Origin of the sequence: Allobosea robiniae (genome assembly GCF_900102525.1) — a bacterium.
Taxonomy (GTDB): Bacteria; Pseudomonadota; Alphaproteobacteria; order Rhizobiales; family Beijerinckiaceae; genus Allobosea; species Allobosea robiniae.
The window spans coordinates 224,264-336,849 of record NZ_FNBZ01000007.1; the positions used below are offsets into that span (position 1 = coordinate 224,264).

105 protein-coding genes and 1 tRNA gene (2 of these 106 running past the window's edge) are annotated in these 112,586 nt (G+C 66.6%); 40 read left to right on the forward strand and 66 right to left on the reverse strand.

The window, feature by feature from the left end; all coding sequences use genetic code 11:
- Positions 1-618, forward strand: the final stretch of a protein-coding gene (locus BLQ70_RS19935; RefSeq protein WP_091860349.1) for an outer membrane beta-barrel protein. It extends 918 nt beyond the left edge of the window; only the last 618 of its 1,536 coding nucleotides appear in the window; its start codon lies beyond the left edge, outside the window; it ends in the stop codon at positions 616-618.
- A 107-nt stretch (positions 619-725) separates the two neighbouring features.
- Here the strand turns inward: BLQ70_RS19935 and BLQ70_RS19940 are convergent, their stop codons facing one another.
- Positions 726-2,567, reverse strand: coding sequence for a M3 family oligoendopeptidase (locus BLQ70_RS19940; protein ID WP_091860352.1), 1,842 nt, complete (start codon positions 2,565-2,567; stop codon positions 726-728).
- Between the two features lie 205 nt (positions 2,568-2,772).
- Between BLQ70_RS19940 and BLQ70_RS19945 the strand changes: the two genes are divergently transcribed.
- The 3 genes from BLQ70_RS19945 (at position 2,773) to BLQ70_RS19955 (ending at position 8,244) form a co-directional block, all read left to right on the forward strand.
- A complete protein-coding gene (locus BLQ70_RS19945; RefSeq protein WP_091860355.1) occupies positions 2,773-4,266 on the forward strand; it encodes a sigma-54-dependent transcriptional regulator in 1,494 nt (497 codons plus the stop codon).
- A gap of 105 nt (positions 4,267-4,371) precedes the next feature.
- The gene (locus BLQ70_RS19950) at positions 4,372-6,279 is read left to right on the forward strand and encodes a L,D-transpeptidase family protein (RefSeq protein ID WP_139163597.1); all 1,908 of its coding nucleotides are present in this window, start codon (positions 4,372-4,374) and stop codon (positions 6,277-6,279) included.
- Positions 6,280-6,456: 177 nt separating this feature from the next.
- The gene (locus tag BLQ70_RS19955; RefSeq protein ID WP_244512103.1) at positions 6,457-8,244 is read left to right on the forward strand and encodes a peptidoglycan L,D-endopeptidase MepK; all 1,788 of its coding nucleotides are present in this window, start codon (positions 6,457-6,459) and stop codon (positions 8,242-8,244) included.
- A 3-nt stretch (positions 8,245-8,247) separates the two neighbouring features.
- Here the strand turns inward: BLQ70_RS19955 and BLQ70_RS19960 are convergent, their stop codons facing one another.
- Together BLQ70_RS19960 and BLQ70_RS19965 are read right to left on the reverse strand one after the other, a co-directional pair.
- On the reverse strand, positions 8,248-8,856 hold the full coding sequence (locus BLQ70_RS19960) for a glutathione S-transferase family protein (RefSeq protein ID WP_091860361.1): 609 nt from the start codon (positions 8,854-8,856) through the stop codon (positions 8,248-8,250).
- A gap of 78 nt (positions 8,857-8,934) precedes the next feature.
- On the reverse strand, positions 8,935-9,927 hold the full coding sequence (locus tag BLQ70_RS19965) for a LysR family transcriptional regulator (protein ID WP_091860364.1): 993 nt from the start codon (positions 9,925-9,927) through the stop codon (positions 8,935-8,937).
- Positions 9,928-10,112: 185 nt separating this feature from the next.
- Between BLQ70_RS19965 and BLQ70_RS19970 the strand changes: the two genes are divergently transcribed.
- The gene (locus BLQ70_RS19970; RefSeq protein ID WP_091860367.1) at positions 10,113-10,700 is read left to right on the forward strand and encodes a nitroreductase family protein; all 588 of its coding nucleotides are present in this window, start codon (positions 10,113-10,115) and stop codon (positions 10,698-10,700) included.
- Between the two features lie 263 nt (positions 10,701-10,963).
- Here BLQ70_RS19970 and BLQ70_RS19975 read toward each other — a convergent pair whose 3' ends face one another.
- Positions 10,964-11,206: a DUF2312 domain-containing protein gene (locus BLQ70_RS19975; RefSeq protein WP_061971296.1), complete on the reverse strand. Its 243-nt coding sequence runs from the start codon at positions 11,204-11,206 to the stop codon at positions 10,964-10,966.
- Between the two features lie 292 nt (positions 11,207-11,498).
- Here BLQ70_RS19975 and BLQ70_RS19980 point away from each other — a divergent pair, with 292 nt between their 5' ends.
- The 3 genes from BLQ70_RS19980 to pyk all read left to right on the forward strand — a co-directional run bounded on the left by BLQ70_RS19980 (position 11,499) and on the right by pyk (position 14,829).
- Complete coding sequence (locus BLQ70_RS19980) at positions 11,499-12,773, forward strand: glycerate kinase type-2 family protein (RefSeq protein WP_091860778.1); 1,275 nt, start codon at positions 11,499-11,501, stop codon at positions 12,771-12,773.
- Positions 12,774-12,775: 2 nt separating this feature from the next.
- Positions 12,776-13,216, forward strand: coding sequence for a DUF1036 domain-containing protein (locus tag BLQ70_RS19985; RefSeq protein ID WP_091860370.1), 441 nt, complete (start codon positions 12,776-12,778; stop codon positions 13,214-13,216).
- Between the two features lie 173 nt (positions 13,217-13,389).
- Positions 13,390-14,829 (forward strand): pyruvate kinase, encoded by a 1,440-nt coding sequence (gene pyk, locus BLQ70_RS19990; RefSeq protein ID WP_061971293.1) that lies wholly within the window; start codon positions 13,390-13,392, stop codon positions 14,827-14,829.
- A 138-nt stretch (positions 14,830-14,967) separates the two neighbouring features.
- Here the strand turns inward: pyk and BLQ70_RS19995 are convergent, their stop codons facing one another.
- Together BLQ70_RS19995 and ykgO are read right to left on the reverse strand one after the other, a co-directional pair.
- Positions 14,968-15,621, reverse strand: coding sequence for a tetratricopeptide repeat protein (locus BLQ70_RS19995; protein ID WP_091860373.1), 654 nt, complete (start codon positions 15,619-15,621; stop codon positions 14,968-14,970).
- A gap of 140 nt (positions 15,622-15,761) precedes the next feature.
- Positions 15,762-15,887, reverse strand: coding sequence for a type B 50S ribosomal protein L36 (gene ykgO / locus BLQ70_RS20000; protein WP_038363015.1), 126 nt, complete (start codon positions 15,885-15,887; stop codon positions 15,762-15,764).
- Positions 15,888-16,131: 244 nt separating this feature from the next.
- On the opposite strand from ykgO, the gene BLQ70_RS20005 reads away from it, so the two are divergent.
- Both BLQ70_RS20005 and BLQ70_RS20010 read left to right on the forward strand, forming a co-directional pair.
- Positions 16,132-16,341: a hypothetical protein gene (locus tag BLQ70_RS20005; RefSeq protein WP_091860376.1), complete on the forward strand. Its 210-nt coding sequence runs from the start codon at positions 16,132-16,134 to the stop codon at positions 16,339-16,341.
- A 261-nt stretch (positions 16,342-16,602) separates the two neighbouring features.
- Positions 16,603-16,679: transfer RNA gene (locus BLQ70_RS20010), tRNA-Arg, on the forward strand.
- A 442-nt stretch (positions 16,680-17,121) separates the two neighbouring features.
- On the opposite strand, the gene BLQ70_RS20015 is transcribed toward BLQ70_RS20010, so the two are convergent.
- The 11 genes from BLQ70_RS20015 to ehuR form a co-directional block, all read right to left on the reverse strand.
- A complete protein-coding gene (locus tag BLQ70_RS20015) occupies positions 17,122-18,513 on the reverse strand; it encodes an aspartate aminotransferase family protein (RefSeq protein ID WP_091860379.1) in 1,392 nt (463 codons plus the stop codon).
- A 35-nt stretch (positions 18,514-18,548) separates the two neighbouring features.
- Entirely contained in the window at positions 18,549-20,057 is a 1,509-nt protein-coding gene (locus BLQ70_RS20020; RefSeq protein WP_425284621.1) for an NAD-dependent succinate-semialdehyde dehydrogenase, read from the reverse strand.
- A gap of 135 nt (positions 20,058-20,192) precedes the next feature.
- The gene (ehuA, locus tag BLQ70_RS20025) at positions 20,193-20,972 is read right to left on the reverse strand and encodes an ectoine/hydroxyectoine ABC transporter ATP-binding protein EhuA (protein WP_091860382.1); all 780 of its coding nucleotides are present in this window, start codon (positions 20,970-20,972) and stop codon (positions 20,193-20,195) included.
- Entirely contained in the window at positions 20,969-21,661 is a 693-nt protein-coding gene (gene ehuD, locus BLQ70_RS20030; RefSeq protein WP_061966090.1) for an ectoine/hydroxyectoine ABC transporter permease subunit EhuD, read from the reverse strand. Before ehuD ends, ehuA begins: the two co-directional genes overlap by 4 nt.
- A gap of 10 nt (positions 21,662-21,671) precedes the next feature.
- A complete protein-coding gene (gene ehuC, locus BLQ70_RS20035; RefSeq protein ID WP_091860385.1) occupies positions 21,672-22,337 on the reverse strand; it encodes an ectoine/hydroxyectoine ABC transporter permease subunit EhuC in 666 nt (221 codons plus the stop codon).
- An 80-nt stretch (positions 22,338-22,417) separates the two neighbouring features.
- Entirely contained in the window at positions 22,418-23,269 is an 852-nt protein-coding gene (gene ehuB, locus BLQ70_RS20040; RefSeq protein ID WP_091860388.1) for an ectoine/hydroxyectoine ABC transporter substrate-binding protein EhuB, read from the reverse strand.
- Positions 23,270-23,374: 105 nt separating this feature from the next.
- Positions 23,375-24,388 carry a N(2)-acetyl-L-2,4-diaminobutanoate deacetylase DoeB gene (doeB, locus tag BLQ70_RS20045; protein WP_091860391.1) on the reverse strand — a complete coding sequence of 338 codons (1,014 nt, stop codon included), beginning with the start codon at positions 24,386-24,388 and terminating at the stop codon, positions 23,375-23,377.
- 4 nt (positions 24,389-24,392) lie between these two features.
- On the reverse strand, positions 24,393-25,571 hold the full coding sequence (doeA, locus tag BLQ70_RS20050; protein ID WP_091860394.1) for an ectoine hydrolase DoeA: 1,179 nt from the start codon (positions 25,569-25,571) through the stop codon (positions 24,393-24,395).
- Complete coding sequence (eutC, locus tag BLQ70_RS20055; RefSeq protein WP_091860397.1) at positions 25,568-26,581, reverse strand: ectoine utilization protein EutC; 1,014 nt, start codon at positions 26,579-26,581, stop codon at positions 25,568-25,570. Before eutC ends, doeA begins: the two co-directional genes overlap by 4 nt.
- Positions 26,578-27,606 carry a hydroxyectoine utilization dehydratase EutB gene (gene eutB / locus BLQ70_RS20060; RefSeq protein WP_091860400.1) on the reverse strand — a complete coding sequence of 343 codons (1,029 nt, stop codon included), beginning with the start codon at positions 27,604-27,606 and terminating at the stop codon, positions 26,578-26,580. The genes eutC and eutB overlap by 4 nt, the downstream gene beginning before the upstream one ends.
- A 127-nt stretch (positions 27,607-27,733) precedes the next feature.
- Positions 27,734-29,188: a MocR-like ectoine utilization transcription factor EhuR gene (gene ehuR / locus BLQ70_RS20065; RefSeq protein ID WP_091860403.1), complete on the reverse strand. Its 1,455-nt coding sequence runs from the start codon at positions 29,186-29,188 to the stop codon at positions 27,734-27,736.
- 60 nt (positions 29,189-29,248) lie between these two features.
- Between ehuR and BLQ70_RS20070 the strand changes: the two genes are divergently transcribed.
- Positions 29,249-29,722: an Lrp/AsnC family transcriptional regulator gene (locus tag BLQ70_RS20070; protein WP_091860785.1), complete on the forward strand. Its 474-nt coding sequence runs from the start codon at positions 29,249-29,251 to the stop codon at positions 29,720-29,722.
- Positions 29,723-29,791: 69 nt separating this feature from the next.
- Here BLQ70_RS20070 and BLQ70_RS20075 read toward each other — a convergent pair whose 3' ends face one another.
- The 3 genes from BLQ70_RS20075 to BLQ70_RS20085 are packed head-to-tail and all read right to left on the reverse strand — an operon-like array spanning position 29,792 to position 31,937.
- Complete coding sequence (locus BLQ70_RS20075; RefSeq protein ID WP_091860406.1) at positions 29,792-30,037, reverse strand: hypothetical protein; 246 nt, start codon at positions 30,035-30,037, stop codon at positions 29,792-29,794.
- A gap of 28 nt (positions 30,038-30,065) precedes the next feature.
- Entirely contained in the window at positions 30,066-31,040 is a 975-nt protein-coding gene (locus tag BLQ70_RS20080) for a quinone oxidoreductase family protein (protein WP_091860409.1), read from the reverse strand.
- A 45-nt stretch (positions 31,041-31,085) separates the two neighbouring features.
- The gene (locus tag BLQ70_RS20085; protein ID WP_170843482.1) at positions 31,086-31,937 is read right to left on the reverse strand and encodes a Bug family tripartite tricarboxylate transporter substrate binding protein; all 852 of its coding nucleotides are present in this window, start codon (positions 31,935-31,937) and stop codon (positions 31,086-31,088) included.
- 388 nt (positions 31,938-32,325) lie between these two features.
- Here BLQ70_RS20085 and BLQ70_RS20090 point away from each other — a divergent pair, with 388 nt between their 5' ends.
- Positions 32,326-33,153 carry a GntR family transcriptional regulator gene (locus tag BLQ70_RS20090; RefSeq protein WP_139163599.1) on the forward strand — a complete coding sequence of 276 codons (828 nt, stop codon included), beginning with the start codon at positions 32,326-32,328 and terminating at the stop codon, positions 33,151-33,153.
- Positions 33,154-33,171: 18 nt separating this feature from the next.
- Here the strand turns inward: BLQ70_RS20090 and BLQ70_RS20095 are convergent, their stop codons facing one another.
- Positions 33,172-33,930 (reverse strand): enoyl-CoA hydratase/isomerase family protein, encoded by a 759-nt coding sequence (locus BLQ70_RS20095; RefSeq protein WP_091860418.1) that lies wholly within the window; start codon positions 33,928-33,930, stop codon positions 33,172-33,174.
- 105 nt (positions 33,931-34,035) lie between these two features.
- On the opposite strand from BLQ70_RS20095, the gene BLQ70_RS20100 reads away from it, so the two are divergent.
- Complete coding sequence (locus BLQ70_RS20100) at positions 34,036-34,917, forward strand: SDR family oxidoreductase (protein ID WP_091860421.1); 882 nt, start codon at positions 34,036-34,038, stop codon at positions 34,915-34,917.
- 75 nt (positions 34,918-34,992) lie between these two features.
- On the opposite strand, the gene BLQ70_RS20105 is transcribed toward BLQ70_RS20100, so the two are convergent.
- From BLQ70_RS20105 to BLQ70_RS20140, 8 genes are all read right to left on the reverse strand, one after another.
- Positions 34,993-35,919 (reverse strand): hydroxymethylglutaryl-CoA lyase, encoded by a 927-nt coding sequence (locus tag BLQ70_RS20105; protein ID WP_091860789.1) that lies wholly within the window; start codon positions 35,917-35,919, stop codon positions 34,993-34,995.
- 7 nt (positions 35,920-35,926) lie between these two features.
- Positions 35,927-36,736, reverse strand: coding sequence for an enoyl-CoA hydratase/isomerase family protein (locus BLQ70_RS20110; RefSeq protein WP_091860425.1), 810 nt, complete (start codon positions 36,734-36,736; stop codon positions 35,927-35,929).
- Positions 36,733-38,139, reverse strand: coding sequence for an MmgE/PrpD family protein (locus tag BLQ70_RS20115; RefSeq protein ID WP_170843483.1), 1,407 nt, complete (start codon positions 38,137-38,139; stop codon positions 36,733-36,735). Before BLQ70_RS20115 ends, BLQ70_RS20110 begins: the two co-directional genes overlap by 4 nt.
- Positions 38,140-38,165: 26 nt before the next feature.
- Positions 38,166-39,329, reverse strand: a complete 1,164-nt coding sequence (locus BLQ70_RS20120) for an acyl-CoA dehydrogenase family protein (protein WP_091860431.1) — start codon at positions 39,327-39,329, stop codon at positions 38,166-38,168.
- Between the two features lie 26 nt (positions 39,330-39,355).
- On the reverse strand, positions 39,356-40,546 hold the full coding sequence (locus tag BLQ70_RS20125) for a CaiB/BaiF CoA transferase family protein (RefSeq protein ID WP_061966124.1): 1,191 nt from the start codon (positions 40,544-40,546) through the stop codon (positions 39,356-39,358).
- A 110-nt stretch (positions 40,547-40,656) separates the two neighbouring features.
- The gene (locus tag BLQ70_RS20130) at positions 40,657-42,258 is read right to left on the reverse strand and encodes an AMP-binding protein (RefSeq protein WP_091860433.1); all 1,602 of its coding nucleotides are present in this window, start codon (positions 42,256-42,258) and stop codon (positions 40,657-40,659) included.
- A gap of 7 nt (positions 42,259-42,265) precedes the next feature.
- Complete coding sequence (locus BLQ70_RS20135) at positions 42,266-43,486, reverse strand: ABC transporter substrate-binding protein (protein ID WP_244512105.1); 1,221 nt, start codon at positions 43,484-43,486, stop codon at positions 42,266-42,268.
- A gap of 67 nt (positions 43,487-43,553) precedes the next feature.
- The gene (locus BLQ70_RS20140) at positions 43,554-44,432 is read right to left on the reverse strand and encodes a MaoC family dehydratase (RefSeq protein WP_244512106.1); all 879 of its coding nucleotides are present in this window, start codon (positions 44,430-44,432) and stop codon (positions 43,554-43,556) included.
- A gap of 185 nt (positions 44,433-44,617) precedes the next feature.
- Between BLQ70_RS20140 and BLQ70_RS20145 the strand changes: the two genes are divergently transcribed.
- Entirely contained in the window at positions 44,618-45,532 is a 915-nt protein-coding gene (locus BLQ70_RS20145) for an SDR family NAD(P)-dependent oxidoreductase (RefSeq protein WP_091860439.1), read from the forward strand.
- 49 nt (positions 45,533-45,581) lie between these two features.
- Here BLQ70_RS20145 and BLQ70_RS20150 read toward each other — a convergent pair whose 3' ends face one another.
- Both BLQ70_RS20150 and BLQ70_RS20155 read right to left on the reverse strand, forming a co-directional pair.
- The gene (locus BLQ70_RS20150) at positions 45,582-46,736 is read right to left on the reverse strand and encodes an acyl-CoA dehydrogenase family protein (protein ID WP_091860442.1); all 1,155 of its coding nucleotides are present in this window, start codon (positions 46,734-46,736) and stop codon (positions 45,582-45,584) included.
- 27 nt (positions 46,737-46,763) lie between these two features.
- Positions 46,764-47,918, reverse strand: a complete 1,155-nt coding sequence (locus tag BLQ70_RS20155) for a CaiB/BaiF CoA transferase family protein (RefSeq protein WP_091860445.1) — start codon at positions 47,916-47,918, stop codon at positions 46,764-46,766.
- A gap of 166 nt (positions 47,919-48,084) precedes the next feature.
- On the opposite strand from BLQ70_RS20155, the gene BLQ70_RS20160 reads away from it, so the two are divergent.
- From BLQ70_RS20160 to BLQ70_RS20195, 8 genes are all read left to right on the forward strand, one after another.
- Positions 48,085-49,182: a CaiB/BaiF CoA transferase family protein gene (locus BLQ70_RS20160; protein WP_091860448.1), complete on the forward strand. Its 1,098-nt coding sequence runs from the start codon at positions 48,085-48,087 to the stop codon at positions 49,180-49,182.
- 74 nt (positions 49,183-49,256) lie between these two features.
- Complete coding sequence (locus tag BLQ70_RS20165) at positions 49,257-49,676, forward strand: Zn-ribbon domain-containing OB-fold protein (RefSeq protein ID WP_061966137.1); 420 nt, start codon at positions 49,257-49,259, stop codon at positions 49,674-49,676.
- The gene (locus tag BLQ70_RS20170; RefSeq protein ID WP_091860451.1) at positions 49,673-50,815 is read left to right on the forward strand and encodes a thiolase C-terminal domain-containing protein; all 1,143 of its coding nucleotides are present in this window, start codon (positions 49,673-49,675) and stop codon (positions 50,813-50,815) included. The genes BLQ70_RS20165 and BLQ70_RS20170 overlap by 4 nt, the downstream gene beginning before the upstream one ends.
- 58 nt (positions 50,816-50,873) lie before the next feature.
- Positions 50,874-52,445, forward strand: a complete 1,572-nt coding sequence (locus tag BLQ70_RS20175) for an ABC transporter substrate-binding protein (protein ID WP_091860454.1) — start codon at positions 50,874-50,876, stop codon at positions 52,443-52,445.
- A 33-nt stretch (positions 52,446-52,478) separates the two neighbouring features.
- Positions 52,479-53,435 (forward strand): ABC transporter permease, encoded by a 957-nt coding sequence (locus BLQ70_RS20180; protein ID WP_091860458.1) that lies wholly within the window; start codon positions 52,479-52,481, stop codon positions 53,433-53,435.
- Entirely contained in the window at positions 53,432-54,322 is an 891-nt protein-coding gene (locus BLQ70_RS20185; protein ID WP_091860796.1) for an ABC transporter permease, read from the forward strand. The genes BLQ70_RS20180 and BLQ70_RS20185 overlap by 4 nt, the downstream gene beginning before the upstream one ends.
- A gap of 20 nt (positions 54,323-54,342) precedes the next feature.
- A complete protein-coding gene (locus BLQ70_RS20190; RefSeq protein WP_091860461.1) occupies positions 54,343-55,134 on the forward strand; it encodes an enoyl-CoA hydratase/isomerase family protein in 792 nt (263 codons plus the stop codon).
- Positions 55,135-55,336: 202 nt separating this feature from the next.
- Positions 55,337-56,158: an MBL fold metallo-hydrolase gene (locus BLQ70_RS20195; RefSeq protein ID WP_091860464.1), complete on the forward strand. Its 822-nt coding sequence runs from the start codon at positions 55,337-55,339 to the stop codon at positions 56,156-56,158.
- Here BLQ70_RS20195 and BLQ70_RS20200 read toward each other — a convergent pair whose 3' ends face one another.
- Genes BLQ70_RS20200 through BLQ70_RS20215 form a run of 4 tightly spaced genes read right to left on the reverse strand, consistent with a single transcriptional unit; the run spans position 56,159 to position 60,268 of the window.
- Positions 56,159-57,409, reverse strand: coding sequence for a M20 family metallo-hydrolase (locus BLQ70_RS20200; RefSeq protein WP_091860467.1), 1,251 nt, complete (start codon positions 57,407-57,409; stop codon positions 56,159-56,161).
- Between the two features lie 2 nt (positions 57,410-57,411).
- Complete coding sequence (locus BLQ70_RS20205) at positions 57,412-58,293, reverse strand: alpha/beta fold hydrolase (RefSeq protein WP_091860471.1); 882 nt, start codon at positions 58,291-58,293, stop codon at positions 57,412-57,414.
- A gap of 13 nt (positions 58,294-58,306) precedes the next feature.
- Positions 58,307-59,089, reverse strand: a complete 783-nt coding sequence (locus BLQ70_RS20210; protein ID WP_091860474.1) for an SDR family oxidoreductase — start codon at positions 59,087-59,089, stop codon at positions 58,307-58,309.
- A 45-nt stretch (positions 59,090-59,134) separates the two neighbouring features.
- On the reverse strand, positions 59,135-60,268 hold the full coding sequence (locus tag BLQ70_RS20215) for a pyridoxal phosphate-dependent aminotransferase (RefSeq protein ID WP_091860478.1): 1,134 nt from the start codon (positions 60,266-60,268) through the stop codon (positions 59,135-59,137).
- Between the two features lie 236 nt (positions 60,269-60,504).
- Between BLQ70_RS20215 and BLQ70_RS20220 the strand changes: the two genes are divergently transcribed.
- From BLQ70_RS20220 to BLQ70_RS20235, 4 genes are read left to right on the forward strand one after another with little or no spacing between them, the layout of a single operon-like run.
- Complete coding sequence (locus tag BLQ70_RS20220) at positions 60,505-61,599, forward strand: ABC transporter substrate-binding protein (protein WP_091860481.1); 1,095 nt, start codon at positions 60,505-60,507, stop codon at positions 61,597-61,599.
- Between the two features lie 28 nt (positions 61,600-61,627).
- A complete protein-coding gene (locus BLQ70_RS20225; protein ID WP_170843485.1) occupies positions 61,628-62,503 on the forward strand; it encodes an ABC transporter ATP-binding protein in 876 nt (291 codons plus the stop codon).
- Positions 62,504-62,511: 8 nt separating this feature from the next.
- Positions 62,512-63,342: an ABC transporter permease gene (locus BLQ70_RS20230; RefSeq protein ID WP_091860487.1), complete on the forward strand. Its 831-nt coding sequence runs from the start codon at positions 62,512-62,514 to the stop codon at positions 63,340-63,342.
- A gap of 33 nt (positions 63,343-63,375) precedes the next feature.
- Positions 63,376-64,068: a GntR family transcriptional regulator gene (locus tag BLQ70_RS20235; RefSeq protein WP_170843486.1), complete on the forward strand. Its 693-nt coding sequence runs from the start codon at positions 63,376-63,378 to the stop codon at positions 64,066-64,068.
- A gap of 32 nt (positions 64,069-64,100) precedes the next feature.
- Here the strand turns inward: BLQ70_RS20235 and BLQ70_RS20240 are convergent, their stop codons facing one another.
- Positions 64,101-64,757: a TetR/AcrR family transcriptional regulator gene (locus BLQ70_RS20240; RefSeq protein ID WP_091860492.1), complete on the reverse strand. Its 657-nt coding sequence runs from the start codon at positions 64,755-64,757 to the stop codon at positions 64,101-64,103.
- Between the two features lie 143 nt (positions 64,758-64,900).
- Between BLQ70_RS20240 and BLQ70_RS20245 the strand changes: the two genes are divergently transcribed.
- The gene (locus BLQ70_RS20245; RefSeq protein WP_061966166.1) at positions 64,901-65,539 is read left to right on the forward strand and encodes an isochorismatase family protein; all 639 of its coding nucleotides are present in this window, start codon (positions 64,901-64,903) and stop codon (positions 65,537-65,539) included.
- Positions 65,540-65,598: 59 nt separating this feature from the next.
- On the opposite strand, the gene BLQ70_RS20250 is transcribed toward BLQ70_RS20245, so the two are convergent.
- The 5 genes from BLQ70_RS20250 to BLQ70_RS20270 all read right to left on the reverse strand — a co-directional run bounded on the left by BLQ70_RS20250 (position 65,599) and on the right by BLQ70_RS20270 (position 72,571).
- The gene (locus BLQ70_RS20250; RefSeq protein WP_091860495.1) at positions 65,599-68,517 is read right to left on the reverse strand and encodes an FAD-binding and (Fe-S)-binding domain-containing protein; all 2,919 of its coding nucleotides are present in this window, start codon (positions 68,515-68,517) and stop codon (positions 65,599-65,601) included.
- Positions 68,514-70,043 carry a tripartite tricarboxylate transporter permease gene (locus BLQ70_RS20255; RefSeq protein WP_091860498.1) on the reverse strand — a complete coding sequence of 510 codons (1,530 nt, stop codon included), beginning with the start codon at positions 70,041-70,043 and terminating at the stop codon, positions 68,514-68,516. Before BLQ70_RS20255 ends, BLQ70_RS20250 begins: the two co-directional genes overlap by 4 nt.
- A 10-nt stretch (positions 70,044-70,053) precedes the next feature.
- Positions 70,054-70,554, reverse strand: coding sequence for a tripartite tricarboxylate transporter TctB family protein (locus BLQ70_RS20260; RefSeq protein ID WP_091860502.1), 501 nt, complete (start codon positions 70,552-70,554; stop codon positions 70,054-70,056).
- 177 nt (positions 70,555-70,731) lie between these two features.
- Complete coding sequence (locus tag BLQ70_RS20265) at positions 70,732-71,712, reverse strand: Bug family tripartite tricarboxylate transporter substrate binding protein (RefSeq protein WP_091860505.1); 981 nt, start codon at positions 71,710-71,712, stop codon at positions 70,732-70,734.
- Positions 71,713-71,884: 172 nt separating this feature from the next.
- Positions 71,885-72,571 carry a GntR family transcriptional regulator gene (locus tag BLQ70_RS20270; RefSeq protein ID WP_061966176.1) on the reverse strand — a complete coding sequence of 229 codons (687 nt, stop codon included), beginning with the start codon at positions 72,569-72,571 and terminating at the stop codon, positions 71,885-71,887.
- A 162-nt stretch (positions 72,572-72,733) separates the two neighbouring features.
- Here BLQ70_RS20270 and BLQ70_RS20275 point away from each other — a divergent pair, with 162 nt between their 5' ends.
- Complete coding sequence (locus BLQ70_RS20275) at positions 72,734-73,927, forward strand: pyridoxal-phosphate-dependent aminotransferase family protein (protein ID WP_091860508.1); 1,194 nt, start codon at positions 72,734-72,736, stop codon at positions 73,925-73,927.
- 120 nt (positions 73,928-74,047) lie between these two features.
- On the opposite strand, the gene BLQ70_RS20280 is transcribed toward BLQ70_RS20275, so the two are convergent.
- Genes BLQ70_RS20280 through BLQ70_RS20305 form a run of 6 tightly spaced genes read right to left on the reverse strand, consistent with a single transcriptional unit; the run spans position 74,048 to position 78,395 of the window.
- Positions 74,048-74,314, reverse strand: coding sequence for an RraA family protein (locus BLQ70_RS20280; RefSeq protein ID WP_091860511.1), 267 nt, complete (start codon positions 74,312-74,314; stop codon positions 74,048-74,050).
- A 41-nt stretch (positions 74,315-74,355) separates the two neighbouring features.
- The gene (locus tag BLQ70_RS20285; protein WP_091860514.1) at positions 74,356-74,691 is read right to left on the reverse strand and encodes a hypothetical protein; all 336 of its coding nucleotides are present in this window, start codon (positions 74,689-74,691) and stop codon (positions 74,356-74,358) included.
- Positions 74,691-75,575, reverse strand: a complete 885-nt coding sequence (locus tag BLQ70_RS20290) for a DUF6772 family protein (RefSeq protein ID WP_061966183.1) — start codon at positions 75,573-75,575, stop codon at positions 74,691-74,693. The genes BLQ70_RS20285 and BLQ70_RS20290 overlap by 1 nt, the downstream gene beginning before the upstream one ends.
- A gap of 3 nt (positions 75,576-75,578) precedes the next feature.
- Positions 75,579-76,406: a carbohydrate ABC transporter permease gene (locus tag BLQ70_RS20295; protein WP_061966184.1), complete on the reverse strand. Its 828-nt coding sequence runs from the start codon at positions 76,404-76,406 to the stop codon at positions 75,579-75,581.
- Positions 76,399-77,271, reverse strand: a complete 873-nt coding sequence (locus tag BLQ70_RS20300) for a carbohydrate ABC transporter permease (RefSeq protein ID WP_091860517.1) — start codon at positions 77,269-77,271, stop codon at positions 76,399-76,401. The genes BLQ70_RS20295 and BLQ70_RS20300 overlap by 8 nt, the downstream gene beginning before the upstream one ends.
- Positions 77,271-78,395 carry a mandelate racemase/muconate lactonizing enzyme family protein gene (locus BLQ70_RS20305; RefSeq protein WP_091860520.1) on the reverse strand — a complete coding sequence of 375 codons (1,125 nt, stop codon included), beginning with the start codon at positions 78,393-78,395 and terminating at the stop codon, positions 77,271-77,273. Before BLQ70_RS20305 ends, BLQ70_RS20300 begins: the two co-directional genes overlap by 1 nt.
- Positions 78,396-78,505: 110 nt before the next feature.
- Here BLQ70_RS20305 and BLQ70_RS20310 point away from each other — a divergent pair, with 110 nt between their 5' ends.
- Genes BLQ70_RS20310 through BLQ70_RS20325 form a run of 4 tightly spaced genes read left to right on the forward strand, consistent with a single transcriptional unit; the run spans position 78,506 to position 82,658 of the window.
- Entirely contained in the window at positions 78,506-79,297 is a 792-nt protein-coding gene (locus BLQ70_RS20310; protein ID WP_061966190.1) for a FadR/GntR family transcriptional regulator, read from the forward strand.
- The gene (locus BLQ70_RS20315) at positions 79,269-80,564 is read left to right on the forward strand and encodes an ABC transporter substrate-binding protein (protein WP_091860523.1); all 1,296 of its coding nucleotides are present in this window, start codon (positions 79,269-79,271) and stop codon (positions 80,562-80,564) included. The genes BLQ70_RS20310 and BLQ70_RS20315 overlap by 29 nt, the downstream gene beginning before the upstream one ends.
- A gap of 52 nt (positions 80,565-80,616) precedes the next feature.
- On the forward strand, positions 80,617-81,906 hold the full coding sequence (locus BLQ70_RS20320; protein ID WP_091860526.1) for an ABC transporter substrate-binding protein: 1,290 nt from the start codon (positions 80,617-80,619) through the stop codon (positions 81,904-81,906).
- Complete coding sequence (locus BLQ70_RS20325; protein ID WP_091860529.1) at positions 81,906-82,658, forward strand: SDR family NAD(P)-dependent oxidoreductase; 753 nt, start codon at positions 81,906-81,908, stop codon at positions 82,656-82,658. The genes BLQ70_RS20320 and BLQ70_RS20325 overlap by 1 nt, the downstream gene beginning before the upstream one ends.
- A gap of 6 nt (positions 82,659-82,664) precedes the next feature.
- On the opposite strand, the gene BLQ70_RS20330 is transcribed toward BLQ70_RS20325, so the two are convergent.
- The 4 genes from BLQ70_RS20330 to BLQ70_RS26040 form a co-directional block, all read right to left on the reverse strand.
- Positions 82,665-83,414: an SDR family NAD(P)-dependent oxidoreductase gene (locus BLQ70_RS20330; RefSeq protein WP_091860532.1), complete on the reverse strand. Its 750-nt coding sequence runs from the start codon at positions 83,412-83,414 to the stop codon at positions 82,665-82,667.
- A gap of 112 nt (positions 83,415-83,526) precedes the next feature.
- Entirely contained in the window at positions 83,527-85,236 is a 1,710-nt protein-coding gene (locus tag BLQ70_RS20335; RefSeq protein WP_091860535.1) for an SUMF1/EgtB/PvdO family nonheme iron enzyme, read from the reverse strand.
- A gap of 20 nt (positions 85,237-85,256) precedes the next feature.
- Positions 85,257-85,700: a DUF4399 domain-containing protein gene (locus tag BLQ70_RS20340; RefSeq protein ID WP_091860538.1), complete on the reverse strand. Its 444-nt coding sequence runs from the start codon at positions 85,698-85,700 to the stop codon at positions 85,257-85,259.
- Entirely contained in the window at positions 85,700-86,956 is a 1,257-nt protein-coding gene (locus BLQ70_RS26040; protein ID WP_091860541.1) for a DUF4399 domain-containing protein, read from the reverse strand. Before BLQ70_RS26040 ends, BLQ70_RS20340 begins: the two co-directional genes overlap by 1 nt.
- Positions 86,957-87,123: 167 nt before the next feature.
- Here BLQ70_RS26040 and BLQ70_RS20350 point away from each other — a divergent pair, with 167 nt between their 5' ends.
- From BLQ70_RS20350 to BLQ70_RS20380, 7 genes are all read left to right on the forward strand, one after another.
- Positions 87,124-88,569: a caspase family protein gene (locus tag BLQ70_RS20350; protein ID WP_091860544.1), complete on the forward strand. Its 1,446-nt coding sequence runs from the start codon at positions 87,124-87,126 to the stop codon at positions 88,567-88,569.
- Between the two features lie 50 nt (positions 88,570-88,619).
- Positions 88,620-89,801, forward strand: coding sequence for an OmpA family protein (locus tag BLQ70_RS20355; protein WP_244512108.1), 1,182 nt, complete (start codon positions 88,620-88,622; stop codon positions 89,799-89,801).
- 230 nt (positions 89,802-90,031) lie between these two features.
- On the forward strand, positions 90,032-90,808 hold the full coding sequence (locus BLQ70_RS20360) for a transporter substrate-binding domain-containing protein (protein WP_091860548.1): 777 nt from the start codon (positions 90,032-90,034) through the stop codon (positions 90,806-90,808).
- Between the two features lie 155 nt (positions 90,809-90,963).
- On the forward strand, positions 90,964-91,674 hold the full coding sequence (locus BLQ70_RS20365) for a GntR family transcriptional regulator (RefSeq protein WP_091860551.1): 711 nt from the start codon (positions 90,964-90,966) through the stop codon (positions 91,672-91,674).
- A 117-nt stretch (positions 91,675-91,791) separates the two neighbouring features.
- Positions 91,792-92,751, forward strand: coding sequence for a dihydrodipicolinate synthase family protein (locus tag BLQ70_RS20370; RefSeq protein ID WP_091860554.1), 960 nt, complete (start codon positions 91,792-91,794; stop codon positions 92,749-92,751).
- Between the two features lie 121 nt (positions 92,752-92,872).
- Positions 92,873-94,114: an NAD(P)/FAD-dependent oxidoreductase gene (locus BLQ70_RS20375; RefSeq protein ID WP_091860557.1), complete on the forward strand. Its 1,242-nt coding sequence runs from the start codon at positions 92,873-92,875 to the stop codon at positions 94,112-94,114.
- Between the two features lie 10 nt (positions 94,115-94,124).
- Positions 94,125-95,126, forward strand: a complete 1,002-nt coding sequence (locus BLQ70_RS20380) for a 4-hydroxyproline epimerase (protein WP_091860560.1) — start codon at positions 94,125-94,127, stop codon at positions 95,124-95,126.
- 7 nt (positions 95,127-95,133) lie between these two features.
- Here BLQ70_RS20380 and BLQ70_RS20385 read toward each other — a convergent pair whose 3' ends face one another.
- The 5 genes from BLQ70_RS20385 to cyoA are packed head-to-tail and all read right to left on the reverse strand — an operon-like array spanning position 95,134 to position 99,995.
- Positions 95,134-95,880, reverse strand: coding sequence for an SURF1 family protein (locus BLQ70_RS20385; protein WP_091860563.1), 747 nt, complete (start codon positions 95,878-95,880; stop codon positions 95,134-95,136).
- 10 nt (positions 95,881-95,890) lie between these two features.
- The gene (gene cyoD, locus BLQ70_RS20390) at positions 95,891-96,262 is read right to left on the reverse strand and encodes a cytochrome o ubiquinol oxidase subunit IV (RefSeq protein WP_091860565.1); all 372 of its coding nucleotides are present in this window, start codon (positions 96,260-96,262) and stop codon (positions 95,891-95,893) included.
- Entirely contained in the window at positions 96,259-96,891 is a 633-nt protein-coding gene (gene cyoC / locus BLQ70_RS20395; RefSeq protein ID WP_061966279.1) for a cytochrome o ubiquinol oxidase subunit III, read from the reverse strand. Before cyoC ends, cyoD begins: the two co-directional genes overlap by 4 nt.
- Positions 96,892-96,900: 9 nt before the next feature.
- Complete coding sequence (cyoB, locus tag BLQ70_RS20400; protein ID WP_091860568.1) at positions 96,901-98,901, reverse strand: cytochrome o ubiquinol oxidase subunit I; 2,001 nt, start codon at positions 98,899-98,901, stop codon at positions 96,901-96,903.
- Positions 98,902-98,912: 11 nt separating this feature from the next.
- A complete protein-coding gene (gene cyoA / locus BLQ70_RS20405; protein WP_091860802.1) occupies positions 98,913-99,995 on the reverse strand; it encodes a ubiquinol oxidase subunit II in 1,083 nt (360 codons plus the stop codon).
- 183 nt (positions 99,996-100,178) lie between these two features.
- On the opposite strand from cyoA, the gene BLQ70_RS20410 reads away from it, so the two are divergent.
- Positions 100,179-101,504, forward strand: coding sequence for an MFS transporter (locus tag BLQ70_RS20410; RefSeq protein WP_091860571.1), 1,326 nt, complete (start codon positions 100,179-100,181; stop codon positions 101,502-101,504).
- A gap of 82 nt (positions 101,505-101,586) precedes the next feature.
- On the opposite strand, the gene BLQ70_RS20415 is transcribed toward BLQ70_RS20410, so the two are convergent.
- The 10 genes from BLQ70_RS20415 to BLQ70_RS20460 form a co-directional block, all read right to left on the reverse strand.
- Positions 101,587-101,934, reverse strand: coding sequence for a hypothetical protein (locus tag BLQ70_RS20415; protein WP_091860574.1), 348 nt, complete (start codon positions 101,932-101,934; stop codon positions 101,587-101,589).
- Between the two features lie 92 nt (positions 101,935-102,026).
- Entirely contained in the window at positions 102,027-103,061 is a 1,035-nt protein-coding gene (locus BLQ70_RS20420; RefSeq protein WP_170843487.1) for a GSCFA domain-containing protein, read from the reverse strand.
- Between the two features lie 91 nt (positions 103,062-103,152).
- Complete coding sequence (locus tag BLQ70_RS20425; protein WP_091860579.1) at positions 103,153-104,610, reverse strand: polysaccharide pyruvyl transferase family protein; 1,458 nt, start codon at positions 104,608-104,610, stop codon at positions 103,153-103,155.
- Positions 104,607-105,782, reverse strand: a complete 1,176-nt coding sequence (locus BLQ70_RS20430; RefSeq protein WP_091860582.1) for a hypothetical protein — start codon at positions 105,780-105,782, stop codon at positions 104,607-104,609. The genes BLQ70_RS20425 and BLQ70_RS20430 overlap by 4 nt, the downstream gene beginning before the upstream one ends.
- Complete coding sequence (locus tag BLQ70_RS20435) at positions 105,779-106,975, reverse strand: polysaccharide pyruvyl transferase family protein (RefSeq protein ID WP_091860585.1); 1,197 nt, start codon at positions 106,973-106,975, stop codon at positions 105,779-105,781. The genes BLQ70_RS20430 and BLQ70_RS20435 overlap by 4 nt, the downstream gene beginning before the upstream one ends.
- Before the next feature lie 32 nt (positions 106,976-107,007).
- Positions 107,008-108,276 carry a glycosyltransferase family 4 protein gene (locus BLQ70_RS20440; protein ID WP_320409856.1) on the reverse strand — a complete coding sequence of 423 codons (1,269 nt, stop codon included), beginning with the start codon at positions 108,274-108,276 and terminating at the stop codon, positions 107,008-107,010.
- A gap of 38 nt (positions 108,277-108,314) precedes the next feature.
- Complete coding sequence (locus BLQ70_RS20445; RefSeq protein ID WP_061966228.1) at positions 108,315-110,516, reverse strand: glycosyltransferase family 2 protein; 2,202 nt, start codon at positions 110,514-110,516, stop codon at positions 108,315-108,317.
- Between the two features lie 4 nt (positions 110,517-110,520).
- Complete coding sequence (locus BLQ70_RS20450) at positions 110,521-111,300, reverse strand: hypothetical protein (protein WP_091860589.1); 780 nt, start codon at positions 111,298-111,300, stop codon at positions 110,521-110,523.
- Positions 111,297-112,544 (reverse strand): glycosyltransferase family 4 protein, encoded by a 1,248-nt coding sequence (locus BLQ70_RS20455; RefSeq protein ID WP_091860591.1) that lies wholly within the window; start codon positions 112,542-112,544, stop codon positions 111,297-111,299. Before BLQ70_RS20455 ends, BLQ70_RS20450 begins: the two co-directional genes overlap by 4 nt.
- Positions 112,541-112,586: the 3' portion of a class I SAM-dependent methyltransferase gene (locus tag BLQ70_RS20460; protein ID WP_091860593.1), read on the reverse strand. It continues 794 nt past the right edge of the window; 46 of the gene's 840 nt are visible here — the last part of the coding sequence; its start codon lies off the right edge, out of view; its stop codon occupies positions 112,541-112,543. Before BLQ70_RS20460 ends, BLQ70_RS20455 begins: the two co-directional genes overlap by 4 nt.

Genomic DNA, 112,586 nt, shown 5'->3' on the forward strand with positions numbered 1-112,586 from the left:
CAGTACGGCCTGCGCCTGCGCGCCGCCTACGAGGTCACGCCCGGCTTCAAGCCCTTCGTCCAGGCCGAGATCGACCAGCGCGACTTCGACGAGAAGAGCGATTCGAGCGGCTATCGGCGCTCCTCGAACGGCGTGACCGGGCGCGTCGGCTCGACCTTCGAGATCAGCCGGCAGCTCACCGGCGAGATCTCGGGCGGCTATCAGGACCGCAAATATGATGATACGCGCCTGAAGAACCTGCGCGGCTTCGTCGGCGACGCCGCAGTGCTGTGGTCGCCGACGCCATTGACCACGGTGACGCTGCGCGGCGGCGCCGAGCTCGGCGACACCACGATCGCCGGCTCGTCGGGCACGACCGTGCGGCGCGCGACGCTGGAAGTGGCGCATGCCTTGCGCCGCAACCTCACCGTCACCGGCTTCACCAATTTCAGCCGCACCGAATATGACGGCCAGGGCCTGCGCGAGGACTACACCAATGTCGGCGCGCGGCTCGAATACAAGCTGACGCGCACCTTCGCCGTGCGCGCGAGCTTCACCCATGAGCGCCTGAACTCGACGGCACCGGGCTCGGATTACACCGCGAATGTCTCGCTGGTGGGGCTCAGGGTGCAGTTCTAGCAGCCACCGTCATGCTCGCCCTTGTGGCGAGCATCCATGTCTTGATCACTACCTTCGACAGCGAAGACGTGGATGGTCGAGACAAGCCCGACCATGACGGTAAGCGTCTACTCCATCCCTTCCAGCTCGATGATCATGCCTTCGATCATCCGGAGCCCGATCTGCCAGAAGCCCGGGTCCTTCGCATCGAGCCCAAAGGGCGCCAGCAGCTCGCCATAAGGCTTGCTGCCACCGGCCGAGAGCAGCGCGAAATAGCGCTCCTGGAAGCCCTCGGCGGCATTCTGGTAGACGCCGTAGAGCGAGTTCACCAGGCAATCCCCGAAGGCATAGGCATAGACGTAGAAGGGCGAATGGATGAAGTGCGGGATGTAGCACCAATAGGGCTCGTATCCGCTCGACAGCCGGATCGCCGGGCCGAGACTCTCGGCCTGCACGCTCATCCAGAGCTCGCAGAGCGCCTCCGGCGTCAATTCGCCCTCGCGGCGGGCCTCATGGACCTTGCGCTCGAAGGTATAGAAGGCGATCTGGCGCACGACCGTGTTGATCATGTCCTCGACCTTCGCCGCCAGCATCGCCTTGCGCTGCTTCGGGTCGGAGGTCGTATCGAGCAGCTTGCGGAAGGTCAGCATCTCCCCGAAGACGCTTGCCGTCTCGGCGAGCGTCAGCGGCGTCGGCGCCATCAGGGCCCCGTTCGGCGCCGCGAGCACCTGATGCACGCCGTGCCCCAGCTCATGCGCCAGCGTCATCACGTCGCGCGGCTTGCCCTGGTAGTTCAGCAGCACATAGGGATGCGCGGATGGCACGGTCGGGTGAGCAAACGCGCCCGGTGCCTTGCCGGGACGCGGCGGCGCATCGATCCAGCGCTCGTCGAAGAAGCGCTTCGCGATCGCCGCCATCTCCGGCGAGAAGGCGCCATAGGCCGAGAGCACGGTCTCGCGCGCCTCGGTCCAGGGAATCGTGCGCTGCTCGACCTGCGGCAGCGGCGCATTACGGTCCCAGAAATCCAGCTCCTCGCGGCCGAACCACTTCGCCTTCAGGCGATAGTAGCGATGCGACAGGCGCGGATAGGCCTCGCGCACCGCGGCGACGAGAGCGTCGACCACTTCACGTTCGACTCTGTTCGCGAGATGGCGCGAATCCGCGACATCCTCGAACTTGCGCCAGCGGTCGGAAATCTCCTTGTCCTTGGCGAGCGTGTTGGTGATCAGCGCGAAGGTGCGAAGCTCCTTGCGGAACACCGTGCTCAGCGCCTCCGCGGCCTTGCGCCTGACCTCGCCATCGCTGTCCTGCAGCTTGTTGAGCGTGAGTTCGAGCGTCAGCTCCTCGCCATCGACGGTGAAACGCAGCGAGGCGATGGTCTCATCGAAGAGCCGGTTCCAGGCTGCCGCCCCCGTCATCGATTTCTCGTGGAACAGCGCTTCGATCCGGTCGTCGAGCTGGTGTGGCTTGTCCTTGGCGAGGTCTTCGAGCCAGGGCTTCCAGTGCGAAAGCGGCGCCTGGCCTGCGACCTTCGCCAGCAGGTCCGGCTCGATCCGGTTCAGCTCCAGCTCGAAGAACAGGAGTTCGGTGATCGCGGCGTTGAGCTTGTCCTGCGTGTCGCCATAGAACTTGGCGCGCTGCGGATCGGTGGTATCGCCGGAATAGACGAGGCCGGCATAGGCGCCGATCCGGCCGAGCCGATCGCTCAGGCCTTCATAGCTCTTGACTGCTGCGGCCAGCGCCTCGCTGCCGTCAGGCGCGGCAGCGAGGTCCCCGAGCTTGCCGCGATAGCGGCCGGCCAGCGCCTGCGCCTCGGCAAGCCCGCGCTCCAGATCGCCCTTGAACTCCTGTGATTCGATGCCGGGATAGAGATGGGTCAGGTCCCATTCCGGCAGGTCGCCGGTAGCCTGGACCGATTTCGCCGCCCCCGCCTTGGTGGCGGAACGCCGGACGGTTTCATGAAAACCCATTCGCTCGATACCTCCGCGCACTAAAACAAGCCCATCCATAGGCCGGCACGGGCCCGGGGATCAACGGCGGCTGTTCGTCACCCCGACGACCGGCCCCGGCTTAAACCCCCGCTTAACTCTTCTGGCCGACCATGCCCCAGAACGGAACAGGCGATTCCGCCGACGCCCAAGATTTCTTTCATATTGCCCGGGCCTTCGAGGTGCCATGACCGACACCGTCCTCATCGTCGACGATGATCCCGTCCAGCGCCGCCTGCTCGACGCCATGCTGAAGCGCTTCGGCTATGACGTCGCGACTGCCGAGAACGGCGAAGCGGCACTTACCCTGCTCGGCGCGCCCGAAGGCGAGCGCTTCAATGCCGTCGTCCTCGATCTCAACATGCCCGGCCTCGACGGCATGGGCGTGCTGGCGGCGTTGCGTGAGCGCGGCAGCGAGCTCCCCGTCATCGTCCAGACCGCCAACGGCTCGATCGAGACCGTGGTCACCGCGATGCGCGCCGGCGCCGTCGATTTCGTGGTCAAGCCCGTCGGCGCCGAGCGCCTGCAGGTCTCGCTGCGCAATGCCCTCAAGCTCGGCGCGCTCGAACACGAATTGCGCCATATCAAGCGCCGCGCCTCGAACACGCTGGGCTTCCGCGACCTCGCCACCAAGAGCCCGGACATGGCCCGCGTCGTCCGGCTGGCGGAGCGCGCAGCGAAATCGAACATCCCGATCCTGATCGAGGGCGAGTCGGGCGTCGGCAAGGAGGTGCTGGCGCGCGCGATCCAGGGCTCCAGTGACCGCAAGGGCAAGCCTTTCGTCACCGTGAATTGCGGTGCGATCCCGCATAACCTCGTCGAATCCATCCTGTTCGGCCACGAGAAAGGCGCCTTCACCGGCGCGACCGAGCGTCATCTCGGCAAGTTCGTCGAGGCCAATGGCGGCACGCTCTTCCTCGACGAGGTCGGCGAATTGCCGCTCGACGCACAGGTCAAGCTACTGCGCGCCATCCAGGAGGGTGAGGTCGACCCCGTCGGCGGCAAGAAATCGGTGCGCGTCGACATCCGCCTGATCTCGGCGACCAACAAGAGCCTGCTCGATCAGGTGAAGCGCGGCGAGTTCCGCGAGGACCTGTATTACCGCCTCAACGTCTTCCCGATCACGCTGCCGCCCCTGCGCCAGCGCCGCGAGGACATCGTCGATCTGGCGCGGGGCTTCCTCGCCCGCTTCGCCGCCGAGGAAGGCCGCAAGCTCACAGGGTTCACGGCCGAGGCGGCCGCCCTGGTCACCGGCTATGACTGGCCGGGCAATGTCCGCCAGCTCGAGAACGCCGTGTTCCGCGCCGTCGTCCTGGCCGATGGTCCCGAGCTCGACATCACCGAATTCCCGCAGATCGCCGCGCAGATGGACGGCTACGAGGTCCGGATTCCGCCGGCCCCCGCTCCGCTGGCCCGCATCGACCAAGGCGAGCCACCGCCGCGCATCATCCAGATGCCGGTGCGCGACCCCAATGCCCTCGACATGGTCGCCGGCTCCGACATGCGCAAGCTCGACGATCTCGAACGGGAGATCATCACCTTCGCGCTCGCGCATTACCGCGGCCATATGTCCGAGGTCTCGCGCAAGCTCGGCATCGGCCGCTCGACGCTCTACCGCAAGCTCAAGGATTACGGGCTGATCGAGAGCGAATCCAACGGCGACGAAACCGACGCGGCCTGAGCTGCAACGAACCGAATGGGGCGGTCTGTTGCACCGCCGCATCTTGTCTCAACCAACCGAGTCACGCAGAACTGGCGTCATTCGGCAGCAATCGGGATAGCGACCATGCGTCCTCGCCATTGGGCGAAACTGACCTCGGCATCCGCCTTGGCCATCATCCTGGGATGCCTCCCGCTCCGCGCCGAGACCCCTGCCGCAACCGATGCAACGCTCGGCATCCCGCTGCCCGAGCAGCCGGAACTCAGGCTGTCCGACGTCGCGCCATCGACCGCCCCGGCGCAGGCCGCGACCGCGCCTTCCGCTGACGCCGAGATCGTCACCGGTACGGTCACGACCGGCAACCGGCCGCTGGATCCGGCCAGACAGGATGCCGCCGCCCCGCTCGATAGCGAGGAGCCGCTCACGCTCGATATCCCCGCGGTCGAGATGCCGGCGGCCGATCCGGCCCTGACCCCCGTCGTCAAATCCCCCGAGCCGGTCGAGACCGCCCCGCAGCCTGGCCCGCTGCGCACCGTCGAGCCGCTGGTGCCGCTGCCGGAGATGCCGAAGGTCGTCGTCGAGGTACCGCCGGGTTCCGAGTTTGCGGCAGCCGTCGCAGCCGCCCTGCCGGATGCGCTGACGCTGCGCCGCCTCGGCGAGCGCGAACGCAATGAGATCGTCGCCGCCTATCAGGCCAATGAGAACCGTCCTTTCTGGGTCGGGAGCAAGGGCTGGAACGAGGCCGGCAAGCTTATCGCGACGCAGCTCGGCCGCGCCGCCGAGGACGGCCTGCGCCCGAACGACTACCCCCTCCCCGTCTTCGAGGCGAGCGACAAGGCCAGGCTCGCCGAGGCCGATATCCGCCTCTCCGCGCTGGCCGTGCTCTATGCGCGCGACGCCCGCGGCGGCCGCCTCAACCCGCGCCAGCTCTCCAAGCTGATCACGCCGACGCTCTACCTGCCCTCAGCGACCGAGGTGCTCTCGGAGCTCGCGGGCGCCGCTGACGCCGACGCCGTGCTCGCCGCCTACAATCCGCCCCACGAGCAGTACCGCCGCCTCAAGGCCAAGCTCGCGGAGATGCGCGAGCATCTCGACGACACCCCGCTGGTTCGGATTCCCGCCGGCCCGCCGCTCAAGCTCGGCATGCGCGACGAGCGCGTGGCGCTGGTGCGCGCGCGTCTCGGCCTTGGGCCCAGCGAGGAACCGGTCTTCGATCGCTCCACCGCGCTGGCCTTGGCCGATTTCCAGAAGAAGGCCGGCCTGCCGGCCAACGGCATCCTCAGCGAGCGCACGCTGGCCGCGCTCGGCAAGCCCGCGAGCGCGCGTGGCGAGGAGGACATCATCGCCCAGATGGAGCGCTGGCGCTGGCTGCCGCCCGATCTCGGCACCGACCACATCATCGCCAACGTGCCGGAGATGCGGGTGCGCGTCATCCGCTCCGGCAAGGTCGTGCACGAGACCCGCGCCATCATCGGCAAGCCGGATTCGGCGACGCCCATCTTCTCGCACAAGATGGACCACGTCATCGTCAACCCGTCCTGGTACGTGCCGCCCTCGATCCTGAAAAAGGAATTCCTGCCCGGTCTCGCAGCCGATCCGAACTATGCCGCCAAGCGCGGCTATATCGTCACCCGCACCAAGAGCGGCGGCATTTCGGTGCGCCAGCCGCCGGGCGAGCGCAACGCGCTCGGCTGGATCAAGTTCATGTTCCCGAACGAGCACGCGGTCTATCTGCACGACACGCCCAACCGTCGCCTGTTCGCTGGGGAAAGACGGGCGCTCAGCCACGGTTGCGTGCGCGTCGAGAACCCGTTCGCGCTGGCCGACCAGGTGCTCGGCCCGGAATGGACGCATGAGCGCCTGAAGCGCCTGATCGGCAAGGGCGAGCGTCGGATCAACCTGCCGCAGCCGCTACCGATCCACCTCGTCTACAACACCATCGTCGTCGGCGATCATGGGCAGATCCACCGCTTCGACGATGTCTACGGTTTCCACAGGCTGGTCAGGCAGGCCCTGGAGCATCAGGGCGGTTGAATGGGGGCCCGCTCGCGGCGGGCTCCATTTCGCCATGATCCCTCTTTAGCCACCTTGCCTGGGAAATTCTTGGCGCGGCGATTGCCGGCTCGCTAACGAGTCGTTAACGCTTCTCCGCAACTGTTCGTTCACGTTTACTACGCCGCTTCGGCGGGGCACCGAGACGGGTCAGACAGATTGGGCAGGACAACCGCCACGCTTGCAGGATGCGCGCCGTCCGGCACGAAGCCAGCCGCGCGACATGCGCTGGCGCTCGGCCTGGCCCTGGCCGCATCGCTCATCGGCGTCCGCGGCACGCAGAACGCGGTCGCCAATGGCGACACCCGCACCATCACGATCCAGCACATGCACACGAAGGAAGAGACGACCGTCACCTTCAAGCGTGACGGTCGCTATGATTCGGCTGCGCTGGAGAAGCTGAACTGGGCTTTGCGCGACTGGCGCACCGACGAGCCGACCCGCATGGATCCGCGGCTCTTCGACGTGATCTGGGAAGTCCAGCGCCAGCTCGGCTCCGAACAGCCCTTCCATGTCGTGTCTTCCTATCGCGCGCCCGGCACCAACGCGATGCTGCGTCGCCGCTCGCGCGCCGTCGCCAAGCACAGCCAGCACATGCTCGGCAAGGCGCTGGATTTCTACCTGCCGGATACGCCGACGGCCCGCATTCGCGAGGTCGGCATGCGGCTCCAGCGCGGCGGCGTCGGCTTCTATCCCAACGCACACACGCCCTTCGTCCATCTCGATGTCGGTTCGGTCAGGTCCTGGCCGCGCATGACCCGCGATCAGCTCGTGCGTCTCTTCCCGGACCAGAAGACCGTGCACCTTCCGGCCGACGGGCAGCCGCTGGCCGGCTACGATCTCGCCAGGGCCGAGATCCTCTCCGGCGGCGGTGCCGTTGCCGGCTATGCCACCGCCGATCTCGACGAAGGCGCCGTCATCGCGTCGGGCCGCAAGAGCCTCTGGGCCTCGCTGTTCGGCGGCGACGACGAAGAGGCCGATGCCCGCCCGGCAGCGCGCGGCCGGCGCGGTGCGCCGCGCCAGCAGCCGACGGTCATGGCCTATGCCAACACGGGCTACAACGACGGCAATTCGGCGGATGGCGGCCGCTTCGCCGTCGCCATGGCACCGGCTGCCGACCCGGTGACGCGCGAGCGCTCGCAACGCCTGGCCCCGCGGATCACGACGGCGCCGCCGCAACAGCCCCCCGCCCCGGAACCCGCGCCCCAACCGGCCATGGCCGCTGCCGCACCGCCGCGCGCGCAGGAGAACCGGCCGCAGCTGATCGATGCGCCACTGCCGCTGGCGCGGCCGCGCGGCCTGCCCGTGCCCGCCGATGACGGCGCTCCCGTCCAGATTGCCGCCCTGCCTTCGGCCGGCGGCGCGCTCGCCTTCGCCCCGCAGCCCGACCAGAAACTGGTGCTCGCGTCCCTGCCGCCGCGCCGCCCCGGCGAGGTCGCCGGCCCGAGCGAGATCGTCGTGGCCGGCCAGCCCACCAACGCCCCGCTGCCGCCGATGCGACCGACGGCCCTGGCCGATGCAGCCATCGCTTCGCTGCGCGGCACCGGCGCTCCCGAATCACCCCTCGCCCAGGCCTCCGAAGGGCGCCTCGTCACCGCCTCGCTGCCACCGGTGCGCCCGCGCGAGGGCGGCGTCAGCTTCGCGACCGCGACTCAGCGCTCCGTTCCGGTCCCGGAAGCGGAAGAGCCCGAGGACGCGGCCGACATGGACCGTGGCGGCTTGAATTCCCTGTTCGCTGCGGTCTCCCGCACCGGCAGGGCGCCCGGCAAGCCGGTGAATGTCGCGACAGCCCGCGCCCGCGCGGCCGGACCGTCGGGCGCTCCGATCGCCGGCCCGAGCCCGGCGGCAGCGCTGGGCTTCAGCCATGCCGACCCGCTCGACGCCAAACCCGGCACCTTCACCGGCCCGGCCGTCCGCCCGCTGCCGACGAATTTCGTCCAGAACTGAATTCTATTCCCGGTCGATCGGCCAGGTCTTGAACACGTCCAGCGCCTCGCAGGCACGCGCCTGCTCGGCCAGGGCCGGCCAACGCTCCTCGGGGGCGAATTCCGGGATCACGAAGCGGCAGAAGCCCCAGGCGATGGCCGCGGCGATATCGCTCGGCAGCAATTCCGGCCCGGCCGTCAGCTCGCCCTCCCTGGCCGCCGCGTCGAGCAGGTCGAGCGCGACGTGCAACTGGGTGACGATGCGCTCCTGCCACGGCGCATAGCGCTGTGCCTCCGGGCGCTTGCGCTCGTATTCGATCGAGACCGCCTTGTCGGCGGCGACGATGCCGATGCCGGTCAGCGCCAGATCGCGCCGCCGCGCCACGCCTTCGATCGGGCGCAGCGAGCGGCCGGCGACATCCTCGAAATGCTGGATGATCAGCAGGGATTCGCTGATGGCGATGCCGTCATCGGTCACCAACGTCGGCGCCTTGATCAGCGGATTGATCGCCCGGAATTCCGCCATGTGCCGGAACACCGAGACCGAGCGATGCTCGAACGGCACCTCCAGCAACGTCCCCGTGATCGCCGCGCGGCGGACATAGGGGCTATCGAGCATTCCGACGAGCAGCATCGCGACCTCCGTTTCAGCACGGCGGCAGAGTGCCGAAACCCCGCTACAAAGCCACGCGAATTCGCGTGATGCGCGGGATCACGCCGCTTGATGCTCGCGGGCGGCAGCTGGCGTGAGCTGTTCGCTCAGCGGCTCGTCCAGCCTCAAGCCCCGCTGATGCGCCTCCATCTGGCATGGATCCCAATAAGGCGTGCCGCCGAAACGCTCGACCAGCAGGTCGATCAGCACCCGGACCTTTCCGGGGACATAGGCGCCGGGCGGACGCACGACATAGAGCGCCCGCGTCGGCATCGGATAATCCAGCAGGATCGGCTCGACAGCGCCGGAACGGATCGCATCCGAGGCGATGAAGGTCGGCAGCACGGTCAGCCCGAGCCCCGCCACGGCCCAGGACAGCAGCGTGTCGCCGCTGTCGGAACGCATGCGCCCGGGGGGCCGCACCGTGATCCAGCGTTTCCCGGTACGGAATACCCAGTCCTGGTCGTTCATGCCGCTATAGAGCAGGCAGTCATGATCATTGAGATCGGCGGGAATCGCCGGACGGCCGCGCCGCGCGAAATAGGTCGGGCTGCCGACGACCGTCGCGTGGACCGGCGCGATCTTCCGGGCGATCAGGCTGGAATCCTTGAGCGAGCCGATCCGGATCGCGGCGTCGAAGCGCTCGCCGATCAGGTCGACATAGCGGTCGCTCGCCTGCACATCGATTTCGAGCCGCGGATAGAGCTGCGCGATCTCGCCCAGCAGCGGCGCGACATGCCTGTTGCCGAAGGTCATCGGCATGGCCAGCCGCAACCGCCCGGCGACGCCGCCGGCCCGCTGCGCCACCGCCTCCCGCGCCTCGTCGAGCTCGGCCAGGATGCGCTCGCTGCGCCCCTTGAATTCGAGCCCGGCCTCGGTCGGAGCAACCCCGCGCGTCGTGCGGCTGAGCAATCTTGTGCCGAGCTCCTCCTCCAGCCGGCTCACGCGCCGGCTGACGATCGATTTCGCCACGCCCAGGCTCTGCGCCGCCCGGCCGAAACCGCCGGCATCGACCACGGCGATGAAGCTTCGGATATCGTCGAGCTCCGCCATCGGCGTTCCTCCGTCAGCAACAGTCTGGTGCCCATTATGAGGGTTCTGATGCGGGAAGTGAACCGCTACCTCTCCACCATCAGATATCGAGCCCTGCTTTCGCCGAAAGGCGCACGGGGCCGGGTTCGAAAAGCCGACCCGCCTCCTTGGCTTGCCGGCGACACGCATTCAAGGACGAGGAAGACATGCTCGACAAACTCAAGAAGCGCCGCACGCAATACGCTCTCGGCAAGAAGCTGCCGGTTTCCGAAGCTCAGGTGGATGGCTTGGTCAGAGAGGCGATCCGCCTGTCGCCCTCCAGCTTCAATTCGCAGAGCTCCCGCGCCGTCATCCTCTTCGGCAAGGAGAGCGACAAGTTCTGGAACATCGCCAGGGAGGCGCTCCGCGCCATCGTGCCGGCCGCCGATTTCGAGGGGACGAGCAAGAAGATCGACAGCTTCGCGAGCGGGGCCGGGACGGTGCTGTTCTACGAGGATCAGGAGCCGGTGCAGACGCTCCAGACCAATTTCCCGCTATACGCGCACAACTTCCCGATCTGGTCCGAACATTCGACCGGCATGGCGCAGTTGGCGGTCTGGACCGCGCTTGCCGATGCCGGCATCGGCGCGAGCCTGCAGCACTACCATCCGCTCGTCGACGCGGAGGCCGCCAAGGCATGGAACATCCCGGCATCCTGGAAGCTCACCGCCCAGATGCCTTTCGGCTCCAACGAGGCCGGCTTCGCGGAAAAGACCTTCATCGATGATGAAGTGCGCTTCCGCACCCACGCCTGACCGAGACTGGAAACGCTTGGCGCAGGGCTTCCGAGTCAACGCCGTCGCCCGACGCTCATTCCAACGAAAAGCCCCGCATCGGGAGACCGATGCGGGGCTTTTTCATGCCTGTTCGATAGCCTCTGAGACTGCTTGGCAACTCGCTGCGGTGAGGCGAATGGCGGTGTTTTCGAGAACCGGAGCGGAGCGTACCTTAGTACGTGAGCACCGGAAGCGCAGAAAACGCCGTCAGTCGCCCACCGCAGTAGAGGTGCGAAGCGGTCTCAGGCGGTTTCGCCAACGGCCTGCAGGTAGAGGTCGAGGATCGCTTCCTCTTCCTTGCGCTCGTCGAGATCGCGCTTGCGCAGCGCCACGACCTTGCGCAGCACCTTGACGTCGTAGCCGGTGCCCTTGGCCTCGGCATAGACCTCCTTGATGTCGTCGGCGATCGTCTTCTTCTCTTCCTCGAGCCGCTCGATGCGCTCGACGATGCTCTTCAGCTGGTCGCCAGCAACCGGATCGTCCATCTGATAACCTTCTCGGTACGAAATTGGCCGGCAGCGTTCGCCCGGATCGGGCCCGCCCGTCAAGACTGAACTGGCCTTCGCCCCGCCGATCTCAACAGTCCTGATGCCGCATCGCAGCAACCGACCGTTCGGTTGGCAGCGAGGTCCGTTCAAAAAGTATGATTACATCGCCAGACGGCTGATGACGCCGCCACGCGCCCGACCTACAAGGAAGCGAACAGGCTCGCCGCTAAGCGGCACAGAACGCAGGGAGTCGCGGGGCGTGCCGCAGTCCATCACCACGATCGGAACGATGCGCGCGACCGCACGCGCGATCTTCGATGCCGCCGTCGCCCGCGCCCATCCCTCGGGCTGCCTGCCGCAACACCTGCCCTCAGCCCCCGCAACCGGGCGCCTGATCCTGCTCGCCGCCGGCAAGGCCGCCGGCAGCATGACGGCACTGGCCGAAGCGCATTATCTCGACCAGGGCTTCCCGCGCGAGCGCCTGTCCGGCCATGCCGTCGCCCGGCACGGCTACACCGCCCCGACCCGGCATATCCCGATGGTCGCAGCCGGCCACCCTGTCCCCGATCAGGGCAGCATCGACAGCGCCGAACGCGCGCTCGCGCTCGCCACCGCCGCCACGGAAGCCGACCTCGTGCTCGTGCTGCTCTCGGGCGGCGGCTCGGCGAATTGGGTCGCCCCGGCCGGCGGGCTAACGCTCGCCGAGAAACAGGCAGTCAACAAGGCTTTGCTGCGCTCCGGCGCCCCGATCGGCGAGATGAACATCGTCCGCAAGCGGCTGTCGCGGATCAAGGGCGGCCGGCTCGCGCTCGCCGCCGCCCCGGCGCGCGTCCTCACACTCGCCATTTCCGACGTGCCCGGCGACGAGCCGGCCGCGATCGCCTCCGGCCCGACCGTCGCCGACCCCAGCACGACCGCCGAGGCCCGCGCCATCGTCGCCCGCTACGGGCTCGACCTGCCGCCGGCCGCCCGCAACCTGCTCGACGATCCCGCAAACGAGACGCCGAAGCCCGGCCACCCCGCTTTCGCCAACAGCGAATTCCGCATCATCGCCCGCCCGGCCGATGGAATGGCGGCAGCGCGCGCGGCGGCAGAAGCCGCCGGCTATGCGGTGCACGATCTCGGCGCCGATCTCGAAGGTGAGGCGCGTGACGTCGCCGCCGCCCATGCCGGGCTCGCCCGACGCCTGAAGCGGGAGGGCAAGCGCAGCGCCATCCTCTCCGGCGGGGAGCTCACCGTGACCCTGCGCGGCTCCGGCCGCGGCGGCCCGAACCAGGAATATGCGCTGGCGCTCGCGATCGCATTGGCCGGCGAACCCGGCATCGTCGCGCTCGCCGGCGACACCGACGGCACCGATGGCGGCGGCGGCGAGGCTACCGACCCGGCCGGCGCCCTGGTCGATCCCCAGACTTTGGCTCGCGCCGCCGAGATCGGCCTTGATCCCGCCCGATCCCTCGCCGACAACGATTCGACCGGCTTCTTCGAAGCGCTCGGCGATTTGCTGCAGCCGGGACCGACACTGACCAATATCAACGATTGCCGCGTGATCCTGATCGAACCGTGAGAATGCCGGGCTCTCCTCGAACGGTCCTTCCCCTCGCCTTCTGCGCGGCCGCGTTCCTCGGGAGCGTGGCGCCGGCGAAAGCCGATCTGCGCATGTGCAACACCACGTCGAGCCGCGTCGGCGTCGCGATCGGCTATCGCGATGCGCAGGGCTGGATCACCGAGGGCTGGTGGAACATCAGCCCGCGCGGCTGCGAGACGCTGCTGCGCGGCACGCTGGCGGCACGCTTCTACTATGTCCACGCCCTCGATTACGACAAGGGCGGGGAGTGGACCGGCAAATCGGTCATGTGCGTGCGCAACAAGGAATTCACGATCCGGGGCATCGAGGATTGCCTGGCCCGCGGCTATGACCGCGCCGGCTTCTTCGAGGTCGATACCGGCGAGCAGAAGAGCTGGACGATCCAGCTCACCGATACCGGCAGCGGCACGCCGCGGCCCTGACCGGCTTACGCGGGGCTATGGTCTCGGCATAAGGTGACGATCGACGCGAGGCCTGGCCGGGCCTGCGGACAAGAACCGGAAGCGAGGCCCCGGCAACGGGCAGACCGCGCTCCATGATGGATGAAAGGGTGCGGCCGGGGGCGTATGGGCTTGCCGGTCGCAGGGGAAGAGCAATGAAGCGCGAACGCCGGATCAAGATCATCGCCACGCTTGGCCCCGCCTCCGCGACCGAGGAGATGTGCGCAAAACTGTTCGAAGCCGGCGTCGACGTGTTCCGGATCAACATGAGCCACACCCAGCGCGAGACGCTTCAGGAGAAGGTCGCGATGCTGCGCGGTCTGGAGGGCAAGTTCCGCCGTCCGGTCGGCATCCTCGCGGACCTGCAGGGCCCGAAGCTGCGCGTCGGCCAGTTCGGCGGCGACGGCGGCGTCATGCTGGCGAAGGGCGCGCGATTTACGCTCGATTCCGACCCCGCCCCCGGCGATGCCAAGCGCGTCCACCTCCCCCACCCCGAGATCCTGAGCGCGCTCGAGCCCGGCCACCACCTGATCCTCGACGACGGCAAGCTGCGCCTCGTCGTGGAGAAGGCCTCGGACAAGGCTGCCGTGACCAAGGTGTTGATCGGCGGGCGGCTGTCGTCGCGCAAGGGAGTGAGCCTGCCCGACACCACCATTGCCGTCTCGGCCATGACCGAGAAGGACCGCGCCGATGCCGAGGTCGCGGCCGAGGTCGGCGTCGACTGGATCGCGCTCTCCTTCGTGCAGCGGCCCGAGGACATGGCGGACTTGCGCAAGATCGTGCGCGGCCGGGCGCTGGCGCTCGCCAAGATCGAGAAGCCGCAGGCCGTCGCGCGCATGGAGGAGATTATCGATGCCTCCGATGCGATCATGGTCGCGCGCGGCGATCTCGGCGTCGAGATGCCGCTGGAGCAGGTGCCGGGCACGCAGAAGCGCCTGACCCGCATGGCCCGCCTCAAGGGCAAGCCCGTCGTGGTCGCCACCCAGATGCTGGAAAGCATGATCACGAGCCCGGTGCCGACCCGGGCCGAGGTCTCCGACGTCGCCACCGCCGTTTTCGAGGGCGCGGATGCGGTCATGCTCTCGGCCGAGAGCGCCGCCGGCCAGTATCCGATCGAGGCGGTGACGATGATGAACCGCATCGCCGAGGAGGTCGAGGGCGATGCGATCTACCGCTCGATCCTCGAATCGCAGCGCAACGAGCCTGAGGCCACCGGCGCCGACGCCATCGCCAAGGCCTCCCACGAGATTGCGGAGACCCTGAACCTCAAGGCGATCTGCGCCTGGACCTCATCGGGCTCGACCGCCTTCCGCATCGCCCGCGAGCGCCCGAACTCGACGGTGATCGCGCTCACCCCCAACCGCGCCACGGCGCGCCGGCTGACGCTGGTATGGGGCGTGCACGCGATCGTCACCAAGGATGCCAGCGACGCCGACGACATGGCCTTCCGCGCCTGTAAGTTCGCGGTGCGCGAGCATTACGCCAAGCTCGGCGACCGGATCATCGTCGTCGCCGGCGTGCCCTTCGGCACGCCCGGCGCGACCAACATGGTCCGCATCGCCTTCGTCGCGCAGGAGCATGTCGAGAAGGCTTGAGGCGGGAACGTCATTCTCGGGCGAAGCGTAGCGCAGACCCGACAATGACGTTCAGAAGAGGCTTCGTAAGACGCGATCGCCCCTCCGGCATGAGATGCTCGGGTCAAGCCCGAGCATGACGGATAGGGCTACGGGCGCTCAGGCGTCCCGCCCGTCGACCTCGGTCTTCAGCGCATCGACCGCCTTCTTCACCGCGTCGAACTGCGGGTAGATCTCCAGCGCCTTGCGGAAGGCTGCCATCGCGGCCTTGTCGTCGCCCTGCTGGCGTAGGATCATGCCCAGTCCCATCATGGCGCCGTAATGGCGCGGCTCGCGCTTCAGCGTCTCGCCGATATCGAGCATGGACCGGATCGAATCGCCGAGGAGATAAAGCGCATTGGCGCGCTGGTTCCAGGCCTCGGCCCAGTCCGGCTGCAGGCTGATGACGCGGTCGAGCAATTCGATCGCGAGCTCGTTCTGCTTGTCCTTCAGCGCCTGCTGGGCCCGGGTCATCAGCAGATCCGCGGTATCGGAGCCGGAGCGCGCCCAGCGCCGCTGGATCAGCCTGGCGACGCCCTCGGCCTCTTCCTGCGTCTCGGCATCGTGTAGGCGCTGGAACAGCCGCTCCAGCGTCGCCGCCGGGCTGCGTTGCGGCGCAGTCGGCGTCACCGGATTATCCGCCTTGTCGTCGGGCGCGACGATGCCAGGCCGCGACGGTGGCGTGGGCTGGGCCTGGGTCGCGCCGATCGCGAACGGGCCGGCTGAGGCCAGCAGCAGCGCGAAGACGGCAGGCGCGATGCGAAAACGGATCATGGTCGCAACTCTAGCCGCCACTGCCGCCTCGTCAAATCACAGCCGGGCGAGCGCGCAACGCAAAGAGCGGGCACGCCATCGGCGTCCCGCTCTTCAAAACCCCAACCGAGACAGTTGCGCGACCGCAGTCGCGCAGGGTCTCAGCCCTGACGCGCCTTGAAGCGCTTCTGGACCTTGTTGATGATGTAGACGCGGCCCTTGCGGCGCACGAGCTGGTTGTCGCGATGACGCGCGCGCAGCGACTTCAGCGAATTACGGATCTTCATCGTCTCAACTCCATCGGCCTGCCCTTGCGAGACGGGCCGGTCAAAAACCTTCAGTCTGCGACGCGGACCGTAACGATCCTCACCGCCCATGCAATGGTGCGACTGATGCGATGCCGGCTGTATACGGATTTTTCCGTGGATCGCAAGTGTGATCGCAGCCCGGCAAGCAGGAAATCCGCTTTTCCTCCTCTGGAACCTGGACGACAAGATTGCGTTTCGATCCTCGCTCACACGGAGAACCGCCATGCGCCTGCCCCTTCTCGCCTCGATCCTCACCACGACCCTGATGCTCGGCGCCTGCGGCAACACTGTCGAACAACGCATCGGCGGCGCAGCCGTCGGTGCCGGCACCGGCGCAGTCGTGGCCGGGCCCGTCGGCGCCGTCGTGGGCGGCGCGGCCGGCGCCGTCTCCGGTCCCTCCGTCGTGCGCGCCACGCGCCGCGCGACGCGCTGATCCGGCCCAGACCATCGCCCGCAGACCGGCGCTCACGCGCAGCCTGCGGGCACGTCTCAGCGCCCGGCCCGGCTCCTGGCCGACTGCGCCGCTCCGGCGTCACCGCCAGCCAGAACCGCCCCTGTGCGTCGACCCGAACCCGTTCGGAGGGCGATCACAACAATTCGATGACTTCTCGATTTTGAGGGTTGCCAAGACGAAATGGACCGGCTATCTCCCCCGTCATCAGGCCGGACGCAACGCGTCATGACGCTCTGAGACGCGCCCGTAGCTCAGCTGGATAGAGCATCAGACTACGAATCTGAGGGTCAGAGGTTCGAATCCTTTCGGGCGCGCCATTTCCATACATCTCTGTGAACATCGTCGACCGCGAGCGATAGCCCGGCGGCGGTCCGTTCCAGAGACGCTTCATCACCAATACGCGAACGACACCGTCATCGACCTCGAGGCGATCGATAACGACGTGTCGCCGGGGTGATGTTTTCGCGCTTGGTCGACCGAAGCTTTCGCTACCGACGTGATCGAAAGCTGGGGGCGGAGCAGTCTCAAGTCCAATCCAGCGCGCCGACGATCTTGATACCGTCGACGATGCACGCACTGCTCCTTTTGAGCGAGACATCGCTTCTGGCGTCGTGCTCCAGTAGCTGTTCCCCTCAGGATGATGGTGGCGGAACGATCTCCGATCGTTCCGCCACCATCATCCTGAGAGACGGCCACCGACATGACCGATCGCCAGGCACCGGCCCGCTACGGCATCCAGGCTAGGTTTTGCTCGTAGCGCTACAGCGCTTTGACCACCGCTTCCACGGCTCGCTGCGTTGCATCGACAACCTGGTCGGCCTCCTGCCGCGTCAGGCAGAGCGGCGGGGCAAAGCCGAGGATGTCGCCCTGCGGCATGGCGCGGGCGATGACGCCCTGTTCCAGCAGGGCGGCAGCGATGCGCGGACCGACCTTCTGCGAGGCGTCGAAGAAGACGCGATCATCCCGGTCGCGGACGAACTCGACCGCCGCCAGCAGGCCTTCGCCGCGGACCTCGCCGACGTGGGCGTGGCTGCCGACTGCCTCCTTCAGCGCCGCGTTGAAATAGGCACCGACCTCGCCGGCATTGCGCACGAGGTCGAGCTCATCGACCAGCTCGAGATTGGCGACGCCGGCTGCCGCGCAGAGCGGATGCGAGGAATAGGTCCAGCCATGGCCGATCGGGCCGTATTCGTCCGAGCCCTGCTCCAGCACGCGCCAGAGCTTCTCCGAGACGATGACGCCGGAAAGCGGCGCATAGGCCGAGGTCAGTCCCTTGGCGATGGTGATGAGATCGGGCTCGATGCCGTAATGGTCGGAGCCGAACATGCTGCCGAGACGCCCGAAACCGGTGACGACCTCGTCCGCGATCAGCAGGATGTCGTGCTTCTTGAGCACCGCCTGGATCTTCGCCCAGTAGCCGACGGGCGGCGGCACGATGCCGCCGGTGCCGAGCACCGGCTCGCCGATGAAGGCGGCGATCGTCTCAGGTCCCTCGGCCTGGATCAGCTCCTCCAGCTTGTCGGCGCAATGCTGCGAGAACTGCTCCTCGCTCATGCTGCGATCCTCGCGACGGTAGTAGTACGGCGCTTCGGTGTGCAGGACCGGCGCCTTCGGCAGGTCGAAGAGGTTGTGGAAGGCGGCAAGACCCGTGAGGCTGCCGGTCATCACGCCCGAGCCGTGATAGCCGCGCCAGCGCGAGATGATCTTCTTCTTCTCCGGCCGCTTCAGCACGTTGTTGTAGTACCAGACCAGCTTGAGATTGGTCTCGTTGGCGTCCGAACCCGAGAGGCCGAAGAAGACCCGGCTCATGCCCTTGGGCGCGCGCTCGACCACCATTTTGGCGAGCCGGATCGAGGGTTCCGAGCCATGGCCGACATAGGCGTGGTAATAGGGCAGCTTCGCCGCCTGCTCGGCGATCGCGTCGGTGATGGATTTCCGGCCATAGCCGACATTGACGCAGTAGAGGCCTGCGAAGGCATCGAGACTGCGCTTGCCGTCACGATCGACGATGTAAACGCCCTCGCCGCCGGCGATGATGCGGTTCGGCGTCTCGCCACGGGCATGCTGGCCCATATGCGTCGAGGGATGAAAGAAGTGGTCGCGGTCCCAGGCGTCCAGTTCGTTGTCGGTGCGGGCGGGTTGGTCGAGCATGACGGTAATCCTTCGCGAAAGCGGGAAACGACGCCTCAGTTCAGATCGAGGCAGACATATTTGAGGTCGGTGAAGGCCTCGAGGCCGTGGCGCGAGCCTTCGCGGCCAAGGCCGGATTGCTTCATTCCGCCGAAGGGGATCGGCGCGCCGGTGATCTTGACGCGGTTGACCGCGACCATGCCGTAGTCGAGCGCCCTGGCGAGGCGCGCAGCTCGCACACCGTCGCGGGTCACGACATAGGCGACGAGGCCGTATTCGGTGTCGTTGGCGCGGGCGATGACCTCGTCCTCGCCATCGAATGGCGCGATGGCTGCGACCGGCGCGAATGTTTCCTCGCGCATGATCAGCGCCTCTTCCGGCACATCGGCGAGCACGGTCGGCGTCAGGAAGAGCGGGCCGGGCATGGCACGCTCCGGCGTCAATCGCCTTGCACCGTGCACCAGTGCATCCACGATCTGGTCTTCCGCCTTGCGCTTGGCAGCAACGTGCATCAGCGGGCCGATCTCGATGCCATCCTCCAGGCCGGAGCCAACCCGCAGCGCCATGACCTTCTTGGTGAAGGCGGTGCAGAAGCGCTCATAGAGGCCGCGCTGCACATAGATCCGGTTGGCGGCGAGGCAATCCTGGCCCGAGGTCGCGAATTTGGCGTCGATGGCGATCGCGACGGCACGGTCGAGGTCGGCGTCGTCGAAGACGATCAGCGGAGCATGGCCACCGAGCTCCATCACCACGCGCTTGACGGTCGCAGCCGCATTGCGGGCGACGATCCGTCCGATCTCGGTCGAGCCGGTGAAGCTGACGGCCCGCACCCTCGTGTCGGCGCAATAGGTCTCGGCGATCGGCGCGGCCTCGCCGGTGACGATGTTGAAGACCCCGGCCGGAAATCCGACACGGTCGGCGAGTTCGGCCAGCGCCAGCGCCGAGAGCGGAGTATGCGACGAAGGGTGGGCGACCACGGTGCAGCCGGCAGCGAGCGCAGCCGCGGCTTTGCGCGTCAGCATGGCGGAGGGGAAGTTCCACGGCGTGAGCAAGGCTGCGACACCGACCGGCTCACGCGACAGCGACATCTGCGCGCCCGGCAGATGGCTGGTGACGCCCTCGGCATTCACGCGCAGCGCTTCCTCGGCGTAGTAGGCGATGAAATCGGCGGCGTAGGCGATCTCGCCGCGCGATTCCGCCAGCGGCTTGCCCTGTTCCAGCGTCATCAGCAGGGCAAGGTCCTCGGCCGTCGCCAGCATCGCGGCATGCCAGCGGCGCAGCAGCGCGGCGCGCTCCTGCGGCAGCAGCCCTTTCCAGGCTGGGAAAGCCGCCTGCGCGGCATCGATCGCCTGCGTCGCCTCAACGGCGCCGAGCGCTGCGACCTGCGCGACAAGGGCGCCGGTCGCGGGATCGGTCACGGGGAAAGTCTCGCCGTCTCGCGCCGCCGTCCAGCGCCCGCCGATATAGGATAGCTGCCGCAGCAAGCGGCGATCGGCCAGACCGGACAGGCCGGGATGCCCAACCGGCTTGGCGATCGCAGCTTCTCGCCTTGCCGTGCTCGTCATTGCGTTCATGACCATCCTCCCTCGATTGACGACGAGGCTAGGCGGAAGAGTGACGAGACTGTCTTCGAAGTGCCGGCTGCGCGCCGAGACAGTCTCGGAAGTTCAGGGCGGCGCCGATAGATTGTCGGCGCGACTTCAGCCCAGTACCGAGGCCAGGAATTCCCGGGTGCGCGGCTGCTCCGGCGCGCTGAAGATGCGCTCCGGCTCGCCCTGCTCGCAGATCCGGCCCTTGTCGAAGAAACAGACCCGGTCGGAGACCTCGCGGGCGAAGCGCATCTCGTGGGTGACGAGCAGCATGGTGAGGTCGTGCTCGCTGGCGAGGCCGCGAATGACCGAGAGCACCTCGCCGACGAGCTGCGGGTCGAGCGCCGAGGTCGGCTCGTCGAAGAGCAGCACGCGCGGGCGCATGGCGAGCGCGCGGGCGATCGCGACGCGCTGCTGCTGGCCGCCGGAGAGCTGGGCCGGGTAATGGTCCTTCTTGTCGGCGAGCCCGACCATGGCGAGGAGGTCGACGGCCCGGCATTCGGCCTCGCCGCGCGGCAGGCCGAGCACGCGCAACGGTGCCTCGACGACATTGCGCAGCACGGTCATGTGGGGAAACAGGTTGAAGCTCTGGAAGACCATGCCGACATGGCTGCGGATCTGGCGCAGATGCCCGTCCGACGCCTTGAACGGCCCGCCGGCATTCGGCTCGTGATAGGGCATGCCGGCGAGCGTCAGCCGGCCCTCCTGGAACGGCTCCAGCGTCATTAGGATGCGCAGCACCGTCGACTTGCCCGAGCCCGACGGGCCGATCAGCGTGACCTTCTCGCCGCGGGCGACGCTGAAGTTGAAATCGTCGAGCACGGTCAGCGCGCCGAAGCGCTTGGTCACGCCGGCGAACTCGATGATGGGCGCATGAGTGTTCTCGGTCATCGCAGCGGGATCCCTGCTTTCGGCAGCGCCTTCTGCAGCCGGTGCAGGCCGGCCGAGCAGATCAGCGTGAGGAGGAGGAAGATCAGGCCGACCAGCGTCAGCGGCACCAGATATTCGAAGGTGCGCTCGCCGATCATGTTGGCGAGCCCCATCATCTCGAGCACCGTGACGACGGAGAGCACCGGCGTCTCCTTGATCATGGCGACGAGGTAGTTACCCATCGCCGGCAGGATACGCGGCACGATCTGCGGCACGACGATGTCGCGATAGGTCTGCATCCGGGAGAGGTTCAGCGCGGTCGCCGCCTCCCACTGCCCACGCGGCACAGCCTCGATGCCGCCGCGATAGACCTCGGAGGTGTAGGCCGAATATTGCAGCCCGAGCGCGATCGCCCCGGTCAGGAAAGCCGGCAGTGTTATCCCGTAGTCCGGGAGCACGTAGTAGAGGAAGAAGAGCTGCACCAGCAGCGGTGTGTCGCGCAAGAACTCAACGACGACAGCCGTCGTCCAGGACACGGACGTGAACCGGCTGCGGCGCAGCAGCGCGAAGACGAGGCCGAGCACCAGCGCGATCGCGAAGCCGGCCGCTGCCGCCTGCAGGGTCACGGTGAGACCGATGAGGATGATCGGCAGGATCGAGGACGCGTAGGTCAGCGGTGTTGTCGTATCCCATTCGAAGCCGTACATCATGCGCGGCTCCTCACGAATGCGCCGCGCGCGGGAAGGCCGCACCGCGCCGGACGAGCCGCTCGATCAGCCGCATGAGCAGCATCAGCACCAGCGACATCGCGAAATAGCCGACGAGCGTCAGGCTGTAGATGCCGGCACTGTCGAGGGTGAGGTTGCGGATCGACTGAGCCCGGAAGGTCAGGTCGGCGATCGAGATCAGCGAGACCAGCGAGGAGAGCTTCAGGGTTTCGATGGCGAGGTTGCCGAAGGCCGGCATCATCTCGACCAGCGCCTGCGGCAGCGTGATGTGGATCAGCGTCTGGGCCCGGCCGAAATTCAGGGCCCGCGCCGCCTCATGCTGCTGGACCGAGACCGATTGCAGCGCGCCGCGAACGATCTCGGAGCCATAGGCGCCGACATGCAGTGAGAGCACCAGGATGCCGGTGGCGACCGGCTCGAAGCTGATCCCGACCAGCGGGAGGGCGTAATAGAACCAGAACAGCTGGACGAGCAGCGACGTCCCGCGGAAGAGCTCGGTGTAGCAGAGCGCCACCATCGACAGCACGCGCCCGCCCTCGGCGCGGGCGATACCGGCCGCGAAGGCCGCGACCGCGCCGATCGCGATCGCCGACACGGTGATCCCGGCGGTGATCAGGGCCCCGCGCGACAATGCAGGCAGATAGGACAACCATTCCATCCGGCAGGCTCCGCGACAACGTTGAACAGGCGTGGAGTTCCGCCCGCCACCGGGCGGGCGGAATGATGTCGGCTAACGCCTCACTTGCCGGCGCAGAGGTCCGCGACCTTGCGATCCGCCGCCGCCTTGATGCTGGCTTCCGACAGTCCGTAGGTGCCCAGAATTTTCTTGTAGTCGTCGGTCTTGCGGAACTCGACCAGCGCGGCGTTGAAGGCGTCGCGCAGCTCCTTGTCCTCGGGCCGGAAGGCGAAGCCGCCGAAATTGCGGACAGGCTTGCCGTTCACCACCGGGTCGGTGAAGGGCGCGACCTGCTCGACATTGGCCTGGCCCTTGGCGAGCGAGGCGACAGTGAGCTCGGTCGCAGCATAGGCGTCGGCGCGGCTCTGGACGGTGGCGAGCGCGTCGGCATTGGCCGTGATGAAGATCACCTGGCTGTCCTTGACGCCGACGGCGCGCAGGAAGTCGATATTGTTGGCGCCGGAGACGACCGCGACCTTCAGCGAGGGGTCCTTGGCGATGTCGGCATAGGTCGTCAGCTTCTTCGGGTTGCCCTTCTTCACCAGCAGGCCCTCGCCATAGGACGAGTTCGGTTCGGTGAAGGAGACCTGCTTGCAGCGCTCCGGCGAGATGTTCTGCTCGGCCGCGACGAAGTCGAAGCGCTTGGCCTTGAGGCCGGGGATCAGCGTGCCGAACGGCGTGACCGACCAGTTGGCCTCGGCGATGCCGAGCTTCTTCAACACGGCATTGGCGACGTCCGGGCCGATGCCGGCGGAAGTGCCGTCATCCTTCATGTAGGAATAGGGCACCTCGTTGGCGGTCGCGACGCGGATATAGCCCTGGTCCTTGACGTCCTTGAGCGTGGTGGCGCCGGCGGCGGCAAGCCCGGTGGCGAGAGCAATGGCGGAGAGACCCGCGATCTTCAGAAACGGCATGTGCAATTCTCCTCTGGTTGATGTTTCTCCGCGTGCCGATTGCTTCGGCTTGGCTGGCGTCTTCGCGCCGGCGGATTGGCTTGGACCGGTCGCCGGCCGAATGGGTCAGGGCGCCTCCCTCAGCACGGCGAGGACGGAGAGGCAGTCGCCGGCCTTGATCAGCCCGGGGACGTGACGCGCGGCGAGCACGCCGTCCATGGCGGCCCGGTACTCGGCCGGCGCGAGCCCGGTCTTCCCGACGGGATAGACCCGGACGATGACGTCGCCGGCGCGCACCGGCGCGCCGAGGTCGTGCTCGAAAACGATCAGCCCATCATCCCCGGCGAAGGTGAAGCAATCGGCCGAAGGCATGTCGAGCCAGCGGGTCGGCGCCGTCTCGGGCGTTCCGGCAAGGATGCCAGCGTGCCTGAGCAGGTTGCCCGCGCCGCGCCGTGCGACGCCGATGCTCGTCGCGCTCGCCGTCCCGGCGCCGCCGAGCTCGGTTGTGACGAAGACCTTGCCCATCTCCTCGACGGTGGTGTCGAGCATGCCGACGGCGTCGATCTCCAGCATCTTCATCGAGTAGGGCGCGGAGAAGGCCGCGACCGCCGCAAAGCAGCGTGCCTCCTGCGCCTTGTCCGGCAGCTCGTGCGCGGCGGCATAAGGCAGGAAGTCGAGCGTCTTTCCGCCGGAGTGGAAGTCGAGGACGATATCGGCGAGCGGTACGAGATGGCGCGTGACGTAATCCGCGATCTTCTCGGTGACATTGCCATCCGGGCGGCCCGGAAAGCTGCGATTCATATTACCCTTGTCGATCGGCGAGGTCCGCGTGCCCGCGCGGAAGGCCGGGTAGTTCAGCGCCGGCAGGATGATCACCCGGCCCGAGACCTCGGCTGGATCGAGCGAGCGTGCCAGCTCGAACAGCGCTGCCGGCCCCTCATATTCGTCGCCATGGTTCGCGCCGGTCAGCAGAGCGGTCGGCCCCTCCCCGTTCGCGACGACGCAGATCGGGATCATCACCGAGCCCCAGGCGCTGTCGTCGCGGCTATAGGGCAGGCGCAAGTGGCCATGCTGCACACCCGGCGCCGAGAGGTCGATCGTCGGCGTCACCGGCGAGGGGCGGGGTGAAGCGGTCAGCATCGCATCACTCCTTGACGAAGAGCTGGCGCGGCACGTTCGACAGGCATTCGACGCCGCGCTCCGTGATCGCGATGCTTTCGGTGATCTCGAGGCCCATATCCTCGAGCCAGAGGCCGGTCATGAAATGAAAGGTCATGCCGGGCCTGAGTTCGGTCCGGTCACCGGGGCGCAGGCTCATGGTGCGCTCGCCCCAATCCGGCGGATAGGACAGGCCGATCGGATAACCGGTGCGGTTGTCCTTGATGATCCCGTACCGCTTGAGCACCGCGAAGAAGGCGTTGGCGATGTCCTCGCAGGTATTGCCCGGCTTTGCCGCGGCGAGGCCGGTCTCCATGCCTTCGAGCGTCGCCTTCTCGGCGTCGAGGAAGGCCTGCGTCGGCTTGCCCAGGAAGACGGTGCGCGAGAGCGGGCAGTGGTAACGCTTGTAGGCGCCGGCGATCTCGAAGAAGGTGCCCTCCCCCAGGCGCATCGGCTTGTCGTCCCAAGTCAGATGCGGGGCCGAGGCATCGGCGCCCGAAGGCAGCAGCGGCACGATCGCGGGATAGTCGCCGCCGAATTCGGGCGTGCCGCGGATGCCGGCATCATAGATCTCGGCGACGAGATCGCATTTGCGCATGCCGGGTTCGACGACCTCGACGATGCGCTGGTGCATCAATTCGACGATGCGGCCGGCCTTGCGCATGTAATCGAGCTCGGTCGCGCTCTTGACAGCACGCTGCCAGTTCACCAGCCCGCCGGCATCCGTGAAGCGCGCGTTCGGCAAGTGTTTCTGCAGCGAGGCGAAGGCCGCCGCCGAGAAATAGTAATTGTCCATCTCGACCGCGATCGAGAGCTTGCCCCAGCCACGCTCGGCGATGATCTGCGCGAGCAGATCCATCGGGTGACGCTCGGTCGACTGCACATAGTGGTCGGGATAGCCGATGATGCTGTCATGGCCGATATAGGCGGTGCGCTTGGCGCCGTTCGCATCCTGCTTGCGGCCATACCAGATCGGCTCGCCGGTCGGCGGCACCAGCACGCATTGATGGACATAGAACGACCAGCCATCATAGCCGGTGAGCCAATGCATGTTGGAGGGGTCGGTGACGACCATCAGTTCGACCCCGGCTCGCTCCATGGCGGCGCGGGTCTTGGCGAGGCGCTCGGCATATTCCTCGCGGGTGAAGTTCAGGGTCACGGTCACGCGGTGTCTCCCGCTTCGGCTTTGGTGTCGATGGTCTGCCCGGCGCCGGCAGTGCGGGCGCGGGCGGCGGCGAGATTGGCGATCGCGGTGTCCTGCACGCCGGTGCCGGTCAGGTCCGCCAGGGTGATTTCGTCGGTGCGTGTCCGGCCGGGGCGTTGGCCGGCGATGACCTCGCCGAGCTCGGCGAAAGCCTGGTCGGCGCTGGCGGAACCGGCGCGGATCGCATGGGCGAGCTCGCCGAGCCGCCGGGTCTGGCTAAGCCGGTCGGCGACATAGGTGGCGCGGGCGAGGACGGTGGGGTCGATCTCGTTCTTGTGCTCGCTGTCGGAGCCCATCGCAGTGATGTGCTGGCCGGGCTCGATCCAGTCCGCCATCAGGATCGGTCGCTCGGCCGGCGTCGTGGTGACGATGATATCGGCGCCTTTAACGGCGGCCTGCGGATCGGCGATGGCGGTGACGGCAAAGCCGAGCTTGCGGGAGAGCTCGGCCGCGGCCTTGTTCGCCTTCTGCGCATCGCGCGCCCAGATCCGCGCCTCGCGGATCGGCCGCACCAGCGCCAACGCTTGGAGTTGGAGTCCCGCCTGCATTCCGGCGCCGAAGATGGCTGCGACCGCGGCGTCCGGCCGGGCGAGATGACGCGCTGCGACGGCTCCGGCCGCGGCCGTCCTGACATCGGTGAGATAGCCATTGTCGAGAAGCAGCGCCTCGACGAGGCCGGTCCTAGCGCTGAACAGGATCATCAGCCCGTTGAGGCTGGGCAGGCCGAGTCTGGGATTGTCGAAGAAGCCGGGGCTGACCTTGATCGCGAAGCCGTCGAGGCCCGGCACATAGGCCGTCTTCACATCGACCTCGCCGCGGTGCTCGGGAATGTCGAGCCGCAGGATCGGCGGCATGGCGACCGGCTTGGTCGCGAGCGCTGCGAAGGCCGCCTCGACACAGTCAACGGCGCTCAGGTCGAGCCCGACGATGCGGCGCAGCTCCGCTTCGGTGAGGACGAGCATGCGGCTCATGCGGCGGCTCCGGAGACGATGCGCCGGTGCACGGCCTCGTCGATGTTGCGACCGGAGGCGATGAGCGCGGTCGGCCCCTGCGGCTTGACCTTGCCGGCGAGCAAGGCGGCAATGCCGACGGCGCCGGCGCCCTCGACGATCTCGCCCTCCACGAGCGCGGCATGGCGGATGCCGGCGGCGATCTCGGCCTCGCTCAGCAGCACGATCTCGTCGATGAGGTCACGGCACAAAGCGAAGGTGATGCGGTTGGACAGGCCGATGCCGCCCCCGAGCGAATCCGCCAGCGTTGCCTCTTCGACGACCTCGACGGGCCGGCCGGCCGCAATCGCTGCGGCCATCGCGGCACCACGCACCATCGAGATGCCGACGATCCTGACGGAAGGCTGCAACGCCTTGACCGCGACGGCGATGCCAGCCGCCAGCCCGCCGCCCGAGAGCGGGATCAGCACGCAGGCGAGCTCCGGCAGGTCCTCGATCAGTTCGAGCCCGATCGTGCCCTGGCCGGCAACGACGTCGGGATGGTCGAAGGGCGGGATCTGGGTGAGCCCGTGCTCGGCCACCAGCCGCTCGACCTCGGCCTGCGCATCGTCCTGCGAGCGGCCGACGATACGGACTTCGGCGCCCAGCGAGCGGATCGCCTCGATCTTGTTCGCGGGCACGAGCGCCGACATGCAGATGGTGGCGGCAAGGCCAAGTTCGCGGGCGGTATAGGCGACAGCGCGGCCATGATTGCCAGTCGACGCGGTCACCAGCCCGCGTCGGCGCTGGTCTTCGGTCAGCGCCAGCACTGCATTCATCGCACCGCGCAGCTTGAAGGCGCCGATCGGCTGGCGGGTTTCGAGCTTGAGATGGACGGGCTGGTCGCAGAGACGACTGAGGGAAGGCGAAGTTACAAGCGGTGTGCGCTCGACCCGTCCAGCGACCCGAGCCATGGCGGCTTCCACCTCGGGCAGCGCGACAGCGGCCGGCGGCGTGGCCGGTCGATCTGCCTCGGCAGTGAAAAGACGCGGTTTTGTCACCGGCATGTCTCCCTCGCTTGTCATGCTGCGAGGGAGAAAATTTCATGTCAATTATTATATTGTCATGATCCAATTATGCCAAACCTGCACCGCAGGCGACAATGACATGGACAGAGGATCCTGCTCGCCGCTCTCAGCCGATAGCGCCGATATCGAAGACCGGCGGCAGCTGCTCGAAGGTCTGGCGCACCGTCGTCAGCGTCCGCGCCAGCAATTCATGGCTCATCCGCCCGCCCAGACAGATGCGAAGGCCGCCGCCATGGCCCGCGCCAGCCACGAACGGATCGGACGGCGTCACGGCGATGCGCCGGTCGGCGAGCGAGCGCACCAGGCTATCCTCGGTCCAATGCGCGGGAACCTTGAGCCAGGAGCAGAGCGAGAGTGGATGGCTCGAGGCGACATGGCTTCCGAGCGTCTCCGCGACGATGCGCTGGCGTGCCGTCGCCTCCTCGCGCTGGACGGTGAGCAGCCTTTGCGCGGTACCGTCCTGGACCCAGCGCGTCGCGATCTCGGCCGGCAGATAGGTGCCGCTCCAGCTGGTCACGCGCAGGATCGAGGCGGCGCGGATCGAGTATTGAGGCGGCACGACCAGGTAGCCGACGCGCAGGCCGGTCAGCACCGTCTTGGTAAAGCTGGTGAGGAAGAAGCCGAGATCCGGCAACATCGCGGTGATCGACGGCAACGGTTCGGCGATCAGCGGCTTGTAGACCTCGTCCTCGACGACGAAGACGCCATGGCGCTGCGCGATCTCCGCGATAGCGCGGCGTCGCTCGGGGCCGGCGACATGGCTGGTCGGATTGTTGAGCGTCGGGATGAGCACGAGCGCCCGCACGCCGCCGGCGCGGCACGCCGCCTCGAACGCATCGGGGCGGATGCCTTCCTCATCGGTCGGCAGGCCCTTGAGGCTGAAGCCGAGGACATTGGCGAGGCCGATGACGCCGTGATCGGTCAGGTTCTCGGTCAGCACGAGGTCGCCGGCCCGGACCACGCAGGCCAGCGCGAGGAAGAGCGCATGGGCGGCGCCATTGGTGATCAGGATGCGCTCGACCGAGGTCTCGACGCCGAGCGGCCCGAGCCAGAGGCGCGCCGCTTCACGATGGTGGTCGAGCCCCGCGATCGGCCGGCACGGCCGCATGAAGGCGCTGCTGTCGCCCTCGGCCAAAGCTGACAGCGCCTGGCGCGAGGCCACCTCATGGGCATCGAGATAAACCCCGCGCACGATCGAGAGGTCGACGACTTCGGTGGGGCTGCGGTCGAGCATCAGCCGGCCCGCCTGTTCGGTGACGCGGCTCTTCACGAAGGTTCCGCGCCCGACCTCGCCGCTGAGATAGCCGAGGCGCTCGGCCTCCTTGTAGCTGAGGCTGACGGTCTGGACGGAGATGCCGAGCGCATGGGCGAGGTCGCGATGCGTCGGCATCCGGTCCATCGGCTTCAGGATGCCGGCGTCGATATCGGCGATAATGCGCTCGGTCAGCGCAGCATGCTTGGTCGCGCCCTTCTGCTTCGTCAGGACCGGGCGCCATTCGACGGCCTTCTCGACGATGGGAGAAAGCCTGTTGCCGGAAGGCCGTTCGGCTTGACGGAACATGATATTGTCTCGTTCTTATAAAGAGGCATTCATGACATTATGCACCCGCGGTCCCAGAAGATGAAGCTCGATCCCATCGATCTCAAGATCGTCGCGGCCCTGCAGCGCGACGGCCGCATGACCAAGCTCAAGCTCGCCGAAACGGTGGCGTTGTCGCCGGCTGCCTGCTGGGAGCGGCTGCGCCGGATGGAGGAGGCCGGCGTGATCAAGGGCTATTCCGCGATCGTCGATCTGAAGCCCGATGCCCCGCGCACCACGGTGATCGTCGAGATCAGCCTGAAGAGCCATCAGCAGGCGGATTTCCGCCGCTTCGAGGAGGCCGTGGCGAGGGAACCGGCCATCGTCGCCTGCGACGCGACCGGCGGCGGTATCGACTACATCATGCGGGTGGTCACGCCTGATATCGACGCCTATCAGCGCCTGATCGACCGGCTGCTGGAGCCGGCGATCGGCATCGAGCGCTATTACACATATGTCGTGACCAAGAGCGTCCCCCTGGTCGAAATGCACGCGATCCCGAGAGATCAGCCTTGAGCCACGCAATAAGAAACAGACACCAATCTCGGCTTGCGGGAGAGAGCGTCCACAAAAGCCCAGGACTGTTCAGCCGGAAGCCCATCGCGCCTGCACGGTCGCGACCGTTGGATGCCGCGCCAGGCGGTCTTCGATATGAGCCAGCTGGATATCCGAAGGGGCCGACACAGCCAGCTTGAACTCGGCAGTGTCTGCCGACGAAGCGGAAGCCGCAATCTCGTTCAACGCCCAGCCGAAGCGCTGAACGTCCGCGAGCACGCGGCTTACGGAATCTCCGAGATCCGACGTCACGACGTTGATGACGACGCGGTTCAATGAAAATCCAGGCACGGTGCGACGGGACCTATGGCAGCAGGATGGTGGAGCCGACGGTGCGCCGGCCTTCCAGCCTGGCATGCGCCTCGGCGGCTTCCGCCAGTGGGAGGCGCAAGCCGATATCCGCCTTGAGAATGCCTTCGCCGATCAACGCAAAGACTTCGGTCGCCATCTCCCTCAACGCGGATGGGTTGCGCAGGTGATGAAAGATGATCGGCCGGGATAGTGAATTTGAGCGCGCGGCGAGTTGCGAAACCTCGAACGGCGGCACCGGGCCGGAACTCTGCCCGAAATTCACCAGCTTCCCGAAATACGACAGCGCGGACAGCGAGGACTGGAAACTGTCGCGCCCGACCGAGTCGTAGGCCACGGCGACGCCCTCGCCCTTGGTGATGTCCATCACCTTGCCGACCAGCTCCTGATCGGAGCTCGAGAACACATGCGCAGCCCCCGCCGCACGCGCGACCGCTTCCTTGCGCGGATCTCCGACCGTTCCGATGACGACGGCACCAAGGTGATCGGCCCAGCGGCAAAGCAGCTGGCCGACGCCCCCGGCAGCAGCATGCACGAGAATATGATCCCCCGGACCGACCGCATACTCCCTGCGAAGCAACATGCAGGCAGTCAGCCCCTTCAGGATCGTCGCGGCAGCGATCTCATCATCGATGGTGTCAGGCAGCTTGAGCGCAAGGTTCTCGGGCAGGTTTCGATGCGCGGCATAAGCTCCGTAACTGCCCGTGACATAGCAAATCCTGTCGCCTGGACGAAAATCCCGGACCCCTGAGCCGGTTTTTTCGACGATGCCGCTGGCCTCAATGCCCGGAATGCCGGGTAGCGCGAGCGTGCGATACAGACCCGAGCGAACATACACGTCGTGAAAATTGACGCCTATGGCGCTCTGTCTGATCCGCAATTCGCCAGGGCCGGGATCCGGCAGGTCGACCTGCTCCAGCTTCAGCTGGTCCGGCCCTCCATGGCTTCTGAGGATGATTGCCGGCGTCATCGTGAAGTTCCGGTGAGGGCTCGATCAAACTGCATGTGCCGCGCTTCAGGTGACGATCTTCAAGCCGGTGCGCTGGCTGATCGAGCGAAACCTTGCATTTTCCGCCATGACGATCTCGCGGGTGCTTTCGGGAGTGTTGGGGCCGTCCCACGCCTGCATCCCGGCTTTGAGGAACCGTTCCCGCGTGACCGGCTGGTTCAGCGAGGCGGCTCCGGCCTTGTTCAGCTTGGCCAGCACCTCGGGCGGCAGGCGCGCCGGCCCCTGGATCAGGTAGTAGATGTTCAACTCCATCTCCGGCATCCCGAGCTCCCTGAAAGTCGGGATGTCCGGGAACAGCGGAAACCGGTTGGGGCTCGTCACGGCAAGCCCCTTCAGGGCACCGCCGTTCAGAAGTCCCGTCGCCGACCCCAGCGAGGCCACGCCCCAGGCCGTCTCGCCGGTCGACACGCTCAGCACCGCCGGCGCACCACCACGATACGGTACATGGCGCGACTGGTTGGCGGGGCCGGCAAGGGTTCGCAGCAATTCGGCACCGATATGAGGGATCGAGCCGACGCCCGAGCTGGAATAATTCAGCTCCGCGGATGCAGGCGTACGGAGAAGCTCGATGGTCTCTTTCACTGTCTTCGCCGGAAAGTTCGGCGAAACGATCAGGACCATGGGAGCCGTACAGACAGTCGCAATCCAGTCGAAATCCTGGACCGGATCATATTTGACGCCGGTCTCATGCATCGCCGGCCAGATCGCGAACGAGGATGATTCCGACAGAAGCAGGCTATAGCCGTCCGGCTGCTGGCGCGTCAGCCATGTCGCGGCGACGGTTCCGCTGGCGCCCGGCCGGTTTTCGACGACCATTCGATATCCGTCCAGCTCCTTTGCCATACCCTCGATGATCAATCGCGAGGCGACATCCGTCGAGCCGCCGGCAGGATAGCCATTGGACAGGATCGGGGGCCGGGTCGGAAACGTGCTCCCGAAGGCCTGCGTCGCGGAGAGGCCGACGGCGGCAAGCCCGATGATGCATTCGCGACGATCCATCGCATTCTCCTCCCCGAATTTCTCAGGCGTCATCGCCATTCATTATTTTATTCGAATGATAGTGCGGAGCTTCCGGACGTCAACCCGAAAGCGGCGAAACCGCAACGATTTCCCGACAGCGGCCAGAGGAAGCGCACGGGCATCTCCGGGCACCTGGAATGCCTTCGACTTTCGATCGGCGCTGCCTTGCCGTGGCCGGCTGCGCGGCCGGCCGGCATAGCCCCTGCCATTTCATTCGAAGAACAGTGTGCAGTTCGTTCCGGGGACTATGATTCGGCGCCGGAGCAAGCTATTTCACGGAGCGAGCGGGGATTTTGCGTGCGAGAAGAAGCAGGACATGTCTGAGGGCACCAGGACCACCGGCGGACATGCGGTCCTTGCGGATCTGCTGCGCGACGAAATCGGCGGAGGGACCTACCCTGTGGGCAGCCGCTTCCCGACGGAGCCCGAACTGCAGGAGCGGTTCGGCGTGGGTCGCCACACCATCCGTGAAGCTCTGAAGCTGCTCGCGGAGCAGGGCATCCTCGGGCGCCGGCGCAAGACGGGCACGACGGTGCTGGCCCAGCGGCCGGTCGCGCCCTATGTGCATTCGCTGCGCGACCTCAAAGGGCTGTTCGATTTCGCCCAGAGCACCCAGCTGGACGTGCGCCATTACGGCTTCGCCTCCAGCGTGGCGAAATCGTTCGAATCCTTCTCCGGACTTCGGGAAGGCCGATGGTTGCGGGTTGCGGGCGTGCGATCGACACGCAACGACCAGCAGCCCCTATGCTGGTCGGAGGTTTTCGTGCCCGAGAAGCTAGCCCCGGCCCTCGAAGCCATCCAGCAGGGAGACAGGGCGATCTACGAAGTCATCATGGATGAGCAGGGTCTCAAGCTCGACTATGTCGAGCAGGAGGTATCGGCGACGACCATGCCGGCGGCGATGGCCGATCTGTTGCACGCCGGTACCGAAACCGCGGCCCTGGCCGTGAAGCGGCGCTATGTCGCCAATAACGGGCAGACATTCGAATTGTCCTACAATCTCTATCCGGCGACGCGCTATTCGGTCAGGAGCGTCATCCGCCAGCGGATCTGAGAACGGTTCGGCGCGGCCTCATCGTCCGGTAAAGTTCGGTTTTCGTCTTTCAAGGAAAGCGGTTCGCCCTTCCGCGTGGTCGGCCGTTTGCAGCAAGGCCGCCTGGGTGTCGCGTTCCCAGTCCAGCACCTGGTCGAGCCCCCGGGCCAGGGCAGCCCGGGTCTGCGCCGTCGCCAGGGGAGCCAGTTGGCTGAAACGGCCGGCAAGCGCCAATGCCCGTTCGAGCAGCTCGCCCGAAGCCACCGTTTCATCGGTCAATCCAATGCGGCCGGCGCGCTCGGCATCGACCACCTCGTCATACAGCAGGAACTGGCGCGCCCTTGCGGGCCCGATGCGGGCCGGCAGGGTATGCAGCAGGCCGAAGTCCGCGATCAGTCCGATCTGCGGAAACCCCGCCCGGAAGCGTGCGCCGGGCGTGGCGATCACCGTGTCCGCCGCGAGTGCGAGACCCAGCCCGGCCCCGACCGCCCAGCCCTCCACCGCTGCAATCACCGGCTTCGAGCCCCGGATCATCAGCCGCGTCAGCTCGTGCACGCCGCGAAAGCGCTCGCGACCGGCGGCCAGATCCGTCGATTGATTCATCGAGTCGATGTCTCCGCCCGAGCAGAAATTCCCGCCGGCGCCGATGATGACCGCCGCACGCAGATCGCGATCCCTTTCGAACCTGAGGAAAGCTTCCAGCAGTCCTTCCCTCAGCGGCGCGGAGAGGGCGTTTCGCTTTGCGGGATTGTTCAGGGTCAGGACCATGGTCGTGCCGTCGCGGGCAGTTTCCAACATCAGCCTCTTCCTTTTGATAATAAGTTCGAATTTAATAGCGAGTGAGATCGCCCCCGGCTAGAGGCCGCGCGACGATGCTTGCTCGAATCGAGATGGGAGAGGCGAATGTTCAGGGACGACGTCTTGAAGGGCCAGCACATCCTCGTGACGGGAGGCGGCACCGGACTCGGCCGGGAAATGGCGCATCGCTTCGCCGGCTACGGCGCGCGCGTGGCGATCTGCGGGCGCCGGGAGGCGGTCGTCCGGGAGACGGCCGAGGCGATAGCCCGCGAGACCGGCGCTGCGGTCGATGCCTATGAGTGCGATATCCGCTCGCCTGAATCCGTGCGGGCGATGGTCGACCGGGCCTGGCTCGACCACGGTCCGCTGACCGGGCTGGTCAACAACGCGGCCGGCAACTTCATCAGCCGCACGGAGGACCTGACGGCGAACGGCTTCAACGCGATCTCCGATATCGTCCTGCGCGGCACCTTCTACGTCACCAATGCGATCGGGCAGCGCTGGATAGCCGAACAGCGAAAGGGCTCGGTGCTCTCGATCCTGGCGACGTTCACGCGGACCGGCGCACCCTTCGTCGTGCCCTCGGCCATGTCGAAGGCCGGCATCGAGGCGATGACGCGGTCGCTCGCCATCGAATGGGGGCGCTACGGCATCAGGCTCAATGCCATCTCGCCGGGTATCTTTCCGACGGAGGGCGCCTCGGCCCGCCTGCGTCCGACCGACAACGCGCATGACTATGAACGCTCCGTCAATCCGATGGGCCGCCTTGGACAGAAGCCCGAGCTCACCACCCTGGCCACCTTCCTGATGGCGCCGGGCTGCGAATGGCTCAGCGGTGAGACGATTGCCGTCGATGGTGCGCATGGCCTCGCAAACGGCGCCTATTTCACGAACTACCTCCCCTGGACCGACGCGCAATGGCAGCAGGCGCGCGAACGTATCCGGGGCCGTGACCGCAACGACAAGGCTGCGAGCGCCGCAGGCTGACAGGGGCATCCCAAGCCCCTTCGGTGGTGCGGGGGGCCATCGCCACGTGGAGCGCCTGATTGCGCTCCGCCAATGTCAGGCTGCGGGAGAAAAGCCTTTCGGCAGGCCGGCGCGGGCGAGCGCGCCGGTGAAGCGTTCTTCCGGAAGCCAGGTTTCAATGCGCTCCCGCAAGCGCAGCAACGCAGCCAGGTCGATGCCGGTAGCGAAGCCCATCGCCGCGAGCATGAAGGCGCAGTCTTCCGTGTTGATGTTGCCGGTCGCGCCGGGGGCGAAGGGGCAGCCGCCCAGCCCCCCGAGCGAGGCATCGAAGCGGCGGACCCCGGCCGAAAGCGCAGCGCCGACATTGGCCAGCCCGAGGCCGCGCGTGTCATGGAAATGCGCGGCGAGCGGCAGCGACCCGACAATGCCGGCGGCTCCCTCGAACAGGCGGCGGACGCGCGCAGGATCGCCATAGCCAACGGTATCCGCCAGCATGATCTCGTCGGCTCCGGCGCGCGCCAATCGCCCGACGATCGCGAGTACGCGCGCCTCGGCGACTTCGCCTTGCAGCGTGCAGCCGAAACTGGTCGCCACGCCGCAGCCCAATGCGACCCGATCGGACAATCCTTGAGCCGCGCGCTCGGCGACGATGAGATCGAACTCGTCCAGCGCCGCATCGGTCGAGCGGCGCGCATTGGCAAGGCTGTGGGCCTCGCTGGCGGAGACCACATAGTTGACCTTGGTCAGCCCGGCGGCGAAGGCGCGCCGTGCTCCCTTCAGGTTCACCACGAGGGCGGAGACCTGCGCGCCCCGGATTCCGGCAATCCCCGCTGCGACGGCATCGGCATCCGCGAATTGCGGGATGACATGCGCCGGCACGAAGGACGTGGCCTCGATCTCGGCGAGGCCGGCAGCGACCGCGCCGCGGCACCAGTCGAGCTTCTTCTCCGTGTCGAGAACGGTCGAGACGAGCTGCAACCCGTCGCGCAGCCCGACCTCCCTCAACAGAACCTGCTCCGCCATCGCCAACCTATTTCCCGATGAAGCGTGGCGGCCGCTTTTCGTTGAACGCCGTCACGCCCTCGTGGCGGTCCTGCGTCGGGACCATCCGGGCATAGGCTTCGATCTCGAAGGTGAGGCCGTCGCGCAGGGCCATCTGCAGGCCGCGGTGGATCGACTGCTTCGCCTGCCGCACGGAAATCGGCGCGTTGTTGGCGATGGTGGTCGCGGTCGCGAGCGCCGCCGGAAGAAGCTCGCCCTGGGGCAGGACCGCATTGACCAGGCCCCATTGCGCCGCTTCGCTCGCCGAGAAGGGCTGGCCCGTCAGGATGAGTTCCTTCGCCCGCCGCTCGCCGATGGCACGGGCAATCGTCTGGGTTCCTCCGCCGCCGGGCATGATGCCGAGCGTCACCTCGCTCTGGGCGAAACGGGCGTGTTCGGCGGCGTAGAGAAAGTCGCAGCAGGCGGCGATCTCGCAGCCGCCGCCATAGGCCGCCCCGTTGACCGCGCCGATCACAGGGACCGGGCAATCGAGCAGGGCACGCACCATCCGCTCGAACACGACATGCTGGCGCTGCCACGCCTCATCGCTCATGCCGCGCCGTTCCTTGAGGTCACCGCCGGCACAGAAGGCGCGCTCCCCCTCGCCGGTCAGCACGATGCAGCGCAACCCGGCCGCATCGAGCGCGACCGCCTCGAAGAAGGTCACCAGATCGCGCCCCATCTGCGTATTCAGCGCGTTCATGGCCTGCGGACGCGCAAGCGTCACCAGGGCGATATGCTCGGCCGGCGCGGAAATCCGGAGCGTCTCAAAGGCTGGAGGCGCGACGGAGGCGTTCATGCCGCGCTCCTGCCGAGCGCCAGGCGCAACCGCGTGATCCAGGCGCCGACATCCGGCGACGTGCCGATAGCCAGCCCCTCCCCGAACAAGTTGAGCGTCGTATCGGCGCCGAGCCCCGGCTGCACGCGCCGCAAGCAATCCGTCCATTTGGCCGCGAGTTGCTGCTCCGTCATCGGGTCCTCCGGCGAACCCGGCGCGCGCGTCACCGTCCTCGCGACGGAACCGCCATCCTTCAGGGTCACGGTCACTGTGACGGGCGCGCTGCCGACCTCGCTGCCCCGGCTCGATTCGCCCGACGCCTCGACCAGCTGGATATCGGCGAGCCGTGCCTGCAGGTCCGGCCGAAGAACAGCCGCGTCGGTGAAGCTCGCCAGATCGATCCGGCCGTCGGCCAGGCTGGCGGCAACCGCATAGGGGCCGCTGAAGAGGGCATTCAGCCCGGTGCGGGGGAACGGGTGGATCAGGGGTTTGGTGCCGCCTGCCGGCATATCGACGCGAACATGCTCCACCGCCGCGAGATCGATGCCGGCGTCGCGGCGCAGACCGAGGGTGCCCTCGATCATCCGGTGCAGCATGTAGCAGCATGGATAGCGCTTCTGTTCGAAGCCGGGCTCGCTCAACGCGAACGGCGCGCCGAGCACGACATTCGGCGGCCAGCGATCGGTCTCACCGCCGGAGAAGGCCTTGAGATAGCCGTCGGCCTCGAAGACCTCGGAAGCCGCATCGATGCCGCCCTGCGCGAGCCGTACGGCCTTGAGCCCATTCGAGGCCGCCAGCCCGACATGAAGCGACTTCACCATCGAGCCGAAGTTCTTTCGCAAGCCACAGGCCATGCTGGCCGCGATGGCCAGCGCCCGCCGGGTGGTGTCGAGATCGAGATGCAGGAGCCGCGCGACCGCGGCGGCGGCACCGACCGCTCCCAGCGTGCCCGTTGCGTGGAAGCCGAGCGCATAATGCCGAAAGCCCATGCTCTGCCCGAGACGGATCAGCACCTCGGTGCCGATCGCCACTGCGCCGAGCAGTTCCCCCCCCGTGACCTTGCGCTTGTCGAGAAGGGGCAGCAAGGCCGACAGCACGGGCGCCGTCGGATGGCAGACGCTCAGCATCGAGACGTCGTCATAATCGAGCACATGGCTCGCCATGCCGGTCAGAAGCGCGGCATCGTCGCTGCGGAAGGCTTCCGGCCCCCAGAAGCTGGGTACCGCACCCGGCCAGGGCTCGAGGGAACCGGCCAGCCGCCGCACCGGTTCCTCGGTGCCACCTGCCGCGGTCACGGCAAGCGTGTCGACGACCACGCGCGTGGCCTGGCTCAGGACCTCGTCCGGCACCCGGGCCTCGACGATGAACGCCGCCAGGCGTTCCGTGGGACCCGGGACCGGCGAAAGGCTTTTCAGAGGCTGCAAGGCTGTCATCCTGTCCTCGTTTCGGCTCAGTAGGAACGGGGCATGCCGAGTGCGTGCTGGGCGACCTGGGCAAGGATCAAATTGTTGGAGAGCGGCGCCGTGCGGAAGAGCCGCGCCTCCTTCCATTTGCGCTCGACGTGATATTCGCTCGCGACGCCATAGCCGCCGAACGTCGTCATGCACGCCTCGGCCGCCTCCCAGGCGGCTTCGCTGGCGAGGAACTTGGCCATGCTCGTCTCGTTCGCGCAGGGCAGCTTGCGGTCGAACAGGGCGGCGGCCCGGTTGCGCATCAGCTCGGCCGCCTCGATGTTCATATGGGCCCGCGAGATCGGGAACTGGATGCCCTGGTTCTGGCCGATCGGCCGATCGAAGACCCGCCGGTCGCTGGCGTATCGCGAGGCCTCCGCGGTGAACCAGCGGCCGTCCCCGATCGACTCGCTCGCGACCAGGAGGCGTTCGGAGTTCAGCGAGTCCACGAGATAATGGAAGCCGCGGCCTTCCTCGCCGATCCGGTCCTCCTCCCCCACCTCCAGATTGTCGATGAAGACCTCGTTGGTGTGGTGGTTCAGCATGGTCCGGATCGGCCGGGCGTGCAGGGCCTTGCCCGCCTTCTCGATGTCGATGAGGAAGAGCGAGAGGCCATCCGTCTTGCGGCTCACCTCCTCGAACGGCGTCGTCCGGACGATCAGCAGGTACATGTGCGACTGCATGTAGCGCGAGGTCCAGATCTTCTGGCCGTTGATCACATAGCCGCCGCCCGGTCGGCGCTTCGCGAAGGTCTTGATCCTGAGCGTATTGGAACCGGCATCCGGCTCGGTGACGCCGAAGGCCTGCAGCCGCAATGAGCCGTCGGCGATGCGCGGGAGATAGCGGCGCTTCTGCTCCTCGCTGCCATGGTTCAGCACCGAGGCCATCGTGTACATCTGCGCGTGGCAGGCGGCACCGTTGCCCCCCGAGCGATTGATTTCCTCGAGGATGATGCAGCCTTCCATCAGCCCGAGCCCGGAGCCGCCATACTCCTCCGGGATCAGGGCCGAAAGCCAGCCTGCTCTGGTCATCGCCTGGACGAAGTCCTCGGGGTATTCGCCGGCCTCGTCGCATTTGCGCCAATAATCGACGCCGAACTCGGCGCAGAGCTTGCGGACCGCAGCCCGGATCTGTTGCTGGGTTTCCGTGTAGTCGAAATCCATGGTGCTCTGTCCTGGAAGAGGCTGCTTTACCCAACCGCCCCGGCGAGGCGAAGGCGGTCGATCTCGTCGGATGCGTAACCAAGGCCCGAGAGCAGGGACGCCGTGTCGGCGCCGAGCGCGGGCGGCGGCTCGAGCCTGGCCGAACGGCTTCCTGCCAGCTTGAGGGGCAAGGCGACGATGCGATGGCTCTCGCGCTCAGCCGCCGGCAGATCCGCGATGATCCCCGCCGCCTCGACCTGCGGATGCGCGAGCATCTGCGCGACCGAGTTGAGCTCGCTGCATGGAGCCCCCGCCGCGCGCAGCCGCGAGACGATATCGGCTGCCGGCAATTGCTGCGTGACCGCGCTGATCGCGGCGACGAGCGCTTCGCGGTTTGCGACACGCGCGGTGTTGGTGGCGAAACGCCTATCCGCCACGAGTTCGCGGCAATCCAGCCCGCCGCAGACGCGCTCGAACAGCCCGTCGTTTCCGGCCGCGATGAACACATGGCCGTCGCGCGCCGGGAAGAGCTGATAGGGAGCAGCCATCGCCATGCCAGAGCCGAGCTTTTGCGGCAGCGTTCCGGTCGCGAGATAGGTCGCGACGAATACGCTCATCCAGCCGATGCCGGTGTCGAGCAGGCTCGCTTCCACGAGCATCCCGCGCCCGCTCCGGCCGCGCTCGATGACGCCGGCCAAAACACCCAGCGCGGCCCACATCCCGGTGCCGAGATCGATCAGCGAGACGGCCACGCGCACCGGCGCGTCGCCCTCGTTGCCGGTCGTGCTCATGATGCCCGTGAAGGCTTGCATCAGCGGATCGTAACCCGGCAGGGCAGCCAGCGGCCCGGCTTGCCCGAAGGCGCTGATGGCACAGTAGATCAGGCGCGGATTGCCTGCAGCGAGATCGGCGTGGCCCAATCCGCGGCTTTCGGCGCTGCCGGGCTTCATCGAGTGGATGATGACGTCGGCATCGGCGGCGAGGCGCTTGAGCACGGCCAACCCCTCGGGGTGGTCCAGATCCAGGCAGATGCTGCTCTTGTTCCGGTTGAGGGCAAGGAATGTCGCCGACTGGTCCCCATGTCGCGGCGGCCAGTCACGCGTGTCGTCGCCGCGCCCGGGACGCTCGACCTTGATCACCGTCGCGCCCATGTCGCCGAGCACCTGGGTGCAGAACGGCCCGGCCACATTTTGCGTGAGGTCGACGACCTTCAGCCCCGACAGAATTGCTCCAAGCATTCCCGCTTTCCATTTTTATTCATTCGATTGATATAGCGCGCCCGCAGGCGAGGCAACTGCCCGCGCGGAGATTTCGATATAAAATTCGGATGAATAAATCCGATGGCACTTCACCCTTTCAGGGCGGCCTCTGCCATCGCGCGCAGCAGGTTGCGCTGAACCTTCGGCCCGTTCGGCCCGTCCGTCGCCGGAAACGTGTCGACGGCCAGGATGCGCGCCGGTTGCTTGAACTTGGCGAGTCGTCCCCGGCAATGCTCCTGCACCGCGGCTTCGGCAAAGCCACCTTCCGCCGCAATGACGAAGGCGACTGCCCTGTACCCGTCCGGACCATGGGCTCCGACGACCTGGCACTCGCTCACCATCGGGTGGGACGCGACCATCTCGGCGATCTCCGCCGGACTGACGAGGAACCCTCCCAGGCGCAGGGCATCGTTCATGCGCGCATGGAACTCGAAGCTCCCATCCGCGCGCAGGCAGCCGGCATCACCCGTCCGCAGGAAGCCATCGTCGGTGAATGCGGCCGCGGTCGCCTCCGGGTCACCGAAATAGCCGAGCATCATGCTCGGAGCCGCGACCTCGAGCTCCCCGCTCTCGTCGACGGCGAGAAGGCGGCCGGTGTCCGGATCGCGGACGCGGACGATCGCCGCAGCGGAGACCGGATGACCGCCACCGCGCGCCCGGCGCTCCGGCCCCGCCTCCCTGGGCTGGAGAGAGAACAGCCCCTGAAATTCGGACATCCCGTAGGCGCCCACCGCAAGCAGCCCGCGCTGATCGGCCGCTCGGACGAAGTCGTCGGACGAATTGTTGAAGGAGCCGAATACGACGAAGCGTAATTCCGGAAAGGGCACGGCGTCGTCGCTCGTCTGGAGCAGGCGATAGAAGACATCGTCGACGCCGGCCATATTGGTGACGCCGCGCTGGCGGATCGCGGCCGCGGCGACCTCCGGATCGAAACTGCGCATCAGAACCGTGGGAGCGCCGCCGGCCAGCGCGCCGATCGTCTGGGTGAGGCCGAATGCGCCGCATAGCGGCATGATCGACATGCCGGCGCTGCCCGGTTCACCATAGAAGCCCGGCGCGGCGGCAACGTCGAAGGCATGCGTGACCAGGCCTTGCTGGGAGTGCAGCACGAATTTCGGTTTCTTCGTGGTGCCTGACGTGGTGAGGATCAAGCACCCTGTCGCTGGCGATATCGCCGGCCCGTCCCATTCACCGCATTCCAGCAGCGAGGCATAGCTGGCCTGGCGGCGGCCCTCCAGAACGGGCGCGGCCTCTTCCGTCAAGGTCACGATCGTCGTCACCGCGGCCAATTCTGCGGGCGGGACGTTCGCCAGGATCTCGCGATAGGCGATCGGCGCGAAGTCGGGAGACATGACGAGAGCACGCGCGCCCGAGCGGCCGAGGATGTCGCCGACCTCCGCCGCGCGGAAGCGGGTGTTGAGCGACACCACGATCGCCCCCAGGCGACCACAGCCGAGCAGGGTCTCGATCCAGGCCGAGCAGTTCGGCAGCCAGACCGCGACACGGTCTCCCTGCCCGATGCCGAGCCGGGCAAGACCGGCGGCGAGGCGCCGGCTGCGCCGCGCGAGCTGCGCGTAGGAAACCGGACGGTCCTCGTCGAACAGCGCCGGCGCTTCGCCATGCTGCAGCGCCAGATTGTCGATCCAGCCACCCAGCGCCACCGGGCGTATGCCCTTCCGCTCCACCGCCATCGCGCGGTTACTTCTTGACTAGCGGGCAGCGCGAGCGGGACAGCGGCTGGAAGGCTTCGTCGCCGGGAATCGTAGCCAGGACGTTGTAGAGGTCCCATGGCTCCTTCACCTCGGACGGCTTCTTGACCTCGACCAGATACATGTCGTGGACCATCCGGCCGTCCTCGCGGATCCTGCCGTTGGTGGCGAAGATGTCGTTGATCGGCCGCTCGCGCATCTGCTTCATCACAGCACCTGTTTCGTCGGTGCCAGCCTGTTTGACCGCGCCGAGATAATGCAGCACCGTCGAATACACCGCCGCCTGCTCGGCATTCGGCATCCGCTTCATCGTCTCGTAGAATCGGCGCGACCAGGCGCGGGTCTGCTCGTTGCGGTTCCAGTAGAACGCCTCGGTGAAGATCAGCCCCTGCGCGCCCTCGACACCGATCGCGTTGATGTCGTTGATCAGCGTGTAGAGCGACGCCATGCGCTGCTTGCCGCCAACACCGATGCCGAACTCGCGTGCCGTCTTCAGCGCGTTGGCCGTGTCGTTGCCGGCATTCGCGAGCGCGATGACCTTCGCGCCCGAGCTTTGCGCAGCGACCAGGAAAGACGAGAAATCGGTCGTCGCCAACGGGTGACGCGTCGTGCCCACGAGCTTTCCGCCGGTATCGGCGAGAGCCGCCCCGGCATCCTGGATCAGATCCGCGCCGAAGACGCTGTCGAGGGCGAGGATATGCCAGCTGTCGAGACCTCGCGCCGTCAGCGCCTTCACGGTCGCACGGGTCAGGGCATAGCTGTCCAGCGCGTAGTGGATCGAGATCGGCGAGCAGCTCTCGTTGGTGAGCCGCACCGCACCCGGCCCGCTAAAGGCGACGATCTTGTTCTTCTGCTTGGCGATTTCCAGCACCGCCAGCGCCGGGCCGGTCGCGATGGTCTCGAGGATCGCATCGACCTTCCCGTTGTCGAACCATTCGCGCGCGCGGCTCGACGCGATGTCGGGTTTGTTGAGATGATCCGCTGCCAGCACCTCGACCGGTTTGCCGAGCACGGTGCCGCCAAAATCAGAGACCGCCATCCGTGCCGCTGTCGCGGCGCCTTCGCCGGAATAGTCCGAATACGGCCCCGACATGTCGAGGAGGAGGCCAATCCGGACGACATCATCGGAAATCGTGGCCCGGGCTGCGGCGCGTTCGCATGGGTTCGCGGCCATCAGCAGCCCGACGATCAGAGCAAGCGTCCAATGCATGTCCATCACTCCCCTGTTCGGAGAGGTTCACCCTCCCCGCCTTGTTGTTAGAGGCGCCCGCGCCCGCTCATCCGGCGGCGAATTCGAATATCCCGTTATTGAGGATCACGATGTCCCGCTCGACCGCGCGGCAGCGGAAAGCGGCCGAACCCGGCTTCACGGACCAGATCTCGGTCCTAATCGTCTCGCCGGGATAGACCGGGGCGGAGAAGCGACAGTCGAAACGCTGGAACCGCGCTGGCGATCCCCCGCATAGGGCGCGTAGCAACGCATAGGCTGCGATGCCCCAGGTTGCCGCTCCATGCAGGATCGGGCGCGGGAAGCCCGCAGTGCGAGCCACCGCGGGATCGGCATGAAGCGGATTGTAGTCGCCCGACAGCCGGTAGATCAGCGCCGCCTGCGGAATGGTAGGATGGTCGACGATGTGGTCGGGCTGCATCTCCGGCGGCGATGGAAGAACCCGGATGCCGGACGTGGCAGGGCCGCCGAAGCCGCCATCTCCTCGCGCGAAGATGGAGTTCGTGACCGTCGCGATGAGATCGCCCGTCACGGCATCGACCACGTCGCGTACGGTATAAATGACGGCGCCCTTGTCGGCACCCTTGTCGACGACCTCCTCGATCCGTGTGCGCCCGATGACACGCCCCTCCGGAGGAAGCGGCCGGTGCAGGATCAGTCCCTGCTCGCCGTTCAGGATGCGCTTCCAGTCAATCCCGGTCGCAGGGTCCTGCAACCAGAAGCCGGGGTAACCGAGAACACCCGCGAAGCTGGGCAAGGCCTGCAAGCCGCGCTCGTAGACGAAGCTCAGATCCTCGGACCGGCTCTCGTCGCCGCCCAGGCCGAGGCCGAGCGCGTAAAGCATGGTGTCGCGCGCGGTGAAGCTGTGGTCCTTCGGCTCGATCCGCCAGGATTTGATGGCATCGTAGTCGATCGGCATCAGCGTCATCCGGATTATCGTGAGTGGGGAGCGCGCTCCTGCCTTATCATTCAATATTCATTCGACTGAAATGACAACGCCTCTTCCCATTAAAGTCGAATTTTTTCTTGCGCGCGCGCCGGCCGGGTGGGAGAAGGCTAGCGCCTTCGTGCGTCCGCGCGACAGGCGCGAGAGGACAGCGACGGGGATGGACAATGAGTGATTCTTTGCAGGGTAAGGTCGTCCTGGTCACGGGCGCCGGCCGCGGGATCGGCCGCGAAATCGCCCTTCTGGCGGCGGCGGAAGGGGCCGCGGTCGTGGTCAACGATCTCGGCGGGGACGCGGAAGGCGGAGGACGCAGCGCCGGCCCTGCAGAGGACGTCGTCGCCGAGATCAAGGCGGCGGGGGGGCGTGCCGTCGCGAACGGGGACAGCATCACCGACCCGGTAGCAGCGGAACGCATGGTTCAGCAGGCGGTCGACAGCTTCGGCAGGATCGATGCCGTGATCAACAATGCCGGCATCCTGCGCGACCGCATCTTCCACCGCATGTCGCATGACGACTGGTCGTCGGTGATCAACGTGCATCTCAACGGCTATTTCAACGTCTCCAAGGCGGCCTGCCCCTTCTTCAAGGAGCAGCAGAGCGGCGCCTTCGTGCACTTCACCTCGACATCGGGCCTCGTCGGCAATCTCGGCCAGGCGAACTACATGGCCGCTAAGCTCGGCGTCATCGGCCTCTCCAAGGCGATCGCCCTGGACATGCAGCGCTTCAACGTGCGCTCCAACTGCGTCTCGCCTTTCGCCTGGAGCCGGCTCGTCGGCACGATCCCGACCGAAACGGAGGCCGAGAAGCTGCGCGTCGAGCGGATCAAGGCGATGACCGCGGCCAAGATCGCGCCGCTCACCGTGTTTCTCGCCAGCGATCTCGCCAAGGACGTCAACGGGCAGATCTTCGGCTCGCGCAAGAACGAGCTGTTCCTGTTCAGCCAGCCACGGCCGATCAGGGCGGCGCAGCGGAGCGACGGCTGGACGCCGCAGACGATCGCCGAGCACATGCTGCCGGCCTTCAAATCGTCCTTCTATCCGCTCGAGCGCTCGGCGGACGTCTTCTCCTGGGACCCGATCTGAGACGGGCCATATGCCGGCCGCAGGCGATGCCTGCGGCCGGCAGCGGCGTTTACGTCCGGGCGGGCCGCAGCAAGTCGCGGCCGATGATCAGCTTCAGGATATGGTTGCTCCCCGCCGAGATCCGGTCGACGCGGGCATCCGCATAGGCCCGCGCGATCGGGTATTCCCACATATAGCCCCAGCCGCCGAAGAGCTGCAGGCACTGGTCGATCACCCGGCCTTCCAGCTCGCTGGCCCTCAGCTTGGCCGCTGCGGCATCGACCGCCGACAATTCGCCGCGCAGATGCCGCGCGATGCAGTCGTCGACGAAGACCCGGTGCACCATGGTTTCCGACCAGAGATCCGCCAGCAGGAACTGGGTGTTCTGGAAATCGGCGATCTTGCGGCCGAACGCCTCGCGCTCGCTGACATAGTCCACGGTCGATTGCAGGGCACGCTCCGTCGCGGCCATCGCCCGCACGGCCGAGCTCAGCCGCTCCTGCGCGAGCAGGTTCATCATCATCCCGAATCCCGCCCCCTCCTGACCGAGCAGGTTGGAGACCGGGACCCGCAGGTCCGCGAAGAACAGTTCCGACGTATCCTGCGCCTTGCGGCCGATCTTTTCGAGCATCCGCCCGCGCGTGAAGCCGGGCCTGTCCGTCTCGACCAGGACCATGCTGATGCCCTTGCCGCGTGCGGTCGGGTCGGTCTTGCAGGCCAGCAGCAGCAGATGCGCCTGATGGCCGTTGCTGATGAAGACCTTCTGGCCGTTGATGACGTAATCGTCGTCATCGCGGACCGCGCTCGTCCGCATCGCCTGCAGGTCGCTCCCAGCCGACGGCTCTGTCATGCCGATCGCGGTGATCACCTCGCCGCGCGCCATCGCAGGCAGCCAGCGCTCTTTCTGCTCAGGCGTCCCGTAGACGCTGAGATAGGGCACGACGATATCGGAATGACCGCTGAAGGCCGGGCCGGATCCGCCCGCAGCGGTCATCTCCTCGTTGACGATGACGTTGTGGAGGAAGTCCCCGCCGCCGCCGCCATGCTCGATGGGCTGGTCGCAGCAGAGCAGGCCGGCCTCGCCCGCCTTGCGCCACACCTCCGGCGGCACCGTGCCCGCCTTCTCCCACGCGACCCGGTGGGGCAGGATCTCGGCCTCGACGAAGCGGCGCACGGTGCGCCGGAACTGGTCGTGTTCTTCCTGAAAGATCGATCGTTTCGACATGCGTCTCTCCCTATTGTTCAGATGGCGTCAGGCGAGGCCGAGCTCTGCCAGGATGGCTCTGCGATCCTGATCGAGGTCCGGCGCGACACGGCGCGTCGGCGGATCCTCGAAAGTCGAGAATTTGAGCGGCGTCCCCGCGATCTGGACCGGCCCTAGCACCGGGTCGGTGACCGAGATCAGCATGTTGCGTGCCGCCACCTGGGGGTGGCTCAGCGCCTCGTCGATGGAATTGATCGGCCCGGCGGGAACGCCGGCAGCGTCGAAATGCGCGAGCCAGTTCGCCGTGCGGTCTCCCCGCAGGCGCTCCTCGATCAGCTCGTGGAGGATTTCCCGGTTCGCGACGCGCAGCTCGTTGCGGCGGAAGCGCTCGTCCTCGATCAGCTCCGGCAGGCCGAGCGCCCGGGCGAGCAGCCCGAACATCTTGTCATTGCCGCAGGCCAGCACGATGTGCCCATCCGCCGTTGCGAAGGCCTCGAACGGCATGATCGCCGGGTGGCGGGAGCCCATGCGTCCGCCGACCTCGCCAGCCATGGTGTAGCGCGAGATCGTGCTTTCCAGCATCGCCAGCAGGCAGTCATACATCGCGATATCGACGCGCGAGGCCTCGCCGGTGCGCTCGCGATGCAGCAGCGCGGCGTTGACGGCGGCAGCGGTGAAGATGCCCGAGCCGACATCCGCGATCGAGATACCGACGCGGCAGGGCTCGCCCCCGCTCGGACCTGTCACGCTCATCATCCCGGACATGCCCTGGATGACCATGTCGTAGGATGGGCGGTCGCGTGCCGGACCGGCATGGCCGAACCCGGATGTCGACGCATAGATCAGGCGCGGATAGCGCTCGTGAAGATGCTCCCAGCCATAGCCCAGCCTTTCGAGCACCCCGGGCCGGAAATTCTCGGTCAGGATATCGGCGCGCTCCAGCAACTTCTCGAACACCGCCCGGTCCGCCTCGGACTTGAGATCGAGCGCGATCGATTCCTTGCCGCGGTTGACCGAGCCGAAATAGCAGGGCCGGCCCTGGATGAAGGGCCCGAACTGACGTGAATCGTCCCCGAGCCCCGGCGGTTCGACCTTGATCACCCGAGCGCCCATGTCGGCGAGCATCATCGTGCAGTATGGCCCGGCCAGGACGCGGGTCAGGTCAACGACGGTTATGCCCGAAAGGGGCCCCTTTGCGGTCATCGCGCATTTCCTCCGGTCTTATGCGTCGGCGGCGGCATCGAGGCCGCGCGCTCCGCCCCTTCAGAACACAGATTTTTAGGATGGACAATATTTGTTCGTATTAATAGACAAGTCGCCGGCGCGGCGATGCCGCGCCCCGTGCGTCGACAGGTGACGGGAGGCACGATTGGGACCGCTGTCGGGGATTAAAGTCGTAGAATTCGCCGGGATCGGGCCAGGGCCCATGTGCGCCATGCTGCTTGCCGATCTGGGGGCGGACGTCGTCCGCATCGAGCGGCAGGGCAGCGAACTCGGCGTGCCGAAATCACCGGCCCATGACGTGCTGCGCCGCAATCGGCAATGCGTGACGCTGGACCTCAAGACTGAAGCCGGCCTCAAGGCCGCCCGGACGCTCGTCGCCCGCGCCGACGCCCTGATCGAGGGCTCGCGCCCCGGCGTCATGGAACGCCTCGGCCTCGGGCCTGAAGCCTGCCTGGCCGCCAATCCTCGCCTGGTCTACGGCCGGATGACGGGCTGGGGCCAGGACGGTCCACTCGCCCAGGCTGCAGGCCATGACCTCAACTACATCGCGATCACGGGCGCCCTCCATGCGATGGGCCGGCAGGGCCAGCCGCCGACACCGCCGCTCAATCTCGTCGGCGATTTCGGCGGTGGCGCGCTCTATCTGGCATTCGGTCTGGCCTGCGCGCTTCTCGAGACGCAGCGTTCCGGTACAGGGCAGGTCGTCGATGCGGCCATGACCGAAGGCGCGAGTTCGATGATGGCCGTGTTCCACGGCCTTTACGCCGCCGGGCGCTGGGAGCTCGATCGCGGTGCCAACATTCTCGATTCCGGCGCCTTCTTCTACGATTGCTACGAATGCAGCGACGGCCAATGGGTTAGCGTCGCCGCGCTCGAACCGAAATTCTACGCGCTCCTGATCGATGCGCTGGAGATCGAGGCCGAGACGCTACCGCCCCAGCATGACAAGGCGCGCTGGCCGGAAGGGCGCGCAATCCTGGCGGCGCGCTTCGCCGAAAAGACCCAGGCCGAATGGTGCGCGCTTCTCGAAGGCACCGACGCCTGCTTCGCGCCGGTGCTGTCGCTCGCGGAAGCCCCGCACCACCCTCACATGCAGGCCCGCGGTGCTTTCGTCGCCGTCGACGGCATCACGCAGCCGGCGCCGGCGCCGCGCTTCAGCCGGACCAGCCCAGCGGCCCCTCTGCCGCCCGTCACGCTGGACGACATCTCGACCGTTCTGTCGCGATGGGAGAGGCGTGCCTGATCCGGCCTGCGCGGCTGGACATTCATTCGAATAAATGTCATCGATCATAAATTCGCACGAATGAGCATCCCGACATGGCGACACCATCCGAACGACCGCGGCCGAAGCCGACCCCCGAGACCCGGCACTTCTGGGAGGGGACGCGCGAAGGAGAGCTCCGGCTGCAGCGCTGCAACGCCTGCGAGCGCTCCTACTTTCCGCCGCGCCCGTTCTGTCCGCATTGCAACGCCGATGACGTCACGGTCTATGCGGCCTCCGGCCGGGGCACGCTCTACAGCTACGTCATCAGCCATCGCCCGGCGCCCGGCTTTACGCCGCCCTATGCGATCGCCGTGGTAGAAACGCAGGAAGGGCCGCGGCTGATGTCCAACATCGTCGACTGCCCGCAGACGCCTGAGGCGCTGCAGCTCGACATGGCCGTGGAGGTCGTTTTCCAGAAGCTGGACGACGAGATCACGCTGCCGCTCTTCCGCCCGGTGGGGGCGCGCGGATGAGACCCGGATCGATCGCCATCGTCGGCGCCGCCGAGACGACGCGGATGGGGCATATCCCCGACGCCTCGCAGATCCAGCTCCATGCCGATGCCGCGCGCAACGCCATACGCGATGCCGGGCTGAAGCCCTCCGACATCGACGGCTATGCCTGTGCCGGGGAAATCCCGACCAATGTGGCGCATTATCTCGGCCTGACGCCCAAATGGGTGGACGGCACCTATGTCGGCGGCTGCTCCTTCATGCTGCATGTGCGCCATGCCGCGGCGGCGATCACGGCCGGGCTGTGCTCGACGGTGCTGATCACCCATGGCGAGAGCGGGCGTTCCCGGATCGGACTGGTGCGGCCGACGACGCAGCCCGAGAGCTATGCCGGGCAGTTCGAGCTGCCCTACGGTCCCAGCGGACCGCCGACGCTCTTCACCGTTCCCGTGCTGCGCTACATGAAGAGATACGGCCTGACGCATGAGCAGCTGGCGATGGTCGCGGTCGTGCAGCGCGAATGGGCAGCCCGCAACCCGCGCGCCAGCTTCAGGGACCCGATCACCGTCGACGACGTCCTGAACTCGAAGATGATCGCCTACCCGTTCCGGATCCTGCAGTGCTGCCTGGTCACCGATGGCGGCGGCGCCCTGATCCTGACTTCGGCCGATCGCGCGAAGGACTTCCCGCAGAAGCCCGTCTACATCCTCGGAACCGGCGAAAGCACGGAAACGCCGATGATCAGCCAGATGGCCGACTTCACCTCGTCGCGCGCCTTCCGCGTCGCCGGCGCCACCGCCTTCGCCGAGGCCGGCATCACCCATGCGGATGTCGACCATGCCATGTTCTACGACGCCTTCGCGCATCTTCCGATCTTCGGCCTGGAAGATCTCGGCTTCGTGCCCCGCGGCGAGGCAGCGCGCTTCATCTGGGAGCGGAACACGGCGCCCGGCGGCAAGCTGCCCGTCAACACCAATGGCGGCGGCCTCAGCTACATGCATTCCGGCATGTACGGCATGTACGCGCTGCAGGAGAGCGTCCGGCAGATGCGCGGCATCGCCCCTGCACAGGTCGAGGGCGCGAAGGTCTCGGTCTGCCACGGCGTCGGCGGCATGTTCGCGGCCAGTGGAACGGTGATCATGTCGAACCAGCAGCCTTAGGGACCGTCCCCCGAGAAGCATCAAAGATGCCCGGGGTCTTACGCACAGGGAGGAAACAATGCGTGGACTTACAGCAGCGGCAGCCATTGTGCTGGCGCTATTCAGCCAATCCGCCACCGCGCAGGAACCGGTCCGGGGCGGCACGCTGCGCCAGGCCGTCCTTGCCGAGCCCTATACGCTCGATTGCCATGCCGCGACGACGGTCTATGTGACCAGCGCGCTCGCGCCGCACTATTCCACTCTGGTGCGCTACGACCCGCAGAACTACCCGAAGGTGATCGGCGACCTGGCCGAGAACTGGACCGTCTCGGAAGACGGCCTGACCTATACCTTCAAGCTGGTCCCCGGCGTGAAATTCCATGACGGCTCGCCGCTCACGGCGCGGGACGTCGCGGTTTCGCTGGAGCGCATCCGCAAGCCGCCGAAGGGCATCGTCTCGGCACGGGGACCGCTCTTCCAGCGCATCGCCTCGATCGAGGCGGTCGACGACCTGACGGTGGTCCTGCGCCTCTCGCAGCCGGAAGTGGCGCTGCTCGAGCTCCTGGCCAACCCGCTGAACTGCGTCTACAGCGCCGCCAAGCTGGAGACGGACCCGCACTTTCCCGAGAAGCAGGTTCTCGGCTCGGGCCCCTTCAAGTTCAAGGAGCGCGTCTCCGGCTCGACCTGGGAAGGGGAGCGCTACGCGGATTTCCATCGCAAGGGGCAGCCCTATCTCGACGGCTTCAAGCTGTTCTTCATGAGCGGCCCGGCGATCCTCAACGCCCTGCAATCGGACCAGGTCGACACCGAGTTCCGCTCCCTGACGCCGCAGCAGCGCGATCGGCTGGTGGCCGCCCGCAAGGATACCGTCTCCGTGCAGAGCGGCACGATGACGACCATGATCAAGATCGCCTTCAACACGCAGCGCAAGCCGTTCGACGATGTGCGGGTGCGCCGCGCGCTCAACCTCGCGATCGACCGGACCGGCGGCTCCGAGGTGATTTCGCGCGTCACCTTCATGGGCGGCGTCGGCGCCCTGCAGCGCCCCGGCTACGATCTGGCCGAGACCCCCGCCGAACTGGCGAAGCTCCCGGGCTACGGCGGCGACATCGAAGCGCGGCGGGCCGAGGCGCGGCGGCTCCTGAAGGAAGCCGGCGTGCCCAACCTCTCCTTCGCCTTCGGCAACCGCAATGTCGGCGAGCCCTATGTGACCATCGGCACCTGGGTGATCGACCAGTGGCGGCGCATCGGCGTCAATGCGCGCCAGGACATGCTGGAAAACCCGGTCTGGGTCGCTTCGCGGGCCAACGGCCAGTTCGACGTGCTGATGGACGCGATCGCCGAGGCGACCGACGAGCCGACGGTGATCTTCTCCAAATACCAGTCACGCGACAAGACGCCGTTCAATACGGCGAAATACGAGGATCGCGAGATCGACGCGCTCTACGAGAAGCAGCGCGCCGAGCTCGACCCGGCGAAGCGCAAGGAAATCCTCGCCCAGATCTCCCGCCGCGTCCTGGATCAGGCTTATTACGCGCCGCTCTTCTGGGCGAACCGCATCATCGTCAGCAACGCCAAGCTCAAGAACTGGAAGCTCGCGCCCAGCCAGTTCCTGAACCTGGATCTGGCCGACATCTGGCTCGACAAATAGGGGCCGGATGGAGATCGGGACGAGAGACGCGCGATGACGGGTTTTCTTTTGCGGCGGATCGCCCTGATGATCCCCACCTTGCTGGGCGTTGCCGTCCTGATCTTTCTGATGCTGCGCGTCCTGCCGGGGGATATCGTCGAGGCGAAGCTGCGCGGCGACGGCGCGGCGGTGAGCGCGGAACTCATCGCCACCGAGCGCGCACGGCTCGGGCTCGACCGCTCCCTCCCGATCCAGTTCGTCGAATGGGTTTCCCGCGCGGCAAGGGGCGATCTCGGCGTCTCGATGTGGACCGGGCAGCCGGTGACCAGCGAGATCGGCTTGAGGATCGGGCTGTCGCTGCAGGTGGCGGTGATGGCGGCGCTGATCGCCACGCTGATCGCGCTGCCGCTCGGCACGCTCTCCGCGATCTATCCGGGAACGCCGCTGGATTACGTGATCCGTCTCGTCGCGGCCTCGGGCATGGCCGTCCCGTCCTTCTGGTTCGGCATGATGCTTATCCTCATGCTGCTCTATCTGTTCAACTGGGCGCCACCGATCACCTACACGCCGTTCTGGCAGGACCCGCTCGCCAACCTCAACCAGCTGATCTGGCCGGCTCTGGCGGTGGGCTACCGCTATGCGGCGGTCGCAGCCCGCATGGTCCGCTCCTCGCTGCTCGAAGTCCTGCAGGAGGACTATATCCGCACCGCGCGGGCGAAGGGCACGCCGGAGCGCGACCTGATCTGGCGCCACGCCATCCGCAATGGCTTGCTGCCGACCATCACCATCGTCGGGCTCGAATTCGCATTCCTGGTGGGCGGCCTCGTCGTGACCGAACAGGTCTTCAACCTCAACGGCATCGGCAAGCTTCTGGTGCAATCCGTCGCCCATTACGACTACGTCATGATCCAGGGCATCGTGATGGTGCTCGCCTTGGTCTTCGTGCTGACCAATCTGGTGCTCGATATTCTCTATGTCTGGCTCGACCCGCGCATCGAGTGGTCGCGATGAGCGGGGGCGACGAGCTTTCGATCCCGCCGCGGCGCCGGGGCGCGGTGCGGCGCTTCCTGGCCTCGCAGCCGGTCGGCACGATCGGCCTGTGCGTGGTCGTCCTGATGGCTGCCGCGGCTGCCTTCGCGGATTGGCTGGCGCCTTACGATCCGCTCGCCCTGGGGTTCGACACAGCGCTTCAGCCGCCGTCCATGGAGCATCTCTTCGGCACGGATTCGCTGGGGCGAGACATCTTCTCCCGCGTGATCTTCGGCGCCCGGACGGCGTTGACGATCGGCGTTTCCGCCTCGCTGGTCGGCTGCTCGATCGGCGCGCTGATCGGCATCGCATCCGCCTATTACGGCGGCCTGGTCGATCTGATCATCCAGCGCCTGACCGATCTCATGCTGGCCCTGCCCATCATCGTGCTGGCGATCGTCATCGTCGCAATTTTCGGTCGCAGCACCAGCGAGGGCATCGATCTGAACGTCATCTTCGCGATCGCCATCGCGATCATCCCGAACGCCGCGCGCGTGATCCGCTCCTCGGCGCTCACCATCGTGACAATGCCCTATGTCGAGGCTGCCCGCGCCTCCGGGCTGCGCAGTGCCCGGATCATTCTTCGCCATATCGCGCCCAACGTCGCCGCACCCTTCCTGATCCTCGTCAGCGCCTATATCGCGCAGTCGATCCTGCTCGAGGCGGCCCTCTCCTTTCTGGGACTGGGCGTAACGGAACCCCAGCCCTCATGGGGGCTGATGCTGTCGGGGAATACCTCGGACTTCTATCGCGAGGCGCCCTGGATGATCGTTTTCCCGGGGCTTTCGATCACGGTCACCGTGCTCGCCTTCAGCCTCGTCGGCGACAGCCTGCGGGATTGGTTCGATCCGAAATTCCGGGTGCGGTGAAAGGCGGGAAGAGTTCCGGCATGTCAGAGAAGGTCGCAATACCCACCGATGAAGCGCCCGCGGTCCTGCATGATCTGCGGGATGGTGTCGGCATCATCACCTTGAACCGCCCCCGCGTGCACAACGCGCTCAACGACGCCGCACGCGCTGCGCTGAAGGAAGCGCTGATCTGGGCGCGGGACGACGACGCGGTGCGCTCCGTGCTGCTGCAGGGCGCCGGGCGTTCCTTCTGTTCCGGACGGGACCGCAATGGTTTTCTTGAAACTGGGAAGCATGCCTCGCATCGTGAGCTCATCCTTGCGGCACAGGAACTGCGGCTGCTGCAATGCGAGTTGGGAAAGCCCTCGATCTGCGCCCTGCACGGCCATGCGATCGGCGCCGGGGCGGAGCTGGCGCTGGGATGCGACTTCCGCATCGCCGGTGCCGATCTGAAATACAGCTTTCCCGAAGTCGGCTTCGGCGTCGTCTCCGACACCGGATCATCCGCGCTGCTGACGCGGCTCCTGGGCCCCGCCCGCGCGAAATGGCTCCTGGCAAGCGGCGAAATCACGGACGCGCGGCAGGCCGCGGATTGGCATCTCGTCGAATGGGTCGTCGAAACCACGGAGCTCGCCGACGCTGCGTTCGAGAAAGCTGCTAGATTGGCGCGCCGGCCGCCGGCAGCGCTCCGGAAGCAATCGGAGCTGATCGACGCAGCGGCGCCTGTCCTCCTCCGCCAGGCATTGGGCCGGGAGATGGAAGCCCAACTGGAGCTGTTCGCCGGCTCGGAATTCGCTCTCATCCGCGAGCAGGGCTTCGAGGCTCATGGATAGGCAGGATATGGTCCTCGCCATATCCGGGCATCCGCTCCGGCGGCGTGCTGACAGCGGCTCTTGACCGATCTGTCCGCCCGACTCATCAGCGTGATCGACAAGATCGTCCGGCCGCGAGATTTCAATGCGCGTCCTGAAGCCGGCAGCTCGGAGCGCGTTGCGTCGGGCTGGAGCCCTGAACATGACCCGGAAGGACTGAAGATTGGCTTTTCTCGAGGAACCGGAGCCTCAGCGGGGCGTCGCCCTGCCCGTTCTGCCAGGCGTCAGACGCATCGTCGCGAATAATCCGAGCCTGATGACCTACCACGGCACGAACACGTACCTCATCGAGTCGGATCAAGGGTTCATCGTGCTCGATCCTGGCCCGGAGGATGCCGGCCACCTCGACGACATCATCGCGGCAACGGGGGGCAAGGTCTGCGCCATCCTTCTCAGCCACACCCATTCGGATCATCTGGGCGCCACCTCTTCCCTCAAGGCCAGGACGGGAGCGCCGACCTTCGCCTTTCATCGGGTGGCCGATCCATCCTTCGAGCCGGATGTCCTCGTCCACGACCGCGACATGGTGGCCGGCATGCTCGCGATCCACACGCCGGGGCACGCCAGCGACCATCTCTGCTTCGCAGCCCGGGACGGGGTCGTCTTTAGCGCCGATCACGTGATGTCGTGGTCGAGCAGCATCGTCTCCCCGCCCGATGGCAACATGGCCGCTTACTGCGCGAGCCTCCGCCTGATGCTGTCACGCAACGACAGTCTTTACCTGCCGGGCCACGGCCCTCCGCTACCCAATCCCACACCCTATGTCGCAGACCTGCTCAATCGGCGGGTCGAGCGGGAGGAGGCGATTTTCGAAGCGTTGCGCTCCGGGCCATCCAACGCCTGGGACCTGATGGATCGGCTCTACTCCAAGACCGATCCCTGGCTTCGGCGGGCGGCTGAACGCAATGTGATAGCCCATCTTGAGAAACTGCATGCGGAGGGACGTGTCGCACAGGCCGGCGAGATCTGGAGCGTGCAGCGCTGATCAGGCTGAATTGGCGAGGTGCCAGACGACGTCTGCAAGGACCTGCGCGCCCGCGGTCAGGTGCTCCGGTTCAGCCCATTCGTCGGGGTTGTGGGACACCCCGCCCCGGCATGGCACGAAGATCATCCCGGCAGGGCAGATATAGTGCAGTTGGCGCGCGTCATGGCCGGCTGCCGAATAGACGTCCATGGCGGGAATGCCGCGCGCCGCAGCCGCTTCGGCAATGGCGCTGCGAATCGCGGGCGCGAAGTTCAGCGAGGGCGAATGCTGGATCTGCTTCAGCTCGACGCTGCAATTCCCCTTCATCTCCTCGACAATGCGGCGGATCGCGGCATCGACCCGGTCGACCACGGCATTGTCCGGGTGCCGGAGATCGATGGAGAAGAAGACCTCCGCCGGCACAACAGACGGGGCGTTTGGCGTCACCTGCAACATGCCGACCGTCAGCAGCGTATCGGCCGGCTCCATCGCCGCTTCGTCGATGGCGCGGATCATGCGGACAGCCGCCATCAGCGCATCGCGCCGATCCTTGCGCAAGGCGGTGCCGGCATGGGCGGCCTCGCCCATCACGCGGATCCGATAACGCCGCGTCCCCTGGATGCCCGACACGATACCGATCGGGATGCCCGCCTCTTCGAGCACGGAGGCCTGTTCGATATGGGGCTCGACATAGGCGGCGATCGGCAGGCCGAACGCCCGCAGCGGCACCTTGTCGTCGGCCGCCAGGATCGATGCCACCGCTTCGCCGATGCTGATGCCGTCCGCGTCGCGGATGGGCAGCACGGCCTCGAGAGCCTTGGTTCCGGTGAAGAGGTCGGAGCCCGTCATGCCCGGCGCGAAACGCGAGCCTTCCTCGTTGGTCCAGGCCACGATCTCAAACGGGCGAAGCGGCTGCTCGCCGCGCGCCACGATCGCCGCCGCGGTTTCGAGGGCCGCGAGCACACCGAACACGCCATCGAACTTGCCACCGGTCGGCTGCGAGTCGATATGCGATCCCGCCACCACCGGCGCGAGCGAAGGATCGCGCCCCTCGAGGCGCAGGAACAGGTTCGCCGCCTTGTCAGTGAAGGGCTCCAGGCCGATCGCGCGGCCCCAGGCGATCATCTGCGCGCGCGCCTGCGCCTCCTGCGGCGACAGGGTCGGGCGATCGACGCCGCCATCGGCGCGGGCACCGAACGTGGCCAGCGCCATGTGGCGGGCCCAGAGACGCTCGCCATCGACGAAATCGGACAGGCGCTGCGGGGCCGCCATGCTCAATCGACCCGCATGATCTGCGCCGGGTTGGCGCGGGGGTCGCGCTCGCCCCAGCGCCCGGCCTCGACCTGTGCGATGAACTCGGCGAGCAGGCGGTTGAACAGCTCGGGTTCCTCGAGATTCAGCGTATGGCCGGATTTCGGGAAGACGGCGAGGCCGCAGCGCGGTACCACCCGCTTCAGATAGAGCCCCGGCTCGATACAATGATCATCCTCGTCACCGGTCATGACCAGCAGGGGCGCCTGCATGGCGCGGAACCCGGCCTCGAGATCATAGAGCGAGGGCCGGCGCATCTGCACGCCGCGCATGGTGTTCGCCGCGCCAAGCGAATCGTGCTGGCCGAGCCGCTCCGCGAACAGCGCCCAGCCGCGCGGGTCCTTGTCCTGGAACTGCACACGCGAGGCGCCCTCGGCATAGGTCGGCGCGAAGTCCCTGGCACCGCGCTCCTGAAAATTCCGGGCCACTTGCTCGGAAATGCCCTTGAAATAGTCCTCATGAGCCTTCTCGGCGCCGTAGCCGGCGCCGGCCGCAACGATCGACAGCACGCGGTCGGCATGGCGCAGCCCCGCATGCAGCGCGGCGAAACCGCCCATCGAGAGCCCGACGACATGGGCCTTCTCGATGCCGGCCGCGCTCAGCACATCGACGATGTCGTCGGCCGCGCGCGTCTGGGAATAGCTTTCCGCGCTCTCCGGCACGTCGGAGGGCCGGTAGCCGCGCGCCGCGAAGGTGATGCAGCGATGCCGGCGCGCGAAGAAATTGAGCTGCGGCTCCCAGCTCCAGTGGCTGCCGCCGAACTCGTGCACGAAGATGATCGGCGTGCCGGTGCCAGCCTCCTCGTAGAACAGCTTCACGCCATCGCTGGCCGTGGCAAAAGCCATGTCGCGGCTCCCCTCAGATCACGGAACGGCGCGAGGCGATGCCGCCATCGACGGTGAAGATCGCGCCGGACGTGTAGCCGGACCGGTAGGAGGCGAGGAACACGATCAGGTCGGTGACCTCGTGGATATGGGCCGGGCGCTTCAGCGGATAGCGCTGCTGCAACTCCTCGTAGCGGCCGGCATCGCCGAGCCAGTCGGCCGCGCGCTTCTTCAGCATGTTGTAGATGCGGTCCGTATCGACCGGCCCCGGGTTGACGCCCACCACCCGGATATTGTCGTCGAGCGAGTGGCCGCCGATGGCGCGGGTGAAGGCCATGAGGCTGGCATTGCCGGTCGTGCCCGCGACATAGGCGGGGTCGAAAACCTCGCCGCCATTGCCGATATTGTTGATGATGACGCCGCCGCCGCGCGCCTTCATCAGCGGATAGAGCGCACGCGTGAGGTTGATATAGCCGAAAACCTTGAGCTCCCAGCCGGCACGCCATTTCGCCTCGTCGACGTCCCACAATGTACCGCTGGGGATGACGCCGGCATTGTTGACGAGAATATCGATATCGCCGACGGCCGCGACGAGGCGTTCCACCGCGCCCGCAATCGTCAGGTCGACCGCATGCGCCGTCACCGTCACGCCATGGCCGGCCTCCAGCTCGCGCTTGAGCGCCTCGAGCCTGTCGCCGGAGCGCGCCACGACATGAAGATTGCAGCCCTCCTCGGCGAATGAGCGCGCCAGCCCCTCGCCGATGCCCTGGGACGCACCGGTGATCAGGACCGTCTTGCCCTTCAGCTTAAGATCCATTGTCGCTTTCTCCCTTTGATGAGCGCTGCGGCGCGGCAGACCGGCTCAGAACAGTTTGACGTCTTCGTTTTGGCCACGAACCTGCTCGACCATGGTCGGCAGCAGCTCGACGAACTCCTCGACCCAGGCGGTCGGGACCGTGGTGCTGATCTTGACGAACCGGTCGCCGAAATTGGGTGTGTGATAGGCGCCCTGGCGGATCATGATGTCGTGCTTCTGAAAGGCTGCGACGAGCGCCTCCGGCTTCACCCCGGCGCGCTCGCATTCGAGCACCACGAAATTGCCGTTCGACGGGAAGACCGGCAGGGACAGGCCTGGAATCCTGTCGGCAGCGTCCTTGATCAGTTTCTGGTTGGCGCGCTGCTGCGACAGGACGCCGGGAAACCACTCGGCTTTGATGCCGAGGCCGGCGAGCGCCGCACGCTGGGACAGGATGTTCGAGCCGAGATTGTTCGGCGGCGCCGCCGAGAGCTTCTCGATGATGTCGGGATGGGCGACGACCGCGCCGACGCGCATGCCGGCCAGGCCCAGCCATTTCGAGAAGCTGTAGATGGTCAGCGTCCGCTCGGGGTAGCGCGTCGCCGCCAGCGTGTGCTCATGCGCGAAATGGCGATAGGTGCAGTCGTGGATCAGGTAGGCACCGACCTCACGCGCGGCTGCCACGATGCCGTCGATCTCGGCCGCCGTGCAGGCCGAGCCCAGCGGATTGTTCGGATCGACGATATAGATGACCTTTGTCTTCGGCGTGATCGCCGCTTTCAGCCGCTCCGGCGCAAGGCGATAGCCGTATTCCTCGCCATAGATCGGAATTTGCGTGACTTTCGCGCCAACGGCGCGCGCAAAGGCCATCGGCCAGTTCCAGGTCGGATCGGTGGTGATGAACTCGTCGCCCGGTCCGAGCAGGCTGTGGCAGACATGATAGAGTGAGGCGACCGCCCCGTCGGAAACCAGCGCCGCCTGCCCCTCGAGGCCGAGATCGGCGACGATGCCGTGGCGCAGCTCCTCAAGCCCTGCCGGCGGCGCGTAGATGTGGAACTCCTCGTCGCGGATGCATTTCTCCATCGCCGCCAGCACGGCAGAATGCGGCGTCGCGTGATTGGTGTTCTGCCCCATCCAGCGCAGGCCGGCCGTGTTCACCAGCCGGTCGAAATGGGCATTGCGAACCTCGAAGGTTTTCATGACATCTCCGCGGCGTATCGCCATTTTGGTATAATGAAAGCGACATAAAGCTCTTTCGTGGGGAGTGTTTGCACAGAACCCGCATACCAAACAACCTAAAAACGCAGCTTGTCGGTAAAAAATTATGCAGGAATTGATTTTGTGCATAATGACACTTGCGCACGGCGGAGATCACGGTGATGCTGGTGTCAGCGTCGCCACAGGCAGGCCGGCGACAATAAAAGGGGAGATATCGGATGCGTGTTTCACGTCGCACTGCTCTCAAGGGCTTCGGTGCCGCTGCAGCGGCAGCCATGACGAGTGCCATCGCCATGCCCGCGCTCGCGCAGGGGCTGAAGAAGGTTTCGTTCACGACCTCCTGGATTCCCGAAGGACCGAACCTTTTCGCCTATGTCGCGCGCGACAAGGGTTTCTGGAAGCGCCATGGGCTCGACGTCTCGGTGGCGCGCGGTTCAGGTTCGGGAGCGGCGGCGCAAGCGGTCAGCGCCGGCACCTTCGATTTCGGCATGGCGGCCACCCCGACGGTGATCGTGCAGGCGGCGAAGAAGCTGCCGATCACCTGCATCGGCCAGATTAACTACGACGCGCTGATGGGCATCGGCGTCCTGTCGGGTTCGCCGATCAAGGGCCCCAAGGACCTCGAAGGCAAGAAGCTCGGCGCCAGCGTGACCTCCGGCGAATACCCGTTCCTGCCGCTCTATGCCGAGAAGGTGGGCCTCGACCTCTCGAAGCTCCAGATCCTGCAGATCGACGGCAAGGTGCGCGAGCGCACGCTGGTCGAGAAACAGGTCGATGCGGTCTCGGCCTTCGCCACCAGCACGGTACCGTCCCTGGCGCCGCTCGGCACCGATGTCCGGTTCATGCTGTTCTCCGCGGCCGGCATCGAGTTCTACGGCCAGTCCCTGACGACCCAGCCAGCCCGACTAAAACAGGACAAGGCGCTGTGCGAGGCTTTCGTCCAGGGGGCCATGGACGCGATCAAGTTCACGATGACGAATTTCGACGAGTCCGTGGACATCTTCCTGAAGGCCAATAGCGAGGTCGCCATTTCCTCGACCGGCAAGGAATACGCCCGGATCGGGCTCGGGCTGACGAACCTCACCAATCTCGTGCCTGAGGTTAAGCAGAACGGCTTTGGCTGGGCCGATCCGGCCAAGGTCGCCATGATGGCCGATCTCGTGATGAAATATGCAGCCGGCGAGGGAGCGGTGAAGCCGGATGTCGGCACGCTGTTCACCAATGACTTCATCGGCAAGCTCAAGCTGACGCCGGAAGAGCTCGCCGCAGCCGAAAAGAGCGCCGCGCCGTTCCGCAAATATGTCGGCTCCTGACCGGCCCATCGCACGAGGCGACAACCTGATGCTGAGTTTGGCACCCAAGGTGGAGCGTCCCGCGGCCGAGGCACCTCTCGTCTCGGCCACGGATGTCCAGAAGACCTATTTCACGCGGCAGTCGCCGATCCATGCGGTCGCCTCCGCGTCGCTCGACGTCGCCAGGGGCGAATTCGTGTCGCTGCTCGGCCCGTCGGGTTGCGGAAAGTCGACGCTGCTGATGATGATCGCCGGGCTGGAACGGCCGACATCGGGCTCGATCACGTTGGCGGGCGAGCCCGTCGCATCGCCACGCCGCGACATCGGCATCATCTTTCAGGATGCGACGCTGCTGCCGTGGAAGAGCACGCTCGAGAACGTGCTCTTCCCGATCCGCATCCTGAAGCTGCCGATGGAGACCTATCGCGACAGGGCCCATGGCCTGCTCAAGATGGTCGGCCTCGCCGGCTTCGAGCACAAGAAGCCGGGCGAGCTCTCGGGCGGCATGCGCCAGCGCGTCGCGATCTGCCGGGCGCTGATCCACGATCCGGAAATCCTGCTGATGGACGAGCCTTTCAGCGCGCTCGACGCCATCACCCGCGACCAGATGAATGTCGCCCTGTCGGAGATCCTCGAGACCTACCGCAAGACCGTGATCTTCGTGACGCATTCGATCCGCGAAGCCGCCTTCCTGTCCGATCGGGTGGTGGTGATGGGCGGGCGGCCCTCGACGATCATTCTGGACAAGAAGATGCCGTTCCCCCGGCCGCGCCGCTTCGAGATCGAGGAAACGCAGGAATTCGCCCAGGTCTGCCGGGAGCTGCGCCTGACCATCGAAGCCGCGCATGGGCATGGGCAGGATGGGCATGAGCAGGATGCGCCCAGGCCCGCTTCGAGCCCGGCCGCCGTCAGCGTCATCGAGTGAGGTCCAGCATGGCAAAGCTCACCATCGGCACCGAGACCGGCGCCGTCCTTCCGGCGTCCGATACCGGCCGCTTCCGGGGTTCCGCCGGCCTGAGCAGCGTCGTCCTGCCGCTCGGCCTGGCCTTTTTCGTGCTGGCGGCCTGGCAGCTCTACGTCACGATCTTCCAGGTCCCCTCGGTCATCCTGCCCTCGCCGATCTCGATCGCGCGCTATATCGTCGACCGCTACGACATCCTGCTGATGCATGCGGTGCCGACCACTTTGGAATCCGCCGTCGGCTTTCTGCTCGCGGTCCTGCTCGGCGTCGCGATCGCCGTCCTCATCACCTATTCGGACATGGCGCGCGAGGCGCTTTATCCGAACCTGATCTTCTTCCAGCTCATCCCGAAGATCGCGCTTGCCCCGCTCTTCATCATCTGGCTCGGGGTCGGCTCGCAGTCGCGCATCGCGTTCTCGATATTCATCGCCTTCTTCCCGATGGTCATCGCGACCACCGCCGGCTTCCTGAGCGTCGACCGCGGCATCCTGAGGCTGTGCCGCTCGCTGACGGCCACGGAATGGCAGATCTTCACCAGCGTGCGCTTTCCGACCGCGCTGCCGCATATCTTCAGCGGCATGAAGATCGCGATCACGCTGGCGATCATCGGCGTGATCATCGGCGAGTTCATCACGGCACAGGCGGGCCTCGGCTATCTCATCATCTTCGCGACGGCACGCGCCGATACCGAGGTGTCGATGGCGGCCATCGTGGTGCTTTGCATCTGCGGCCTGCTCCTCTATGGGCTTGTGGCGCTCGCGGAGATGGTCGCGAACAGATTTTACTCGGCAGACAGCCGGTGAGGCGCTGACCTGATGGCGCGAATGAACGGATCGATGACGCCAGACGAGCCTGAATCGCTGTCGGCCGGAGTGGTCAACCGCCTCGAGGAGGAAATCCTCAAGGGCATCCGGAGGCCGGGCGACAAACTGGACGAGCGCCAGCTCGCCGAGCAGTTCGGCATGTCGCGCACGCCCGTGCGCGAGGCGTTGCAGCGCCTCGCCGCCAGCGGTCTCGTGGTGTCGCGGGGCCGTCAGGGGCTGCAGGTCGCGCAGATGTCGCTCGCCGACCTCCTGGACGCGTTCGGGGTCGTCGCCGAGCTGGAGGCCTTCGCCTCCTCCCAGGCCGCGCGCCGCATCCAGCCGGAGCAGCGGGCGCTTCTCCAGGCGGCGCACCGCTCCTGTGCCGAAGCCGCGGCGGCCGAGGATGCGGAGGCCTTCTATGCGGCCAATCTCGTTTTCCATGAGCTGATCGCCGCCGCCAGCCATAACCGCATCCTGCAGGACGAGTTGCGGCGGCTGACGCTGAAGATCTCACCCTATCGCCGCACCATCACCTATCAGCCTGGACGGATGTATTCCTCGATCCCCGAGCACGAGCGCGTGATGGATGCGATCCTGCGGGGCGACGGCGTCCAGGCTGCGCAGATGATGCGCTCGCATGTGACCTTGCTGGGCGAGGGGCTGTCGGATCTGCTGCATTTCCTGCGCTCCTCCGGCGGGCACGGGCTGCTGGCGGAGATGCCCTAAGCCCGCGCTTCCGTTCGCCGCGCAGGCCGATTTCAGCGCTTCCGAAACGCCGGGCCGCCGAACATCGCATCCCCCGCTTCGCCCTCGACGATCTGCGGAAGCAGCGCTTTCCAGGCCGCGATCATATCGGCGAAATAGCCAGGGTCCTGGCGCAGCACGGTCTGCACGCCCATGCCGCGCACCAGGCAGACCGTCAGGTTGAGGATGATGCGAGCCTCCCGGGCCGTGCGCTTCTCCGGGTTGCAGAACTCCACCCAGGTCGAATCGAGCGCCTCATGGAAGCGCTTGACGACGGGAACCATCCGTTCGCGCAGATCGGCATCGTTGCGCGCCTCGGTGATCATCTCCAGCGAGAGATAGAAGAAGCGGCCGGAAAACAGCTCCCAGAGAAAGCCGACGAAACCTTCGAGCGACAATTCGCCGTTCTGGACACGCCGGGCGACGGCGCGGATCTCCGCGGTGCCGTCGTCGAGCAGTCGTTCCATCGCCGCCAGGATGATGTCGGCCCGCGCCGGGAAATGGTAGAGCAGCGCCCCGCGGGACACTTGCGCCCGTTCGGCGATCTCCTGCGTTGTCGCCGCGTGGTAGCCGACATCGTGGATCACATCGAGCGTCGCCCCGATCAGTCGCTCATAAGTCGCGACGCTGCGCGCCTGCTGCTGGCGCTCGGAACGCGAAGCCTGCTTCATCTCTGCGCCCACCTGTCCGCTCCCCTCTGTGCTGCCTCGCCCGGCCGGCGCGTCGACATCATAAAAAACAATCTTGCCTGATTTTTTCAAGGGGATACCGTGCCCGGATCGCGACACGAATGCGCGCAGGGAGGAAAGAAGCCATGACGAGTGACGACTATCAGAACCGGAGCTACGGCGAGATTCCGGTCGGCTTTGGCAAGAAGCCGGGCATCGTTGTCGTCGACTTTCAGACAGGCTTCACCGACGCCCAATATCCGCTCGGCGGCGCCCCGCTCGTCATGCGCGCCGTGGAGAACACCGCCAGGCTGCTGGAGGTGGCGCGCCGCTACAACGTGCCGGTCGCGAACTGCAACACGGCCTATATGAACGAGCGCGAGATGCCCTACTGGAAGATCACCGCCGTGCGCGAGACCTTCCGGCACGACCATCCGAGCGCCGCCTTCGACCCGCGTATCCACGATCCCGCCTACGATCTCACGGTCTGCAAGAAGGCACCCTCGATCTTCTTCAACACCGGCGTGAGCGACTACTTCAACAAGGAGCGCGTCGACACGGTGATCGTGACCGGCTGCAACACCTCGGGCTGCATCCGCGCCACCTCGATCGACAGCTTCAGCTATCGCTACCGGACCATCGTTCCCGAGGATTGCGTCGGCGATATCGAGGAACAGCCCCATCGCGACAACCTCCGCGATCTCGGCCGCCGCTATGTCGACATCTCTGATCTCAAGACCGTGCTGGCCTATCTCGAAGACTGGCACAAGCAGAACGCCGCCTGAAACAGTTCAGCACGGTCGATGCCCGCCGGCTCAGGCTGATCGGCGGGCCACATCGTGCTCTATGACTGAAGCGCCGAGGCCAGCACCCGCACGACATGCAAGGCCTCGCGCTGCGCGCCGTCATGGATCTGGTGGCGGCAGCTCGTGCCGTCGGCGACCACGAGATCGTCGGCGCCGGCCTTGCGCACAGCCGGTAAGAGCGAGAGCTCGCCCATCGCCAGCGAGACATCGATCGTCGCCGCACCATAGCCGAAGGCGCCGGACATGCCGCAGCAGCTCGATTCGATCGGCCGCACATCGAGCCCCGGCACCGCCCGCAAGGTCTTCTCGACCGCTCCCATGGCGTCGAAGGCCTTCTGGTGGCAGTGCCCGTGCAGATGCGCGACGCGCCCGCCCTGATCGCTGAGCGGGAGTTTCGTCCTGCCCGCCGCCATGTCGGCCGCCAGCAATTCCTCGATCAGCAGCGCGGCTTTCGCCAGGGGCTCGACCTCGGCCTTGGGCAGCAGCGCCGCGAATTCGTCGCGGAAGCTCATCAGGCAGGAGGGTTCGAGGCCGACGATGCGCGCGCCCTTCGCCACGAAGGGTGCAAGCGCATCGAGCGTCCGGCGCGCCTCGGCCCGTGCCTCCTCGACCAGGCCGGCCGACAGGAAGGTGCGCCCGCAGCAGAGCGGCCGGCCTCCGCCGGCGGCTTCGACGCGATGCAGCCGATAGCCGCCGGCCTTGAGCACGCGCTCGGCCGCCTCCAGGTTCTCGCGCTCGAAATAGCGGTTGAAGGTGTCGCCGAAGAGCACGATGTCGCGGCCATCGCCTTTGACCGCCGAGGCATCCGATGCGGCAGCCGCCTCGCGCCAGGGCTTGCGCCAGACCGGGAGCGAGCGCCGCGCCGAGAAGCCGAGCCAGCGTTCGCTCAGCTTCGCCAGGAGCGGGATGCGATCACGCAGGTTCATCAAGGGCGCGAGCGCGGCAGCGACAGGGGCATAGCGCGGCAGGAAGCCGATCAGGCGCTCCTTCAGCGGCAGGCCGTGCTTCGCGTGGTAGTGATGCAGGAACTCGACCTTCATCCGGGCCATGTCCACACCGGTCGGGCAATCACGCTTGCAGCCCTTGCAGGACACGCAGAGATCGAGCGTCTCCTTCATCTCCGGCGAGGTGAAGGCATCGGGGCCGAGCTGGCCGGAAATCGCGAGCCGGAGCGTGTTGGCCCGGCCGCGGGTGACATGCTGCTCGTCCTGCGTCGCGCGCCAGGACGGGCACATCGTGCCACCGGTCATCTTCCGGCAGGTGCCGTTATTGTTGCACATCTCGACCGCGCCGCCGAGCCCGCCCCAGTCGGACCAGTCGAGCGCCGCTTGTGCGGAAACCGGCGTGGCATATCCCGGCGCGAAGCGCATCAGGCTGCGGTCGTCCATATGGTAGGGGCGGACGATCTTGCCGGGGTTCAGCTTGTTGTCGGGATCGAAGCCGTCCTTCACCGCCTCGAAGGCGCGGGTCAGCGGCGCCCCGAACATCGGCTCGACGAAATCCGAGCGCGAGATGCCATCGCCATGCTCGCCCGAGAACGAGCCCTTGAAGCGGCGGACGAGCTCGCAGGCCTCCTCGGCGATGCCGCGCATCGCCTTCACGCCCGTTTCCGTCTTCATGTTCAGGATCGGGCGCACATGCAGGCAGCCGACCGAGGCATGGGCATACCAGGTGCCGCGCGTGCCGTGCTTCTCGAACAGGGCCGTCACCGCATCGGTATAATCGGCGAGATGCTCGAGGGGCACCGCGCAATCCTCGATGAAGGAGACCGGCTTCCCGTCGCCCTTCATCGACATCATGATGTTGAGGCAGGCCTCGCGCACGTCCCAGACCGGCTTCTGCCGGGCAGGCTCGACCACCTCCACCACCGCATCGGGGAAGCCGAAATCGGCCATGCACTGGTCGAGCCGCTTCAGGTCCCGCTTGAGATCGGCGAGATCGTCGCCGGCGAACTCGACCAGCAGCAGGCAGTTCGGCCGGCCCCTGGTGATGTCGGCAAGCGTGCGCACGAAGAGCGGGATGTCGGCGCCGAGCACCAGCACATTGTTGTCGACGAGCTCGACCGCGACCGGACCGAGCGCGACGATATGCTGTGTCGTCTCCATCGCCGCGCGGAAATTCGGGAAATGGCAGACGCCCATCACGCGATGCTGCGGCAGCGGCGAGAGCTTGAGCGTCGCTTCCGTGGTGATCGCGAGCGTGCCTTCCGAGCCCACGAGCAGATGCGACAGGTTCGGCCGCGGTACGATCAATTCGTCGAGATTATAGCCGCCGACACGGCGCTGCACCTTCGGGAAGATCGCCTCGATCGCCTCGCGGTGCTGTCCGGCCAGCGCCAGCATCCCCGTCATCAGGTCGCGCGCCCGCGGCGAGGCATTGTCGCGCACGGCGCCCTGGCCCAGTGCGAAGGGCTCGCCGTCATGGAACTGCGCCTTGAGCGCGATCACGTTGTCGACCATCTTGCCGTAGCGCAGCGAGCGCGCGCCCGACGAGTTGTTGCCGGCCATGCCGCCGATCGTGCAGCGGCTCGCCGTCGAAGGCTCGACCGGGAAGAACAGACCGTCCTTGCGCAGCCGCGTATTCAGCGCCTCGAGCACGAGGCCGGGCGCGACCGAGATCGTGCGCTGCTGTGGATCGTAGTCGCGGATCGCGTTGAAGTGCCGGCTCATGTCGAGGATCAGCGCATCGCCGATCGGCTGGCCGTTTTGCGAGGTGCCGCCGCCGCGCGCGATCACCGGCACGCCGTGCTCGGCCGCGATCGTCAGCGCCGCCGCGATATCGGCCTCGCTCTTCGGAAAGGCCACGCCCTGCGGCACGATCTGGTAGATCGAGGCATCGGTGGCGTAGCGCCCACGGGTGAAGGCGTCGAAGCGGACCTCCCCTTCCAGCGCATGCGACAGTTTGCGTTCGAAGCCGAGATTGCGGCTATGCGGGCGCGGCAGCGCGGCCTGCGTCATCGTGTGGCCTCGGCGGTCTCGGGATCGGTCCGGCCGCGGCCGCGCAGTGCGGCGATGGCATCGCTGGCCGGCCCCCAGCAGAGCAGCAGCAAGGCGAGGATGACGAGCGTCGTGACCAGCCCGTTCGCCCAGAAGATGCCGAGCGAGCCACCCGAGCCGAGCAGCGCCTGGCGGAAGGCGTCCTCGGCGCGATCACCCAGCACCAGTGCCAGGATCATCGGGGCGAGCGGATAGTCGAGCTTCTTGAAGAGATAGCCGACGACGCCGAAGATCAGCATCAGCCAGATGTCGAAGATCGAGTTCGAGATCGTGTAGGCGCCGATCGCACAGACGATCAGGATCACCGGCGCGACGAAGGAGAACGGAATCCGCATGATCGCGGCGAAGAGCGGCACCGTGGCGAGCACGATGACGAGTCCGGCGATATTGCCGAGATACATCGAGGCGATCAGGCCCCAGACGAATTCCTTCTGCTCGACGAACAGCATCGGCCCGGGCTGCAGTCCCCAGACCAGAAGGCCCCCGAGCAGGACGGCAGCCGTCGCCGAGCCGGGAATGCCGAGCGCCAGCATCGGCAGCAGCGCGCTGGTACCGGCGGCATGCGCGGCGGTCTCGGGAGCCAGCACGCCCTCGATCTCGCCCTTGCCGAAATTCTTGCCGCGCTTCGAGAAGCGCTTGGCCAGGCCATAGCCCATGAAGGAGGCGGCGATGGCGCCGCCCGGCGTCACGCCCATCCACATGCCGACGACCGCGGAGCGCAGCAGCGTCGCCCAATAGCGTGGCAGGCCGGCCCAGGTCCGCAGCACCACCATCAGGTCGATCTTGGCCTGCTTGCCCTTGAACACCAGCCCGTCCTCGACCGTCAGCAGGATCTCGCTGACGCCGAACAGGCCGATCACGACGATCAGGAAGTCGAAGCCACGCATCAGCTCGGTCGAGCCGAAGGTCATGCGCAGGTCGCCCGAGATCGAATCGAGGCCGACCGCCGCCAGCAGGAAGCCGATGCAGAGCGAGGCGATGATCTTGGCGCGGTTCTCCCGGCCCATGCCGATGAACGAGCAGAAGGTCAGAAGGAAGACAGCGAAAAACTCGGCCGGGCCGAATCTGAGCGCGAACTGGGCGACCAGCGGCGCGACGAAGGTGATCAGCACCACGCCGGAAAGCGCCCCGATGAACGAGGCGGTGAAGGCTGCCGTCAGCGCTTCCGCAGCCTTGCCCTGCACCGCCATCGGGTAGCCGTCGAAGGTGGTCGCGACCGACCAGGCCTCGCCCGGGATGTTGAACAGGATCGAGGTGATCGCCCCACCGAACAGAGCGCCCCAGTAGATCGACGACAAGAGGATGATTGCCGAGGTCGGGTCCATGCCGAAGGTCAGCGGCAAGAGAATCGCCACGCCGTTCGGTCCACCGAGGCCGGGCAACACCCCGACGATGATGCCGAGGATGACGCCGACCGCCATGAAACCGATATTGTGCCAGGAGAGCGCGACCTGGAAGCCGGCGATGAGCGAGGAGAGATCGTCCATCGGTGACCCTTCAATAGCCGAGCATGGCTTCCAACGGGCCCTTTGGCAGGGGCACGCGGAACTGCAGTTCGAAGATCCAGAAGCAGGCGATCGGTACGAGCAGCGCCGTCAGCCCGATCGACCACCAGCGCGACGTCCCGACCACCGCCATGAAGGTGACGATGAAGGCCGCCGAGGCGGCATAGATTCCAAGCGGCTGGATCAGCGCCACGAACAGAACGAGCGGTCCCAGCACCCTGACGACCTGGCGCAGCTGCCCATAGGTGACGAAGACCGCATCCGGCTGGCGGAAGGACTGCCAGAGGATGAAGAGCGAGGCGGCGAGGAAGATCCAGCCGACGCGGGCCGGGAAGAAGCCGTTCTGCGGGCCGCCATCCCAGCCGGCGCCACGGCCATGCGAGTCGTAGAGCACGATGCCGGCGAGGCCGATCAGCAGCAGCGCCGTGGCGATTTCGACCGGCCGGCGCGAGATGCCGGGTTCCTGGGGTTCAGCTTCAACTGGCTGCGTCATTCACCGTTCCTCGCGCGTCATCCCGGACAAGCCGCCCTCGGGTCCGACCTTCGGTCGGCCCAAGGGCAGGCTCTGCGGCGCCGATCCGGAATCCATTCCTGAAGCGTTTCGGAATGGATCCCGGGTCTTCCCTTTGCTCACCCGGGATGACGAGGCACCCCGGCAACGGTCACCCGTTCACTTCGCCATGAAGCCGGCTTCGGTCATCAGCTTCTCGTGCTTCGCTTCGTCCGCCTTCAGGAAGGAGACGAAGGCATCGCCATCGCGGTAATCCGCCGCCAGCGCGTTGCGGGCGAGGTACTCTTTCCATTCCGGCGTCTCGGAGACCTTCTTGAACATGTCGACATAGAAGGCCTGCTGTTCCCCAGTGACCTTGCCGGGCATGAACATGCCGCGCAGCATCTGGTAGCTGACATTCAGCCCCTGCGAGGCGCAGGTCGGGATGTCGGCCCAGGACTGCCCGTCCGCGACCTTCTCGCTATAGACCATCTTCTGCTCGGCGAAGACGCAGAGCGGGCGGGTGGCACCGCCGCGCCAGTTGGCGAGGTCCTCGGCCGGATTATTGGTGGTGGCCTCGACATGCCCGCCCGACAACTGCGTCGAGGCCTGGCCGCCGGAGGTGTAGGGGATATAGGCGAACTTGGTGCCGCCCTGCTTCTCCATGGCGAAGACGAGAAGGTTGTCCTCACGCTTGGAGGAGGTACCGCCGATCTTCATCGGTGGGCTCGCCGCTTTGGCAGCCGCCATCAGGTCGCCGGCGTTCTTGTAGGGCGATTTGGCATTGACCCAGAGCAGGAAGGAATCCTGCGCCAGCATCGCGACCGGAGTGTAGTCGGTCCAGTTCAGCGCCAGCTTGGTCGCCATCGGCGTCATGAAGATGCCGCTCGAAGTGGTGATCAGCTTGTGCGGGTCGCCGGCCGACTTCTGGATGTCGAGCATGCCTTCGGCGCCGCCGGCGGCCGGCTTGTTGACGACGATGATCGGCTGCTTGGTGAGCTGATGCTTCTGGATGATGCCCTGGATCGTCCGCGCCATCTGGTCGGAGGCGCCGCCTGCCGAGAACGGCACGACGATCTCGACCGGTTTCGTCGGCTCCCAGGCGGAGGCGGGCGCGATGGCGCCGAGCGACAGGGTAGCGGCAAGCCAATGCTGCTTCATGGTCTTTCTCTCCCTTCATCGCGCTCTGACGGCGCCATGGGAGCGACCCTAGACCAAAAAATTTTGCATTCAATCTAAAAGATGAAACCCGTCGAATTGAGAACGAAACATTCCTTGCCCGTCCTCAGCCTCGCGATCGCAGGCATCATCAATTCCGAGGCCGCCTGCGCGCTCAGGCCGCCGGCTGGGCCGCCTTCAGCTTGTTCCTGAGATGCAGGAACAGGATGTCGCTCAACTCGCTGCCCGCGCGCCGGCGCAGTGCGTCCAGGATCGCCTCATGCTCGCGCATCGCCTCGCTCAGCCTGTCGCGGTCCTTCGCCAGGTTGGCGGCGTACCGGACGCGCCGGATGCGGCCGGCCAGCCCCGCATAGGTCGACGCCAGCAGCGTGTTGCCCGCGGCCGCCACGATCATCTGGTGGATGGCCTGGTTGCAGCGGAAATAGCCGTGCACATCCCGGCGCAGGTAGAAATGGTACATTTCATGATGAACCCGCTCGATCTCGGCGATCTCAGCGTCGGTTATGCGCTCACAGGCCAAGCGCCCGGCCAGCGATTCCAGTCCGCCCATGACATCGAAAAGCTCGCGCAGGTCGGCGGCACTCAGCTCGCGCACGCGCGCGCCGCGGTTGGGAAGAAGCTCGATCAAGCCCTCCGCCGCGAGAACCTTCAGCGCCTCGCGCAATGGCGTCCGCGAGATGCTGAAGCGCTCGCACAGCGCGCGCTCCGGGATACGCACACCATCCTCAAGATGCCCCTCGACGATGAAATCGCGCAGCGCCGCCAGCAATTCGCCATGAAGGGTCCCCGACGACCTGGCAGCCTCCACCGCCTCCCGACTCCGGCCCTCATCTGCATTCATGGATGTCTCGCTCATGATCTCCAGCTAAGCTGACGCAGACCCGCTGTCGAGCCCCGCTATCTGCCCATATGAATTACATGACAAGCTTGATCTTCTAAAGAATGAATGCAAAATTACGTGAGGTGACGGCGCACCGCGCGCCGAAGGGAGGATAACAACGTCATGCAGGGTCGTCATTTCCTACATATTCCCGGCCCGAGCCCGATCCCTGACCGCATCCTGCGTGCGATCGCGATGCCGATCATCGACCATCGCAGCGCCGAGTTCGGCGCGCTCGGCAAGGAGGTCCTCGAAGGCTCGAAGGCCGTCTTCAAGACCAGCCAGCCGGTCGTGATCTACCCCTCCTCCGGCACAGGTGCCTGGGAGGCGGCGATCACCAACACCCTCTCCCCCGGCGATACCGTGCTGATGGCCGAGACCGGGCATTTCGCGACGCTCTGGAAGCAGATCGCCACGCGCTTCGGCATCACGGTCGAGTTCATCCCGGGCGACTGGCGTCATGGCGCCGATCCGGTCGCGATCGAGGCCAGGCTCGCCGAGGACAAGGCCCACGCGATCAAGGCGGTGATGGTCGTCCATAACGAGACCTCGACCGGCGCGACCAGCCGTGTCGCCGAAATCCGCAAGGCCATCGACGCCGCCGGCCACCCGGCCCTATTCATGGTCGATACGATCTCGTCGCTTGCCTCGGTCGACTACCGCCATGACGAATGGCAGGTCGACGTCACCGTCTCCGGCTCGCAGAAGGGTTTGATGCTGCCGCCCGGGCTGAGCTTTAACGCGATCTCCGAAAAGGCCCTCGCGGCGTCGAAGACCAACAAGCTGCCGCGTTCCTACTGGGACTGGCAGGAGATGGTGAAGATCAACGCCAGCGGATTCTTCCCCTACACGCCCGCGACGAACCTGCTCTACGGCCTGAAGGAAGCGCTCGCGATGCTGCAGGAGGAAGGGCTCGACAACGTCTTCACGCGCCACCAGCGCCTGGCCGCGGCCTGCCGCGCCGCCGTCAAGGCGTGGGGGCTCGAAGTGCTCTGCCAGAACCCGGACGAATATTCGCCGGTCCTGACCGCCGTGCTGATGCCGCCGAGCCATGACGCCGACCGCTTCCGCAAGATCGCGCTGGAGAAATACAACATCTCGCTCGGCTCCGGCCTCGGCAAGGTCGCCGGCAAGGTCTTCCGCATCGGCCATCTCGGCGAATGCAACGAACTCAGCCTGCTCGGCGCGCTGTCGGGCGTCGAGCTCGGCCTGTCGGCGGCCGGCGTGCCGCATCGCAGCGGCGGCGTCGCCGCGGCGATGGCGAGCTTCGAAGGGCAGGACAAGGCCAACGAAACAGCGGTCGCGGCCGTCGCCTAGAGGCTGCTGATTTTATACGGAACCACGTCGTCATCCCGGGGCTTGTCCGGGATGACGACCCGCTTCCGTGAAAATCAAGCAAGCACTGGGTCATCGCGCGTCCTGTCGGACGGCCCGGCCCTACGGGGCTTTCAGGCCGAAGACGGCCTCGGCGGTCTGCCCGGCCGTCAGGGCCGCCTCCCATTTCGCCTCCAGCACCAGCCGGGCTTCGGCATCGGCGATGCGGGCGCGGATCATTGCCGGCGTCAGCGCAACCAGTCCGTCATCGTCGCCGATCCGGAGATCGTCGGGCGAGACTATCGCACCCCCGATCGTCACCGGCCGGTTGATCTCGCCGCGCTCGGCCGAGGACGGGCCGCGCAGCCGCTTGCGCCGCGCCAGGCTCATGGTGACGCCGGTCGGATTGTGTCCATGGCCCTATGGGCGGATCACGCCTTCAGGTGAAGCGTCACCAGCACGGTGATCTCGACGCCATCGGGCAGCGACGCGGCGACGCGCAGGAAATTGCCGAAATGGCTGACCCGCTGGAACGTGACGGCGTCCCTCGCGGCCGGCAGGTCGAATTCCGAGCCCTCGGCGCACCAGTGCAGGCCATCGGCCGAGATCTCGATCCGCGCCTTCGGCAACGGGCCTGTCGGCGCCTTCAGCGCGCGCACGAAGACGATCGCCTCCTTCGCCCAGCCGGCCTCGTAAGGCTCGGTCGCGCTTTCAGCCGTCCAGCTTTCGTTGCGGGCGACGATCGCCGTGAGGTTCTCGGGCAGCATCAGAAATCCCCCGACAGGCAGACGGAGTCGAGATAGGCGAAGGCGCGCTTGTCGGTATCCGTCTCTGCGAAGAAGGCGAGGTTCAGCATGCACCACAGGTTCTTCATCGCGGGGATGCGGATGCAGTCGTAGCCATCCATGGCGAAGACCCGGTCATTGACCTGAAACCGTGTCGCCTGCATCGCGGCGAGGTCGAAATCGAAGCGCAGATAATGCCAGTTCACCTTGGTCGGGATCTCGTTGTAGCAAAGCCGCTGCTCGCCACCCGGCAGATCCTCCCAGTCATCGGGAGCGAGGTGGTAATGCGTGATCGTCTTGCCGGCGGTGCCGATCGGCTTGATCGGCGTCGTCTTGCGCTTGAACTGCCATTTCTGGATGTGCTGGCCGTCCTGCGCATTGAGGAAGCGCAGATGCGGCATCACCCGGTCGCCCGGCCCCGAGGTGTCGCCGATCTGGAGATCGTAGAGGAAGCCGAAGGAGCGGATATCGGTTTCCGACAGTGCGAGCTCCGTCGCCTCCGGCTTGAAGGTGAAATAGGCCTCCAGCCGGATCGGCCCGGCCTTGCGGAAGGTCAGGCGCTTGATCGCGACATTCTGCGCGCCTTTCTTCGGCCGGGTCGCGATCTTCAGCGCATAGGAGCCGTCGACGCCGCCATGCGAGCCGAAATCCCAGTTCGGCAGGGTCGAGAGCATGGCATGGCTGTGCTGGGCATAGCCCGGCAGCATCGCGTCCAGCGTATCCTCATAATTGCCGACGAGCTGGGTCCAGCCGCACATGCCGCGGTCGAAATCGTCGAGGCAGATGATGCGCGGCAGCGGGTCGAAGCGGCTTAAGGCAGGGTCGCTCTCGCGGATCGCGCGCCTGAGGTCGTCGAGCTGGGTCATAGCTTATCCCTTCACCGCGCCGGCGGTGAGCCCCGCCACGAGATGCTTCTGCATGAGGATGACGAAGGCGAGCACCGGCACGAGCTGCACGGTGGAGGCTGCGAAAAGCACACCCCATTCGACGCCCTCGACGGCGCCGATCATCTCGGAGATCACCAGCGGCGCTGTCTTCGCCTTGGTCGTGGTGAAGATGAAGGCGAAGAGGAACTCGTTCCAGGCATAGACGATGACGAAGACCGAGACCGCGAGCATGCCCTGCGCCGCCATCGGCAGGATCACGCGCATGATGATCTGGAACTGCGAGGCACCGTCCATCATCGCGGCCTCGTCGAGCTCGCGCGGGATCTGGTCGATGAAGGTGCGCATCACCACCGTGCCCAGCGAGACGAAGAAGGTGGCGTAGAGCACGATCAGCACGAAATGCGTGTCGTTCAAGCCCAGCCAGTTCACCACCGGGAAGAGCGGCAGCGTGATCACGATCGGCGGGATCAGGCGGATGAAGATCAGGAAGAAGGCCGAGGCCTGCAGGCCCTTCGAGGCGAAGCGCGAATAGGCGAAGCCGGCGAGCAGGGAGACACCGACGGCCAGCACCGTCGCCCCGACCGTGACGAGGAAGCTGTTCCACAGGCCGAAGAAGAAATCGCCCCAGCGGCTCCATAGCGCCTGGTAGTTCGCCAGCGTCGGCGCGAAGGAGAAGGTGCCGGTGGTCGAGAAGATGTCGCGGTCGGCCTTGAAGGAGGACATCGCGATCAGCCCGATCGGCACCAGCGACCAGGCGACGACCGCCAGCACACCGACGAGCTTCAGAAGATGGCGGAGCAGCTTAGGCACGCGCGAACATCTCCTTGTAGAGCCGGCGCAGGTAGAACAGCGCGAGCAGGAGCGAGGCGAGCACCAGCAGCCAGCCGGTAGCAGCGGCAGAGCCGAAGGCGTTGTAGCGGAAAGCCTCGAGATAGAGATAGACCGCCATCACCTCGGTCGAGCGCGCCGGCCCGCCGCCGGTCATCAGCCAGACCTCGGAGAACAGCCGGAAGGCGAAGATGTAGCGGAACAGGGCGGCGATCAGCAGCGCCGGCATCAGCAGCGGCAGCGTGATCCGGCGGAACGAAGTCCAGGCCGAGGCACCGTCGATCGAGGCGGCCTCATAGAGATCGCTGGGGATCGAAAGCCGCGCCGCGTAGAGGATGATGAACGAGAACGGCAAGTGCAGCCAGATCGAGAGCAGGCTGACCATGGCGAGGCCATGGCTGGGGTTCACCGCCCATTCGATCGGCGGCAGGCCCAGCGTCATCAGCAGCCGGCTCATCATCCCGACATCCGGCTCGAACAGGTAGCGCCACATCACCACCGCCGAGACTTCGCTGACGGCATAGGGCGCGAGCACGATCGCGAGCAGCAGGGCGCGCAGCGGTACACCCGAAGCGAAGAACAGGGCCATGCCGAGCCCGATCAGCAATTCGACATGCACGACGATGGCGACGACGATGACGGTGTTGAGCAGCGCCTTCCAGAAATACGGATCGCTCAGCACCTTCGCGTAATTGGCGAGGCCGACGAACGTCGCCGCCTGTCCGAAGGAGGACTGGTTGAGGCTCAGCCAGAAGACATAGAGCGCCGGCACGAAGATGATGCCGCCGATCATGAGCTGAACCGGGGTGACGAGCGCGATCGCCGAGAAAGGCGTACGGGCGCTCATCAGGCGATCCTGAAGCGCTTCAGCGCCTCGCGGTCGATCTCGATGCCAAGGCCCGGCCCCTGTGGGATCGCGAGCTTGCCGTCGACGAGCTGCGAGCCCTCGCCGACGAGCGGCTGCGTGAAGGCGTCGCGCAGCGGGTTCTCGTAGACCATGCATTCGAAGGTACGGAAGCTCTCCGCCGCCGCGGCGAGCTGCAGGCTCGCGGCAACGCAGATCGCGCCCGACCAGCCGACATGCGGCGCATAGGCCGTGTTGAAGGTCGCAGCGAGCTCGGCGATGCGCCAGGTCTCGGTGATGCCGCCGGAGCGTGTCACGTCCGGCTGGATCAGCCCGAGCGAGCGGTCCTGCAGCATGGTCAGCGCCTCGCCCGCGACGAAATCGCTCTCGCCGGCCGCAAGCCGTATCGGCAGATGCTGGGCAAGGCGGCGATAGCCTTCACGGTCATGCGGCGCGATCGGCTCCTCGAAGAAGCCGTAGCCGAGATCGGCCAGCGCCCGCCCGACGATCATCGCATCATCGACGTCATAGGCCCAGTTCGCATCGACATAGAGCGCGATCTCGTCGCCGGCGAGCCGGCGGATCAGCTTCGCGCGGGCGATGGCATCACGCAGGGGATGGCCGAGCTTGACCTTGATTTCGCGGAAGCCGGCCTTCAGCGCCGCCGCCACCTCAGCCTCGACCGTGGCGTCGTCGAGCCAGTTGATCGAGGAGGCATAGGCCGCGACCTCCGTGCGCCCCATGCCGCCGAGCAGCTTGTGGACCGGCTGCCCCGCCTGCTTGCCGGCGATATCCCAGAGCGCGATGTCGACGGCCGCAATCGCCTCGACGACCTGCCCGCCGGGCCGCCCCGAAAGCGCCGCGCGCATAGCCTTCCACAGCGCGCGCCGGTCGGCGGCATCGCGCCCGATCAGCCGGGGCACCAGCGCCTCCTCGATGAAGCGCGCATAGCCGGCCGCGCCGCGCCGGCACAATCCCTCGCCGAAACCGATCGTGCCGTCCTCGGTCTCGACCTCCACGACGACGATCTCGATCGCCGGATAGTCGCCCTGCGAGGTCCGCTGGACCTTGGGCAGCGTCGCCCGCAGCGGATGAACGTCGATTTTGACGATGCGGCTGGCCGACATGCGGCGTTGCCCTCCCGAGGCGCGTGGCTGAACGACACTTGCTTATCTGATAGGTTGAACAGTTGCCAAGGAACGCGGCATCTGTCAATGATCCCCGCCGGAGGAAATTGATGAGCGATATCGCCCGTTCCGTGCTGGATGCCGACGACCCGTTCGCGGGCGGCGATGTCGTGCCGATGCGCCTCGGCGATGCCGTGATCCAGCGCATCACGCAGGCGATCCATGAGGGCCGTTTGAAGCCGGGCGATTTCCTGCCGTCGGAAGCGCGCATCGCCGCCTCCTTCGGCGTCAGCAAGCCGATCGCGCGCGAGGCCATCCGCCAGCTCGCGGCCATGGGCGTCGTCCATATCCAGCAGGGCAAGCCGACGCGGGTGCAGGCACTCGATGCCGCGCCGCTCGACCGGTTCTATCGTTTCGCCGTGCGCGGCCGTCCCAACGGCCTGACCGAAGCCGTCGAACTGCGCCGCATCCTGGAGCCGCCGATCGCGGCGCATAGCGCCGAACGGCGTACGGACGAGGATATCGAGAAGCTCGATCTCATCCTCGCCCGGATGGAGGATGCGCTGGGCCACGTGCCGCTCTGGATCGAGGCCGATCTCGATTTCCACGAAGCGGTCGCAGCCTCCTCTGGCAACCGCCTGCTCGATTTCCAGCTCCGCGGCCTGCGCCCCGTCATCCGCGAGGTGATGGAGATTTTCAACTCGCGCGAGGCACGCGGTCCCGAGGACTGGCAGCGCACGTTCAAGCGCCATGTCCTTGTCGTGGACGCCATCCGCGCGGGCGATGCCGCCGCGGCTTCCGCCGCCATGAACAAGCATTTCGAAGCGGCAGAAGCCGCCATCGCGGAACTCGCGAGCCATAGGGAGGATCATCATGAGTCAAGGGGCGACACTCGACCGTAGGCAGTTCGGCGCCGGTATCCTCGGACTGAGCTTCGCCGGGCTGGGCCACACGGCGCAGGCGCAGAGCGGGCCTTTCAACGTCTTCACCCATCGCGTCATGCAGACGGTCGCGACCGGCGCGCAGGGCGGCGACATCACCAAGGACTGGGCGCAGAAGAACGGCGTCACCGTCCAGTGGACGACGTTCGACACCGGGCCGCTGCAGGAGCGCCTGTTCCGCGAGGCGAGCCTCGGCGAGACCTCCGTCGATGTCGGTTTCGTCGTCAACACGCAGGTCGTGCCGCGCGCTGCGACCCTGTTCGAGCCGCTCGACGACTATCTGAAGAAGGACCCGGTCGAGGACATCGCCGACATCTTCCCCGGTCTGATCGAGGGCATGAAGGTCGGTGGCAAGCAGCTCGCGATCCCGTTCCGCCATGCCTCCTCCGGCCTGCACTACAACGAGGAGATCCTGGCCGAGAAGGGCTTCTCCAAGCCGCCCGCGACGATCGAGGAGATGATCGAGATCGCCAAGGCCTGCAGCTATCGCCGCGCCGATGGCACGCAGGTCGTCGGGTTGTGCACACCGGGCGCGACCTATCCCAACGTGATCGATCTCGCCCGCGCCTGGGACGGCGATTTCATCACGCCGGACTTCAAATGCGTCGCCGACCAGCCGCCAATGCTGAACGCGATCCGCACCTTGCGCGAGCTTTTCCAGGCCAATGCCTTCCCGCGCAATTTCGCGACGCTCTCGCCCGAAGACGTCAATGTCTGGATGCAGCAGGGCCGCGCCGCGATGAGCCTGCAGAGCATGGGCCGCAACCGCATCTACAACGACCCGCAGAAATCGAAATTCCCCGGCAAGATCAAGACGATCGCGGTGCCCGCCTCGAAGACGCTCGCCGGCAAATACGCTGCAGCCCCGGCCAAGGTCGAGTTCTGGGGCATGGTCATCCCGAAGAACGCCAAGCGCAAGGACCTCGCCTGGAGCTTCATCAAGGCGATGACCTCCAAGGAAGCGACGCTGAAGGCCGCGCTCAACGGCAACGGCCCGGTCCGCGCCTCGACCTATGCCGATCAGGGCTTCGCCGGGTCCGTGCCTTACGCCGCCGAGGAATTGAAGGTGCTCAAGGTCGCGCGCGTCCCGATGCCAGCCTTCGACGAGGCCGCCCGTGCCGGCGATCTGTTCAAGGAAGAAGCCGAAGCCGCCGTGCTCGGCATGAAGACGCCGGAAGAGGCGATGGCCTCGCTGGTCAAGCGCGTACAGCCGCTGCTGCCGGCCTGACGATCGAGAAAGCGGCGCATCACGCCCGAAAACGAGCACCGGAGGACAATCGATGACATCCCGCATCTCGCGCCGCCGGTTCGGTGCACTCGCCGGCGCCGCAGCCGCCGCGGCGCTTCTCCCGCGCGCCGCCTTCGCCCAGGCGAAGACGCTGACCGCGCTCGGTCACCGCGTCCACCAGAATGCCGCGACGACCGGTCCCGGCGGCGACGCCACCGAAGCCTTCCGCAAGGCGAACGACGCCAATGTGAACTGGGTCACATTCGGCGATGTCAACGCGGTTCATGAGCGGCTGCTGCGCGAGGCCTCACTCTCGGAGACCTCCATCGATGTCGCCTATCTCGTCAATGGCCGCGCGGTGCCGCGCAATCTCCAGCTCTTCGAGCCGCTCGACGCGCTGATGAAGCAGGCGCCGATCGAGGCCTTCGACGATTTCGCGCCGGGCCTGCTCGCCCCGCTCAAGGTCGGCGATGCGCTGCACGGCATCCCGGTGCGCCACGCGACCAACGCGCTGATCTACAACGAAGCCCTGCTGGAGGAGCGCGGCGTCACCAAGTTGCCGACGACATTCGAGGAGCTGGCGGAACTCGCCCGCAAGCTCACCTTCAAGCGCGAGGATGGCACGCAGGTCTACGGCCTCGCCTTCACCGCCGTCTTCGCCTCGAACTTCCTGACGCTCGCCCGCTGCCTCGGCGGCGACTACATGACGACCGACGGCAAGATCGCCGCGGCCGAGCCGCCGATGGTGAAGACGCTCACCCTGCTCGCCGATTTCTACAAGGCCGGCGTGCTGCCGCGGAATTTCGCGACGGTGAACAACGAGGAGATCACCACCTGGATGCAGCAAGGCCGGGCGGCGATGACGATCAACCCCTTCGCCAGGCTGGTGACCTATAACGACCCGTCCAAGGGCAAATACGGTGGCAAGTTCAAGTCGCTGCTGCCACCGATGGCGGCCGATCTCGTGGGTAAGGTCGCCTTCGCCCCGACCACCGAGTTCTGGGCGCTGATGATCCCGAAGAACGCCAGGCAGAAGCCGCTGAGCTGGGAGTTCATCCGCGCGCTGTCCTCGAAGACCGGCACGACCGCCATGGCGCTGAACGGCAACGGCCCGGTGCGCATCTCGACCTATGCCGACGAGAAGCTGAAGGCGGCGATGCCCTATGCCGCCGACGAGGCGGCGGCGCTCAAGGCTTCGCGCATCCATCTGCCGGCCTTCGACGAGCAGGCCCGCGCCCACGACATCTTCATCGAGGAAACGCAGGCCGCCGTGCTCGGCCGCAAGCCGGCGCAGCAGGCGATGGACGACGCAACCGCGCGCGTGAAACCACTGCTCGGCTGATGACAGGCCCGCTTTCGGGGCGCGTCGCGCTCGTCACCGGCGCGGCGCGCGGCATCGGGCTGGCGATCGCGACACGCCTCGCGGATGCCGGCGCGCATGCCATCATCCATGACCGGGACGCCGCCGCCGCCGACGCGGCGGTCGCCGACCTGCGGGCGCAAAACCACGCGGCCACGGCCCTGATCGCCGACCTCGCCGAGCCGAGCGCCCCCGCCGCGATGGCCGCGCAGCTCATGGCAAAGGGCACCGAGCCCGATATCCTCGTGCTCTGCGCCTCAGTCGAGATGCTGGAAAACTGGGACGCGGTCTCGGAAGCCGCGATGGCCGCCCAGACGCAGATCAATCTCCACGCCACCGTCAGGCTGTTGCAGGCTTTCCTGCCGGGGATGCTGTCGCGCGGCTTCGGCCGGGTGATCGCGATCGGCAGCGTGCAGGAAGCGCGCCCCAATCCGACGCATCTCTACTACGCCGCCACCAAGGCCGCGCAGACCAACATGATCCTGAACCTCGCCCGCACCACGCAGGCGCCGGACGTCACCTTCAATATCGTCAAGCCCGGCGCGATCCTGACCGATCGCAACCGCACCGTGCTGGCCCAGCCCGGACGGGAGCAGCAGGTCCTCGCCCGCATCCCCTTGGGCCGGATTGGCAGGCCTGAGGATTGTGCGGGCACCGTTCTGCTGCTCTGCTCGCCCGAGGGCAGCTATATCAACGGCGCCGAAATCGCGGTGGATGGCGGCTTGCGGCTCTGACCGGGCTCAGGGCCCGACGAGCTGCCCGCCATCGACGACGATGCTCTGGCCGGTGACCCAGCTCGCCTTGGCCGAAGCCAGGAAGAGCACGACCTCGGCGATCTCCTCAGGCCTGCCCATCCGCCCGAAGGGAATGTTCGCCAACGTCGCATTGTAGAGCTCGGGATTGGAGGTCTTGCGGTTTTCCCATGAGCCGCCGGGAAACTCGATCGAGCCCGGCGCGACGCAGTTCACCCGGATGCCCTTGCGCGCCAGCATCTTGGCCTGGCTGCCGGTGTAATGCATCACCGCAGCCTTGATCGCGCCATAGGGCGCCGAGCGCGCCGAGGCCCGCAGGGCCGAGATCGACGAGACGTTCACGATCGACGAACCCGGCTGGAGATGCGGAATAGCCGCATGGCTGCCGCGCACCACGGCCATCATATCGACGCTGAGCGAGGCCGCCCAGCCGTCCTCGTCATCGCTCTGGCCGAAGCCCGACGCGTTGTTGACGAGAATATCGAGCCCGCCGAGCGCCTTCACGGCCTCAGGCACATAGGCCTCGATCTGGCCGGCATCGGCGAGATCGACGGTCGCCGCATGGGCGGCGACGCCCAGCGCCGCGATCTCCTGGCGCGTCGCTTCAAGCGGCCCGGCGCTGCGTGCGCAGATCGAGACCGCCGCCCCGCCCGCGGCGAAGCCGAGCGCGATCGAACGGCCGATGCCGCGGCTGCCGCCCATCACGATCACGCGCTTGCCGGTGAATTCCTTGGCCATGCGGGCCTCCCCTTCCTGATTGATTCCCGGTCTGTATTGCCGGCGGAAAGGCACGCGCTTCAAGGCAGGCGGCACGCATGCCGCCCCTGCAATTCAGGGAGGAGTGATTGGTCTATCGGTCCCGCGCGACGCGAAAACCATTGGTGTAGAAGCGCACGTCGGCTTCGTATTTGAAGCGCGCGGCGGAGCGCAGATAGCGCGGGTCGTTGTTGAACGAGCCTCCGCGCAACACCCGCTCGCGGCACCCCCCGACCGTATAGGCGCTGCCGTCGCGGGGCGCGCTGCGATAATTCTCGCTCCAGCAATCGGCGACCCATTCGGCGGCATTGCCGGCCATGTCGTAGAGACCGAAGGCATTGGCGGGGAACTGGCCGGCCGCAACGGCGATGCCGCGCTTCTGGTCGTTGCAGCCGAGGCAGTTCGCGCGGTCCTTCACCAGGGCCTGGCCCCAGGGATAGGTCGTCGTGGTACCGGCGCGCGCGGCGTATTCCCATTCGCCCTCGGTCGGCAGGCGATAGGGTTTTCCGCTCCGGGCCGAGAGCCAGGCGAGATAGGCATTGGCATCGTTCCAGTGGATATCGGTGACCGGTCGCTTGCCGCGGCCGAGCCCGCGATCGTCAGGCCGGTAGTTGCAGCCGCCCTGGTCGATGCAGAGATCCCATTCCTCGAACGTCACCTCCCGCACCCCGAGCAGGAAGCCGCGGATAGTCACCGGATGCACCGGCTTCTCGAATTCGTAGAGATCGTTTGAACCCATCTGGAAGCTGCCTGCGGGGATCGCGACCAGTTCGGGACAGCCCGCGCAATCGCGCTGCGGTGCGCCGGCGACCGGCTGGGAAGCGGCTGGCGGCGTCGCCACTGCAGCAACGGCGGCAGGGGCAGCAGGCGCAGTCGGGCCGGCCCGATATTCCTGCTCGCGCGTGCGGGCGAGCGAGGCGAACCGCCCGTTCGGATAGGCATCGAGATAGGCACGGTACTCGGCGGCGCTGCGGCTGTTGCGGATCGATTCCCAGAAGGCGAGATCATAGGCCGAGTCCTGGGTCGCGCCCGGTGTCTGGGGCGGCGGAATGACGGCGCGGCTGCCCTGCGCGACGGCGACCGGCCGGGTGACCGGCGTGACCACGAGCCCTTTGGATGGCTCCGCCGAGAGCCAGACCTGCTGGCTTCGCCGGGTTTCGCGCGAAACCGTGTCCCGCACCTGCTTCAGCGCCTGCGTCATGTCCAGCCCCGGCGTCCGGATCGCCTTCAGCCAGGCGGCGACCGCGCGGTCGGGGCCGCCCGGCAGCGTCTTGCCCGGCGCCGTCGGGAACAGCACGGCGATACCTTCCATCGGCTCCAACGGCAGGAGCCCCTTCGTCTTGCCCTGCCAGGGATTGTCGCGGCCGGCATTCAGAAACACCAGGGCGCTCGCCGGCCGGGCGACGATCAGCGGATCGATGATCTCGTCGAGATCGACCGCCCCCTCAGTGCCGTTCTGCGTCGAGACCAGGAAATTGCGGTTCCGCTGCTGGATCGCGTGGCCGCTGTAGAAGACGACGACCTGCGCGCCGCGCCGGAGCTTGCTGGCAAAGCCGGCGATCGCCTGCCGCAAGGCGTTGCGGTCGGCATTCTCGACGGCGACGACATCGAAGCCGCCGGCGCTCAAGGTCTCGGCGACGGCGCGGCCTTGCTGGGCGGTGCCGGCGATCGGCGCCTCCGGATAGGCTTCGTTGGCAATGACGAGGGCGACACGCGCAGGCTCGCCCGGCTGCTGGGCAAAGCCGGGCAGACCCGACAATCCCTGCAGCACGATCGCAGTGGCCAGAACGCGCAACCAAGCCATCGGCAGACGATATCCTTCAGCTAGCGGACATTGACCGTGATCTTCGGCGACATCACGGGCGGATTATGCGGCGTATGATTGTAGTCGCCGAGCAGCAATTGCAGCGTGTGCCGGCCCTTGGGCAGCGTCACCATCACTTCCGTCTGCCCGTTGCCGAGATGGATGTTGTTGTAGTCGGACGGGATCGGCTGGTCCGGCGGGCCGGGATCGGTATCGATCAGCAGATGATGATGCCCGGTTCGGGCGTGATTGACGCCTGCCGGCGCGACACCCATGCCGCGCAGGCCGATCCGCACCGTGAAGCGCTCGGGAACGCTCAAGCCATCGATCGGATAGTGGAAATAGACTTGCGCGCCCGGCGGAGCCGGCTGGCGCGTGGCGGTCTGCGCCGCGACTTCTGAAACGAGCCCCTGCCAGGCCATCAGCGCAACGAGGCCGACGGCTGCGATGCGGATTCCCGACATCACCTGCGCCTCCTCGCGTTCGGGCCGCCCGGTATCACGGTCACCGTGATGCGCTCCGAGATCACAGGCGGGTCGTGCGGCAGATGGTTCTCGTCGGCGAGCAGGAGCTGCAGCGTGTGCCGCCCGTTCGGCAGCGTCAGCTTGTATTCGGTCTGGCCGCCGCCGAGATGGATATGGTTGAGATCGGCCGGGATCGGCTCGTCGAACGAGGGCGGCCCGGCGTCGACCAGCAGATGGTGATGGCCGGTATTCGGCTTGGCGACGCCGGCCGGCGCCACGCCCATGTTGCGCAGGCCGAAGCGGATCGTCGAGGTCGGATAGATCCGGTCGCCATCCCTGGGATAGACGAAATAGACCGCGGCATCGTTGGGCGACGCCGTGCGGGCGCGGCCGGGGCCATGGGCATGCGGCGGTGGAGGCGCAGCGACCGAAGCCTGCGCGTCGCCGACGACGCGGACCCGGATGCGCGGGGACACCACCGGCGGATCATGTGGCACATGCTCGTGATCGCCCATCAGCAATTGCAGCGTGTGTTCGCCGGGCGGCAGCGAGAGTTCGACCTCGGTTTGCCCGCGCCCGAAATGCAGATGGTTGAAGTCGCTGGGAACCTCGCGGTCGAGCGCCGGCAGCTCGGTATCGACGAGGAGATGATGGTGGCCGCCGTTCGCGCTGGTGGTTCCGGCCGGCGTCACCGATATGCCTTCCGCCCCGAAACGGATCTTGGCGCGGCTGGGGATCGTCGCGCCGTCCTGCAGATCGATGAAGAAGACACGGGCGCCGGGCGCCGCGACTGAGCGTGGTTTCTCAGGCGCCGCCGAGACCTCGACCGTGATGCGCTCCGACACCACCGGCGGATCATGCGGCACATGATTGTGGTCGGCGAAGAGCAGTTGCAGCGTGTGCTTGCCCGGCGTCAGCGCGATCTCGGCCTCGGTCTGGCCACCCCCGAAATGGATATGGTTGAAATCGCTGGGGATCGGCTGGTCGAGCGGCGGCAATTCGGTATCGATCAGCAGGTGGTGATGCCCGGCATTGCGCATCGCCTGCCCGGCCGGCACGACCTCCATGCCTGAGATCGCGAACCGCACCGTAAGCTTGGCGGGAACCTGTGCCTTGTCGGCGAGGCCGACGAAGGAAAGACGCGCCGTCGCGGGGGCCGGGCTGCGCTGCCGGGCGCGATCCTGCGCCGATGCGCCCGCGAATGGGAGCGCCACGGCCAACCCCAACAGCAGAAGCGCCGGCGCGAGGCGAAGCATCAGCGTCTTCCTTTCGCGAGAAGATAGGCCGAAGGCTATCAGCGACGATTGCAGTCTTCAAGCAAAACGCCGTCCCTTTTCGATGAGGACTATGCTTTGTTCTGGAGATGGTCGGGATCATGCATTAGCATGACGTAGAGGCTGCGAGCAGCCTCCAGGATGCACCCATGACCCTCGTCGCCAGACTCTGCGGCCTGCTCCTCATGCTCTGGTCCGGCCTTGCCCTGGCCGAGACGCCGCCCGATCGCCGCGTGGCGCTCGTCATCGGCAATTCCAGCTATCGCAATGCGCCGGCGCTGCCAAACACCGTGAACGACGCACGCGACATGGTCACCGCCCTGCGCAAGGTCGGCTTCGAGGTGGTCGACGGCATCGATCTCGATAAGCGCGGCATGGATGCGGCGCTGACGCGCTTCGCCCGGCTGGCGCAGGATGCCGACGCCGCGATGTTCTATTTCGCCGGGCACGGCTTCCAGTTCAACGGCGAGAACTATCTCGTGCCCGTAGAGGCCAAGATCGAGGACGAGGTCGGCGTCCAGTACGAGACGACCCGGCTCAACGATGTCGTCACTGCGCTGAATTACGCAAAGGGCGTCAAGATCATGGTGCTCGACGCCTGCCGCAACAACCCGTTCGTCGGCTTGCTCGCCAAGCGGCAGGCGACCCGCGGCTTCTCCGTCGGCTCAGGCCTCGCCCCGGTCCAGCGCGCACAGGGCATGGTCATCGCCTATGCCACGCAGGCCAACGATGTCGCCGCCGACGGGGCCGGCCGCAACAGCCCCTTCACCGCCGCTTTGGTGCGTGAGATCGACCAACCCGGCCTGGAAGTGGCGGCGCTGTTCCGCCGCGTGCAGAAGAGCGTCTACGATACCACCGCCGGCAAGCAGACGCCGGAACTCTCGCTCTCCCTGCTCGGCGATTTCTACCTCAACCGCGAGGAGACCGATGCCGATGTCTGGCGCCGGATCCGCGCCAGCGACGACACCACCGCCTTGCAGGCCTTCATCCAGCGCTATCCGCAGAGTTTCTTCGTCATCGACGCGCGTACGCGGCTCGATCTGCTCGAACGCCGCTCCTTGGTCTCGAGCGATCGTGAGAAACTCATACGCGAATTCGCCGAGCGCGAACGCGCCCTGCTCCAGCGCCTCGAACGGGCGGAACAGGGGCGCCGGCAGGCCGCCGACGATCTCGCCCGCAAGGATATCGGCGACGCGGTCGGCGCCTCGCCGCCCGTGTCGGCTCCGGGCTCCGCGCCTGTCGCCATCGCCCCTGCCCCGCCCGCGTCGCGCACGCAGGACAAGGCGGAGCGCGCGCGCCTCGCCGACGAACTCGCCCGCCGGGAAGCGGAGCTCGCTGCGATCGAGACGGAAAAGCAGCGCCTCGCCGAGGAACGCAGAAATGTCGAGCAGGCCATGGCGGCCCGGCTCGGTGTATCCGGCTCGCTGTCGCCGAACCGATCGACGCAGCCCATCGCCCTGCCGGGTGCCGCACTGCGCCCATCGGACGCCGCACCGCGCGGGCGAGCCTCCGGCGAATGCGCCGAACTCTTGATGCGCGCGCAGCTTGGCGATCTCACGCCGGCAGGACGCGAACAATTGCGGCAATGCCGCTGATGCAGGGTGGCCGTGGCGGGAAAGCCCGGCCGAAGCCGGAGAGGTGAGGCATGGCAGACTTTGTCCGCTTCAAGACCGTCATGATCGCCCTGGCTTTACTGGGGGGCACCATATCGGCCGGCGCCCAGACCGCGCCGCCACCGCCAACCCCCACGCCCTTCGCCGAGGCGCTGCGCAAGGCGGCCGACGATCTCTTCACCAAGGCGGCCGTCTCCGGCGACAGGATCGAGCTGGTGATCGACCCGCTGATCGACGCGGCCTCGGGCGCGCAATCGACCGCGACGCGCTCGATGCAGGCGACCCTGATGGAGCTCGTGCGGACGAACTACCCGCGTTTCACCGTCCTGCCCTTCGACAGCGAAGCCCTGGCAAGCAAGCCGGTGGTGCTGGTCGGCACCTTCACCGCCGTGAACAACCAGGGCGTGGCGGACGGCCCGCGCGACGCCTACCGGATCTGCCTGACGCTGGCCGATCTCAAATCCAACAGCATCGTCTCCAAGGGCGTCACGCGCGCCCGCACCGAAGGCGTCGATACGACGCCGACGCCCTATTACCGAGACTCGCCGCTCTGGGCGAAGGATCAGGCGACGGACGCCTATATCAAGACCTGCCAGGGCACGAAGCTCGGGGACCCGATCGATCCCGGCTATGTCGAGAAGCTCACCGCCAATGCGCTGATCAATGACGGCATCCTCGCCTATGAGACCCAGCATTTCCGCGAGGCGCTCGCCTTCTACCGGACGGCGCGCAGGCTGCCGGGCGGCGAGCAGCACCGCGTCAGGATCGGGACCTATCTCGCCGCCAGCAAGCTCGCCCGGCGCGAGGATATGGTCGATGCCTTCGGCGACCTGATCGATTATGGCCTCGGCACGGACCGATTGATGGTGAAGCTGCTGTTCAAGCCCGGCACGACGCAGTTCATCGACGATCGCCAGATCACCGAGCCCTATCCGATGTGGCTGAGCCAGATCGCGACGCGCTCGCGCCAGAAGGGCGCCTGCCTGGAGATCGTCGGCCATACCTCGCATACCGGCCTGCCGCAGGTGAACGACCGGCTCTCGGCGCTCAGGGCACAGTTCGTCATGGACCTGCTGCTGACCGGCGCGCCCGACAATCGCGGCCGCATGATCGCGACCGGCCGCGGCTTCAAGGAAAACCTCGTCGGGACCGGCAAGGACGACGCCAGCGACGCGCTCGACCGCCGCGTCGAGTTCAAGGTGATCGGCTGCTGACGCGGAGCGCGACGGCACTGCCCCCTTTCGATTCGGCGGGGGGGGGGCGCTGTTGCGGTGGCGCGCGGAAAAGCGGAAGCTGCACGCCCTCGCGCAAGCTTTTCTGCGATCGACAAGGCTATCGACACCGTGCTGACCCACCCCACATCGCGCCCCTCCGATTTCGGCCACAAGACCGGCACGACGCGCTTCAGCGCGCCCGGCGCGCAGACCCTGCGGGCGGCCTGACGATGACCGAGGAAGCCAAGCGGATCGGCGCGATCATCGGGGCGCCACCCGAAGCTGTTCGCCAGGCGCTCTCGCGCCATGGCGTGCTGCGGGCGGGCATCAACCTGTCGAACTTCCTGCTGGTTTCCAGCCGCACGGCCGATGGCGGCCCGGCCGGCGTCTCGCCGGACATGGCGGCGATCCTGGCCGAATGCCTCGGCCTGCCGCTCCAATACGTCACCTATCCATCGCCGGGCCCGCTCGCGGATGCGGCCGAGAGCGACGCATGGGATGTCGCGCTGGTCGGGGCCGAGCCGCAGCGCGCCGCGGTCATCGACTTCACCCCTGCCTATACCGAGATCGAGGCGACCTATCTGGTGCCGGCAGGCTCGCCCCTGCAATCCGTGGCGGAGGTCGACCGGAAGGGGCGGCGCATCGCAGTCGCCGCGCGCACGGCCTATGGCCTCTGGCTCGAACGGAACATCCGCGAGGCCGAGCTCGTCACCGGAGAAGGTTTCGACGGCGCATACCAGCATTTTGTCGATCGGAAGCTCGATGCCCTCGCAGGCTTGAGGCCGAAGCTGATCGAGGACGAGAAGACGCTGCCGGGCTCGCGCATGCTCCCCGGCCGCTTCATGGCGGTCCAGCAGGCGCTGGGCACCCCCAAGGCCTCCGGCATCGCCCTCGACTATCTCAGGAGCTTCATTATCGCCGCCATCGAGAGCGGGGTCGTCGGGCGGCTGATCGCGAAGCATGGCGTCACCGGCCTCTCTGTCGCGGAGCCGCCTCCCGGCAGCTAGACCGGCAGCTCACCGGCCTTGTCGAGGTGACGCAGGTTCGCGACGCCACCCCGTTCAACCCGAATTGAGCGGAGGGCAGCCCCGGGAAAGTGCCGGGCTCCGATTGATCGATCGCCGTACAATCCGTATCCCTCTTGTCGACAAGAGGGTTTTCCATGACCGCCACCAAGACCAAGGCAATCCCCGCCCCGGAGCGCAAACGCGGCTCCGGCGTGAAATTCGTCTACGATCTGCTGCGCGATGAAATCCTCGATCTGGTCCTGCTGCCCGGCAGTCCGATCGACGAGGTCCAGCTCGCCGAGCGCTTCCAGATGTCGCGCACGCCGATCCGCGAGGCGCTGGTGCGGCTGGCCGGTGAAGGGCTGATCGACACGCTGCCAAATCGCTCGACCATGGTGGCCAATCTCGACTTCTTGAACATGGCGCCCTTCTTCGACGCGCTGACGCTGATGTACCGGGTGACGACCCAGCTTGCCGCCCAGAACCGCCGGCCGGAGGATCTGGAAGCAATCCGCGCCCGGCAGGAGGAATTCGCCGCCGCGGTGAAGGCGCAGGATGCGCTGGCGATGATCGCGACCAACGCCGCCTTCCATGCCGCGATCGCGGAAGCCGGGCGCAACCCCTATTTCAACAGCCTGTTCAGCCGCCTCCTCGACGAGGGCCGGCGCTTCCTGCGGCTCTACTACCAATCCTATGACGACCGGCTGCCGCAGCAATTCGTCGACGAGCACGAGACCATCGTGGCCGCGATCGTGGCCCGCGACACGGCTCTGGCGGAGCGCCTTGGGAAGGCTCATGCAGAACAGATCGTCAGGCAGATTCAGAAGCTCATGATCGGCGAAGACAGGCTCGACATCGCCCTTTGAGAATCTTGCGTAACTTTTGTCGACAAAGAATATGCAAAATACTATAAGGGCCTTGAGAGGAGCGCGCCGCTGGGGTGGCGGGGTCTCCGCAAGAACGGCAGCCAGAAGGAGAGCGAGATGAAGGCCCAGATTTTCTCCGGCGTGATCCCCGCGCTGATGACCCCCTGCAAGGCGGACCGCACGCCCGATTTCGATGGGCTGGTGCGGAAGGCCAAGGAGCTGGTCGCCCGCGGCATGTCCGCCGTGGTCTATTGCGGCTCGATGGGCGACTGGCCCCTGCTGACCGATACCCAGCGCATGGAAGGGGTCGAGCGTCTGGTGAAGGCCGGCATCCCGGTCATCGTCGGCACCGGCGCGGTCAACACCGCCTCGGCCGTCGCCCATGCCGCCCATGCCCAGAAGGTTGGCGCCAAGGGCCTGATGGTGATCCCGCGCGTCCTCTCGCGGGGCTCGGTCATCGCCGCCCAGAAGGCGCATTTCAAGGCGATCCTGACCGCCGCTCCGGACCTGCCCGCGGTGATCTACAACAGCCCCTATTACGGCTTCGCCACCCGCGCCGACCTGTTCTTTGCGCTGCGCGCCGAGCATCCGAACCTCGTCGGCTTCAAGGAATTCGGCGGCGCCGACGACATGCGCTATGCGGCCGAGAACATCACCAGCCGCGATGACGGCGTCTCGCTGATGATCGGCATCGACACCACCGTCGTCCATGGCTACGTCAATTGCGGCGCGACCGGCGCGATCACCGGCATCGGCAACGTCCTGCCGCAGGAAGTGCTGCATCTCTGCCAGCTCTCGGTGGCGGCGGCCGCCGGCGATGCCACGGCCCGCCGCCAGGCACAGGAACTGGAGCAGGCGCTGGCCGTGCTCTCATCCTTCGATGCGGGCCCGGACCTCGTCCTGTTCTTCAAGCACATGATGGTTCTGAAGGGCGACAAGGAATACGCCCTGCACTTCAACGAGACCGATGCGCTCAGCGAGAGCCAACGCGGCTATGCCGAGGCCCAGCTCAAGCTGTTCGACGCCTGGTATGCCGACTGGTCTAAGGCGAACGTCGCCCGCAAGCAGGCGGCCTGATCATGCGCACCGCGCGGCGGAAGCCCTTCCGCCGCGCGGTGGCCAACTCCATGCTGATATCCCCGGCCGGTCATCGGCCCGGGTCAAAACCGCAAGACGCATTCGCGAAACGCACCCGCTGATGGCCAATCCCGATGTCATCGTCATAGGCGCCGGCGTGGTCGGCCTCTCCGCCGCGATTGCGGCGCAGGGGCGCGGCCTGTCGGTCACCGTGCTGGACAAGACCGGGCCGGCGGCGGGCGCCTCGGCCGGAAATGCCGGCGCCTTTGCCTTCACCGACATCCTGCCGCTGGCTTCACCCGGCATCCTGCGCAAGGCGCCGAAATGGCTGCTCGATCCGCTCGGGCCGCTCTCGGTGCCGCCGGCCTATGCGCTCCGGATCGCCCCCTGGATGTATCGCTTCTGGCGGGCCTGCTCGCCTGATCGCGTCGCCCATTCCACCACGGCGCAGACCGCGCTGATGGACCTGTCCAAGGCGGAGCTGGAACCCTTCCTGCACGAGACCGGCACCTTCGCCATGCTGCGCAAGGACGGCAATCTGCAGGTCTATGAGAGCGAGGCTGAGCTGAAGGCCTCCCTGCCCGGCTGGCAGGCCCGTGCGGAACACGGCATCGCCTTCCGGCATCTCGACGCAGCCGGCATGGCCGAGATCCAGCCCGGCCTCGCACCACGCTTCACCCACGGCACCTTCACCCCCGGCTGGTATTCGATCGCCGACCCAAAGGGCTATACGGTCGCGCTCGCCGACCATTTTCGCGCCCGCGGCGGCACGATCGAGCGGCTGGAGGTCGAAGGCCTCGAGCCGGTTGACGGCGGCGTCACGATCCATGCCCGTGGCGGCCAGACGCGGCAGGCTAGGCAGGTCGTCTTGGCCGCCGGCGCCTTCTCCCATCGCATCGCCAAGAGCCTCGGCGAGCGCATCCCGCTCGAAACCGAGCGCGGCTACAACACAACCCTGCCGCCCAATGCCTTCGACCTGCGCACGCAGGTCACCTTCGGCGGCCATGGCTTCGTCGTCAGCCGGCTCTCGATCGGCATCCGCGTCGGCGGCGCCGTCGAGCTCGGCGGGCTCGACCTGCCCCCGAATTTCCGCCGCTCGGAGGCGATGCTGGCCAAGGCTCGCGCCTTCCTGCCCGGCCTCAAGCCCGATGACGGCGTACAATGGATGGGTTTTCGCCCGTCACTGCCCGACAGCCTGCCGGCAATCGGCCGTGCTCGCGCGACCCCGCGCGTGATCTATGCCTTCGGCCACGGCCATCTCGGCCTGACGCAATCGGCCGGCACCGCCCGCCTCGTCGCCGACCTCTTGACGGATCGGCCACCCGCCATCGACATCGCTTCCTTCTCACCGCAGCGCTTCTGAGAGTCGGACCATGGCCAGCCACACCTTCTCCTGCATCGACGGCCACACCTGCGGCAATCCGGTGCGTCTCGTCTCCGGCGGCGGCCCGCGCCTCGAAGGCAACAACATGCTGGAGAAGCGCGCCCATTTCCTGCGCGAATTCGACTGGATCCGCACCGGCCTGATGTTCGAGCCGCGCGGCCACGACATGATGTCGGGCTCGATCCTTTACCCGCCGACCCGCCCCGATTGCGACGTCGCCGTGCTCTTCATCGAGACCTCCGGCTGCCTGCCGATGTGCGGCCACGGCACCATCGGCACGATCACCATGGCCATTGAGAACGGGCTGATCACGCCGCGCGAGCCGGGCAGGCTCTCGATCGAGGCACCCGCCGGCAAGGTCGATATCAGCTACCGCCAGGAGGGCCGCTTCGTCGAGGAGGTCCGCCTGACCAACGTGCCGGGCTTCCTCCATGCCGAAGGCCTGACGGCCGAGGTCGAGGGCCTCGGCGAGATCGTCGTCGACGTCGCCTATGGCGGCAATTTCTACGCCATCGTCGAGCCGCAGAAGAATTTCCGGGACATGGCCGACCATACAGCCGGCGAACTGATCGGCTGGTCCCCGAAGCTGCGCGCGGCGCTGAACAAGAAATACGAATTCATCCACCCCGAACACCCTGAGATCCAGGGGCTCAGCCATATCCAGTGGACCGGCAAGGCGACGAAGCCGGAGGCGCATGCTCGCAACGCCGTGTTCTACGGCGACAAGGCGATCGACCGCTCGCCCTGCGGCACCGGCACCTCCGCCCGCATGGCCCAGCTCGCCGCCAAGGGCAACCTCGCGGTCGGCGACGAGTTCGTGCATGAATCGATCATCGGGTCGCTGTTCAAGGGCCGCGTCGAGGCTGCGACGACCGTCGCCAACCGCCCCGCGATCATCCCCTCCATCGCCGGCTGGGCCCGGATGACCGGCTACAACACCATCTTCATCGACGACCACGACCCCTTCGCCCACGGCTTCGTCGTCACCTGAGGCCGCTTCAGCTTGCGGACGGTTCGTCCGATCCCCGGCGGATCAGGAAGATCGCGGCCCCGGCGCTCATCAGTGCAAGGCAGAACCAGGTCAGCGCATAGACCAGATGCGTGTTGCGGAAACTGACCTGGGTCATGCCGCCCCGCGGCAACGGGCCCGGTTCGGCGGCGGCATCGGCATCGACGAAATAGGGCGCGACCGCACCCAGACCTCGCGCGGCAGCGATCGCGGCAACGTCGCGCGAATACCAGCGCCCTGTAGCGGGATCGTTATTGCGCAGGAAGCCCCCGCCGGGCTCGTTCAGGCGCAGCAGCCCCACGACCCGCGTCTCTCCGGGTTCCGCCGCGCGGCGCTCATCCACCCCGCGCCGATCCTCCGGCACGAAACCGCGATTGACCAGAACAGTGAAGCCGGCATCGCTGCGGAACGGCGCCATGACCCAGAAGCCGGGTCCGCGCCCGGTGACGGCCATGGTCAGCGTCTCCGGCGCATCGAGATAGCGGCCCTGCAGGGCGATGCGTCGGTATTCGTCGGCAGTTGCACCAACGCCGCTCCACGCATCCGGCCCCGGTGCTGTACTCGGAGCAGCATGAATCCGCGCCTCGACGCGAGCGATCAGGTCGAGCTTCCAGCTTCGGCGCTCGACCTGCCAGATGCCGAGCCCGGCGAAGACCAGCGTGAAGAGACAGAGCGCCACGGCAAAGGCGAATCGGGCAAACCCACCGCGCGTGTGCCCGCCCGCATCCACGGACATCGGCCTTGCCTTACATCCGGTGCATGTCCGGCATCATGTTGCTGTTGAGGTGGAACATCACCCAGAGCGAGCCGGCGAGCACGATCGCCACGATGACGAGGGTGAAGATCAGCCCCATCATGTTCCAGCCTCCCTCCGAGCGGCCGTTCATATGGAGGAAGTAGACCATGTGGACGACGATCTGCGCGGCCGCGAAAGCCATGATCACGATCGCCGTCAGCGTCGCATTCCCGAGGATGTCGTTCATGACCAGCCAGAACGGGATCGCGGTCAGGACGACCGAAAGCAGGAAGCCGGTGACATAGCCGCGCAGGCTGCCATGCGGGGCATGGTCGTCGCCATGGGCGCCATGCGGTTCGGCTTGGTCGTGGCTACCGCTCATTTCAGCACGCCCATCAGGTAGACGAAGGTGAAGACGCCGATCCAGATGACGTCGAGGAAGTGCCAGAACATCGAGAGGCACAAAAGGCGGCGCCGGTTGGCCTCGATCAGCCCGCGCTTCGAGACCTGCACCATCAACACGGTCAGCCAGATCAGGCCGAAGGTGACATGCAGGCCGTGCGTGCCCACCAGCGTGAAGAACGAGGACAGGAAGGCGCTGCGCATCGGCGTCGCGCCCTCGCGGATGAGATGCGCGAACTCGTAGAGCTCGATCGCCAGGAAGGCGAGGCCGAACAGCCCGGTGACGACGAGCCAGCGCTGCATCAGCGCCTGCTTGCCCTTGTCCATCGCCAGCATGGCAAAGCCATAGGTGATCGAGGAGAACAGCAGCATGGCGGTGTTGACCGCGACCAGCCTGAGATCGAACAGGTCGGCGCCGGAGGGCCCCGCCGCATAATTGCGCCCGAGCACGCCATAGGTCGCGAAGAGCACTGCGAAGATCAGGCAGTCGCTCATCAGGTAGAGCCAGAAGCCGAGCATGGTCGAGCCGCCGGAATGGGCGTGATCGTCCCCGGTGACGTAGAATGCCGGCACGCTCGCGGCTTGAGCCTGTGCTTTCGCCTTGGCCATCATCGCCCCTCAGGCCCGTCCGAGCTGTCGGCTTCGCGCGTCCTCTTCCCGCACGACATCGTCGGCGGGGATATGGAAGTCGCGGTCGTAGTTGAAGCTGTGGATGATCGCGGTCGCGACCACGCCGATAAAGGTCAGGGCTGCCAGCCACCAGATGTACCAGATCAAGGCGAATCCGCAGACCGTCGCGAGCCCGGCGATGATCACACCGGCGCCGGTGTTCCGTGGCATGTGGATCGGCTTGAAGCCGCCGAGCGGACGGCTATAGCCGCGCTTCTTCATGTCGGCCCAGGCATCGAGATCATGCACGATCGGCGTGAACGCGAAGTTGTAGGCCGGCGGCGGCGAGGAGGTCGACCATTCCAGCGTGCGCCCGTCCCACGGATCGCCGGTCACGTCGCGCAGTTGCTCACGGCGCATGATGCTGACGGCGATCTGGATGATGAAGCAGAGGATGCCCAGTGCGATCAGCACCGCGCCCATCGCCGCGACGACGAACCAGATCTGCAGCGACGGGTCCTCGAAGCGGCTGAGCCGCCGCGTCACGCCCATCAGGCCGAGCACATAGAGCGGCATGAAGGCGACGTAGAAGCCGATCACCCAGAACCAGAACGAGAGCAGGCCCCAGAACCGGTCGAGTTTGAAGCCGAAGGCCTTGGGGAACCAGTAGGCGATGCCGGCGAAGACGCCGAAGACCACGCCGCCGATGATGACGTTGTGGAAATGGGCGATCAGGAACAGGCTGTTATGCAGCACGAAATCGGCCGGCGGCACCGCCAGCATCACGCCGGTCATGCCGCCGATGACGAAGGTCAGCATGAAGGCGAGAAGCCACATCATCGGCAATTCGAAGCGGATGCGGCCGCGATACATCGTGAACAGCCAGTTGAAGATCTTCGCCCCCGTCGGGATCGAGATGATCATCGTCGTGATGCCGAAGAACGAGTTCACGCTGGCGCCCGAGCCCATCGTGAAGAAATGGTGCAGCCAGACGAGATAGGACAGGATGGTGATGACCACCGTCGCATAGACCATCGAGGCATAGCCGAAGAGGCGCTTGCCGCAGAAGGTCGAGGCCACCTCGGAATAGACCCCGAAGATCGGCAGGATCAGGATGTAGACCTCCGGGTGGCCCCAGATCCAGATCAGGTTCACGTACATCATCGGGTTGCCGCCGAGATCGTTCGTGAAGAAATTGGTGCCGACATAGCGGTCGAGCGTGAGCAGCGCGAGCGTCGCCGCCAGGATCGGGAAGGTCGCGACGATCAGGACGTTGGTGCAGAGCGCGGTCCAGGTGAAGACCGGCATCCGCATCATCTCCATGCCGGGCGCCCGCATCTTCACGATGGTCGCGATCAGGTTGACGCCGGACAATGTCGTGCCCACGCCTGCGATCTGCAGAGCCCATAGGTAGTAGTCCATGCCCACCCCGGGCGAGTAGGCGGCCCCCGAAAGCGGCGGATAGGCGAGCCAGCCGACCTTGGCGAATTCGCCGATGAACAGCGACATCATCACCAGAACGGCGCCGCTCACCGTCATCCAGAACGAGAAATTGTTGAGGAAGGGGAAGGCGACGTCGCGCGCGCCGATCTGCAGCGGCACGACATAGTTCATCAGGCCGGTGACGAAGGGCATCGCCACGAAGAAGATCATGATCACGCCATGCGCCGTGAAGATCTGGTCGTAATGATGGGGCGGCAGGTAGCCCTCGTTGCCGGCAAACGCGATCGCCTGCTGGCCGCGCATCATCAGCGCATCGGCGAAGCCGCGCAGCAGCATGATCACGCCGAGGATCATGTACATGATCCCGATCTTCTTGTGGTCCACGCTGGTGAACCACTCGTGCCAGAGATAGCCCCAGAGCTTGAGCCGAGTGACCAGCGCGACGAGCGCGAGGCCGCCGAGCGCGACCGCGGCGAAGGTCCCGATCAGGATCGGCTCGTGATAGGGGATCGCCTCGAGGGTGAAGCGCCCGAAGATCAGCTTCCACCAGTCGGGATAGGAGGTCATCGTTCCCAGCCTCAGTTGGCGACGCGCGCGGTGACGCCCGCGGTGCCGTAGACATCGGTCGGCGTGCAGATCGCCGTCACGAACGGACGCGGCGGCATCGGCTGCCCGCCCCGGCGCACGCTCTTGTCGTATTCGAGCTGCGCGACGATATGGATGCCCTCCTTGCCACCGCCGCCCTTGGCGTCCAGCGCCATCATGTCGCGCGTGCACATCTTCGCCCGGTCGACGCACATGTTGAGGATGGCGCTGAAGAGATCGGACGGGATGTCTCGGAAATAGCGGACCGCCTCGCGCTCGCTCGGCTTCTCCAGCACGAGGTACTCCTCGCGCCCCAGCGGGCTGCCGGTGCGGATCGCGCCCTGCACCCAGTCACCGAAACCCTTGTCGTCGACGCCGCGGAAGCGGAAGCGCATGTCGGAGAAGCCGGCGCCGCTATAGTTGGCCGAGAAGCCCTCGAACTCGCCGGCATGGTTGATCACGGCGTTGAGCTTCGTCTGCATGCCCGGCATCGCGTAGATCTGGCCGGCCAGCGCGGGAATGAAGAGCGAGTTCATCACCGAGGACGAGGTGATGCGGAACTCGATCGGCTGGTCGACCGGCGCCACCACCTCGTTGAGCGAGGCGATGCCTTGCGCCGGGTAGAGGAACAGCCATTTCCAGTCGAGCGCGACGACCTCGATGACGAGCGGCTCCTTGCGGGCCCCGTTTCCGCCGGCCTTCGCCTCGACTGCCGGCTTGCCGGCGCTGATGCGGTCGAGCGGGCGATAGGGGTCGAGCAGATGCGTGCCCATCCAGGTCATGGCGCCGATGACGATGATGATCAGCAGTGGCACCGACCAGATCACCACCTCCAGCGGCAGCGAATGGTTCCAGTCCGGATCGTAGCTGGCCTTGGCCGAGGCGCGGTAGCGCCAGGCGAAGAAGATCGTCAGCGCCATCACCGGCACGATGATCAGCAACATCAGCCCGGTCGAGGCGAGCAACAGGTTGCGTTGCTGCAACGCAACATCGCCGGACGGGCCGAGCAGCACCATCTGGCAGCCGCCGAGCAGCGCGAAGAGCGGCAGGACCGCTAAAAAACGAAAGATCCGCAAGAGACTCGAGACCTCCCTCATCCGGGACTGCCGTTCTCTATTCCCATTCTTTCGCACCGCACATAAGACAATCTGTCTCATTGCGATGGTTTGACGGGTGGCTTCTATCCACCGTATCCATTTGTACGAGGTGCGGGCAAGTCCGGTTCGGCCGGCTCGCCTCCCAACGAGGAATTCGCGGTCATGAGCGCTGACGCGGCGAACCATTCAACGAGACATCCGGCGGACGAGCATGGCCGCGACCACGTGTCGCCGGCCGATATCGCGCTCGGCGTCATCATCGGCCGGACCTCGGAATATTTCGATTTCTTCGTCTTCGGCCTCGGCTGCGTGCTGGTTTTCCCCGAGCTGGTCTTCCCCTTCGCCGACCGCCTGACAGGCACGATCTATTCCTTCGGCATCTTCGCGCTGGCTTTCGTCACCCGCCCGATCGGCTCGGTGCTGTTCTTCGCCATCGACCGCCGTTACGGCCGCGCGACCAAGCTTACCGCCGCCCTCTTCCTGCTCGGCGGCTCGACGGCGGGCGTCGCCTTCCTGCCAGGCTATGCGACGCTCGGCATCTGGTCGATCGTCATCCTCGCGGGCTTCCGCCTGCTGCAGGGCATCGCGCTCGGCGGCGCCTGGGACGGGCTGTCCTCCCTGCTTGCGCTCAATGCCCCGCCCAACCGCCGTGGCTGGTATGCGATGCTGCCGCAGCTCGGAGCGCCCTTCGGCTTCATTCTCGCGGCCGGGCTCTTCGCCTATTTCGAGGGTGCGCTCTCGAAGCAGGATTTCCTCGGCTGGGGCTGGCGCTATCCCTTCTTCGTCGCGCTGACGATCAACGTCGTCGCGCTCTTCGCCCGGCTGCGCATGGTCGCGACCCAGGAATTCGCCCAGCTGATGCAAACCCGTGAGCTGATGCCGGTCCCGGTGTTCGAGCTCATCCGCGTCCACGGCCGCACGCTCATCCTCGGCGCCTTCGTGCCGCTGGCGAGCTTCGCGCTCTTCCACCTCGTCACCATCTTCCCGGTGAGCTGGATCAATCTCTTCACCGACCGCTCGGTTTCCGAGTTCCTGCTGGTACAGGCCGCCGGCGGCGTGGTCGGCGCAGGCGCGATCGTCACCTCCGGCCTGATCGCTGACCAGATCGGGCGCCGCAACACGCTGCTGCTCTCGGGCGGGATGATCGCGCTGTTCAGCCTGTCGAGCATCGTCGCGCCCCTGCTCTTCGGCGACAGCCTTGCCGGCCAGACGATCTACGTGATCATCGGCTTCGGCCTGCTCGGCCTCGCCTATGGCCAGACCGCCGGCGCGGTCGCTTCCAGCTTCAAGGCGCAATACCGCTATACCGGCGCGGCCCTGACCTCCGACTTCGCCTGGCTGATCGGCGCCGGCTTCGCCCCGCTGGTCGCGCTGACGCTGTCGAGCAGCTTCGGCCTCGCCTGGGTCGGCCTCTACCTGCTCTCCGGCGCGCTCTGCACGCTGGCGGCCCTGTGGATCGACCGGCGGCTGGAAGGGCGCTACGGCTGAGGCACTCTCCATCCCGGCCCTGCCCGGACAGGAAGCGGTGGCGCCGCGTCATCCGCCTCGACGATAGGAATTCGCACGCGCTTCAGGACCGCTTCCGGCAGAGCGCGGCTTCGGCCTTCGTCGCCTCCCTGACGATGCGCGTGGCGACGACCGGCGGCTTGCGGCCCTCATCGATCTCGCCGGCGAAGACGATCGTGCCGTAATAGGTGCCGCTGACCTCCGCCACGCGCTTGCGCTCGGCTTCCGTCAATTGCGTCAGCGACGCGTCCGTGCGCGACAGGCGCCGGTTGGAGGGCAGGAGCAGGACGTCGCGGGCCGGGCATGGCGCCCGGAAGCAGCGCAGGCCGTTGTCGCAAGCGACGAACAGGGTTTCAGCCTGAACGGGTTGCCAGAGCAGGAAGCACAGGGCCGATGCAGTGACGGTCCTCATGATGTCCTGTCCTCCCATACCGCGCGGGGGCGTCGTCCATACGGATGACGCCCCCCGCTTTTCAGAAACAAGCGCGAAACCGCATCGAGCCGTCAGGCGGCCTGGGGCTGCTCCGCCGGCGCCAGATAGGCGCTCTGGAAGGTCGACATCACATGCGCGACCATGTCGCGGGCAATGTGGAGCTGATCGTCCTGGAAGGCGAGCGCGCGCGGCGAGTTCAACACGATCTCGTAGCTCGGGAAGTAGTCGACGAAGTCGTGGCGCCGGAACAATTCCTCCGCCACCGCCCGCAGCAGCGATTTCGAAGCGCTGTTCGCGACGATGACGTCGGCGTCCTTGAAGGTCGCGCCGAACGGCACCGGCGAGACCGTGACGACGAAGCGCATCTCCGGATGGCAATGCTCGCGGATCAGCCCGATGATCTCCTCCATGTCGGCGAGCGTCGCATCGTAGCCGTAATCGACGAAGCGGAAGCGCTCCGGCATCCGCTGCAGCCAGGTCGGGCCGGGATGGGCGTTCATGGCGATACCTGTCTCGGCGTCCTGCCAGGTCTCGGTCAGGCCGAGCGTGAAGAAGCAGATGCGCGCCTGCTTGATCTGCGCGGTCGCCTCGGTCAGGCGCCTGCGATTGGCGAAGGCGCTCTCGCGATCCAGCAATCGCAATCCGCTGGCCTGCGGATCGAACCATTGTCCCGGCGCGAGCTCGATCAGCCCCTCGTCGGGATAGCTCTCGCCGAGCAGCACACGCTTCAGCTCATGAGTCATCGAGCGCACCGAATATTTGTTGAGCGCTCCCCGGCTGAGCTGGCCGCGATCGGCCCCGCCGCCGCGGCCGGTTTCCTCGCTCCAGCTCTCGAAATGCTCGGCCGGCACGCCATGGCCTGCGAGCAGCAGCGGCAGGCCGCGCAGCATCAGGATGTTCTCGACCTCGCGCGCGAAGCAGGAGCCCATGGTGAAGATCGGCCAGGACGGGTCGATCCTGAATTTCGGCTTGTGCGCCACGGCGAGATAGTCACCGGTCGTCAGGCGCTCCCTGGCCATCTTCTCGGGCTTGCCGGAGGTCCAGCCGCGCACCGGGTTGCCGCGCATGATCGAAAGGGCCGTGCCTGCATCGTATTCGATCTTCATGATCGTCTCCTGGTTCGTGGAAACCGATAGCCGGAAGGCTTTCGCGCCCCGCCAGGCTTGGCGAAGCCGTTCATTCCGCCCGGATCGGCCTTCACATCCGGTGGGGAATGCCGTTCCGGTCGAGGAAGCCGCGCATCCGGTCGTAGGAGCCGGCATAGCTCTTCGCGAGGCCGTTCAGCGCCGCCTCCTGATAGACCGCGCGCCAGCCGCCCTCGGCTAAGGCCGCCTCGGGCACGACCGGGATCTTGAGCGTCTCGGCCAACTCCTGGCTGCGCGTGTCATAGGCGACGAGCACGCCGGGCACGCCATGCGCGACGGCCGGCAGCACGCCATGGACGCGATAGCCGACCGCAAGATCCTGCGAGCGGGCAAAGGCGTCGTAATGCTCGACATCGAAGAACGAGAAGAGCTGCTTCTCATAGATCCGGCGCATCGCGGCGTCGTCCGATCCGCTCCACCAGCCGGTGCGGGTGAATTCGGCGACAGCCTTCTCCTTGGCCACGGGGTCGCGCAGGAAGAACGCCTTCTCCTCCTGCTCGCCATGCGAGGACATCACCATCTCGCTCTGGCTGTCGACCTTGAGCAGGGCCGCCTTCTGGTTGCGCAGATAGGCTTCCGGGTCGGCGGTATAGCTCTTGTCGGCCTCGCGGCGCAGGCTGAACGCGACCTTGCGGATATCACGCTGGTCTGGGATGCGGATCTTGAGGTCGCGGTTGCGGGTGCGGAAGATCGAGGGACAGCCGACCACCTCGACATTGCGGATGCCGTTCTGCCGGAGCGTCTCGGCACTGAAGGCACCGCGCACGCCGATCGCCGCCGAACGCTCGGCCACGATCGACCAGAAGCGCTTCGAAGCCTCGGGCAGTTCGATCTTGCGGTTCTGGCTCGCCTGCGCGCCGACGCCGATGGCATAGACCGGCAGCTTGACCTTCTCCAGCACCTCGACGGCGCGGAACCATTCCATGCTCTCATGGATGAAGTTCGAGCCGCGCACGAAGACGAAATCGAACTCGCTGGCATAGCGCGCGATGTCGGCATCCGTGGGCGACATGATCTTCATCGGCTCCAGATGCGCGTAATCGAGGAGCTTCAGCGTGGAATCGTAGACGATCATGTCGCCGATGTTGAAGTAGTCGCTGAGCAGCTTCTCCATCGGCGCGCGATACCAGCGCACCTTGTCATGGTCGTAGACCTCGCCCGCCGGATAGATCACCAGCGCCCGCAAGGCCTTGGTCTTCGACACCGGGCGCAGTTCCGAGCCGGGCGCCAACGCGCCGGTGCGGGCATCCGCGACTGCGATGGAGCGCAGCCGTGTCTCGGGCAGGGCCGGCAGCGGGATGGCGATCTCCGCCACCGTCGCATCGCCGGTGACGAGCGCGCCCGGATGGATCGTGGCGTATTCCTGCCCATCGAGCAGCAGGCGCAGCGGCGCCCAGGCTCCGCCGGGCTCGCGCGCCACGAGAACCACGACCTCCTGCGTGGTCGCGCGCAGGATCTTCATGGGCAGCACGGCCTGGCTGGCCGGAACAGGGTGCGCGGGCGCGTTCATGAGCCCTCCTTGACGAAGCGAAGTTTCAGGCGGACCAGATCGCGGTCGGGGCCGAGCTTGCAGCCGGCGACATGCATCCTGGTCATGAACAGATAGGGCTGATCGCCCGTGGTCTCGAAATTGCGCGAGGGCGAGGCCGGATCGGCGATGGCCCCGTAGCCATAGCGCTCACGGTCGCTGCAATCCTTGCTCCACATCGTCGGGTGCGTGATCAGCGTCTGCAGCGGCGACCAGGTCACGAGGTCCTTCGACCAGCTATAGGCGACGCGCCCACCGACAATGCCCTGACGCGGATCGGGGCCGAGATGGAAGATCGCGAGCCATTGCCCGCTCGCTTCGTGCCGGGTGACCGAGCCGACCGTGGTCGGCAGGTGCTTCAGCGGCTGGCACGGCCGCGCCTGGCTGAGATCGTCGCGATAGGGATCGACCGCCGGAATCGTGAAATCCTGCCCGTCGAAGGCGCGCCAGGTCGTCGGATCCTTGAGGTCCGTCGAGCGGAACAGGCAGACGCCGTTCTTCTGGCCCTCTCCGCCGGTCGTCGCGATCAGCGAATACCAGGCGCCGTCCTGCTGGACGATGTTCGACGGGTTGAAGAAGCCGCGATGCCGGCCCTGCCCGACATCCTGCTTGTAGGGCGGTGCCGCCACCAATGGGCGCGGTTCGTCGGTCCTGAAGCTGTGCCCGCCATCATCGGATCGGGCGGCGGTGACGACATTGTACCAGCAGCTCATCGCCTCCTTGAAGCGACAGGCGCCGGGATGCTTGTCGGCGTGGTATTCGGCATGGATCAGCGCCTGGACATGGCGGCCGTCATCGGTCCAGGTCGCGGCGATCCAGCTCTTGTCGCTGAACTGGCTCGGATCAGCGCTGTTCTTCGCCTGGAAGGAGACCGCGCAGCTCTTGCGGAGCGACGTGAGGTCACGGCCGATCAGCGGGCGACTGCGGTAATGGCTAGCGAAGGCGACGACCTCGCCCTTATCGTCGCGGAAGGCGCGCAGCGGCGCGTCCGGCAGGTCCCATTCCTCGCAGCGCTCGCGCGCCCAGGAGACCACCGTCTCCTCCTGCGCGCCGGGCGCGAGTTCGAGCCGGTAGCCCTGCGCGACCGCGGGCAGCGCCAGCAGCAGCAGGCATGCGGCCGACAGGGCCGCCTGCAGGGCGCGAGCGCCCCTCATGCCACCTTCCTTTCCGGCGCGGGCACCTGTTGGGCAGCCGCAGCCGGCTTGACCATCTTGTGGTCGACCTTGTTCTCGCTGAGGAATGCGCTCATCGCGCGGTAGACCTGCCCATAGGCGGCGTTGAAGCGATCGAAACGCGCCTGATCCCAGTGTTCCTCCAGCTTGAAATCCTGGCCGGCGAAGACGTCGATGCTCGGGATCTTGAAGGTGTCCGCGAACTCGACAGTGCGGCTGTCATAGGTGAAGTAGATCGAGGGCGTGCCGTTCGCGAGCGCCATCAGGTTGCCGTGCAGACGGTAGCCGAGCACGAGGTCGAGCCCACGCACCAATCGCTCGTATTCCGCGACCACGTCGGAATAGAACATCCGGGTCTGGTAGAGACGCTCGACCTGCTCGTCGAGATACCAGCTATTGGCCCATTCATTGGCGCGCAGTGCCGTCATCGCCTGCGCCTGCTGGTCGATGGTGCCGAGCGCGAGCTTCTTCTCCTCGACCTCGCCCTGCGACATCAGCGTGACCTCGAAACGATCCGCCATCGCCTTCACCAGCGAGCGGTGGAAGGTGAGGTAGCGCTTGATGTCCTGCGCATAGGTCTTGGAGACCTCGCGCCTGAGCGTCACGCCGGCGGTCTTGACCTGCTCCAGCGGCGGCAGCCGGATGGCGAGGTTGGGGTCGTTGTTCCGGAACGCCGTCGGGCAGCCGATGATGCGGACATTCTTGATGCCGAGATCGTTCAGCACCTCCGCCGAATAGGTGCCGCGCACACCGAGCGAGGCCGTCGAATCCGAAATGAGCTTGAGCACCGTTTTGGTGTCCTCGCTCAGTTGCAGCTTGCCGCTGACCGGCGCCTGCGCGCCGATGCCGAAGGCAATGACCGGGATCTTCAGCCGGCGCAGCACCTCGGGCGCCTGCGCCCAGTTCATCTGCGCATGGACATAGTTGGAGCCGCGCAGGAAGACGTAATCGTATTCGGCATTGAGCCGGTCGATCATCGCGGGATCGACGCGGTCGATCGGCAATTCGTCGAGCTTCTCGAAATTGAGCAGCTTCAGCGAGGAATCGAAGACGAAGGCGTCGCCGATATTGTGATAGTGCTCGATATGGCTCTGCAGATCGGCATGGCGATACCAGCGGACATTGTCGTGGTCATAGACCTCCCCGGAGGGGCTGATGACGAGGATGCGGGCCATGGTCGGGTCTCCCCTGTTCTTTCGTTATGGTTTCAGGCGATCATCGCGGCAGGGTCCTGCCGCACGGGCGCAGGCTTGCTGCGTTCCGCCAGCAGGCGGCGGTAGAGATCGAGATGCGTCCCGGCGCATTCGACATGGCTCATCGGCTGCTTGATGCCGCCGCGCAGTCGGTCCCAGAGGCCGGGCTCGGTCAGCGCGCGCGTCATGCAGTCGACGAGGTCTTCCGGGCTGCCCGGCCGGAAATGCAGGCCGTCGACCTCGTCGGTGATCTTCTCGGCCATGCCGCCGAGATTGCTCGCCAGGATCGGGCGGCCGTGGAAGAACGCCTCCTGGATCACGATCGGCGAGTTCTCCCACCAGACCGAGGGCATCACCATCCAGTCGACCGAACGCATCAGGTTCGGCATTTCGCGGTTCTGGAAGGCGCCACAGAAGCGCACCCGCCGTCCGGCCGCCTCGACGAGCTTGGCGAACTTGTCCTGATAGGCCTGCGGTTGCCGTTCCAGGTTGCCGCCATAGACCAGCAGGATCGAATCCTCGCCCCAGACGTCCTCGGGAATGCGCGTCACCGCATCGATCAGCACGTCGGCGCCCTTGTAGGGCGTGAGCTGGCCGAAATAGGCGAAGCGCGAACGCCGCCCCTTGCCCTCCGGGAGTGGCCGGGGTGGCGCGGCACCGGCGACGTCGATGCCGTTCTCGATCACCGAAAAACGATCCTCGGCGAGGCCCCAGTCGACATAGCGGTCGACGAGGAAGCGGCTCGGCGAGACGAAATGATCGGCGAGCCCCAGCATGCCCTTGATGAAGGTCTCGCGCGCCAGGAATCGCGCCGGCGAGATGTCGGGGAAGCAGGCGTTGCAGTCGGTCGGCGACGCCTGGTAGCAGAGCTTGAAGGCCCCGGTCTTCACCATCTGGCCATGGTGGTGGCAGATCGAGAGATATTCGTGGAAGGTCACCACGATCAGCGCGTCCGGCAGCGCATCGCGCACCGCGAACAGGCATTCGAGGCCGAGCCCGATGAAATGGTGGAAATGCACCACATCCGGCTTCAGGTCGTTCAGCACGCGGACGAAATCGCGCTCGATCTCCTCGGTTGCCCGGTTCGAGATCAGGAAGTGGTCGTAATCCTCGGCGTAGTAGAGCAATTCGCCGCCGCGCTGGCGCAGGCTCATCAGCGCCGTGCCGGCATGGCGCGGCGTCGGCGCGCCGACGCGGGCGAGGAAATGGGAATCGACGCCTTCGCCGGCCTGCAACCCCTTGTGCAGGTTGTAGGAGGCCACCTCCGCGCCACCCAGGGACATCGAAGGATGGCCGTGCGATATCACGAGAACCCGCATCCTCAGCCTTTCATGTTGGAGATGGCGAGCGCCCAGCGCCGGTCGAAGCTGGTGCGGTCGGCAAGCTGCGCGAGCACACCCGCATGCGGCGCGGCGGTCTCGCCGTCATCGACCGCGTAGACCTCGACATCGGGCACCCAGAGCGAGGGCGAGCCCGCCATCCGGAGCTTGAGGCAGAGATCGAGCCCCTTCTCCGCCGTGGTGAAATAGTTGCGGGCGAAGCCGCCAACCTCGATGAAGGCGGCGCGCGACAGGACACAGCATTCGCTGGCGCCGGCCGCGACCTCCATCGGGCCGAGATTGCCGACGGCCTCCAGCGGATAGCCGACGAAACGGTTGGCGATGCGCCGGCTCGCGCCCTCGCCTTCCAGCCAGGCGCCGGCCCAGCGGATCGAATCGTCCTCGAAGAGCAGCGTCGGGCTCGCCACGCATTGGCCGCCGCGTGCCCGATAGGCCCGCTCCAGCCGGCCGAGCCAGCCGGGCATGCGGATCTGGGCGGCACCGGACAACAGAGCGACAGTGTTGAAGCGGCAGGCGCGAACGCCAGCCTCCAGCGCGTCGCAGGCATCCTCGACGCCCTCGACCGCAACGAGCCGCACCGACAATCCATAGAAGCGTGCCAGCCGGCGCGCTTCCGCGCCGACGCGGTCGAAGCTCTCCGAGGGTGCCGCGAGCACGATCGGCAAGGGCCGCGCTTCCGGGTCCATCGCGAGCAAGGCGAACAGCGCCGACAATTCGCGATGGCGGTGATCGAGCCCGATGACGAGGCCAAGCGCGGCTTCCGGGTCGAAAGCACCGACATCGAGCGTCTCAGCAGCGCGCGGCGGCGCGATCTCGGCCGCCTGCAGCGCCGGCGCGATCTGCCGTTCGACCACGGCATTGGCCGTCGAGGAACGGGCATCGAGCAGGCCGAGCACACGCTCGAGCGCCCGCCGCGCGGGCGCGCGATTGGGTTCGAGCGGCAGGAAGGCGGGACCGGTTCCCTGCACCTCGAAGGCGAGATGCAACGGCTGGCCGGCCTCCGGCAGGAGTTTTGGCGCAAAGACGATGAAGCCGTGATTGTTGCGCCGGGATGCCAAGGCCGGGCCGAAGCGCGGGTCTTCCATGAAGGCTGCTGTCACGTCGGCGCGCTGCACGCGGGTCCACAAGCGGTCGACGGCGCAGGACTGGCTGCCGCTGCGCAGCGTGACGCCACCGACCCGGCGCTCGGGATCGAACAGCCAGCCGATGATGAGCACGCCGGTGCCCTCGACCACGGTCACCGAGTCGATGCCGGCCCGCACCGGCTCCTCCAGCAGGCAGACCGTGTCGCGGCCGTCGAAGCGCTGCGAGGCGCGCTTGAGCTTGTCGGCCGTCGCCTGGGGCGCGGTGCCGCGCTGCAGGCCGTCGCGCAGATGGCCGGGCACGGTGATCGGCTCGAGCAGGACGTAACGCTCATAGACTTCGAGCGCGCGCCAGCCATCATTGCCGCGGAAATAGAGTCGTTCGATCTCGCCGGGATGCTGGACGTGACAATCCTCCAGCAGGCCGAAGAAGCCGCGCGCACCCTCGCCGAGATCGTCGCGCTCGAAGGTCCCGGTTTCGAGATGAGCCGGCGACAGGCCACCATGCGAGATCAGCAGCTTCACCCGCCCGGCGGCGAAATGAGAGGTCCAGCCCTGCAGGAAGATGCTGCGTTCCGCCCCCGCGATATCGTCGAGCCTGCCCATCACCTCGACGAAGCCGCCCGGCCGCGCGACCGTCTGCAGCAGCATCGCCACGGCCCTGAGGCGCCGCGGATTGGGCGCGCCGGTCAGCAGCACTTCGAGCAATCCGTCGACCACGCTCGGAAAAGCCTGCCCGGCATCATCCGCGAGTTCGGAGAGGAAAGCCTGCAGGGGCTGCGGCTTCGGCGCCAGGATCAGGCGCAGCGGCCGGCCGGGCCTGCCGATCAGCAGCGCGCCGGTGCCGCTGCCGTCGACGCTGGGCGCCGGCGCGAGACACAGGAAACCGGTGGCCGCCGAAGGTTCGGCGCCGGGCCGGCGCCAGCTCAGCACCATGGTCTGCGCGCGATTGCGCGGATTGCCGTCGACCGCGACCGGCACCTTGGCCGGAATGGCGTCGCAGATGCTGCGGACGAGGATCGCGTTCTCGCCGAGCGGCGTCCAGGCCACGGTTGGTGCCTGCGCAACCGCCATCCTGTCGGGAACGATGACCTCGCTCATCGCCTCAGCCTCCCCACAAGGTGACGGCGAGCGTGACGAAGGACATCACCGCCGCGAGTGTCGACAGGAAGCCGAGGATGACGGTGACCTGCCTGAGCGGCGCCCGCGCCTCCTTGCGGATCGCATCGAGCCGCTCGTCGAAGCCGCGCAGCGTGCCGTCGAAACGCAGCTGGAAGACGTCGAGCTCGCCGAGCCTCCGCACGATCTCGGTCTGGCTCTCGGTCTCGGCCTTGGTCGCCTCGGCCAGCGCATGGTTTTCTTCGAGCCGCGCCGCGATGCGGTCGAGCTTCTCGTTGAGTTCCTTCTGCGCGAGCTGGGCACGCCGGTTGAGCACGATCAGCATTTCGACCTTGTCGAAGAAGCGTGCCAGCGGCACGGCGATCGCCGCTTCCGCCGCGAGCTCGTCCGCCGCCGGCAGGCGCAGTTCCAGCTCCACGCCCGTCGCCGCGGAGACGCCGACGACCGTCAGGCGCGCACGCGCCGCAACCAGCGTCTCGTCGAGATCGATCGAGAAGGCGTGCTTGCCGTCGCCGATGCCGTTGCGGCGCAGGTCGATGCGGCTCTGGTCGGCCTTTGCTTCCGCGACGACCTTGCCGTCCAGGGAAACCCTGACCGTGATCGCCTCGTCGGGGCGGGCCTCGTCCCAGATCCAGCCATGCAGGCGGCTGCCGTCGAGGGCATCGACCCGTCCGTTCAGGCGCGAGGGGTTGATATTGGGAAGGCGGACCTCCTGGTCCTGTTCGGGAAGGCGGACTTCGTTGTCCTGGTACTGAGCCGTTGTCATGCGGCCTCCGCGAGCTTGAGGTCATCGAAGAGGGCGAGGTAGCGGCCGGCGCAGCCGGCTAGCGTTGGCTGCTCGGCGATGCCGTGGACGAGGCGCTGCCAGAGGCCGGCCTCATCCATCGCCCGGCGAAGGGTGCGGGCCAGTGCGGCCGGATCGCCCGGCCGGACATGCAGCCCGTCGATCTCGTCACGCACCATCTCGGCCATGCCGCCGATGGCGCTGACGATCGGCGGCCGGCGGTGCTGGAACGCTTCCTGGATGACGAGCGGCGCGTTCTCCCACCAGATCGAGGGCATCACCACCCAGTCGACCTCGGCCATCAGGCCCGGCACTTCGTCACGGGAATAGGCCCCGCAATGCGTGACGACACCCTCCGCGCCAGCGAGCGCGGTATCGAGCGCGGTCGTGAAGGCCTCGCTCTGGAACGGCGCGCCGCCATGGATGCGCAGCGAGAACTCGGTATCGCCGAAAGCGTGCAGCAATTGCGCCGCCTGCAGCAGCGGCAGCACGCCCTTCCAGGGGTTGAGGTTGCCGAAATAGCCGAAGCTGGTGCGCCGACCTTTCGCCTGCCGATGCGGCGCGGCCTCCTGCGCCGGGCGTGCATTCGCGATGACCTCGATCCGCTCGCCGGGCAGGCCCCAGTCGACATAGCGCTGGCGCAGGAAGCGGCTGGGCGCGACGAAACGGTCGACCGCCGCCAGATGCGTCTTGATGAAGCGCTCGCGCAACAGGAAGCGATCGGAGCCGATCTCGGGGAAGCAGCCATGGCAGGCCGAGGGCGAGGAGCCGTTGCAGCGCTGGCGGTCGCCCGGCCGCACCATCAATCCGTCATGGTGGCAGATCGGATAGTAGTCGTGCAGCGTCATCACGATCGACGCCTGCGGCAGCAGCCGGCGGGCCAGCGTCAGGAACTCCGCGCCGATCAGCACGAGATGATGGACGTGGATCACGTCCGGCCGGAACTCCTCCAGCAGCGTCGCAAGGTCCTGCAACGTGCCGTAATGGTCGATCTGGCTCATGTGGAAGCGATCGTAATGCGCACTCCACAGCACCACGTCCTCGCCGATCGCCTGCAGCGCCGTGCCGGGGTGAGGCTCGCGATGCATCGCATTGGTCGCTCCGAGGAACAGCACCTCGCAGCCCTGCTCGCGATAGGCCTGCGTCAGGTCATGCGCGAAGATCTCGGTGCCGCCCGGATGCAGCGAGGGGTGGTTATGCGCGACGACGAGGATGCGCCGGCTCATGCCGTGCCTCCTGGTGCCTTGCCCCCCGGTTTCGTCGCGATC

Bases quoted from the DNA above. Each gene is read 5' to 3' on its own strand.
- BLQ70_RS19940 (WP_091860352.1), bottom strand. From the start codon at position 2,567: ATGGGTTTTCATGAAACCGTCCGGCGTTCCGCCACCAAGGCGGGGGCG.
- BLQ70_RS19945 (WP_091860355.1), top strand. From the start codon at position 2,773: ATGACCGACACCGTCCTCATCGTCGACGATGATCCCGTCCAGCGCCGC.
- BLQ70_RS19950 (WP_139163597.1), top strand. From the start codon at position 4,372: ATGCGTCCTCGCCATTGGGCGAAACTGACCTCGGCATCCGCCTTGGCC.
- BLQ70_RS19960 (WP_091860361.1), bottom strand. From the start codon at position 8,856: ATGCTGCTCGTCGGAATGCTCGATAGCCCCTATGTCCGCCGCGCGGCG.
- BLQ70_RS19965 (WP_091860364.1), bottom strand. From the start codon at position 9,927: ATGGCGGAGCTCGACGATATCCGAAGCTTCATCGCCGTGGTCGATGCC.
- BLQ70_RS19970 (WP_091860367.1), top strand. From the start codon at position 10,113: ATGCTCGACAAACTCAAGAAGCGCCGCACGCAATACGCTCTCGGCAAG.
- BLQ70_RS19975 (WP_061971296.1), bottom strand. From the start codon at position 11,206: ATGGACGATCCGGTTGCTGGCGACCAGCTGAAGAGCATCGTCGAGCGC.
- BLQ70_RS19980 (WP_091860778.1), top strand. From the start codon at position 11,499: ATGCGCGCGACCGCACGCGCGATCTTCGATGCCGCCGTCGCCCGCGCC.
- BLQ70_RS19985 (WP_091860370.1), top strand. From the start codon at position 12,776: ATGCCGGGCTCTCCTCGAACGGTCCTTCCCCTCGCCTTCTGCGCGGCC.
- pyk (WP_061971293.1), top strand. From the start codon at position 13,390: ATGAAGCGCGAACGCCGGATCAAGATCATCGCCACGCTTGGCCCCGCC.
- BLQ70_RS19995 (WP_091860373.1), bottom strand. From the start codon at position 15,621: ATGATCCGTTTTCGCATCGCGCCTGCCGTCTTCGCGCTGCTGCTGGCC.
- ykgO (WP_038363015.1), bottom strand. From the start codon at position 15,887: ATGAAGATCCGTAATTCGCTGAAGTCGCTGCGCGCGCGTCATCGCGAC.
- BLQ70_RS20005 (WP_091860376.1), top strand. From the start codon at position 16,132: ATGCGCCTGCCCCTTCTCGCCTCGATCCTCACCACGACCCTGATGCTC.
- BLQ70_RS20015 (WP_091860379.1), bottom strand. From the start codon at position 18,513: ATGCTCGACCAACCCGCCCGCACCGACAACGAACTGGACGCCTGGGAC.
- BLQ70_RS20020 (WP_425284621.1), bottom strand. From the start codon at position 20,057: ATGACGAGCACGGCAAGGCGAGAAGCTGCGATCGCCAAGCCGGTTGGG.
- ehuA (WP_091860382.1), bottom strand. From the start codon at position 20,972: ATGACCGAGAACACTCATGCGCCCATCATCGAGTTCGCCGGCGTGACC.
- ehuD (WP_061966090.1), bottom strand. From the start codon at position 21,661: ATGATGTACGGCTTCGAATGGGATACGACAACACCGCTGACCTACGCG.
- ehuC (WP_091860385.1), bottom strand. From the start codon at position 22,337: ATGGAATGGTTGTCCTATCTGCCTGCATTGTCGCGCGGGGCCCTGATC.
- ehuB (WP_091860388.1), bottom strand. From the start codon at position 23,269: ATGCCGTTTCTGAAGATCGCGGGTCTCTCCGCCATTGCTCTCGCCACC.
- doeB (WP_091860391.1), bottom strand. From the start codon at position 24,388: ATGCTGACCGCTTCACCCCGCCCCTCGCCGGTGACGCCGACGATCGAC.
- eutC (WP_091860397.1), bottom strand. From the start codon at position 26,581: ATGAGCCGCATGCTCGTCCTCACCGAAGCGGAGCTGCGCCGCATCGTC.
- eutB (WP_091860400.1), bottom strand. From the start codon at position 27,606: ATGCCGGTGACAAAACCGCGTCTTTTCACTGCCGAGGCAGATCGACCG.
- ehuR (WP_091860403.1), bottom strand. From the start codon at position 29,188: ATGTTCCGTCAAGCCGAACGGCCTTCCGGCAACAGGCTTTCTCCCATC.
- BLQ70_RS20070 (WP_091860785.1), top strand. From the start codon at position 29,249: ATGAAGCTCGATCCCATCGATCTCAAGATCGTCGCGGCCCTGCAGCGC.
- BLQ70_RS20080 (WP_091860409.1), bottom strand. From the start codon at position 31,040: ATGACGCCGGCAATCATCCTCAGAAGCCATGGAGGGCCGGACCAGCTG.
- BLQ70_RS20095 (WP_091860418.1), bottom strand. From the start codon at position 33,930: ATGTTGGAAACTGCCCGCGACGGCACGACCATGGTCCTGACCCTGAAC.
- BLQ70_RS20100 (WP_091860421.1), top strand. From the start codon at position 34,036: ATGTTCAGGGACGACGTCTTGAAGGGCCAGCACATCCTCGTGACGGGA.
- BLQ70_RS20105 (WP_091860789.1), bottom strand. From the start codon at position 35,919: ATGGCGGAGCAGGTTCTGTTGAGGGAGGTCGGGCTGCGCGACGGGTTG.
- BLQ70_RS20110 (WP_091860425.1), bottom strand. From the start codon at position 36,736: ATGAACGCCTCCGTCGCGCCTCCAGCCTTTGAGACGCTCCGGATTTCC.
- BLQ70_RS20120 (WP_091860431.1), bottom strand. From the start codon at position 39,329: ATGGATTTCGACTACACGGAAACCCAGCAACAGATCCGGGCTGCGGTC.
- BLQ70_RS20125 (WP_061966124.1), bottom strand. From the start codon at position 40,546: ATGCTTGGAGCAATTCTGTCGGGGCTGAAGGTCGTCGACCTCACGCAA.
- BLQ70_RS20130 (WP_091860433.1), bottom strand. From the start codon at position 42,258: ATGGCGGTGGAGCGGAAGGGCATACGCCCGGTGGCGCTGGGTGGCTGG.
- BLQ70_RS20135 (WP_244512105.1), bottom strand. From the start codon at position 43,486: ATGCATTGGACGCTTGCTCTGATCGTCGGGCTGCTGATGGCCGCGAAC.
- BLQ70_RS20140 (WP_244512106.1), bottom strand. From the start codon at position 44,432: ATGACGCTGATGCCGATCGACTACGATGCCATCAAATCCTGGCGGATC.
- BLQ70_RS20145 (WP_091860439.1), top strand. From the start codon at position 44,618: ATGAGTGATTCTTTGCAGGGTAAGGTCGTCCTGGTCACGGGCGCCGGC.
- BLQ70_RS20150 (WP_091860442.1), bottom strand. From the start codon at position 46,736: ATGTCGAAACGATCGATCTTTCAGGAAGAACACGACCAGTTCCGGCGC.
- BLQ70_RS20155 (WP_091860445.1), bottom strand. From the start codon at position 47,918: ATGACCGCAAAGGGGCCCCTTTCGGGCATAACCGTCGTTGACCTGACC.
- BLQ70_RS20165 (WP_061966137.1), top strand. From the start codon at position 49,257: ATGGCGACACCATCCGAACGACCGCGGCCGAAGCCGACCCCCGAGACC.
- BLQ70_RS20170 (WP_091860451.1), top strand. From the start codon at position 49,673: ATGAGACCCGGATCGATCGCCATCGTCGGCGCCGCCGAGACGACGCGG.
- BLQ70_RS20175 (WP_091860454.1), top strand. From the start codon at position 50,874: ATGCGTGGACTTACAGCAGCGGCAGCCATTGTGCTGGCGCTATTCAGC.
- BLQ70_RS20180 (WP_091860458.1), top strand. From the start codon at position 52,479: ATGACGGGTTTTCTTTTGCGGCGGATCGCCCTGATGATCCCCACCTTG.
- BLQ70_RS20185 (WP_091860796.1), top strand. From the start codon at position 53,432: ATGAGCGGGGGCGACGAGCTTTCGATCCCGCCGCGGCGCCGGGGCGCG.
- BLQ70_RS20190 (WP_091860461.1), top strand. From the start codon at position 54,343: ATGTCAGAGAAGGTCGCAATACCCACCGATGAAGCGCCCGCGGTCCTG.
- BLQ70_RS20200 (WP_091860467.1), bottom strand. From the start codon at position 57,409: ATGGCGGCCCCGCAGCGCCTGTCCGATTTCGTCGATGGCGAGCGTCTC.
- BLQ70_RS20205 (WP_091860471.1), bottom strand. From the start codon at position 58,293: ATGGCTTTTGCCACGGCCAGCGATGGCGTGAAGCTGTTCTACGAGGAG.
- BLQ70_RS20210 (WP_091860474.1), bottom strand. From the start codon at position 59,089: ATGGATCTTAAGCTGAAGGGCAAGACGGTCCTGATCACCGGTGCGTCC.
- BLQ70_RS20215 (WP_091860478.1), bottom strand. From the start codon at position 60,268: ATGAAAACCTTCGAGGTTCGCAATGCCCATTTCGACCGGCTGGTGAAC.
- BLQ70_RS20220 (WP_091860481.1), top strand. From the start codon at position 60,505: ATGCGTGTTTCACGTCGCACTGCTCTCAAGGGCTTCGGTGCCGCTGCA.
- BLQ70_RS20225 (WP_170843485.1), top strand. From the start codon at position 61,628: ATGCTGAGTTTGGCACCCAAGGTGGAGCGTCCCGCGGCCGAGGCACCT.
- BLQ70_RS20230 (WP_091860487.1), top strand. From the start codon at position 62,512: ATGGCAAAGCTCACCATCGGCACCGAGACCGGCGCCGTCCTTCCGGCG.
- BLQ70_RS20235 (WP_170843486.1), top strand. From the start codon at position 63,376: ATGACGCCAGACGAGCCTGAATCGCTGTCGGCCGGAGTGGTCAACCGC.
- BLQ70_RS20240 (WP_091860492.1), bottom strand. From the start codon at position 64,757: ATGAAGCAGGCTTCGCGTTCCGAGCGCCAGCAGCAGGCGCGCAGCGTC.
- BLQ70_RS20245 (WP_061966166.1), top strand. From the start codon at position 64,901: ATGACGAGTGACGACTATCAGAACCGGAGCTACGGCGAGATTCCGGTC.
- BLQ70_RS20250 (WP_091860495.1), bottom strand. From the start codon at position 68,517: ATGACGCAGGCCGCGCTGCCGCGCCCGCATAGCCGCAATCTCGGCTTC.
- BLQ70_RS20255 (WP_091860498.1), bottom strand. From the start codon at position 70,043: ATGGACGATCTCTCCTCGCTCATCGCCGGCTTCCAGGTCGCGCTCTCC.
- BLQ70_RS20260 (WP_091860502.1), bottom strand. From the start codon at position 70,554: ATGACGCAGCCAGTTGAAGCTGAACCCCAGGAACCCGGCATCTCGCGC.
- BLQ70_RS20265 (WP_091860505.1), bottom strand. From the start codon at position 71,712: ATGAAGCAGCATTGGCTTGCCGCTACCCTGTCGCTCGGCGCCATCGCG.
- BLQ70_RS20270 (WP_061966176.1), bottom strand. From the start codon at position 72,571: ATGAATGCAGATGAGGGCCGGAGTCGGGAGGCGGTGGAGGCTGCCAGG.
- BLQ70_RS20275 (WP_091860508.1), top strand. From the start codon at position 72,734: ATGCAGGGTCGTCATTTCCTACATATTCCCGGCCCGAGCCCGATCCCT.
- BLQ70_RS20280 (WP_091860511.1), bottom strand. From the start codon at position 74,314: ATGAGCCTGGCGCGGCGCAAGCGGCTGCGCGGCCCGTCCTCGGCCGAG.
- BLQ70_RS20285 (WP_091860514.1), bottom strand. From the start codon at position 74,691: ATGCTGCCCGAGAACCTCACGGCGATCGTCGCCCGCAACGAAAGCTGG.
- BLQ70_RS20290 (WP_061966183.1), bottom strand. From the start codon at position 75,575: ATGACCCAGCTCGACGACCTCAGGCGCGCGATCCGCGAGAGCGACCCT.
- BLQ70_RS20300 (WP_091860517.1), bottom strand. From the start codon at position 77,271: ATGAGCGCCCGTACGCCTTTCTCGGCGATCGCGCTCGTCACCCCGGTT.
- BLQ70_RS20305 (WP_091860520.1), bottom strand. From the start codon at position 78,395: ATGTCGGCCAGCCGCATCGTCAAAATCGACGTTCATCCGCTGCGGGCG.
- BLQ70_RS20310 (WP_061966190.1), top strand. From the start codon at position 78,506: ATGAGCGATATCGCCCGTTCCGTGCTGGATGCCGACGACCCGTTCGCG.
- BLQ70_RS20315 (WP_091860523.1), top strand. From the start codon at position 79,269: ATGAGTCAAGGGGCGACACTCGACCGTAGGCAGTTCGGCGCCGGTATC.
- BLQ70_RS20320 (WP_091860526.1), top strand. From the start codon at position 80,617: ATGACATCCCGCATCTCGCGCCGCCGGTTCGGTGCACTCGCCGGCGCC.
- BLQ70_RS20325 (WP_091860529.1), top strand. From the start codon at position 81,906: ATGACAGGCCCGCTTTCGGGGCGCGTCGCGCTCGTCACCGGCGCGGCG.
- BLQ70_RS20330 (WP_091860532.1), bottom strand. From the start codon at position 83,414: ATGGCCAAGGAATTCACCGGCAAGCGCGTGATCGTGATGGGCGGCAGC.
- BLQ70_RS20335 (WP_091860535.1), bottom strand. From the start codon at position 85,236: ATGGCTTGGTTGCGCGTTCTGGCCACTGCGATCGTGCTGCAGGGATTG.
- BLQ70_RS20340 (WP_091860538.1), bottom strand. From the start codon at position 85,700: ATGTCGGGAATCCGCATCGCAGCCGTCGGCCTCGTTGCGCTGATGGCC.
- BLQ70_RS26040 (WP_091860541.1), bottom strand. From the start codon at position 86,956: ATGCTTCGCCTCGCGCCGGCGCTTCTGCTGTTGGGGTTGGCCGTGGCG.
- BLQ70_RS20350 (WP_091860544.1), top strand. From the start codon at position 87,124: ATGACCCTCGTCGCCAGACTCTGCGGCCTGCTCCTCATGCTCTGGTCC.
- BLQ70_RS20355 (WP_244512108.1), top strand. From the start codon at position 88,620: ATGGCAGACTTTGTCCGCTTCAAGACCGTCATGATCGCCCTGGCTTTA.
- BLQ70_RS20360 (WP_091860548.1), top strand. From the start codon at position 90,032: ATGACCGAGGAAGCCAAGCGGATCGGCGCGATCATCGGGGCGCCACCC.
- BLQ70_RS20365 (WP_091860551.1), top strand. From the start codon at position 90,964: ATGACCGCCACCAAGACCAAGGCAATCCCCGCCCCGGAGCGCAAACGC.
- BLQ70_RS20370 (WP_091860554.1), top strand. From the start codon at position 91,792: ATGAAGGCCCAGATTTTCTCCGGCGTGATCCCCGCGCTGATGACCCCC.
- BLQ70_RS20375 (WP_091860557.1), top strand. From the start codon at position 92,873: ATGGCCAATCCCGATGTCATCGTCATAGGCGCCGGCGTGGTCGGCCTC.
- BLQ70_RS20380 (WP_091860560.1), top strand. From the start codon at position 94,125: ATGGCCAGCCACACCTTCTCCTGCATCGACGGCCACACCTGCGGCAAT.
- BLQ70_RS20385 (WP_091860563.1), bottom strand. From the start codon at position 95,880: ATGTCCGTGGATGCGGGCGGGCACACGCGCGGTGGGTTTGCCCGATTC.
- cyoD (WP_091860565.1), bottom strand. From the start codon at position 96,262: ATGAGCGGTAGCCACGACCAAGCCGAACCGCATGGCGCCCATGGCGAC.
- cyoC (WP_061966279.1), bottom strand. From the start codon at position 96,891: ATGGCCAAGGCGAAAGCACAGGCTCAAGCCGCGAGCGTGCCGGCATTC.
- cyoB (WP_091860568.1), bottom strand. From the start codon at position 98,901: ATGACCTCCTATCCCGACTGGTGGAAGCTGATCTTCGGGCGCTTCACC.
- BLQ70_RS20410 (WP_091860571.1), top strand. From the start codon at position 100,179: ATGAGCGCTGACGCGGCGAACCATTCAACGAGACATCCGGCGGACGAG.
- BLQ70_RS20415 (WP_091860574.1), bottom strand. From the start codon at position 101,934: ATGAGGACCGTCACTGCATCGGCCCTGTGCTTCCTGCTCTGGCAACCC.
- BLQ70_RS20420 (WP_170843487.1), bottom strand. From the start codon at position 103,061: ATGAAGATCGAATACGATGCAGGCACGGCCCTTTCGATCATGCGCGGC.
- BLQ70_RS20425 (WP_091860579.1), bottom strand. From the start codon at position 104,610: ATGAACGCGCCCGCGCACCCTGTTCCGGCCAGCCAGGCCGTGCTGCCC.
- BLQ70_RS20430 (WP_091860582.1), bottom strand. From the start codon at position 105,782: ATGAGGGGCGCTCGCGCCCTGCAGGCGGCCCTGTCGGCCGCATGCCTG.
- BLQ70_RS20435 (WP_091860585.1), bottom strand. From the start codon at position 106,975: ATGGCCCGCATCCTCGTCATCAGCCCCTCCGGGGAGGTCTATGACCAC.
- BLQ70_RS20440 (WP_320409856.1), bottom strand. From the start codon at position 108,276: ATGTCCCTGGGTGGCGCGGAGGTGGCCTCCTACAACCTGCACAAGGGG.
- BLQ70_RS20445 (WP_061966228.1), bottom strand. From the start codon at position 110,516: ATGAGCGAGGTCATCGTTCCCGACAGGATGGCGGTTGCGCAGGCACCA.
- BLQ70_RS20450 (WP_091860589.1), bottom strand. From the start codon at position 111,300: ATGACAACGGCTCAGTACCAGGACAACGAAGTCCGCCTTCCCGAACAG.
- BLQ70_RS20455 (WP_091860591.1), bottom strand. From the start codon at position 112,544: ATGAGCCGGCGCATCCTCGTCGTCGCGCATAACCACCCCTCGCTGCAT.